The sequence below is a fragment of the Paractinoplanes ovalisporus genome, assembly GCF_016834655.1.
In the GTDB taxonomy this organism is placed as follows: Bacteria; Actinomycetota; Actinomycetes; order Mycobacteriales; family Micromonosporaceae; genus Actinoplanes; species Actinoplanes ovalisporus.
This window is the reverse complement of sequence record NZ_JAENHP010000010.1, coordinates 1-115,343: the sequence shown is the minus strand read 5'-3', so window position 1 is coordinate 115,343 and position 115,343 is coordinate 1. Positions and strand designations below refer to the sequence as shown.

Sequence of the window (115,343 nt, the reverse complement as noted above, 5' to 3'; positions counted from 1 at the left end):
GAGCTTAGGACGATGCTGCCGGTTCGGCGGGCGGCCGGCCACCGGGAAGCCGGTGACGATCAATGTCGCGCCGTGATGCCGGACGCGCCATGGTGCCCGCAGGTCGCGGTGGCGTGCCGACCGTGTCCGGCAAGGGACGTGCAGGCCGGTGCGTGGGTCGGAGGCGTGCGGATCGATCACGGCCGCTCGAAGCACCGGCCGCTGCACGACGAGGGACACGAGGTGGAGATCTTCTACACCGCCGTCTGGGACCCCCGATCCCCACAGGCGCCGGAGCTGGAACAGCTGGCCGAGCGCCTGGCCGCGGCCTGAACATTTACCTTCGCTATACCCCTATTCGGAACCCTTCCCTACTCGCCGCGAGTCCGCGTCTACGAAACCGCCTGAACGGATTCTTGTTCTCGTTTGGACGATCGAGCGGCGGGAATGCGCTACCGACGTCGTCTACAGGAGGTACTCGATGTCTGCCGTCCCGGTCGAGCAACGGGCTTTCTCCGCCACCGGCCGTAATGTGCTTTCCGGTGTGCTGCTCGGTCTCGGCATCGCCGCCTTCCTCGACGAGGCGGTATTTCACCAACTCCTGCACTGGCATCACTTCTACGACAAGTCCACCCCGGCGATGGGGCTGATCTCCGACGGTCTGTTCCACGCCTTCAGCTGGTTCGCCACCATCGCCGGGCTCTTCCTTCTCGCCGACCTGCGCCGCCGTGTCGCCTACCACGCCGCGGTGTGGTGGGGCGGTGTGCTGGTCGGGCTCGGCGGCTTCCAGCTGTACGACGGCACGATCCAGCACAAACTCATGGGGCTGCACCAGATCCGCTACGACGTCGACCTGACCCCGTACGACTGGGCCTGGAACATCGTCGCCGTCGCGAGTAGCGTGGCGCCTGCCCGACGACATCAGACTGTGAGCTTTCCTGTGCACGACTGCGACACCACTGTCCTCGACGACCCCGTCGGCTTGTCCTTGCGCGGCCCTCACCGCCATCTCGCGCGCTGGGTCGGGCAGGCGGTCACTTACGAAGCCGAGGTGGCATCGTTCGCCTCGGTGCCACTCGATCCTTCAGCGGCGGACTGGAACGACCTGGCACGCCTGCTCGGCACCGGCCAACTGGCCGATCTGTTCAGCGCACCCGTCACCCCGCCGAGAAACTGGACGCCCGTCTTCGCTCTGGACGGCGTCCAGATGATCAGCGACGGCCGGGAGACCACGTCCACCACGACCGTCGAGGTCGCACAGCTGGGACATGCCGATGTGCCCGACATGCTCGCGCTCACCGCCGAGACACGTCCGGGCCCGTTCTGGCCCCGCACCGTCGAACTGGGCGCCTTTTACGGAGTGCGCGACAGCGGGTCACTCGTCGCGATGGCCGGCGAACGGCTGCGACCCTCCGGCTGGACCGAGATCAGCAGCGTCTGCACCGCCGGCACACACCGCGGGCGCGGGCTCGCCGCGCAGGTGGTGCACGCCGCTGCTAACCGCATCACCGCGTGCGGTAAGAGACCATTCCTCCACGTCGCAGCCAACAATCACGACGCGATCAGACTGTACGAGCGCCTCGGCTTCACCGTGCGCCGGCAGGTCCGCTTCCACGGCTACCAGGTTCCTTGAACGACAGGCCGATGCCCCCGCAGGCCGACCAGGTTGATCCAGCCGTCGCTACCTTGGCAGCTCGGCGACACGGTCGAAGATCTCGCGTTCGGCATGGAGTAGATCGATCGGCATCGCGATGCGCTAGGCGTTCCGATCCGTCAGCGCCGCTGGTCCGGGGGCCCCCAGTTGCCGGCGGACCAGGTCCCCCGCCTCCGGCGGCGGCAACGGACGGTGGAAATGGAAGCCCTGCCCGGTCGTGCAGCCCATGTCGAGGAGGGCGGCCGCCTGCTCGGCCGTCTCGATGCCCTCGGCGACGACGTGGAGCTTGAACGCCTCACCCAGGTGGACCACGGCCTCGCACACCGAGCGGGCTTCCGCGTCGTCGGCGATGCCGGTGACGAACGAGCGGTCGATCTTCAGCACGGTCACCGGCAGGCGGCGCAGGTAACTCAGGGCCGAGTAGCCGGTGCCGAAGTCGTCGACCGCGAGGTGGATACCGAGATCACGCAGGGCCTGCAGACGGCCGATGGTGAGCGGGTCGGGTTGCAGGACGACGCTCTCGGTGATTTCCAGGGTGAGCCGATCGGGCGGGAAGCCGGTCTCGGTCAGGATGGCCTCGACGACGGTGACGAGATCGGCCTGGGCGACCTGCTTCGGTGACAGATTCACCGTCAGCCGCAGAGGTTCGGCGCCGGGGAGACCGGCCCGCCAGCCGGCCGCCTCGCGGCACGCCGCCCGCAGGACCCACGCACCCAGCGGCACCACCGCCCCGGTCTCCTCGGCCAGGTCGATGAACTCGCCCGGGCCCAGCAGGCCGCGTACGGGATGGTTCCAGCGGACCAAGGCCTCGAACGCCTTCAGCTCGCCGGTGGCCAGCGCGACGATGGGCTGGAAGAACACCACCAGCTCGTCCTGGGCGACCGCGCGGCGCAGCTCGGCCTCGCGCGCCTTGGTGTCCATCACGTCGGAGTAGTACTCGAAGCGGGCGCGGCCGGCGCGTTTGGCCGCGTACAGGGCGGTGTCCGCCTGCTGCAGCAGGGTGTCGCCGGAGGCGTCCCGGCTCTCGCGGAGGGCGACGCCGATGCTCGCCTCCACCATCAGCACGTGCTCGCCGAAGATCACCGGCATGCGGAGCGCCTCCAGCAGCCGGGCGGCGGCCGAACCCGCGGCCTCCCGCGTCGGCAGACCCTGCAGAACGACGGCGAACTCATCGCTGCCGAGGCGTGCGGCGAGGTCGCCGTCCCGGATCACGCCGCGCATGGCGTCGGCCGCGGCGATCAGCACGGCGTCCCCCGCCTCGTGGCCGAAGGTGTCGTTGATGGGCTTGAACCGGTCGAGGTCGACGAGCAGGATCGCGGTGTGCCGGCCGGGCCGGATCGGCTGCCGGGCGAGCTGGGCCAGGCGCTCGGTCACCAGGATGCGGTTCCCCAGACCGGTCAGCCCGTCGGTGACCGCCAGCTCGCGGTTGTCCCGCAGGGCGTGCGACTGGCGCACCATCACCAGAAGGGTCAGAACGGCCGACCCGAAGATCATTCCCCCGTACGGGTTGAGGGGGAGATCGGACGACTGGACGGCGAGCAGAACGTAGGCGGCGATGCTGGCCGCGTACGGAAGGAGGAAGACCGCGCTGCGATCCCGCCGTCTCGGCTCGGGATGCCGCGGCCGGCGGTACTGCTGGTCGGCCGCCAGAACCAGCAGGAAGCACCCGGCCAGCCACAGCAGGTCCGGCCAGGAGCCGCCGGTGAACCCGCCGTTGAGCTGGATCCAGCTGTAGGACACGTCGGCCGTGACGGTCAGGGCGATCGAGCCGGCCAGCAGCCGGATCGGGGCCGGCGTGTCTCGCTGGTGGCGCCGCAGCATGGCGGTCGACGTGGCCAGCACGAGCAGCAGGTCGCCGATCGGCAGCGCCGCGGTGACCGCCCGCTGCCACATGGTGAGTCCGGGAGCGTTGAGAATCGGGCCGAGCAGCAGGTACCAGATCGCGATGAACCCGCCGGCGCCGACGATCAGCGCGTCCAGCGCCAGCTTCTGCCGGTCGCGACGGCGACGGTGCTGGCCCGGCAGCATCAGCAGCCCGGCGAACATGAACGGCGAGAAGAGCAGGAAGCAGTAGTCGGCGGTGGAGGGGTAGCTGGTGCTGTGCACGACGTGCGACTGGGTGAACCAGGCGATGTGCGCGGCCAGCTGACAGCCGAACGCCATGGTGATCACCAGCCAGGCCCGGCGGGTCCGCGGATCCTGCCGCCCCGACCCGGCCACCCGGGCCGCCAGCACGGTGAACACGAGCGCCTGAGGGACGTAGGCGGCGTCCGAGATCAGCGTGACGACCTCCGGGCCGCCCCATCCCCCGAAATACCATGCCTGTTGCACCAGCAGCAGAACGGCGCAGACGAGCACGCACACGGCGCTCGCCCGGCCGGTCCGGAACCAGGTCAGCATCACCGATCTCTTCGACCGCGTCGCCGGTCACCTGAGTCACAGCGGCACGACAAGCTCCCCCGCACCGCGGGCCCGGCGGCTAAGGCGATCGCGCTCACGAAGGCGTGAGCTCACGAAGGCCGAGCGCTACGAAGGCCGAGCGCTCACGAAAGGCCGAGCGCTCAGGAAGGCCGATCCTGGTAGACGTCGGGAATCCCGTCGTTGTCCACGTCGGCGGTCTCCCGCTCGTGCAGCTTGCGGTAATGGCGGTTCCGCACGCGCAGCACAGCCGCGGCGAGCAGCGCGGACAGCAGGGAACCGGCGAGCACTCCGATCTTGGCGTAGCCGTCACCGGCCGAACCCACCCCGTACGCGAGTTCGCCGATCAGCAGCGACACGGTGAACCCGATGCCGCCCAGCAGCGCCACCCCGACGACGTCCCACCAGCTCAGCCCCTCGGCCATCTGGGCCCGGGTGAACCGCTGCACCAGATACGTGGAGCCGGTGATGCCGATCGCCTTGCCGACGACCAGCGCCACGATGATCGCCATGGTGATGGTGCTGGTCAGGCCCGCGCCGAGGCCGCCGGCGTCGGCGACGGTGACTCCGGCGGCGAAGAACGCGAACACCGGAACGGCGAAACCGGACGAGATCGGCCGCCAGCTGTGCTCCAGCCGTTCGGCCAGGCCGTGACCACCGTCGCGGCTGCGCACCGGCACGGTGAAGGCCAGCAGCACCCCGGCCACCGTGGCGTGGATGCCGGACTCGTGCACCAGGACCCAGGCCACGACCGCGAGCGGGAACAGCAGCCACCACCGGGTGATGCCCCGCTGCACGAGGAAACCGAAGACCGCCACCGCGGCCAGGGCGCCGAGCAGCGACAGCAGGTGCAGCGACGACGAGTAGAAGACCGCGATGACCGTGATGGCCAGCAGGTCGTCGACGACGGCCAGCGTCAGCAGGAAGGTGCGCAGCGCCGCCGGCAGGTGGGTGCTGATGATGCCGAGCACCGCCAGCGCGAAGGCGATGTCGGTCGCGGTGGGGATCGCCCATCCGGCCAGCGCATCCCCGCCGGCCCGGGCCGCGATGAGAGCGAAGATCACGGCCGGTAGTGCCATACCACCGACGGCGGCCGCCACCGGCAGCGCGGCCCGGCGTGGTTCCCGCAGGTCACCGGCGACGAACTCGCGTTTGAGCTCCAGCCCGGCGACGAAGAAGAAGACGGCCAGCAGTCCGTCGGCCGCCCACGTGGCCAGGGACAGATCGAGGTGCCAGGCGGCCGGGCCGACCCGGAATGCCGACAGTTCGTGGTAGACGTCCGACCAGGGGGTGTTCGCCCAGATCAGCGCGATGACCGCGGCGATCAGGAGCAGGATCCCGCCGACCGTCTCCATCCGCAGCACTTCGGCGACGCGGCGGGCCTCGGCCCAGCTGCCCCGGCCGAACATGCGCAGGGTCTTGGTGGGTGGTGCGGCCACGGTGAACTCCTCGGAGGGGTCGGCAAAGCGATCGCCGACCAGACTTCCCGGCACACCTTCGTACGACATTAGCGGAGACCTCGGGCGTACGCAGTGGTCACGGCCCACTGGGCGGTGCGGCCTTCCCCCGGTGGGCGGCACGGCGTACGGTGAGCGGAGGTGCGCCGGGAAGTCTGGTCGGCAGTAGCGTCCGCTCCTGCCCCGGAGGCTCCGATGAGCATGCCCGCCATCCGCACCGACCACCTCACCAAACGCTACGGGCGCCTCTACGCCCTCGACAGCCTCGATCTGAGCGTCGAGCCGGCCGAGGTGTTCGGGTTCCTCGGCCCCAACGGCGCCGGCAAGTCCACCACCATCCGGTTGCTGCTCGGCCTGGCCCAGGCCACCAGCGGCAGCGCCCACATCTTCGGGGTTCCCGCCACCGATGTGCGGTCGGCCCACCGCCGGCTCGCCTACGTGCCGGCCGACGTGGCGCTGTGGCCGCATCTCACCGGAGCCGAGATTCTGGAGTTGCTCGCCCGCACCGGCCCCGGAACCGACCGCGGTTATCAGGACGAGCTGGTCGCGCGGTTCGACCTCGATCTGCGCAAGCCGGCCGGCACCTACTCGACCGGGAACCGGCAGAAGGTCGCCCTCGTGGCGGCGTTCGCCACCCGGGCGCCGCTGCTGATCCTGGACGAACCCACGAGCGGGCTCGACCCGTTGATGGAACGTGTCTTCCGCACCGCCGTGCTCGAGGCGCGCGAACGCGGCCAGACCGTGTTCCTCAGCTCTCATCAACTGGCCGAGGTCGAGGCCGTCTGCGATAGGGTCGCGATCCTGCGCGCCGGCCGGCTGGCCGAGATCGCCGCCGTCGCCGACCTGCGTCGCCTGCACCGTACGGAGATCGAGGTCGGCTTCACCGGTCCGGCGCCGGAACTCCACGCGGTCGGCGGTGTCGAGGACATCGAGTCAACCGGCCCCGGACGGCTCCGCTTGTCCCTGACCGGTCCGCCGGCACCCGTGTTGCGGGCCCTGGCCGCCGCGGAGGTCACCACTCTGGCCGTCCGCGAGCCGAGCCTCGAGGAGATCTTCCTCGCCTATTACGGCCAGGCGTCCCGATGACCGCCCTCGACGCTGCACCAGCACCCGTCGCCCCGAGCACGGCGGGCGCACCCGGGCGGGCCGTGACCAGGCTGACCGTCCGTCAGGTCCGCCGCGGCGCCCTCGCCGTCGGCGTTCTCGCGGCCGGCATGTCGGCCCTGGTGGCCGCGACCCACGCCGAGGTGGTGGCGAGCCCCGAGCAGGCCGCTTCCCTCGCCTCGCTGGCCACCAACCCGGCCATCCGCACCCTGTTCGGCGAGCCGGGTGACCTCGGCGATCCCGGCGGATTCACCGTGTGGCGCACCGGCATCTTCCTGTCCGTGCTGCTCGGAGCCTGGTGCCTGCTGGCCGCCACGCGCATCACCCGCGGTGAGGAGGAATCCGGGCGGACCGAGCTGCTGCTCGCCGGTCTGGTGACACCGCGCCACCTGCTCGCCCGTCAACTCACGATCCTGTCGCTCGCCGCGGCGGCCACGGGTGCCGCGGTGAGTGTGGCGCTGTCCGCCGCCGGCACCGACCGGCCCGGAGCTCTGGTCCACGGTGCAGGGCTGGGGCTGACCGGTGTGTTCTTCGCCGCGACCGGCCTGCTCGCCGCGCAGATCTTCCCGGCCCGATCCGCGGCGACCGGCAGTGCCACGGCAGTTCTTGCGGCCGGGCTGATGGTGCGCATGATCGGCGACGGCGTCGCGGCGCTCGGCTGGCTCCGTTGGCTCACGCCGTTCGGCCTGACCGGACTGACCCGCCCGTACGACACCAACCGCTGGCTGCCCCTGATGGTGCTCGCCGCGATGACGGCAGCGGTGCTCGCGGCGGCCGTGGCCGCGAACCGCCGGGACGTACGCGGTGGGTGGCTGGCGCCGAGGGCCGGCCGCGCCCCGAGAACGACGCTGCTGGGCTCGGCCCCGGCGTTCGCCCTGCGCCGGATGCTGCGCCCGTTGTCCGGCTGGGCGGCCGGAATCGCCGCCTACTACCTGCTCATCGGCCTCATCGCGGCGTCCATGATCAGCTTCCTGGCCGACAACCCGGAACTGGCCGATCTGGCCGGGCAAGCCGGTTTCGGCAGCCTGGGCGCGGTCGAGGGCTACGCGGCAACGCTGTTCGCCCTGCTCGCCATGCCGGCCAGCGGCTTCGCGACCACGCGTCTCACCGCCTTCTTCGCCGACGAGAACAGCGGACGGCTGACCCTGCTGTGCGCCGCACCCCGCACCCGGCAGAAACTGGCCGGCATCGAGGTTGCCACCGCGGCCGCCGGCACCTTGGTGCTCGCCCTCGTCGCCGCCCTGGCCACCTGGGCCGGAACGACGATCTCGGGCGCTCCCCTGAGCCTGACCGCCGCGGTGGCCGGGGCCCTGAACGTCCTGCCGATCGCCGCGCTCGGGCTGGGCGCCTCGGCCCTCGCCCTCGGAGTGGCGCCACGAGCCATCGGCTGGTTCGGTGCGCTGCCGGTCGTGGGCGGATTCCTGCTCCTGGTCATCGCCGACAGCGTCCGCGCGCCGGTCTGGGTCACCGGGCTTTCCCCGTACGCACACATCGCCCTGGTGCCGCTGGAGAGCCCGGACTGGGTGGCGGCCGCCGTCATGACCTCGATCGCCGCATGCGCCGGCGCCGCCGGGCTGGCCGCCTACGCACGCCGCGACCTGCGCTTGTGAGAATCGGCGAGCCACCCGGCCGCCCTTTTCGCCCGGCGCGACGGCTGCCACCTCGTATGCCGCTACCCGCAGCCGCCGCAGGTCGCCACATCCGCTCCGGTGGCGTGGTGCGCCGGACGACTCGCACCGTTCACATCCGTCCACCGCTGGCTGACCGCGGCGTCACCAGGCGGTTCATCCTCCACATAGACATCGCGGCCGGGCCGGACCGCACACCACGGCCGGATCCCTGAAAAGAACCGAAGGTGTGGTGACCGTCGCGGTGGGCCCGCGCAGTGGCAGACTGGCGGTGTCGTCCGCACCTGCCTCCGATGATCTGGACCAACGAGAAGATCGCCGTGTCCGGTTCGATCGATCAGGCCAACGCCGGGCCGGTGGCCGACCGGCTGTGCGCCGCGATCATCGGCGCCATCACGATTGTTGATCTCGGGCGGGTGACGTTCTTCAGCGCGGCCGGGCTGCACATGATCGAGTCGGTCGCGGCGGCCGCCCGGGCCGCCGACGCCATCGCCCAGGTGACCTGCTCCGGGCCCGTGTGGCAGGTCCTGGATCTGTGCGAGGCGACCGACCTGCCGGGGCTGGTGCTCGACCGGTCGCCACGCACCGCCGCCGAGACCGACGGGACAGAGCCGTGAGCGCGCCCGCCGATCGGCCGACCTTAGGCCGTTTCGAGCACACCGCCTTGATCATCGACTCCGACGACACGCTCGACCGGCTTCTGGTGCCGGTCCTGCGCGGTCACGCCGCCCGTGGTGAGCCGGTCCTGATCGTGGTCAGCCCGGCCACCGAAAGCGTTCTGCGGGCCCGGCTGGGTTCCGACGCCGAGGCGCTGACCTGGGGCGATTCCAGCGCCTTCTATCAGCGTCTGGGTTTCGCGTACGAGGCGTTCCGCCGTTTCCTGCGCCAGCAGCACGCCGAGGGCCGCAGCGTGCACGTGATCGCCGAACCGGACATCCCGACCGATCTGGACGCTCCGATCGACCGGGTCGCGGCCTACCTGTCGTACGAGTCGATCTGCAATGACACCTACGCCGAGTACAACTGCCCGGTGACGTGCCTGTGGGACAGCCGCCGGCACCCCACGCTGGTCATCGAAGGCGTCCGGAGCATTCACGATCACGAGCTGACCGACCGGGGTGTGCAGGCCAACAACACGTTCGTCCCCGCGCACGCCTACCTGTCCGGCCGCTCCCAGGTCACCATGCCCCCGGCCCCGCCGGCCACCGACGTCGACCTGACCCTCTCCGCTCTGACCGAGCTCGAACCGGCCCGGACCGTCGTCACGGACTGGGCCACCGGCCACGGGTTCTCCGCCCGGGCAACGGGTCAGATCACCGTGGCCGTCAACGAGGTCGTCACCAACGGCCTGCAGCACGGGCTGCCGCCGGTGCGGCTGCGGGCCTGGCACCACGACGGCATCCTCGTGGTCCAGGTCGACGACCGTGGGGCGCGCCCGATCGCCCCGGATGCCGGCTACCGGTCGCCCGCACAGGCCTCCACCGGGACCGGGCTGTGGCTCGCACGGCAGTTCGCCGACATCGTGCTCACCCAGACCGACCCGGGCCGCACGGCCGTCCGGCTCTACTTCCCGCACGCTCTGACCCATCGCAACCTGGACGACCCCGCAGCGGCGTGACCAGCCGGGCCGGACGCCGAGCGAGGTGGTGATCATGTCCGACGCGCCCTCGGTGAGGCACGCCGCCCTCGTCTATCGGGACGCCCAGAACCTGCACGACCGCCTCGCCGCCGACCCGCCACCCGGTGACCACCTGGTCGTCCTGGCCTGCCGCGCTGAGAACGAGGCCGCCGCCGGCGCCGCGCTCGCCGGCCACGAGGTGTTGCGGGCGGACCGGCCCGATATCCACACCCGCCCCGCCGCCGCGCTCGCCGCCTATCGCCGGCTGCGACGCACGGCCGGCACCGCGGTCACGATCGTCGCCGAACCCGAGACGGGCGGGACCCTGTCGGCGTGGCGGCGGGCCACCCGCTGCGAGACCGCCGTCGACCTGGCCCTGGCCGGCAGCGATGTCGACATCGTCTGCGCATACCCGGCCACCACCCCGCACCAACTGCTCGCCGACCTCGTTCGCGCCCATCCGGCCCTGCTCACCCCGCTCGGACGCCGGCCCAACCCCGACCACGCCGACCCGGCCGACATGCTTCGCCGGCTCGCCCCGCGGAGCCCCCGGGCCGCGCCCCCACATCCACCCGCACTGCACATCACCGACGGCGGAACCCTGGAGAACCTGCTCGCGATCCGCCGCGACCTGGCCGCCCGCCTGGCCGGCCTGCCGGCCCTCGTACGCACCGACTTCGTCGCCGCCGTCAACGAGATCGCCACCAACGGCTACCTGCACGGCGCCCCGCCACTGGAGATCTCCCTCTGGATCACCGGCGACACGATCGAGTGCCGCGTCACCGACCACGGGCCCGGCGTATCCGATCCCACTCTCGGCTACCGTCCGTCACCCGCCTCGGGCCGCCGCGCCGGCGCCGGCTTGTGGCTGGCCCGCCAGCTCTGCGACGACATCGACCTGTGGCGGGCCGGCGACGCCTTCACCGTACGGGCGGCCACCGCCGTCACCACCCGGCACAACCGCACTGTCGGCGCCCTCGCCCGCGCCGAGATCGCCCGCGCCCGCGCCGACCTGGCCGTCCGCCGTCGCCGTCGGCGCTGAGACCGCCGGCTGCGGCTCGGGACACCGGACCGTCCGGGCCCGTCGCCGGTCAGCCGAGGGCGTAGGTGCTGAACCGGCCGACCGCCAGACGCCGGCTCGCAATGATGGTCACCTGGCCCGGCGTGGTGCGCTCGCCGGTGCCGTTCTGGCCCAGCTGGAGGTTGCCGTCGGCGCCCCAGCACCACACCGTGCCGTCGTCCTGCGCGGCGCATGTGTGCTTGGCGCCCAGACCGACCTGCCGCCACGTCGACACCGACCCGACCTGGGCCGGCGACGTGCGGTTGGTGGTGTCGCCCACGCCCAGCTGGCCGTTGGTGTTGGAACCCCAGCACCACAGCGTGCCGGCCACGCGGCGGGCGCAGGCGAAACTGTCGCCCACCGACACCGCCGCGTACTGCTGGGCGGCGTCGACCGCGATCGGCGCGTTGGCCGTCGCCGTACTGCCCTGACCGAGCTGGCCGCTGCCGCCGAGTCCCCAGCACTGCAGCGTCCGGCCGGTGAGCAGGATGCCGCAGGTCGAGTTGACCCCGGCCGACACCACGGCCCAGGAGTCACTGCCGACCTGGGCGGGCGCGAGCCGTTCGGAGGTGTCGCCGACCCCGAGCTGACCGTTGCTGCCGGCACCCCAGCACCACAGGGAGTTGTCCGTGCGTACGGCGCAAGTGTGGTCCGTGCTTGTCGACACCTGCAGATAGGTGCCCGTGCCGACCCGGTTCGGCGCCGACCGGTTGGCCTTGTTGCCGAGGCCCAGCTGGCCGGCGCCGTTGCCGCCCCAGCACCACAGCGAGCCGTCGGTCTTGATCGCGCAGGAGCTGGTGCCGCCGGCCGCGACCGACGCCCAGTCGGTGTCCGAGCCGACCTGGGTCATGGTGCTCCGGCCGAGATTGTTGCCTTGACCGAGCTGGTTGGCGTCGTTGTTGCCCATGCACCAGAGCGTGTCGTCGGTGCGTACGGCGCAGACGTGACTGTCACCGGCGGAGGCGTACGACGTGGTGGCCGCGTCGAACAGCGCCGGCGCCGGGATGGGGGCCAGGTAGTGTGCGTTCGTGCTGGTGCCCCAGCACCAGGCGCTGCCGTCGGTGCGGGTGCCGCAGCCGCCCCGCCACACCATGGTGAGCGTCGACCATGTGGTGGCCGCGCCGACCTGCGCCGGCGTGTTGTGGTTGGTCGCGTCCGCGTCGCCCAGAGCCAGCTCGTACGAGGTCCCCTCGCCCCAGCACCACAGGGTGCCGTCGGTGCGGGTCGCGCAGGTGCTGTAGTCCGAGGCGACCACCGTGGCCCAGTTCGTGGCCGCGCCGACCTGCACCGGGTTCAGCCGCTGGGTGTTGTCGCCGAGGCCGAGCTGACCGACGGCGTTCGCACCCCAGCACCACAGGGTGCCGTTGGTGCGGACGGCGCACGTGTGCTGTGTCCCGCCACCGGCCATGGCCCAGTTCGTGTCGGTGCCCACCTGCACCGGGGTCAGCCGCTGGGTGGTGTTGCCCTGGCCGAGCTGGCCGTTGCCGTTCCAGCCCCAGCACCACAGCGTGCCGTCGGTGCGGGTGGCACAGATGTGCGCCCACGACGCGAAGACGAGGTTCGCCCACGTCGTTCCCGGCACCTGGGCCGGACTGGACCGGTCGGTGGTGTCACCCTGCCCGAGCTGACCGTTGAAGTTGCCGCCCCAGCAATAGAGCGTGCCCGCCGTAGTCGTGGCGCAGGTGCTGGAGGCGGTGAGGCCCAGGTTCGCCCAGTTCGTCGCCGACCCGACCTGCGTCGGCGCCCAGCGCGTGTTGGCCGTGTCGCCCAGGCCCAGCTGACCCTCGGAGTTGTAACCCCAGCAGAACAGGGCCCGGTCCGTACGGACGGCGCAGGTCCACCGGTTGTAGGCGGCCACGGTCAGCCAGGTCGACGAGCCCACCCGGGCCGGACCGTGCGGCTCGCTGTCAGTGGTGCCGAGGCCGAGCTGGCCGAACGAATTGATTCCCCAGCACCACAGCGACTGGTCGGTACGGATGCCACAGGTGTGCCCCACGCCGGTGCTGATGCTGGTGTACGAGGCGGTGCCGAACCGTACGGGGGAAGTGGCTGTGGCCTGATCGAGCCCCCAGCGGTAGACCGCGCCGGGAAAGAAGTCGTCGCTGCCGGCCAGCACGGCACTGCTGCGCGCGGTGTCCGTGAAGGGGGCCGCGATGGCGCCGGCCGACAGGCTCGGGGCCAGCAGCGCCAGAAGCACCACAACAAATGCTGCCCGCCGCTTCACACTGACACATCGGCGGCCCGGCGGCCGACCTGAGCGCATCCGGCCGCGGCGGTGTGCTGAGCAGCAAATCAGTGGACGGCCGGCCTCATGTGCCGCGTTGGTGGTCGGTCTCGGCCAGCAACTGGCGCAGGACCTCGGCGTCGGACTCGTCGAGCGACGCGGCGAACCGTTGCAGCACGGCGTGCCGGTCGGGGCGATTGGCCAGGGCGGCCCGCATCTGGGAAGCGGCCGCGGTCGACTCGTCCTCGACCGGCCAATAGACGTGACCGCGTCCGGCCCGTTCCCGTTGCAGGGTCTTCTTCTCGTGCAGGCGGATCAGGATGGTCTGCACCGTGTTGTAGGCCAGGTCACCGCCGACCTGCTGCTGCACCTCGGAAGCGGACATGGGACGACCGGCCGCCCAGAGGACCGCCATGACATCGGCCTCCAGTGTGCCCGGCGCTCGGCGCCCGTCCTTCGTTGTCACAGTCGCTGCCCTCCGGGCTCAGGATAACCTCTGACCCAGGTGCACGAGGTTGGCGGCCGGGGCGGGTGGGGCGCATGTTCGATCATTTCGCATGGTCCGTGCTGATCGTTCCGGCGTTGACGGTCGTGGTGGCCATGGTCGCGGCCGATCACATGCCGCCGCGCCGGGCCGCCGCCGTGCTGGCCTGGTCCGCCGCCGGTGCGGCCGCGGCCGGCGTCGCCAATCTCTTCCTGTTCGCGGTCAAGGCGGTGGCCGAGATCCCCGTCCTCGGTCGCCTCTTCGGCTGGTCGAGCAGCGTCGTCGCGCAGGACACCAGCTCCGTTCCGTGGGTCTCCTGGCTTTCCCTGGTGTTGCTGCTGGCGGCCGCGACGGCGTTCTTCCGTACGCGTCGCCGCCATCGTGCGGCCCTCGCGCTGGTGGGTGGCTTCGCCGACCTGCCCAGCGATCGCGAGATCCTGATCGTTCCCGATCCGGCGCCCGAGGCGTTCAGCGTGGAGGGGCCGCCCGGGCGCATCGTGGTCACCACGGGCATGCTCGACCTGCTCGACGACCGGCAGTACGCGGCGTTGCTCGCCCACGAACGTGAACATCTGCGGGGCGGCCATCATCGACTGGCGCGGATGGCCGAGCTCGCATGCGCGGTGCATCCGCTGCTGCGGGTGCTCGCGACCCGGGTCGACTATCTGCTCGAACGCGCCGCCGACGAACAGGCGGCGGCGTCGGTGGGCGACCGCCGGTCGGTTGCCCTGGCCGTCGGGGCCGCGGCCCTGGCCGGCAGTGGGCGGGGCGCCGGCCTCCACCTGGCCGAACAGCCCGGCGTGGTCCCCAAGCGGGTCCGTGAGCTGCTGCGACCCCGGCGCCGGCGGCTGGCCTGGTTCTTCCTGATCCTGCCGGCCGGGCTGGCCGGCTTCTCCGTCGTCTGGACCTTCGAGGCCGCTCGCGACCTGCTCGAACTGCTGCAAGCCGCGACGTGAGGCGGCCGGCTCGTCCCGCTCGTCCGCACCACCGGGCAAATACCTACATCATGTAGGTTTGCGAGACTCCGGCTGGGGCACGAGAAGCCGGCACCACTTGCGGCCGGAGAGGGAATCTGTGATGACATCGGCTCTGGGACCGTCGTTTCTCGATCCCGAGTGGCTGATTTCCACCTTCGGCGTGATCGGCATCCTGGCCATCGTGTTCGCCGAGTCCGGCCTTCTGATCGGGTTCTTCCTGCCCGGCGACTCGCTGCTGTTCACCGCGGGCCTGCTCGTCGCCGACGGCACCTACCTGCATCAGCCGTTGTGGCTGATGTGCCTGCTGGTCTCGGTGGCCGCCATCGCCGGCGACCAGTTCGGCTACGTCTTCGGCCGCCGGCTCGGACCCGCCCTGTTCCGCCGCCCCGACTCGCGGCTGTTCAAACAGGAGAACCTGACCCGGGCCCGCGGCTTCTTCGCCAGGTACGGCGCCCGCTCCATCGTCCTCGCGCGCTTCGTGCCGATCGTCCGCACGTTCACCCCGATCGTGGCCGGCGCCGGCCACATGCACTACCGAACCTTCCTGACCTACAACATGCTCGGCGGGACGCTCTGGGGCTGCGGCGTCACCATCCTCGGCTACTTCCTCGGTCAGGTCACGTTCGTGAAGAACAACATCGAGTTCATCCTCATCGGCATCGTCGCCGTCTCGGTCGTCCCGATCGGCATCGAACTTCTCCGCAGCCGGCGCCGCACCCGGAACACCGACCCCCGCTAGAACCGACCGGCAGGTCAGCCGATGGGCAGCACCGCCGCCTCGGTCAGCGGCAGCGTGCCGGCCGCGACGATCAGCACACCGACCGGCAACGCCCCTGCCGCGATCGGCACGATCGCCCACCGGCCCAGCCGCAGCGTCGTGATCCGGCGGGCCGAGGTGACGGCCGCGACCACCAGCATCAGCCCGATGAACCCGGCCGTGGCCCACCAGGAGCGCGTGTGATCGTCCGGACAGCTACCTTGTCCGACGCTCCGATCCGCCAGGCTCTGCTGAGCTTCGCGGACGACTTGGCCGAGTATGCGAGCGACGCCACCGTAGCCGGCCCGCCGAGAATCTTCCCGGAAGGTGAGCAGATCGCGAAGGTGTGCGACCTCCAGACACGCATCGAGGTCAAGCCGATCCGCCCGGCATAGGGTCAGCTGTCGGCCGCCGTGCGGTAGTCCTTCAGCGTCAGGGCTTCGACCAGGGCGCCGAAATCGGCGAAGTCGCCCGGCCCGGCCGGCTCCTCGTCGCTGTGATTCTGGTCGTTGAGCTGCCGCGCCGCCGCCTGGTTCCGCAGCACGTAGTCGCGGATCTCGTCCTCGTAGCGGGCGATGCCCGTGGCCGGGTCGGCCGCCGCCGCGATCTCACCGGCCAGCACGTACGCGCCGGCCATCGCCATCGACGCACCTTGCCCGGTGGTCAGCGAGACCGCGTAGCCGGCGTCCCCGACCAGCGCCACCCGCCCCTTCGTCCAATGCTCCATGATCACCTGAATGCGGGCGTCAAAATGGAACCCCGTCGCGTCGTCACGCATGTGCTGCAGGATCCGCGGCACGACCCAGCCCAGTCCGCCGGCCCGCTCGGCGATCAGCCGCTTCTGCGCAGTCTCGTCGCGGTAGTCGTACTCGACCGGCTCCTCGCTCTCGAACCCGAGATAGGCCCGCGCCTCACTGCCACCGTCGAGGCCGATCAGCCCGGCCCCCGCCGCGTCGCCGGCCATCAGGAACGTCTGCCAGCGGTCCAGGCCGAGGAAGTTGGGGATGGTCATGACGGCCACGTAGCCACCCATGTACCGCAGGAACGGCTTCTCCGGCCCGAACACCAGCTTGCGGGTCCCCGAATGCGCGCCGTCGGCGCCGATCACCACGTCGTACCGCTCCGGCGCCGCCTTCTCGAACCGCACATCGACACCGGACCCGTCCTGCTCCAGAGCGGCGATCCGATCGTCGAAAACGAACCGGACCCCCGGCCCGCAGGCCCCGTGCAGGACGTCGACCAGATCGTCCCGCAACACCTCCAGGTCCTCGGAGTCGAGGCGCCCGCCGGTCAGCGTCCGTTCCGTCGTGCGATAGATCTCGGCCCCCGAGTTGTCGACCATCGACATCCCGCGCAGCTCGGTGGTCCGCTTCCGGAACTGCTCCAGCACACCCATCCGCCGCGCCACTTCGAGCGCCGGCCCCCGGACGTCGAGCGCCTGCCCACCCGGGCGCAGACCGGGCGCCCGCTCGACCACCGTCACCTCGAACCCGTAGCGGTCGAGCCACCAGGCAACCGTCAGCCCGGCCACACTCGCGCCGGACACCAGCACCCGGCCCCGTTCCTCGCTCATCACTGCCTCCTTGACCATGCGCCCAACTGTGGGCGGCCAAGAATCGGGGAACCACCGGCAACTGACCGAATGATGCCGGAAAACCGCCAACCTCAGTCGAGCCCGGCGCGGCCCTCGGCCCAGTAGGCCTTGCCCTTGATCTGCCTGGGTCCGCTGGCCCAGGTGCGGCTGTCACGCCGGACCGCGTGAACCGTCGCCGCGTCCCCGGTGACCACGAGCGTGTAGGGCCCGCCGGACGCGGCCTCGCGGAGATGTCCCAGCAGGGCGGCCCGGTCCGCGGTCCTCGCCACCGACGTCGCCCGCTCGGCGAGGTTCAGGCCGGCCAGGATCTCGTCGAGGCCGGCCGGATCGTCGGACTCGAAGACGTACGAGACGTCGTCCGTCAAAGTCCGCAGCGCGCAGGCGAGGGCCACGCTCGACTCGTCGCCGGCGAAGACCACGGGACCGGTGACGCCCGGCAGGTCGATCGAGGCGCGCGGGCCGAACACCTCGCACGTGTCACCGACGGCGACCCGCTTGAACCACTGCGAGGCGGGACCGTCGCCGTGCAGGTACGCGATCAGCTCCACCGCGCCCTGCGCCTCGTCCCAGCTCACCGGAGTGTAGGTGCGGAAGGAGAAGGAGCCCCGCCGCGGGCGGATCTGAAGTTTCGCCCCCGGCGTCCACACCTGCTTCCGGAACGCCTCGTCGGTCAGCCGCACCCGGGTGAAGGCAGGCGACAGCCGGCTGACCTCGGTCACGGTGGTAGCACGAAACATCGCGGTGGCGGCAAGATCGGCCAGCCGGTCGGCGAGTCGGCTCATGGTGTTCCTCCGGGCGTTCCTGGTTGCGGAAAGGCGGGCGCGGCCGACGTTAGGACTGTCGAGATCGCACCGGCCACCAGTCCTCCGCCATCGCACACCGGAAAGCCGCCAGACCTCCCGGCCCTTCGCTGCACCCGGCGAGGCGCCTGACGTTATGGTGACGGCACCGAGTCACGCGAAAGGGGCGACGGTGCCGAAAGCCGAACGGGGACCCTCAGTTCCCGGCGGTCTCGTCGAGGGTGAGCTCGAGGCCTCCAAGAAGCACGCGATCGCGCAGCAGCTGCGGCGTGACATCGCGGCCGGGGTGATCAAGCCGGGCGAGAAGCTGTCCGAGGCCCGGCTGGCCACCCGGTTCGGGGTGAGCCGCATGCCGGTGCGCGAGGCGCTCAAGGAACTCGAGTCGGCGGGCTTCCTCACCATCGAGCACCGCCGCGGCACGTTCGTGAAGAGCCTGCGGCGCCACGAGATCCTCGATCTGTTCGAGGTGCGGGAGGCGGTCGAGGGCATGGCCGCGCGGCTCTGCGCCGGACGCGCCAACAACGAGCTGCTGTCCGAGATCGACGAGGTCATGGCCGACATGGGCCGCGCGGTCGAGTCGGCCGACCTCGACGGTTACAGCACCATCGACGCCCGGCTGCACGAGCTGATCGCCGTCGGGGCCGGCAACGGGCGGTTGCTCGACCACTACAACCTGCTCGTCCAGCAGCTCAACCGCGGGTTCCTGTCGTCCATCGTCACGCGCCGCGAGGGCCGGATGCACCGGTCGTACGAGGAACACCTGGCCCTCGTCAAAGCTCTGCGCGCCCACGACGCGGACGCCGCCGAGGAGGCCATGCGGGTGCACGTACGCAGCGGCCGCTCCGAGCTGCAGGACGAGGTCGCCACCAAGTTCGACCTGTAACTGGTATGGCAGTTTTCGGCCACGTTTCGTAGGCCCACCCTCACGTGAAGTCTGGGTTACCGGCTCCCGACCCCTTGACGACTGGTATGGCAGATACGCAAACTGTTCCTCGCACCGCAAAGATGAACAGCTAGTGGCTTTAAATCTGCCATACCAGTTTGTTTCGGTGAGACCGAACGAGAGGTCACCCCCATGCGTACCCGACTTGCCCTCATCTCCTTCGCGACAGCCATACCAGTCCTGCTCGCCGGCTGCGGCGGCGGCAGTGACGAGGCGGCCGGAGCGGCCGACGACAGCACCACCATCGGCTTCCTGGCTCCGGCGCCCCGCAACGACGGCGGCTTCACCCAGTACGCGCTGGCCGGCGTGCAGGCCGCGGTCGACGCCGACCCGAAGCTCAAGCTCACCTCGATCGTCGACAACGCGGCCGAGTCGCAGGAGCAGATCGAGGGCCTGCAGTCGCTGGCCGCCAACAACGACGTGGTGGTGGCCGACGGCGCCGTGCTCAACAAGGCCGTCGCCGTCGTCGCGCCCAAGTACCCCGACACGCACTTCGTGCTGATCGCCTCGGATCTCGAAGCCCTGGCCCCCAACGTCAGCTCGGTGACGGTGGCCGTCGGGCTCAACGCCATGGTGGCCGGCGCGGTCGCCTCCAACGCGTCCAAGAGCAAGAAGATCGGCATGATCGCCGGACCCGAGGTGCCGTCGTCGACGGCCTGGTACTACGGCATGGCCCAGGGCGCCAAGATCGAGAACCCGGCGACCTCCGTGGCCCAGGCCTACACCAACGACTACAACGACGTCGGCAAGGCCAAGCAGGCGGCCGAGGCGATGATAGCCAACGGCGCCGACCAGATCCTGTCCGACCTGGACTCCGGTTCCGAAGGCATCTATCAGGCGGCCGACGCCAAGGCCGGCACGGGCGTCTACAACGTCTTCGCGCTGCACTGCGACGAGAACCCCAACATCATCGGCTCCGGGGTCGTGAACTGGTCGGACGTGCTCAAGGCCTCGGTCACCGAGGCCGCCGCGGGCACGCTGAAGGCGGGCGCGATCAGCTTCGGCCTCAAGTCGGGGGCGCTGTCCTTCCAGTTCTGCCCCGGCAAGGGCACCGACGAGCAGAAGGCGCTGGCCGAGAAGATCACGAAAGAGATCTCGGACGGCACCGTCGTGCCCGAGAAGGGCGTCCTGCTGCCCCAGCCGAGCTACGCCTTCGAGCAGCGCTGACATGGCCGCCGATCCCGGACCCGACGAAGCCCTCCGCCTCTCCGGCATCACGAAACGGTTCGGGGCCTTCACCGCCAACGACCGGATCGACCTCGGCATCGCCTGGGGCGAGGTGCACGCCCTGCTGGGCGAGAACGGCGCCGGCAAGACCACCCTGATGCGGATCGTCACCGGCCTCTACCAGCCGGACGAGGGCACGATGAGCCTCGACGGCACGCCGGTGGCCTTCCGGCGCCCGGAACAGGCGCTGCGGGCCGGGATCGGCATGGTCCACCAGCACTTCACCCTCGTGCCGACGCTGACCGAACTCGAGAACCTCGCCATGGCCCCGGCCGCCGTGCCGTGGCGCAACGGGCGAGCCGCCGCGCGCCGCCGGGCGGCCGAGGTCGAGGCCTCGACCGGCCTGCGGATCGACCCGGACCGTCTGGTCGCCGACGCCTCGGTCGGCGAACGGCAACGCCTCGAGATCGTCAAACTGCTGTGCCGCGGCGCCCGCCTGCTCATCTTCGACGAGCCCAGCGCCTCGCTCAGCCCCGGCGAATGGGACGAGCTGGCCAAGCTGATGCGCCGCCTGGCCGGCGAGGGGCACGCCGTCGTGCTCATCTCGCACAAGCTCTCCGAGGTCTTCTCGGTGGCCGACCGCTGGACGGTGCTGCGGGGCGGCGCGGTGGCCGGCACCGGCGACATCGCCGGGACCACACCCGAGCACCTGGTCGAGCTGATGGTCGGCGAGTCCGTCGCCCCACGCCGGGAACGCACCCCGGCGTCGCCCGGCGCCCCGACCCTGGTGATCAGAGACCTGAGCGTGGATCGCCTGGCGGAGGTCGACCTCACGGTGCACGCGGGCGAGATCGTCGGCGTGGCCGGGGTGGCCGGCAGCGGCCAGGCCGAGCTGGTCGAGGCCGTGCTCGGCATCCGTCCGGCCGCCGCCGGAAGCGTCGAGCTCTCCGGTCAACGGCTGGAACGCCGTACGCCGCAAGCCTTTTACGCCGCCGGAGGCGCGCTCATCCCCGAGGACCGGCACCACGTCGCGGTGGTCGGCGGCATGACCCTGGGCGAGAACATCAACCTGCGTGCCCTGCGCCAGGCCCCGCTGGCTCGGCGCGGTCGCATCAACCTCGGGGCGGCCCGGCTGCGGGCCCGGCGGCTGATGACCGAGTACGAGGTGCGTGCCACCGGCGAGAACCAGCCGATGGCCCGGCTCTCCGGCGGCAACCAGCAGAAGGCGGTGCTCGCCCGTGAGCTGTCCACCGAGCCCTCGCTGGTGATCGCGGTCCAGCCCGTACGCGGCCTGGACGTGCGCGCCACCGAATTCGTCTACCGGCGGCTGACCGAGCACCGCAACCGTGGCGGCGCCGTTCTGCTCATCTCCATGGATCTCGACGAGGTGATCGCCCTGTCCGACCGCATCGCCGTCCTCGCCCACGGGCGCGTGCGCGGCGTCCTCGACGCGGCCGAGGCCACTCGCTCGCGCATCGGTGCCCTGATGACCTCGTCGGAGGTGAGACCGTGAAAGCCTTCGCCGTACGGGTTCTGACCCAGCTCGCGGTGGCCGCCGCGACCCTGCTGTTCGCCGCCCTGCTGCTGCTCGCGATCGGTGTCTCCCCCGGCGACGCGGCGACGGCGTTCTGGAACGGCACCTTCGGCTCGCCCACCAACGCCGGCACGACGCTGACCCAGGCCGTCCCGCTGTTCCTGGTGGCGCTCGGCTGGATCGTCGCCGACAAGGCCGGCCGCATGCACGTCGGCTTCCCCGGTCAGGTCGTCATCGGCGGCTGTGCCGCGGCGGCCGTCGGCCTGCAGTGCGACGGTGTGCCGAGGGTGCTCGCCATCGTCGCCTGTGCCCTGGCCGGGATCGCCGGAGGCGCCCTGTGGGCCGGGATCGTCGCCTGGCTGTGGGCGTCTCGAGGCGTACTGGAAATCATCTCGTCTCTGCTGCTGAACCTGGTCGCCCTGCAGGTGCTGGCCTGGCTGGTCCGCGGCCCGCTGCAGGGCTCGCTCGACCAGCAGCCGCAGTCGGCCAACTTCCCGGCGTCCACCCTCTGGCCGGCCGTCGAGTCGGTGCCGGGACGGACCCTCTCGTACGACGTGATCCTGCTGCCGCTGCTCGCGGCCGCCCTGATCTGGTTGTTCGCCCGCACCGTGTTCGGCTTCGAGCTGCGTGCCGCCGGCGGCAACCTCGACGCCGCCCGTTGGAACGGCATCAACCCGGTCCGGATGGGCGTCAGCGCCATCGTGATCTCGGGTGGCCTGGCCGGTCTGGCCGGTGCCGCGCTGCTGTTCGCCGGCTCGGCGCCCTGGCTGAGCGAGGGCTTCGAGGCCGGGATCGGCTTCAACGGCATCGCGGTGGCGCTGCTGGCCCGCAACTCACCGATCGGCGCGATCGTCACCGCGATCGTCTTCGCCTCGCTCAACGTCGGTGGCACCTCGCTGCAGGCCCTGCTCGACGTGCCGTCGTCGCTGACCTCGGTGCTGCAGGGCGCGGTCATCGTGCTGGTGCTGGTCGCGGCGATGCTGCTGAGGCGGCGCCGCGCGGCCCGGCGCCCGGCGGCACCGGTGACGACGACTCCCTCCACCGAGAAGGAACTGGTGGCCTGACATGGGTGTCTTCGATATCGCCTTCCTGGTCTCGGCGCTGACCATCGCGGCGCCGATCCTGATGGCCGCGACCGGCGAGCTCATCAGCCAGCGGGCCGGTGTGATGAACGTCGGGCTCGAGGGGGTGCTGCTGGCCGGGGCGTTCGCCGGATACCTGACGATGACCCGGGTCGAGAACCAGGCCCTCGGTTTCCTCGGCGGGATCGCGGGCGGGCTGCTGCTGGCCGCGCTGATGGGCCTGCTGGCGATCGAGGTGAAGGTCGACCAGATCGTCGCCGGCATCGCCATCGGCGTGCTCGGCCTGGGCCTGACCACGTTCCTCGACCAGCACTTCGTGCCCGAGCCGCAGACCTTCAAGCCGCTGCCCCGCATCGAGATCCCGCTGCTGTCGGACATCCCGGTCGCCGGCCCGCTGCTGTTCGACCAGGACCTGTTCATCTGGGCCACCCTGGCCGTCGTGGGGCTGGCGGCGCTGGTCATGTACCGCACCACCTGGGGCATCAACCTGGCCGCGACCGGCGAGACCCCGGTCGCCGCCGACGCCGCCGGGGTCAGCGTGCGCGGCCTGCGCTGGTCCGCGGTGCTCGTCTCGGGCGCCCTGGCCGGGGCGGCCGGCGCCTACATCTCGATCGGCGACGTCGGCGTGTTCCGCGAGGACATGACCGGTGGCCGCGGCTACCTCGCCATCGCCGCCGTGCTGTTCGGCGCCTGGCGCCTGCGCGGGCTGCTGGCCGCCGTCGCCATCTTCGCGGTGACCGACGCGGTCCAGCTGCGTCTGCAGTCGATGCCGGCGGTGCCGGGCGAGATCTGGACCGCCGCCGCCATCGCCGTGCTGGCCGGCCTCATCGTGATGCGGCGGGGCCTGGTGGTGGGCGGGGCCGTGCTGATCGCCCTGGTCGCCCTGGCCGTGGTGCATCCGGTGGTGTCCCTGCCGGCCTCCCTGTGGCTGGCCATGCCCTACGTCCTGGCGCTGGTGGCGCTGGCCGCGGGCGGCGCCTCGCGGCATCGCGCGCCGTCGGCTCTGACCCTTCCCTATGTCCGAAGCGAGGCCTGACCTTGATCACCGACGTGCACACCCACTTCTGGATCCCGGACCACCAGGCCTCACCCTGGACCGACGACCTGACCCGGGTGGCCCGCAAGCACGCCCAAGGGGCGATCGACGAAGTCACCCGCGACGGCTACCGCGCCCAGGTCGAACCGGCCGAGCGGACCATCGTGTTCGGTCTGCAGGCCCAGGCGTCCGGCATCATGGTGCCCAACGATGCGGTCGCCGGGTTCGTCCGCGACATCGGCGGGCAGACCGTCGGCTTCCTGTCGGTCGACCCGACCCGCCACGACGCCGTCGAGGAGATCGAGCGGGCCCACTTCGACCTTGGCCTGGCCGGCATCAAGCTCGGCCCGATCTATCAGGGCACGTCGCCGTTGCATCCGCTGTATCTGCGGGTGTTCAGCGCGGCCGAACGGCTCGGGCTGCCGGTGATGATCCACCAGGGGGCCATCTTCACGGCCGCCGGACGCCTGCCCGATGCCAATCCCCTGCTGCTCGACGACGTGGCGACCGCGTTCCCGGAACTCAAGATCATCATCGCGCACATGGGTCACCCGTGGATCTACGAGACCGTCACCGTGATGCGCCGGCACCGGCACATCTTCGCCGACACCTCGGCCATCCCCAACCGTCCGACCGTGCTGGCCAACGCGCTGTGCGCGGCCAAGGAGTACGGGGTGCTGGCCAAGGTGCTCTTCGGCAGCGACTCGCCCATGGTCGGCACCGCCAACGCCATCGACACCCTGCAGCGGGTGGCCACGCACACCCAGAAGTTCGGGCTCACCTCGATCACCGACGAGGAGCTGCACGACCTGCTGCACCGGCCCTCCTTCGACCTGCTCGGCATCACCGCGCCCGCCCTCGAACCGCTCTGAAAGGACCCCCTGTGTCTCCGCTTCCCTACCTCGACGGCGAGCACGTCCGCCGGGGCGAGCTGCCCGTCGAGATCTCGATGGAACCGATCGTCTCCGGCGTCCCCTTCGCGTACGAGATCGTGGTCTCCGACGACGCCGACGGCTTCTTCGCGGTCTGGGCCTGCGATGCCGGCGTCTACCCGCGGGTGAAGGACAAGCGTGGCTCGTTCATGTACATCCTCGAAGGCGACGCCACCATCACCGACCAGGACGGCACCCAGCACCTGCTCACCGCCGACAGCGTGATCGTGCTGCCCTACGGATGGACCGGGCAGTGGGACATCCGCGAGACGATCCGCAAGGTCTACGTGCACACGACCCCGGTCCCGCCGTTCCGTGACGGCGTGCAGCCGTCCGCCTTCCTCGGGGCCGAGGGCGTGCTGGGCTCCCTTCCCGAAGTCGTCTTCGACGGGCCGGACGGGCAGTGCCTCGTGCGCGACGTCCCGATCGGCGACCACACATTGTCGAAGAGTTTCCTCTTCGTCATGTCCGGCGCCGGGTCGATCGACGGGCGCGCTCTAGGGGAAGGCGATGTGCTCGCCGTCCCCACCGGCGTTCTGACCGTCACCGCCCCGATGCGCCTGTTCGAAGTGATCATCAAGGAGAACCGCCATGACCGATGACCCGTACGCCTCCGTCACCCCCGCGCCGTCGTTCGACGTGCGCAGCGACGACTTCACCCACGGCGGCGAACTGCCGGTCGAACTCCGCGATCCCGACATCGGCGGCAAGCAGACCTCGCCCCAGCTGTCCTGGTCCGGCTTCCCGGAGGGCACCCGCAGCTTCGCCATCACCTGCTACGACCCGGACGCCCCGACCGGCATCGGGTTCATGCACTGGGCCGTGGCCAACATCCCGGCCACGGTCACGTCGCTGCCGGCCGGTGCGGGCGCCCCGGGCAGCCCCGACCTGCCCGATGGGGTGCTGACGCTGCCCAACGACGTACGGCTGTCGCAGTACGTCGGCCCGAACCCGCCACCCGCGTCGGGGCGGCACCGGTACGTTTTTGTGGTGCACGCGGTCGACGTGCCGGTGCTCGAGATCGACCCCGGCCTCACCCCGACCGTGCTCGGGTTCAACCTGCACTTCCACACCCTGGCGCGCGGTCACGTGACCGGCTGGGTCGACTCGGTGGAGGCCGGACATGAGTGACAAGCACGCCGAAGTGGCCGGGGGCGGGTTCGCCGGTCTCACCGCCGGCATCGCCCTGGCCCGGGCCGGCTGGAGCGTCCGGCTGCACGAGCAGAACGACGAGCTGCGCGACTTCGGCGCGGGCATCCTGCTGTGGCGCAACGCGATGCTCGCGCTCGAGGTGATCGGTGTCGCGCCCGCGATCCGGGCCCACGGCGTGGTCCCGGACGTCTACGCCACCAGCCTCAACGGCGAGATGTTCACGCCCGAGCTGGCCGGCTATCCGTACTGGGCGATCACCCGGCCCAAACTGCACGAGCTGCTCAGCGACGCGGCCCGGGCGGCCGGGGTCGACATCCGTACGGGGTCGAAGGCCGTCGGCGCCGACCCGTCGGGCGCTTTGCTGCTGGCCGACGGCACCCGCCTGGAGGCCGACCTGGTGATCGGCGCCGACGGGGCGGGCTCGGCCGTACGCAACTCGCTGCCCACGCTCACCCAGGAACGCAAGAAGTACCAGGACGGCGTCTGCCGGGTGCTGGTGGCCCGGCCCGAGGAGTTCGCCGGGCCGGAGTGGAACCGGGTCATCGACTACTGGACCCTCGAACCGGACGCCATGCGCATCCTGTTCATCACCACCGGACCCGACACGATCTACATGGGCATGATGGCGACCACCAGCAACGAGCGGGCGTCGCGCATCCCGATCGACCCGGAGATCTGGTCGGCCCGCTTCCCGCACCTGGCCCCGGTCATCGAGCTGGCCGGCCGGGCCACCGGCGGCCGCCACGACGCCTACCAGACCAACCGGGTCACGCCGTGGGCGGCCGGGCGGGCCGTCGTGGTCGGCGACGCGGCGCACGCCATGTGCCCGGCGCTCGGCCAGGGCGCGAGCGTCGGCATCGTCAACGCCGTCGAGCTGGCGCACACGCTCGGGCAGTACGAGAGCGTGGACGAGGGGCTGGCCGCGTGGGAGGCCAAGCAGCGGGCGATGACCGACGCCGCCCAGGCCCGTAGTGCGTACATGGCCGAGACCCGCACCCTGGCCAAGGGCAACGGATTCACCCCCGAGGTGATGGAGACGGCGAACTTCGTGCTCGACGCGGCCACCCCCGAGACGATCGCGTTGTATCCCGTACCGGAGGTCAACCGGTGAACACCGTCGTGATCGGCGATGTCGAGATCACCCGGGTCCAGGAGTTCGCCGGCCCGAGCAAGGGCACGCCGGGCTTCCTGTTCCCCGACAGCACGCCGGACTACTGGGCGGCGCTCGACGACCCCGACTTCTACGACAGCGCCACCGGGACCCTGCGCACGGTGCTGCACACCTGGCTGATCCGCAGTCAGGGACGCACGATCCTGCTGGACACCGGTGCCGGTAACGGCAAGGAACGCCCGTACGCTCCGGTCTACGCGCACCACAACACGGCCTACCTGGCCAATCTGGCCGCGGCCGGAGTGGCTCCGGGCGACGTCGACCTCGTGATCAACACGCACCTGCACGTCGACCACGTCGGCTGGAACACCCGGCTCGACGGCCGCGAGTGGGTGCCGACGTTCCCGAACGCCACCTATCTCATGCCGGCCGCCGACTTCGACTACTGGAACCCGCTGAAGAACCCCCGCCCGCCGGGTGACGGCAACCAGAACGTGTTCGAGGACAGCGTCGCGCCCGTGCACGCGGCCGGGCTGGTCCAGCTGTGGAGCGGTTCGCACCGCATCGACTCCGGTCTGGTGCTGGAGGCGCATCCCGGCCACACGCCGGGCTCGTCGGTCCTGCGCCTCGAATCGGGTGCGCTGTTCGTGGGCGACATGCTGCACTCCCCGGTGCAGATCACCCAGCCCGACGTGAACTCCTGCTGGTGCGAGGACCAGGCCATGGCCCGGGCTGCGCGCCGCCGCCTGCTGGCCGAGGCCGCCGACCGGAACCTCGTGGTGTTCCCTGGTCACTTCGGCGGCCACTCGGCCTGCACCGTCGCCGCCGACGGCGACGCCTTCGTCATCAATTCCTGGGCCGCGCTGGCCCGAGTGTGAAAGGACTCCCCCCCCATCATGAACGACGACCTGTACAAGGCCGGCCTCGAAGTGCGCCGCGAAGTACTCGGCAGCTCCTACGTGGACGCCTCACTCGCCGCGGCCACCGACTTCTCCCGCGACCTGCAGGAATACGTCACCCAGTACTGCTGGGGCGACATCTGGAACCGCGAGGGTCTCAGCCACCGCGACCGCAGCCTGATCAACCTGGCCATGCTGACCGCCCTCAACCGCGGCCACGAGTTCAAGGCCCACGTCCGTGGCGCGCTCAACAACGGCGTCACCCGCGGCGAGATCAAGGAGGTCCTGATGCAGACCGCCTTCTACTGCGGCGGACCGGCCGCGCTGGAATCGTTCCGCCTGGCCGCCGAGGTGTTCGACTCGTGACCCGCCCCCGCATCGGCTTTGTCGGGCTGGGCCAGATGGGCCGCCCGATGGCCACCCGCCTGGACGAGGCCGGCTACCCGCTGACCGTGTTCGACGCCGCGCCGTTCGCGCCGATCGGCTCGGCCACCTCGGCCACCGCCCTCGACGGTCTGGCCGGCGTCGACATCCTGATCCTCATGCTGCCGAACTCGGCGGTCGTCACGGCCGTCCTGGAGGAGCTGGCGCCTCGGCTGTCGTCCGGCACGCTCGTCGTCGACATGAGTTCGTCCGAGCCCCTCCAGACCCGTGCCCTCGCCGCTCAGCTGGCCGGACGCGACCTGCGGTTCGTGGACGCGCCGGTCTCCGGGGGCGTGCGCGGCGCGGTCGCCGGCACGCTCGCGATCATGGCCGGGGGAGACATTTCCTCCGTACGGCCGGTGCTCGACGTGCTGGGAAGAACGGTGCTCGAAGTGGGGCCGGTCGGATCGGGGCACGCGGCCAAGGCACTCAACAACCTGGTCTCGGCGGCGACGTTGTCGGTCACCGTCGAGGCGCTGCGGCTGGGCGCCGAGTTCGGCATCGACCCGGCGACCCTCACCGCCGTGCTCAACAGCTCGTCGGGGCGGTCCAACACGAGCGAGAACAAGGTCGCCCAGTTCATGCTCGACGGCAGCTACGCCTCCGGCTTCGCGTTGCAGCTGATGGCCAAGGACGTGCGTATCGCCGTCGGCCTGGCCCGGGAACTGGCCCAGCGCACCGAGATCGCCGACCGGGTGGCCGAGCAGTGGTCCCGGGTCGCCGGGGAGGTCACCCCGCAGACCGACCACACCGCGATGTACGAGCTGATCGGGGGCCCGCGGTGAGTCTCGAAGCCGTCGACGACGCCGTACGGGCGGCGGCCGCGGCCGCCCCGGGCTGGCGGCACCTGGCCTCGTTCGACCGGGGCCGGGTGCTGATGGCGATCGCGCGCCGCATGGTGGCCGAGATCGACACACTGGTCGCCCTGGAGTCGGCCGACACGGGCAAGCCGGCGGCGCTGGCCGAGGCCGAGATCCGCGGCGCCGCCGAGTACTTCGAGTTCTATGCCTCGCTGGTGCACCTGCCGGCCGGTGACGTCCTCGACGTGCGGCCCGATCTGCACGTCTACACGGTCCGGGAGCCGTACGGCGTGGTCGGGGTCATCACCCCGTGGAATCTGCCGCTGAATCAGGCCGCGCGGGCCGTCGCCCCCGCCCTGGCCGCCGGAAACGTCGTCGTGGTCAAACCGGCCGAGGCGACCTCGAGCACGACCGTCGAGCTGGCCCGGCTGGCGCTCGAGGAGGGCCTGCCCGCCGGTGTGCTGGAGGTGGTCGTCGGGGCCGGCGCGACCGTGGGGACGGCGATCGTCGAGCATCCGCTGGTGCGCAAGGTGGCCTTCACCGGATCGGTCCCGGTCGGGCAGAGCATCGGGCGGATCGCCGCCGAGCGGATCCTGCCGCTCACCCTCGAACTGGGCGGCAAGTCGGCCAACATCGTGTTCGCCGACGCCGACCTGCCGTTCGCGGCGGCCGAGGCGGTGCGTGCCTTCACCACCAACGCCGGGCAGGTCTGCTCGTCCGGCACGCGGCTGCTGGTCGAACGCTCGATCCACGACACATTCGTGGACCTGGTCGCGTCGGCGGCCGCGGCCGTCACGACCGGCCCGATGATCACCGAGAAGCAGTTCGAGACCGTCCGGCACTACCTCGCGGTCGCCGCCGAGGAGGGGACGAAGGCGGTGGTGGGCGGCGCGACCGGCCCGGGCCGGATGGTCGAACCGACCGTCTACACCGGCGTCACCAACGACATGCGGATCGCCCGCGAGGAGGTGTTCGGCCCGGTGCTGGTGGTGATCCCGTTCGACACCGAGGCCGAGGCGGTGGCGATCGCCAACGACAGCGACTACGGCCTGGTCGGCGCGGTCTTCACCGCCGACATCTCCCGCGCGTTCCGCGTGGCGGGCGCGATCGAGGCCGGTCAGGTCTACGTCAACTCGTGGTCCACCCAGTCGGTCCAGATGCCGTTCGGAGGGCACAAGGCCAGCGGATACGGGCGGGAGAAGGGGATCGAGGCCCTGAACCACTACTCACACGTCAAGAGCATCAGCGTCCGCATCGAGGCCGCAGGTTGATTTCCGGTAGGCTGACGCCTTGTGCCGGAAACCAGCCAGGTTCCTCCGCTGCTCGCCGACCCGTGGCCCGACACTCCGCACGGTGCCGGGAAGCTCCCCCACGGCTTCCAGATGGTCGAGCACTCCCACCAGGAAGGTCAGCTGGTCTACGCGGCGGCCGGAGCCCTGGCCATCACGACCGAACGGGGCACCTGGGTCGCGCCCGCCAACCGGCTGACCTGGACACCTCCGGGTTTCAAGCACGCGCACCGCTTCTACGGCGAGACCGACGTACGGATCCTCGCGGTCCCGGCCGAACTGTGCGGCGAACTGGTCGCGTATCCCAGCGTCTTCGCTGTGAGCGCCCTGGTGCGCGAGGTGCTGCTGGCGCTCACCGACCGCACCGAGACCCGTCCCGGCGCGTACGACCGGCTGCGCGCCGTGATGATCGACGAGCTGGTCGAAGCCCCGCAGCCGTCGTTGCACCTGCCCGAACCCCACGACGACCGGCTCCGCGCCGTCACCGACCGGCTTCATGCCGATCCCAGCTACAAGGGGACGCTGGCCGAGCTGGGCCGCGCGGTGGGGGCGAGCGAGCGCACGCTGAGCCGCTTGTTCCACGCCGAGCTCGGCATGAGTTTCCATCGGTGGCGCACCATTCTGCGCGTCCACCACGGCCTGATCCATCTCACCAACGGCCGCTCGGTCACCGAGACCGCCGGCGCGTGCGGCTGGTCGAACCCGACCAGTTTCATCGAGGGGTTCACCGAGGTCGTCGGCCAGACGCCGGGCCGCTACCAGGCCGACCTGCGCAACGACCGGCCGTGAACCGGCGCCGCGTGGGTGATCGGTTCTCTGATCGTCTGCGCTGCTGCCGGCGGCTCGCTCGTCTACAAGCTTCGCCAACGCGCGCGGCCGATCGCCCGCTTCGTGATGGTGGTGGCCGGGCTGCAGGTGCTCGCCGCGCCGGCCGAGTTGTTTCACCAGCAATCGGTCTCGGTCGGCGGCGTGGTGCGAGCGGTGGTGGGTGGCGGAGTCACCGTTCTGTTGACCCTGCCGCAGTCGCGCGAATGGTTCCGGTCGCGTGTCGCGAGCGGTTCGGTCAACTCAGCGTGATCCGGAAGCTGCTGTCGGAATCGAGCAGCCCGCCGAAAGGGTCGACGGTCAGTCGGACCGGGCCGCCGCCCGGGCAGGTCAAAGCCCACGTCCCGGTGACGACGCTGCGCGGAAGGCTCGCTCCGCGCGGGAAGCCTGGATCGGCGCTCACCTGACAGGCGCTGGTGTCCGTGCCGGCCTCGACCGACGTCATGTCCCACTGGGTTGTGCGGTTGCCGCCGTAGGTGCCGTTGAGCACGAGCTCGATCCGGTCGCCGGTCCTGGTGGCGGATTTGACTGCGATTTGCAGTACGTGGTCCGGCCGCGGCTCGGCAAACTCCGGCCGCATCGTCGTGGGCTGGTCGGGTGCAACCGGGGCCGCTGACACGGGGGCGGCCGCGGCATCGTCGGTCGCCGTGTCCTTCGACCCGGCACAGGCCGACATCGCGGCCATGAGTACGGCCACACCTGCGTACAGCAAGCAGGTTTTCTGTCGCATCATCGCCTCCGGCAACCATCGAACGTCGGGACTCGATGACCATCCTCTGTGGAACAACCGAGGTGGTCCATGCCGCACCGGTGCGGCATGGACGACGCGGGCCCCGTCGGCGACACTCTGGAAATCGCCGGGACACGGCCGGGCGTCAGGCCAACGGGGGCCGGGCGAAGAACGAGCTGTCCGTACGGAACGGGTCGCTGCCGTCGGACTGGTCGATCCAGAGCTGGTCGCCGACGCGGCGGAGGTAGAAGCCGCGGTAGTTGAACGACTCCAGCGAGACGCTGCCGGTGACCGATCCGGTCCGGCCGCAGAATGTGGCGTCGCCGCGGAACAGGACGGTGCCCTCGTCCGCGCCGAGCTGCAACCGGAACGAGGAATGACGCAAGTAGCGGTTGTCGGGAGCGATCAACGAGATGCAGGACGGGTCGGCCAGGCCCGGCACCGCTCGCAGGGTGGCCCGTTCGCGGTCCGCGGCGGCGCTCGCCGGGCCGACCGGCTCGAGCGCACCGTCCTCCCCGAACACGGTCACGTACCGGCCCGGCGCGGCGACCGATTCCAGGGACACCGGCCCGGTCCTCAGCGGGGACGCGGCACCGGGCTGCGACGAGCCCGAGCCGGTGCGGTGCGGCAGCGCGGGTGCGGTGGCCCACCCAGTGGCGGGAACCGTCACGCCCACGGCGAGGACCCCGGCACCGATGGCGGCGGCCAGGGGATGGGCGACGGCCGCTTGCACCACCCCGCCCGCCCACTGGGCGACACCGGTGGTCACCGCGGGCGTTACCCCGGCCGTCTTGGCCAGGGTGGCGCTCGCGAGCGCGACGGGCACCGGCAGCAGCAACAGTGCGGGCAGCAGCCGGTCGGCGGGCACCAGCGGCCGGGCCGTACGGGTGCAGACGGGGCAGGACCGTACGTGGCGCCCGATCCGCTTCCGCCAGTAGGGGCCCGGAATCCCGTCCCAGCCCGCCACGACCTCACCGAGCAGGTCGCAGCCGGGTACCGCCTCCAGCGCCGCGACGATGCCCCGGCCGGTCTCCAGCTGCTCGCGCATCCGCTGGATCCGTACGCCCGCGTGGGGCACGCCGACGCCGAGACCGACGGCCACCTCGGCCCGGGTGAGTTCGCCGATCAGCTCGAGCCACCACAGCGCGAACACCGTGCGCTCGGCCGGGCCCATCCATTGCGCGGCGTGGCGGACCTGACGGCGCTGCTCGTCCAGCTCGACCCGCAGCACGGCCGGCCCTTCCACGTCGGCGGCCGCATCCGGACGGTCGACCGCCAGGCCCAGCGAGGCGGCGCGGCCGGACGTACGCCGCTCCCGCGCCGCATGCGTGCCGATCTCGTGTACGGCGATCACCGTCAGCCATGACCGGAACTTCGCGGGCGACTTCAGATCACCGAGCTGCCTGAGGGCGCGGACCATGATGTCCTGCACCACGTCGTCCACCTGCCCGGCGTCGACCACCGGCCGGACCAGGTGATAGACGATCGGCAGGTAGCGGCGGGCCAGCTCGTCCAGCGCCTCCCGGTCACCGGCCCGGGCCGCGCGGACGATGTCGTCGGTGTCGCGTCGTGCCTGAATCATGGGTGACCTCCGTCCGGTGAACGCTCACACTCCCGCGATCGGATCGTAGGAGCGCCCTCGTCGGCGTTCAAGGTGGACGGCGACCGCGGACCACCTCGGCGCATAACAGAAATTCACTTGGATTAGAGGGAGAGCCTGCTCGGAAACGGTCCCAGAAATGGCACTGAAAAACCGTGATGAGAAATGCTTCCGCCGATGAATGGCACGGTCCCGGCACGCGCTGTTAACGTTCATTTTCCGTTTCCCCGCGGATCGCCGCTATCCCCGCCCCATTCCCCGAGAGGACATCCGTGAAATCATCCCGAACCCGTCGCCGGTGGCTGGCCGCCGCCACCGGCCTCGTGACCGCGCTGGCCGGCGGCCTGCTCACGGTCGTCAACGCCCCCGCCGCCTCGGCCGCCACCATCGACACCAGCGCCTGGTACGTGCTGGTCAACCGCAACAGCGGCAAGGCCCTCGACGTCTACAACCTGGCCACCACCGACGGCGCCCGCATCACCCAGTGGGCCCGCAACGACGGCAACCAGCAGCAGTGGCAGTTCGTCGACTCCGGCGGCGGGCAGTACCGCCTCAAGTCCCGCCTGTCCGGCAAGGTGCTCGACGTCTACAACTTCTCGACCGCCGACGGCGGCTCGATCGTGCAATGGACGGACAACAACACCACCAACCAGCAGTTCAGCGTCCAGGACATCGACGGCTACATCCAGCTGATCAACCGCAACAGCGGCAAGGCGCTGGAGGTGCAGGGCGGTTCCACCGCCGACGGGGCGAACATCGTCCAGTACAGCGACTGGAACGGCGCCAACCAGCAGTGGCAGATGGTCCGGGTCGGTGGCGGTTCCGATCCGACGACACCGCCGCCGTCGGGCTCCTGCACGCTCCCGTCGTCATACCGGTGGTCGTCCACCGGCGCGCTGGCGACGCCCCGGTCGGGCTGGGTGTCGCTCAAGGACTTCACCACCGCCCCGTACAACGGACGGCAACTCGTCTACGCCACCACGCACGACTACGGATCGACATGGGGCTCGATGAACTTCGGCCTGCTCAGCAACTGGTCCGACATGGGATCGGCGAGCCAGAACGCGATGTCCTCGGCCACCGTGGCGCCGTCGCTGTTCTACTTCGCCCCGAAGAACATCTGGGTCCTGGCCTACCAATGGGGCGGGCCGGCGTTCTCCTACCGCACGTCGAGCGACCCGACCAACCCCAACGGCTGGTCGGCACCCCAGACGCTGTTCACCGGCAGCATCTCCGGCTCCGGCACGGGGCCGATCGACCAGGCGCTCATCGGTGACAGCCAGAACATGTACCTGTTCTTCGCCGGTGACAACGGCAAGATCTACCGCGCGAGCATGCCGATCGGGAACTTCCCGGGCAGCTTCGGCTCGTCCTACACCACGATCATGAGCGACTCGACGAACAACCTGTTCGAGGCGCCCCAGGTCTACAAGGTGCAGGGCCAGAACCAGTACCTCATGATCGTCGAAGCCATCGGCGCCAACGGCCGCTACTTCCGCTCCTTCACCGCCTCGAGCCTGAGCGGTTCGTGGACCCCGCAGGCCGCCACCGAGGGCAACCCGTTCGCGGGCAAGGCCAACAGCGGCGCCACCTGGACCAACGACATCAGCCACGGTGAGCTCATCCGGGTCAGCGCCGACCAGACCATGACCGTCGACCCCTGCAACCTGCAACTGCTCTATCAGGGCCGCTCCCCCAGCTCGGGCGGCGACTACGGCCTGCTGCCGTACCGCCCGGGTCTGCTCACCCGCCAACGCTGACGGTGTATTGAGCCCCGCGGCCCCGGCTGCTCCTTTGATCGCACGATCAGGGAGCCCCGCGGCCTAGGCTGCTCCTTGATCGCACGATCAGGGAGCAGCCGAGGCTACTTCCGGCCAGGCTTCTTCGGAGGCTTCGGCTTGGCTTTTTTCGGCCCGTGAACGAGTTTCGGCTCGGGACCGAGCTTCGGCGCGGGCGCCTTCTTCCCCGCCTTCTTCGGCGCTGACAATTTCTTCGCCACGGGAGCGACCACCGCCCGTACGGTGGTCCCGGGTGCAGCGGTGGACGGCCGGGCCTCGGGCGTACCACTGGTCGCCGGGGCGGACGGCACGGTGGCCGCTCCCGCCCGGGCCGGTTCGGCCGGGCCGTCATCGGTCCACCAGACGCCGGCCCCGAGCAGCAAGCCGGTGGCCACGCCGGCCCCGATCAGCACCGCACGACCGGGACGACGGCGGCTCACCGCGGGCAGGGACACCGTCGGCGCGGTCACGCTGCGCATCAGAGTGGCGGACGGCAGCCCGGCGACCTCCCCGAGCACCTCGGCGATCGTGATCGCGCTCGGGCGGTCGCCGGGGTTCTTGCTCAGACAGCGCGACACGAGCCGGGCGACCGCGGGCGGAAGACCGGGGAGGGGCGGAAGCGGTGCGGGCTTGGCATAGACGTGGGCCCGGACCATCTGGGTGACGGTCGACGCCTCCCACGGCATCCGTCCGGTCAGGGCCAGATACATGACCAGGCCGAGGGCGTAGACGTCGGTCGCGGGGCGGACCGGGCCGCCTTCGATGCGCTCGGGGGCCAGATAGGCCGGGGTGCCCAGCAGCTGCCCGGCGTGGCCGTCGAACGCGCCGACCGCGGCCGAGATGCCGAAGTCCACCAGCTTCACGCCCGCGCTGGTCACCATGACGTTCGCGGGTTTGACGTCGCGGTGCACGACCCCGTCGGCGTGGGCGGCCGCCAGGGCCGCCGCCACCTGGGCCCCGATCAGCGTCACTACCTTCCACGGGAGCCGGCCGCCGGTCAGCAGGTCGGCCAGGGTCCGGCCGTCCACCAGCTCCATCACGACGTACGAGAGGGTGCGCGCACCGTCGGCGAACTCGCCGTAGTCGTAGACGGCGACGACGTTGGTGTGCCGCAGCCGCGCCGCCGCCCGGGCCTCGTCGCGGATCTGCCGTTGCCGGTCCGGATCTCCGGCCAGCCGGACGGACAGCACCTTGACCGCCACCTCGCGGCCCAGCACCTCGTCGTCGGCCCGCCACACGAGCGACATGCCGCCCTGCCCCAGCACTTCACGGAGCCGGTAGCGCCCGGCGATCAGCTGCCCTCGATTCACGGGCCGTCTGTTTCCCCGGTGGCCGCGGGTAAACCTGGCCCGGCCCACGGGTGGTCGTAACGGCTTTTCAGACACGAGTTTCCGCACATCCCGCGAGCATCCCCCTTTTGCCATCTCGACCGTAAGTTTCGGTACTGGATGCCAGCGAGACGAACCACGTCGACGTACGGGAGAAATTTGCGCCACAAAACAGCAGGCAGATGCCCCTACAAGCCGTTCGGAACCGCTGATAACTTCCGGAAGTTCTCCGGAACATATTGTTTCCGCGGTATTACCCGTGCCACCATGACCGGAAATCGAAGCCTGTCGTTCTTCGCTCCGGGCCGCACAGATCCCCACCACCGCCAGATCGGGCCGCGTCGCCCGTGCTGCCGCCTGCCCGGAACGCGGAACCGAGAAGGGAGACCCCCGTGGCAGCCCCATCCCCTCGCTCGCCGCGACTCCGGCTGCTCCTCAGCGGTGCCGTCGCCGCCCTCACGGCGGCCGGCGTGATCGCGGTGATGCCGAATGCGAGCGCCGCCGAAAGCACGCTGGGCGCCGCAGCCGCGCAGTCGGGCCGGTACTTCGGCACGGCCATCGCCGCGAGCCGGCTCGGCAACTCGGCCTACACCACCATCGCCGCCCGTGAGTTCAACATGATCACGGCCGAGAACGAGATGAAGCCGGACGCCACCCAGCCCAACCGGGGCCAGTTCAATTTCAGCTCGGGCGACCAGATCTACAACTGGGCCACCCAGCGCGGCCTCAAGGTCCGTGGCCACACGCTCGCCTGGCACGCCCAGCAACCGGGCTGGATGCAGAGCCTCAGCGGCAGCAGCCTGCGGCAGGCCATGATCGATCACATCAACGGCGTGATGGCCCACTACAAGGGCAAGCTCGCGGCCTGGGACGTGGTGAACGAGGCGTTCAACGAGGACGGCAGCCGGCGCTCGTCCAACCTGCAGGGCACCGGCAACGACTGGATCGAGGTGGCGTTCCGCACCGCGCGCAACGCCGACCCGTCGGTCAAGCTCTGCTACAACGACTACAACATCGAGAACTGGTCGTACGGCAAGACGCAGGGCGTCTACAACATGATCCGGGACTTCAAGTCCCGCGGCGTGCCGATCGACTGCGTGGGCCTGCAGACCCACTTCACCGGCGGCAGCTCACTGCCGGGCAACTTCCAGTCCACGCTGTCCAGCTTCGCCGCGCTCGGCGTGGACGTGGCGCTGACCGAGGTCGACGTCACCAACGCGTCGACGTCCCAGTACGCCGGGCTGACCCAGGCCTGCCTCAACGTGCCCCGCTGCATCGGCATCACGGTGTGGGGCGTACGGGACAGCGACTCGTGGCGCTCCAGCGAGAGCCCGCTGCTGTTCGACGGCAACGGCAACAAGAAGGCGGCGTACAGCTCGGTGCTCAACGTCCTCAACTCGACCGGGCCGACCAACCCCACCACTCCCCCGCCGTCGGGGAACGGAACACGGATCCTCGGCGCCCAGTCCGGCCGCTGCGTCGACGTGCCCGGCTCCTCGCAGAACAACGGCACGCGGGTGCAGCTCTACGACTGCAACGGCCAGAGCAACCAGCAGTGGACGCTCACTTCGAGCAAGCAGCTGACCGTGTACGGCTCGAGGTGCCTGGACGCGGCCGGTTCCGGCAACGGCTCGGCGGTGCAGATCTACAGCTGCAACGGCCAGACCAACCAGCAGTGGAACGTCAACAGCAACGGCACCATCACCGGTGTCCAGTCCGGACGCTGCCTGGACGTGTGGGGCACCGGTAACGGCCAGCAGGTGCAGCTCTACGACTGCAACGGCCAGGCCAACCAGCGGTTCAGCCTCGGCTGACACCCGTCCCCATCCCCCATCCCCTCACCAGAAGGACGCACTCTCATGACCGCAGTTCGTTCCCGCCGAAGAATCCTCGTCGGCGCCGTCTGCGCCGTGGCCCTGACGGTCACCGGTGTGCTCACGGCCGGCACCGCGCACGCCGAGTCCGATCGGACCGTCAGCTCGAGCACCACCGGCACGCACAACGGCTACTACTTCTCGTTCTGGAAGGACAGCGGCAACGCCAGCATGACGCTGCGCGCCGACGGCCGGTACACCAGCAGCTGGGACCGCAGCACCAACAACTGGGTCGGCGGCAAGGGCTGGGCCACCGGCACCCGCCGCACGGTGACCTACTCGGGCAGCTACAACCCCGGGAACAACAACAGCTATCTCGCCCTGTACGGCTGGACGCGCAACCCGCTCATCGAGTACTACATCGTCGAGAACTTCGGCAGCTACAACCCGAGCAGCGGTGCGCAGCGCCTCGGCTCGGTCACCACCGACGGCGGCACGTACGACATCCTCCGCAGCCAGCGGGTCAACGCGCCCTCGATCGACGGCACCCGGACCTTCTACCAGTACTGGAGCGTCCGGCAGTCGAAGCGCAGCAGCGGCACCATCACGGTCGCCAACCACTTCGACGCCTGGGCCCGCGCCGGCCTGAACCTGGGCAGCCACAGCTACCAGATCATGGCGACCGAGGGCTACCAGAGCCAGGGCAGCTCCGACATCACCGTCCGCGAGGGCAGCGGGAGCGGGAGCGGCGGCGGCAACGGCGGCGGCGGCACCAGCAACTGCACCGCCGTGCTCTCGGCGGGCGAGCAGTTCGGTGACCGCTTCAACCTCAACGTCGCGGTCCAGAACACCAGCAGCTGGACCGTCGGGCTCACGCTCAACGGCGGCCAGAGCATCCAGAACAGCTGGAACGCCTCGGTCAGCGGAACCACCGGGACCGTCACGGCCCGGCCGAACGGCAACGGCAACAACTTCGGCGTGACCATCATGGCCAACGGCAACTGGACCTGGCCCACCGTCACCTGCCAGACCAGCTGACGCTCGACAACGGGTGGCGCGGTGGCCCCGGCCGCCGCGCCCCCACCACGCTCCGGACGGCGCGCCCCCACCACGCTCCGGACGGCGTGCTCCCACCACGCTCCCACCAGTGGAAGGTTCTTCATGACGATTGCCAACCCCACTGTCTCCCCCGTCGGTGACGGCGGGCCCGGCGACTGGATGATCCGCAATCCGGTGCTGCCCGGCTTCCACCCCGACCCGTCGATCCTGCGGGTGGGCGCCGACTACTACATCGCCACGTCGACGTTCGAGTGGTTCCCGGGCGTACGGGTGCACCACTCGACCGACCTCGTGCACTGGCAGCCGCTCGGCGGTGTGCTGACCGAGAACAGACTGCTCGACCTCACCGGGGCGGCCGACTCCTGCGGCATCTGGGCGCCCAATCTCACGTACGCCCACGGGTTGTTCCACCTGCTCTACACCGACGTGGGCACGTTCGCGGGCGGCTATTGGGACCCGCAGAACTATCTGGTCACCGCGCCCGCCATCACCGGTCCGTGGTCGGACCCGGTGGTGCTGCACGGCCGCGGATTCGACTCGTCGCTGTTCCACGACGCAGACGGCGCCACCTGGATGCTGTCGATGCGCGCGGACTGGCGTCCCGGCCGCAACCGCTTCGCCGGCATCGAGATCCAGCGCTACGACCGGGACGAGCGCCGCCTGACCGGCCCGGCCCACCTCATCTTCGAGGGCACCGGCGCCGGTCTGACCGAGGCGCCCAACGTCTACCGCCAGGACGGCTGGTACTACCTGATCACTGCCGAGGGCGGCACCAGCTGGGCCCACCAGGTCACCGTCGCCCGGTCCCGGCACCTTCTCGGCCCGTACGAGGTGGACCCGGGCGGGCCGCTGCTGACCTCGGCCGGCCGCCCGGAGCTGACGTTGCAGAAGGCCGGTCACGGCAGCCTGGTGCAGACGGCCGACGGCGAGTGGTACCTGGCCCATCTGGCGGCACGGCCCTACACCCCGTACGGACGCTGTGTTCTCGGACGTGAGGCCGCGCTGCAGAAGGTGGAGTGGGAGGCCGGCGCCTGGCCCCGGATCCGCGACGGCGTGCCGGCTGACCACGTCCCGGCCCCGGCCGGCGCCACGGTCATCACGCGGCCGCCGTCCTCCGAGCTGTTCGAGGACGACCACTTCGACGCGCCCGCGCTCGGCCCCAACTGGTCGACGCTGCGCCGCCCGGCCGCACCGGACTGGATCGACCTGTCCGCCCGGCCCTCCAACCTGAGGATCCACGGTGGCCAGTCGCCGATGGCACGGCACCGGCCGAGCCTGGTGGCCCGCCGGGTGACGGCGCGGCGGTGCACGTTCGAGGCGACGTGCGAGTTCGAGCCCCGCAACCCGCGGCAGCTGGCCGGGATCACGGCCTACTACAACTCGCGCAACTGGTACTACCTGCATCTGACGGCCGACGACGACGGCACACCGGTCCTCGATCTGCTCGTCTGCGACAGCGGGCACGTCACCACGGTGCCGGGCGTGCAGACCGTCGTCGACGGCATACCCCGCCTCGGGCTGCGGATCCGCTTCGACGGCCCGCTCCTGACCTTCGCCTACACCACGAATCCGGGCGCGGCACCGGTCTGGTACGACCTCGGGCGCGCCTTCGACGCCACCACCCTGTCCGACGAGTACGCCGCGACGATCGTCCCCGGCGAACCCGAGGCGTGGGGCTTCACCGGGGCCTTCGTCGGGCTCTGGGTGCAGGATCTGGGCGCCGAGGGCGGCTACGCCGACTTCGACCGGGCCGCCTATCGCGCGACCTGACTCACAGCTCCGATGGTCATGCCGTGTCGTTCAGTCGCAGGGTTGCTTCGGACCGGGTGTCGGTGACGGTCACGGACGCCGTACGGGCGCCGTCGCTGAGCCGGTAGTCGCCGGGGAAGCCGCGCACCTCGATGTGCCCGGCGGCATCCGTCCGTACGGTCGTCGGAGGCAGCCACCACTCCCCTTTCACCAGGCCCCGCAACGCCGCGTAGGCGGGTTTGGGGGTGCCGTCGGCGCGGATCAGTCCACAGGGGGCGCCGAGCCGGCTGTCGTTGTCCGACAGCCCCCAATAGGTGATCGCCTGGACCGAGGGGTGCGAGAGCAGTGTGCGGTAGTGCCGCACGATCTCGTCGGCCTGCCGCTGCTCGCCTTCCGGCGTGGAGGGCCACCACGGGGGCCGGTAGTTGCGGGGCGGCGCCGGGTCGCCGGACAGCAGCGTGGTCTCGGTGATGTGGATCGGCAGGCCGAACCGCGCGAACCGTCCGAGGATCGCGAGCGTCCTCTCCTCACCGCAGTAACCCCGGTGCATGTGGCACTGCAGGCCGAGCGCGTCGACCGGGACCTCCGCCTCGAGGACGCTCTCGATCAGAGATTCCTGCGCCGGTGTCACGTCGAAGTCGTTGAGCAGCAACGTCACCTCCGGCCCGGCCGCGGTGACCGCCAGGCGAGCCGACGCGGGGCGGCCACGCTCGCCGGCGGTCAGCGTGCGCCAGACCAGCGGGTGCCCCCGGACGCGGCAGCCGTGGGCGGCGAACCACTCCGCGGCCCGGCGCAGCCGGTTCGAGCCGGGCCGCCCGCGTCCGGGCTCGGACGTCTCTCGGTAGAAGGGCAAGGTGGCGGTGTTGAAGATGTCGAGCCACAGGGCGGCCATCGCGGGATCCGGGCCGGTCTCCTCGTCCGTCATCGGGACGAGCTCGAAGCCGGAGTTGCCGAACGCGAAGGCGTGGGCGCGCTGCTCGACGACGACGTCGTGCCGGCTCAGCGGGTGTCCGTGGGGGTCGAGAACCGTGACTCCGGCCGTACGGATCCGATGCCCGATCTGCGTTGCCGACACTGCGGACCCCCTGCGTGGACTGGGCTTTTGCAACTTCCGAGGAGTTGCGAAACGTTTCAGTTCCATGAGCGAGCGCCAATTCGGGAAGTGCACGTTAACAACACTTCCATCTCATGGTGTTGTACATCTTGACATGCACATTGGTCACTTCATAGCTTGGCTTCACATTCCGGAAACACTCCGAAACTTTCGGTTCCGAGAGGTGACTTCATGGCGCCTAGACGACTTTTTGCTGCCGCGGCCGCTCTGGCTTTGAGCACGGCGACCCTGGCTGCCTGCAGCGGCGGTGACGACGACAGCGGCGGCTCCGGTTCGGGCGGCGCCGTCACGATGACGCTCTGGCACAACTCCACGACCGGCCCCGGCAAGGCGTACTGGGAAAAAGCGGTGGCCGACTTCCAGACCGCCAACCCGAACGTCAAGATCAAGATCCAATCGATCCAGAACGAGGATCTGGACGGCAAACTGCAGACCTCGCTGAACTCCGGATCCGCGCCCGACATCTTCCTGCAGCGGGGCGGCGGCAAGATGGCCGCGATGGTCGAGGCGGGTCAGCTCAAGGACATCACCGGCGACGTCACCGACGCGACCAAGCAGGCGATCGGCGACGCCGCCCTGGGCACCGGCCAGGTCGACGGCAAGACCTACGCCGTACCGGTATCGATTCTTCCCGGCGGTTTCTGGTACAGCAAGAACACCTTCCAGAAGGCCGGCGTGACAACCACACCGACCACAATGGACGAGCTGGGTACGGTGGCGGGCAAACTCAAGGCCAACGGGACGCCGATCGCGCTCGGCGCCAAGGACGCCTGGCCGGCCGCTCACTGGTACTACTTCTTCGCCCTGCGCGCGTGCAGCCAGGCCTCGCTCGACGCCGCGGCCAAGGAGAAGAACTTCACCGACCCCTGCTGGACCAAGGCGGGCGAGGACCTCAAGGCGTTCGCCGGCACCCAGCCCTTCAACAACGGCTTCCTGACCACCTCGGCCCAGCAGGGCGCCGGCAGCTCGGCCGGGCTGCTCGCCAACGGCAAGGCGGGCATGGAACTGATGGGATCCTGGGACCCGGGCGTGATCGCCGGCCTGACGAAGGACAAGAAGCCACTGCCCGACCTCGGATTCTTCCCCTTCCCGGCGGTGCCCGGCGGTCAGGGCGACCCGGCCGCGATCATGGGCGGCGCGGACGGCTTCTCGTGCTCGGCGCAGGCGCCCAAGGAATGCGCCGTCTTCCTCAACTACATCCTCACCAAGCCGCTGCAGGAGGCGTACTACAAGGCCTTCAACTCGCTGCCGGTCAGCAAGGAGGCCCAGGGGGCGGTCACCGAGGACTATCTCAAGGCTGTGCTCGAGGCCTACAACAAGGCGCCGTACGTGTCGCAGTGGCTCGACACGGTGTACGGCCAGAACGTCGGCAACGCCCTGAACGTCGGCGTCGTCAACCTGCTGGCCGGCAAGGGCGACGTCGCCGGGATCATCAAAGCCGTCAACGACGCGGCCAAGAAGGGCTGAGCGTGACGGTCACCCGCCTACGGGACGGAGGCGGCGTGCAGGCGCCGTCTCCGTTGCGCCCCCGCCGGCGCGGCATCGGCTGGGCCCAGCGACTCGAGATCGTGGCGCTGTCCGGCCCGGCGATCCTGGTCTTCGTCGGCTTCGTGATCCTGCCGGTCCTGATGGCCGCGTACTACGGCTTCTACAAGTGGAAGGGCTTCGGGAAGCCGACCAACTTCGTCGGGCTCGACAACTACGTCACGATCCTGCAGGACACCGCGTTCCACGAGGCGCTGTGGCACAACGCCGAGATCCTCGTGCTCTCGCTCGTCCTGCAGGGCCCGGTCGCGGTCGGGCTGGCCCTGCTGCTCAACCGGCGGATGCGGGGCCAGTCCGTGATCCGGGTGCTCATCTTCGTCCCGTACGTGATCTCGGAAGTCATCACCGGCACGGCCTGGGCCCTGATGCTGCAGACCAACGGTGCGATCAACGACGTGCTGCGCTCGATCGGACTGGGCGGGCTGGCCGAGGACTGGCTGGCCGACCCGGAACTGGCCATCTGGTCGCTGATGATCATCCTGACCTGGAAGTACGTCGGGTTCGCGGTGATCCTGTTCCTGGCCGGCATGCAGAACATCCCCGACGAGCTGTCCGAGGCGGCGGCGGTCGACGGCGCGTCGTTCTGGCAGATCCAGCGGCACATCACGCTGCCGCTGCTCGGGCCGACGATCCGGATCTGGGCGTTCCTGTCGATCATCGGCTCGCTGCAGCTGTTCGACCTCGTCTACATCATCTGGGGCCAGTACGTCGCCTCGACCGCCGGCACGTCCACGATGGCCACCTACATGGTCGTGGAGGGCCGGAACGCGGCCAACTACGGCTACGGCAACGCGGTGGCGGTCGTGCTCTTCGTCATCTCGATGGTCATCGCGCTGATCTACCAGCGTTTCGTTCTGCGCCGGGACACCGAGGGCGCGCTCACCGGAGGACAGTAGACATGAGCCGGCGCAACCCCATCGTCTACCTCGTGGCCCTGATGCTGGTCGGTCTCATGCTCGGGCCGGTCATCTACATCATCCTCGGCGGGTTCCGCACCAACTCGCAGATCACCGTCGCCCCGGCCGGGCTGCCCGACCCGTGGGTGGCCGGCAACTACACCGAGATCCTGTCCGGCGGCGCGTTCTGGCGCCAGGTCGGCAACTCGACGATCGCGGCGGTGGTCACCACCGTCGCGGTGGTCACCCTGGGCGTCATGGCCAGTTACGTCCTGGCCCGGTACAGCTTCCGCGGCCGCGGCGCGATGTACGCGCTGTTCGCCGCCGGGCTGATGTTCCCGGCCACGGTCGCCATCACGCCGCTCTACCTGCTGGTGAAGAACCTGGGCCTGGTGAACACGCTGCCCGGCGTCATCCTGCCGCAGATCGCCTTCGGACTGCCGACCACGATCATCATCCTGGTGCCGTTCCTGCGGGCCATCCCCAAGGAGATCGAGGAGGCCGCCGCCATCGACCGGTGCAGCCGGCTCGGCTTCTTCTGGCGCATGGTGCTGCCGCTGTCGGTGCCCGGCCTGATCACGACCGGGATCCTGGCGTTCATCGGCAGCTGGAACAGCTATCTGCTGCCGCTGTTCATCCTCAACGACCAGGACAGCTTCACCCTGCCGCTCGGCGTGCAGGCGTTCGCCTCGCAATACTCGGTCGACACGGCCAAGGTGCTCGCCTTCACCTCGCTGTCCATGATTCCGGCGCTGGTCTTCTTCAGCCTCTTCGAGCGCCGGATCGTCGGCGGCCTCACCGGCGCCGTCAAAGGTTAGGCGGGGAAGCCAACGCCTGCAGCGCGTCGCGCAGACCGGCCCGGCCGCGCAGCCCGAGCTTCGGGAAGACCTGGTAGAGGTGCGAACCGACCGTGCGGTGGGACAGGAAGAGCCGTTCGCCGATCTCCTTGCTCGTGAGCCCGGCCGCCGCCAGCTCCGCGATCTCCCGCTCGCGGGCCGTCAGCTCCGGCGGCCGGTTCCGGGCGCGGGGGCGTGACAGCCCGGTCGCCCGCAGCTCGTTCTCGGCTCGTTCCCGCCACGGCGACGCCCCAACGCCGCGGTTCCGGCGGCGATCAGCCCGAACCGGGTTGACTTCCATCTCGAAATTCTCGCCGGGCCGGGCGCAACGGCCCAGACCGAGTTCCCGGACGTGGACGCGAGCCTGTCGGTGAACGGCTACAACCACGTCTGCCTGTCGGTCGACAGCGTCGACGACACGCTGGCCGAGCTCCGCCGCCGCGGCGTGGACGTCGTCAACGCGCCCTTCGAGATCGACGACATCAGCGCCCGGCTGGCCTTCTTCCGTGACCCGTGGGGCAACATGTTCGAGATCTCGGAGCGGATCGGCGCCGATCACGCTCATTGATCTCAGGCCGGCACCGGCACCAGCCACTTGAGGATCAGAGCCGGGCCGGGCCGGTTTCGTGGTCCCAGAGCCAAGCGGTGAGCCGGCTGATCGCCCGGTCGCGGTGGCGGCGGTAGGTGTTGAACGACAGGTGCAGCGTGGCGGCAACCCTGGCCTGTGTGGTCGTCGGCCGCAGGAACGTCCGGCTCATCAGGTCGGCCAGGGCGGGGTCCAGGGTGCCGATGCCCGCCTCTATCAGCTCCCGCAGCGCCACCATCCGGCCGCTTTCATCCGGGGCCTTTTGCCGCAAAATTCTCGACCGCAGCAGCGGGTTCGTCCGCAACCGGTCCGGGTCGTGCAGGTGGCGTAGCGCGGCGCGGACCGCGTCGGCGAACTCCGGCTCGGCGAGCACCGGCACGCCGTCCTCTTCGCTCGCCCGGTCGTTCGACACACCCAGCTGCCGGTCGTACAGCGCTCGCGCCCACTCCGTCCCGTCGACGCGGCGCCAGTCGTGGGCGAACACCGCGTACGACGTCGGGCCCACCTCGTACTCCGCGCCGTCGGCCGGCCAGAAGTCGAGAAAGCCCATGGCCGGGCCCCACAGATCGGCGTCCTCCCACGCCCCGGCCAGGCTCCAGGCCGTGTCGGCGCCCAGCAGCAGGATGTCGAGCATCTGATCGGCGACGAACAGGGTCATGGACGGCGACGGGCGCTGACCCTGGTCGCGGTCGAGGAAGAAACGCCAGGCCCGGATCCGCTCACCGGAGCGGGGCGGGCCGTGCTTGACGGCGTACCGCCACATCGAGTCGACACCGGGATCAGCGCCCAGGTCGGCCTCGGTCAGGTCCAGGCAGGCGGCGTAGCCCCGGAGTTCCTGGTCGGCATCGCGGAAGATGTGAAAGGCCTCCGGGCGGCGGTTCATCCAGTACGCGACCAGGCGCGCCTGCTCCCGGCCCTGCCACGCGGCCGTCATCGCGGCGATCGGCCCCTGGTCGTCGTGGCGCAGGTCGTCGACGTACGCGCCGAACGTCGGTGGCAACGCGTTCAGTGCGGTGAGCCGGGAACGGGCGCCGTTGAGCACGACCATCCGTGCGACCAGTTCGAGTTGCTCCCGCCGCCCGGTCACGGCCCGCACCTGGTCCTGGAAGGCGGCGAGCTTGCGACGGTAGTTGTCGGCGTGCCGCTGCGGGTCACGCCAGCGCAGGTCGGCGTCGAGGACGTCGCGGACGATGTCGTGCGGAAACAGTCCGTACGGACCCTCGTCGACGAACGACTGTGCGCGGAGCCAGGCGAACAGCTCGCCGGCGTCGTCGCCGAGCATCGAGCGCAGGTAGTTCTCGGTGGTGGCCGGCACCAGCGCGCAGGCTTCGAGCGCGATCCGGTGCCGGGCGCTCGGCGCCTCCGCGAGCAGCCGCGTCACCAGGGCGCCCACCACGTCGGGGACGTCGTTCAGGCCGCGCGGCGTGACTCCACGGCGCACCGCGTCGGTCAGCAGCGCCAGGGTGAGCGGGTGGCCGTGCGCGATCGACAGAAGCCGCGGCTGCAGCGCCGCCGCGACGTTCTGGGCGGCCAGATATCCGGCCCCGTCATCGGCGGACAGACGGCCCAGCGGTACGACCCGGGTCAGTTCCCGCCACGCCGGATCGGCCCGCCACGGCGGCCGCGGCGCCCTCCGTCCGGCGATCACGACCAGGCAGTCCGCCGGCAACGACGGCAGGTAATGCTCGCGAATCCAGTCGTCGAGGGGTTCCAGCAGCTCGTACGTGTCGAGGAAAAGCACCGGACTCGGCACGCCGGACAGCCCGGGCAGCGCGCCGGGGGCCAGGTGCCGGGCGTCGATGCGAACCGGAACACGGCCCAGCTCGGCGGCGATCTCCGCGAACCGATTGAGCAGCCAGGTCTTGCCCACCCCGCCGACACCGTGCACGAACAGCACGCCGGGGCCGGCCATCGCCGCGCGGAACAGGGCGATCTCCGCGTCGCGGCCTACGAACGACCGGCGCCGCAGGCCGTCCAGGGTGTCCGCGAGCCGGGCCATCCGCCGACTGTAACCGTCGGCCGGTAGGCACCGGATGGGCAGCATCATGGGCAGTCGTGTGGGCTCCGGCCCGTCGATGATGGGTGGCATGTCAGATTTTCCGAGCAACTGGGGCCGCTGGGGTGACAGCGACCAGCGCGGCGCCGTCAATCTCATCACCGACGAGGTGCGCGCCCGCGGCGTTGCCGAGGCCCGCATCGGCCTGACCGTGTCGATCGCCCGGGCCACCACGCCGTTCCCTCTGACCGGCGGGCCGATGGCACCGACGACCGCGGCCACGACCGCGGTGCAGACGGCCATGCTGTTCACCGGTTTCGGAGCTCCGGCCATGGCCGAGGTGATGATCGTGACTACTCACCACCCCGAGGTCACCCACCTGGACGGCCTGGGGCACTGGGCCGAGGGTGGCCGCGTGTACCCCGGTGTCGACGTGGCGGACAGCTCCGGCCCCACCGGTGTGCGGCACGGCGCCGCTGACGTCTACGGCGATGGCATCCTCACCCGTGGGGTTCTGCTCGACCTGGCCCCGGGCCGACGGTTGAGTCCCGGACACCCGGTGACCGGTGCTGACCTGGACACGGCGGCGGCCCGCGCGGGCGTACGGGTGCTGCCGGGCGACGCCCTGGTGGTCCGCGGGGGCTGGGACCGGGTCGTCGACGGCGACCAGCCGCTGCCGGGGATGACCCTCGACGCGGTCCGTTGGATGCACGAACACGGGATCGCCGTCTACGCCGGTGACATCGGCGATGCGCGGCCACCGCTTCCGGGCGAGACACCTGGCGCCCTGCACCGGTTCGCGCTGGGCCGGTTGGCCATCCCGCTGATCGACGCCGCCGATCCGGAGAACCTGGCCGCGGTCTGTGAGCGGTTGGAGAGGTGGACGTTCCAGTTCGTGGTCGCCGCCCCTCGGATCGTCGGCACCACGGGACTACCGGTCAATCCCCTGGCCGTCTTCTGAGCCGCGGCCGGCGGTCCGCTCGCCTGCGCCGGCATGGACGCTCCAGTCTGCCTCCTGAGCATCCATCGAGCGTTTCAGACCGAACGTTCTCCCCGCTAGAATGGGTGCATGACCCGCGGCGCCACCGAAACCCGTCCCTCCGAAGCCCGGCAGCGGCTTCTCAGCACGGCCACCCAGATCTTCTACGCCGACGGCATCCACTCCGTCGGCGTCGACCGCATCATCGCCGACGCCAAGGTCACCCGGGCCACCTTCTATCGGCATTTCCCCAGCAAGGACGACCTGGTGGTGACCTATCTGCAGGAGGTTCACCAGATGGAGCGGGCCGCCTTCACCGCGGCCATCGCCGCCCACTCGACGGCGGCCGACTCCCTGCTGGCCATCGCCGAAGCCATCGCCGCGAACATCCGGACGGCGGGTTTCCGCGGGTGCGCCTTCCTGAACGCCGCCGCCGAGTTCCCCGACGTCAACCACCCGGTGCACCAGCAGATCATCGCCCATCGCCAGTGGTTCCTCGACACGCTGACCACGCTGATGGCGCAGGTCGCCGAGGATTCATCGGACGCCGCCGCCCGTCACTTCGTCATGCTGCGCGACGGCGCCATGGCGGCCGGCTGCCTGTTCGACCCCGCCCTGGTGGTCGACACTTTCCTGCGCGGCGTCGAGGGTCTGGTCCGCATCCACGGCCAGCGCGAGTCCGCCTCCGCCGCGTAGCCTCGACGGCGGTCCGCTGCTGGGGGAACAGAGCGGACCGCCGCCTCCTTCGCGCCCGGGCCGTGTGGCTCTAAGCACGTCCGGGCGCGAGAGTCATCGCGAGGCCTGCTCGATGACCTTCGTAACGGCGTCGGGGCGGCTGAGCATGACCGCGTGCGAGGCGTCGACCTCAGTCGTACGGGCGTGGGCGCGGGTCGTCATGAACCGCTGGACGGCCGGGTTGATCGCCTTGTCCTGGCGCGTCACCAGCGCGTACGACGGGATCGTGCGGAATCCCTCGGTCACGCTGGCGTCGGTGACCGCGTTGGTGTTGGCCGGGCGCTGGGTCGCCGCCAGATTGGCCGCATCGGTCCGGTTCAGGTCGCCGGCGAACGCCTCGCGGAACTTGGCCGGGTCGATGACGACCTCCGTGCCGCCGGGCACCTGGGTCGGGATCAGCGGCAGGGCGGGGGTGGACCTCGCGGCCAGCTCGCCGATGGTCTCCCCCTTGGCCGGGATGAACCCGGCGATGTAGACCAGGGACTTCACGTCGGGCACGGCGGTGGCGGCGTTGGTGATGACGGCACCCCCGTACGAGTGTCCGACCAGCACCTTCGGCCCCTTGATGGTGGCGAGATAGCTCGTCACGTACGCGGTGTCGCTGGTCAGCCCCTGCAGCGGGTTGGCGATCGCGCGCACCGGATATCCGTCGTGGCGCAGCCGCTCCATGACCGGGTTCCAGCTGGACGAGTCGGCCCACGCGCCGTGCACGAGCACCACGGTCGGCTTGGCCGGCTTGGCGCTGTGGCCGGAGGTCATGGCCGCGGCCGGAACAGCGGCGGCGCCCAGCAGGGCCAGGGTGGTCGCACCGACGACGGCGGCACGACGGGACGGACGGAAACGCATGGCAGATCTTCCTTTCGTCAGGGTGGCCGGTCAGCGGCCGTAGGTCTCCAGCAGGCGCAGCCAGACCTCGCTGACCGTGGGGAACGACGGGACGGCGTGCCAGAGCCGGTCGATCGGGACCTCGCCGACGATCGCGATGGTGGCGGCGTGGATCAGTTCGGCCACGTCCGGGCCGACCAGGGTGAAACCGACGATCACCTTGCGGTCCTCGTCCACGACCATGCGGGCGTGGCCCTGGTAGCCCTCGGCGTGCAGAACCGCGCCCGAGACGGAGCCCAGGTTGTAGTCGACGACCCGGATGTTCAGTCCGGCCTTCTCGGCGGCGGCTGCGGTCAGGCCGACCGACGCCACCTCGGGTTCGGTGAACACGACCTGCGGGACGGCCCGCTCGTCGGCGGTGACCGCATGCCGGCCCCACGCACCGGTGTCGGCGGTCCGGCCGTCGGCGCGGGCGACGAGCGCGTCGCCCAGGGCCCGGGCCTGGTACTTGCCCTGGTGGGTCAGCAACGCCCGCCGGTTCACGTCACCCGCGGCGTACAGCCAGTCGCCGGCGCCGTCGACCCGCAGCGCGTCGTCGACGGTCAGCCAGGCGCCGGGCTTGAGACCGATGCGGTCCAGGCCGATGTCCAGGGTGTTGGGCGTGCGTCCGATGGCGACCAGGACCTCGTCCGCCTCGATCTGCGCGCCGTCGGTCAAGGTGATGTGCACTGTTCCGGACTCATCGCGTACGACCGAGGCCGCCTCGGCGCCGATGCGGACGTCCACTCCGGACTCACGCAGCGCGGCGGTGACCCGCTCGCCGGCGAACGGCTCGGCCAGGTGCAGCACGCCGTCGCGGGCCAGCAGCGTGACCGTGGAGCCCAGGCTGGTGAACGCGGTCGCCATCTCCGACGCCACGACACCGCCACCGATGACGGCCAGCCGAGCAGGAACCCCAGTTGCGGCGGCTGCTTCCCGGCTGCTCCACGGCCGGGCGTCGCGCAGGCCGTCGATGTCGGGCAGCAGGGCGCTGCTGCCGGTCGCGACGACCACCGCGTGCCGGGCGGTCAGCGTGGTCACGACGCCGTCGGCGCCGGTGACCTCGACCATCCGCTCCCCGCTGATGCGGCCCTGACCGCGGTACAGCTCGATCCCGGCCGACTCGAGCCAGGACACCTGGCCGTCGTCCTTCCAGTGGGAGGCGAAGGAGTCCCGGCGGGCCAGCACCGCGGTCGCGTCGAGAGTGCCGGTCACTGCCTCCCGGGCGCCGGGCACCTGACGGGCCGCTCGTAGTGCGCTGGTGCTGCGCAGCAGGGCCTTGGTCGGCATGCACGCCCAGTAGGAGCATTCACCGCCGACCAGCTCGCGCTCGACGATGGCGACGCTCAGGCCGCCCTGCACCGCGCGGTCGGCCACGTTCTCCCCGACCGGGCCGGCGCCGATCACGACCACGTCGTACGTGATGTTGTCCATGTCAGCTTCCTTTGCCTCGAGCTTCTTCGAGCGATCGCCTCTTCAAACGAGAAGAACGAACGTTCTATCTGAGAACTACGATGGCGAGGCGAAGAAGCAATGTCAATACCGAACGTTCTATTCGATGTCTACGTCACAGAAATCCGTACGGCGCCTTCATCAAGGATCTCGACCGAGAAGATTGCTCTTGCAGTAACGAACGTTCTGTCCGCTAGAGTGCTGTGGATGGAACACATCGAACCCGAGGGCCGGCCGTCGGAAGCACGGTCCCGGCTGCTCGAGACGGCCACGAGGATCTTCTACACGGAAGGCATCCACAAGGTCGGCATCGAACGCATCGTCACGGAGGCGCAGGTGACGCGGGCGACCCTCTACCGGCACTTCCCCGGCAAACAGGACCTGGTTCTCGCCTATCTGACCGAAGCCGACCAGGCCATACGCGGTCAGGCCGAGCGTGCCGTCACGGCCGGGTTGCCACCGGCCGACGCCCTGCGCGCCCTCGGCCGGTCGATCGCCGACGGCATCCAGTCCCCCGGCTTCCGGGGCTGCGCCTTCTTGAACGCCGTCGCCGAATATCCCGACCCCAGCTCCCCGGTGCACCAGGCCGTCCTGGCCCACCGCGCCTGGTTCCTGGACACCGTCACCGGCCTGCTGACCCGGCTCCGAGGTGCACCGGCCGAGCCGGCCGCCCGCCACTTCGTCATGATCCGCGACGGCGCCATGGCGGCCGGCTGCCTGTTCGACCCGGCGTTGATCAGCGAGACGTTCCTGCGCGGGGTGGAACGGCTGATCGAAATCTCCTCCGGCCCGGCGGAGCACTGACCAGCCCGAATCGCCACCCCGGGGAACGGGTGCTCCGCTCCGGTGACGTCCGTGACTTCGTACGGAGGGAGCAAATTCCTTCCCCGTACGGAACGCTCAGTGGGCGCCGGATCCGCCGCGCCCGGACCGGACACCCAGGGCCGGCAGCAGCACGTCGTCGACGAGCGCGACGGCCGTGGGCTCGTCCAGGCCGCGATGTTCGAGGACGACCTGGCGAAACGCCACGGACGGGACGATCGACGCGATCAGGTCGACCGGGACCGACGGGTCCACGTCACCACGGGCGACGGCGCGCTCGATGACCGTGCGCAGCGCCCGGGCCGGGGGACGGCCGATCACCTCGGTCGCAGCCCCGCGCACCTCGCCGTCCCGCGACGCCTCGGCCAGCACGTTCGCCAGCACGAGGGCGGCTCTCGCATCCGGTGAGACGTAGTGGCGTACGCAGATCACCAGGTCTTCGCGGAGTGACCCCTCGTCCGGAACCGTGACATCGGCCTGCAGGTGCTCGGCGGCCGCGACGACCAACTCCGTCTTGCCGGCCCAGCGCCGGTAGATGGCCGCCTTCCCGGTTCCGGCCCGGCGTGCGATCTCCTCCACCCTGGCCGCCGCGAAGCCGCTCTCCACCACCACCTCGACCGCGGAGTCGAGGATCGCGCGCTCGAGTTCGGGGTCACGGGGACGCCCGACGGGAACCGCTTCGTTTCTCACCCTGGCGATATTACGGGACCGGCGGGTACCGTAGCTGTTACGAGACCAGCGAGTCCCGTAATAGCGAGAGGGATGTCATGACCGACAACGAACTGATCCTGCGGTCCACCACGGAGGCTCACGTGGAACGGCTCAAACTGGGCGAGCCCACAGCCGAGCATGCGGGGCCCGTCCCACCGCAGCTGCCCAACCGGGTCCCGACGCGGACGGCCGAACAGACCCTCGCCCTGCCCGCCGTCATCGACATGGCGCGCCGCCGGACCCGGACCGAGGGCTTCCGCGGCGCGGTCGTCCTGGCCAGCCGGGACCACAACCGCATCACCGTCTACAGCCAGTACGACGCGGGCGCCCGGCCACCGGCACCCGTGGCCGGCGCGGTCGAGGAGGCCGGGATTCCGGTACGCACTCTCGACCGCCGCACCTATGACCTGGTCTGGCGGGCCGGCCACGAGGATCCGACGATCGTCTCTCTCCGGCGCTCCCCGTTGGTGCACTTCGGCCTGTTCACGGTGCTCGACAACCAGGCCGACGCCCTGCTCGCCAAGATCGAGGCCAGCGCGCCGGCATCGCTGGTCACCCCGGGGCTGCGCACGATCAACTTCCACCGCAGCCACGACGCGCAACGGATGATCAACTTCGGGACGTGGTCGACCTTCGACGAGATGCATGTCCTTCTCGACCAGCCCGGCTTCACACCGGGCGAGAAGTACCACCACGGGCTGGCCGTCTTCGAGAACGACTACTTCGATGTCATCGACGTGGTGACCGGCTCCGACGCCTGAGGACCAGGGCCGGTCGGGCGGGGACGAGGAAGCCTCCGCCGATCCGGCGGAGGCTTCTCCTGGCGGCCAGAAGGCCGGGCCGCGGTGGCGTCAGTTGGCCTTGGCCGCCCGGCCGAGCCGGAACGCCGCGATGAGGAAGAAGATGGCGCCGGGGATGGCGTAGGCGGCCGCCTGGTTCAGCACCGGGTCGTCGGCGCCGGCGCTGATGACGAAGTTCGCGCCGGCCAGCACGGAGATGCCACCGCTGATGATCATCGGCCACTGACCGCCCATCGCGCGGCGACGGAGGCCGACGGCGAGCTGGACCGCGCCGGCCACGATGGCCCACGCGCCCCACACCCGCAGCATCGCCGGGATGCCGGAAGCGGCGGCGACACCCAGACCGACTGCGGCGAGCAGGCTGACCGCCATGTTCACGTACAGCAGGGCCGGCGACCCGCTCGCCCTCGACGAGCGCATGTCATAGATCGCGGCGCCGACGTCGAACAGCGGGTAGAGCACGAACAGCGTCACCGACAGAGCGTTGACGTCCTTGGCGGTCGCGATGGTCACGCCGGCCCAGACGATGGCGAACGCGAACCGGATGAAGTACAGCCGCCGCAGCGCGGACGCGGTCTGCGAGATGCCGGGTGAAACAGCAACGGTGCTCACGATGGGGCCTTTCAGCGTCTTGGGAGATCGAACGTTCTGTCATGTCGAGCATGCACTCCCGGAGAGGCGCCGTCAAGACTGAACGTTCTATTCACATGAACTCGCGGTCGGTTGACTCGTCGCGGGATCGTCGGAGTCGGCCAGGGCAGACCCCATCGCCCCCCACGCACTCCGGCCCGGCCACCTGATAACGGTGACCGGGCCGGAAAGGGCGAGGCTCTACTCGATGTCCGAGAACAAGCCGGTGATCTCGACCTGCGCGCCTTGAAGACCGCCGAAGACGGCGCCGGCGGCCGGCGTGGCGACCGCCGCCGAGGCGTCCTCGTAGCTGGCGAAGTAGAGGTCGAGCGTGCGGTACGCCGGGGTAGCGGTGCCGTCCTCCTTGGGCCACACCTTGGCCGACTCGACCCGCTGCAGCTTCGGGAAGGTCTCGGCGGCGGCCCGCACGTCGGCGTAGATCTTCTCGAACTCGTCCGGGTCGGCCGGATTGCCGATGACCAGCGTGATTTTCGTAGGCATGACTTACTCCCCAGAGGTAACGAACGTTCTGTCAGTGCAGACGTTAGCCGCGCCGAATCGATGGCGTCAAGACCGATCGTTCTGTCTTTTACGACACGGCAGGCTGCGGATGCCCGGCGGCGATCCGTCTCACGTCCCGGACTGTCCGATCACGGCAGCCGGTCAGGGTCACGCCCACGGGCCGGTCACGGGCGTGGGCCGGTCACGGGCGTGGGCCGGTCACGGGCGTGGGCCGGTCACGGGCGTGGGCCGGTCACGGGCGTGGGCCGGTCACGGGCGTGGGCCGGTCACCGATGGCGCAAGGCGCGCCGCACCGACAGGGCCAGCTGCAAGCGCAGGCGCCCTTGCGGGTCGCGGATCGGCCAGCCGAGCAACGCCTCGAGATACTTGATGCGCTCCTGAAGCGTCGAGTGGTGCACCCGCAGAGCGCGGGCCGCATCCCGCATGCTGGCCGCCCAGGCGACGGTGTCAAGGGTGTGCAGAGACCACGGCCCGGCCGTAGCCGCGTGGAGCAGCGACTCGACGTCGGGCACCGGCTCCGGGGCGGCATCCAGGGCCCGGATCAGCAGCGCGAGCGTGCCCAACCGATCCGCGTGGACGATCCGCGGCCCCGGGTCGGCCTCGGTTCCCTCGGCGGTCAGCCGGAGCGCCAGCCGGGCCTCCGCCCACGACGCCGGCAGAGCGGCCACCGGCACGCACGGGCCGACGCCCGCTCGCGTTCCCTCCGGCAGCTCGGCCTCCGGTCCCACCACAAGAGCATCGCCGCCGGCCAGAGCGACGGCCCGCGCCGAGGCGGGAAGCCCCAGGCGCCGGGCCGCGCTCAAGCGGTCGGCCGAGGAAGCCTGCGGATCGAGCACGAGCTCGACCGACGCCGGGTACGACGGACGGGTGCGTTCCAGGGCGGCGCGGATGGCCGCGGCCGCCCGTTCCAGGACCACCGCCTCCAGGGTGCTCGGCGCGGCCGTCGTCTCGAGCCACAGCACCGCGCCCGGAGCCGGTGCCGCCCACGGCCAGGCCGGGTCGGGATCCCCGACGTGCGTTTTGATGACGCCGTCCGGGGTGGCCCGCACCACCGGCCGCCCGGGCCCGTCGACCAGCCGGGCCGGGCGGTCCGCCAGTGCCGCCGCGGCGGCCACGATGCTCCGCAGGCTCGCCCGGGAGGCGACGAGCGCATCGAAGCGGCCGATCACCCGTACGGCCGCGCCCGCCTCGGGGTCGAGGGCGGCCAGCCGGAGTGCGAGCTCGTTCACGCCGCCATTCTCATCCGCCGGCGGCCCTGGCGCCGACCCGGCGGGTAGGGCCCGACGCATGGCGGGTGCCGGACCGGCCGACCGGACCCCAGGATGATGTGACCTGGACAACAGATGCTGAGGAGACGACATGACGGAACGGGTGCCGACCAGCGTCAGCGACGGCGCACGCGCTTTCCTGGCGATTCCGCGGACGCCGATCGACTGGCCCGCGCCGGACGACCTCGACGGCTGGGAGAAGCATGTCGCGCAGGCCGAAGCCGCCTCGCTGGAGCAGCTGGAACCGGTCAGCCGGCTCCCGGTGACCGTCGAAGAGCGCGAGATCGCGGGCGTGCCCACCTTCGTGGCCCGGTTGGAGGGGAACCCCGCGGACGCCGGGCCGGTCTACCTCGACATCCACGGCGGGGCGCTGGTCATGGGTGGCGGTGCGCTGTGCCGGGCGTTCACGACGCTGACCGCGATGACCAACGGCATGGTGACGTGGGGCGTCGACTACCAGATGCCGCCGCGGCACCCCTATCCGGCCTCTCTCGACGACTGTGTGGCCGTCTACCGCGCACTGCTGGAGGTGCGCTCGCCGGCTGACATCTTTGTCGGGGGGAGTTCGGCCGGGGGCAACCTGGCGGCGGCGTTGATGGTGCGGGCCAAGGAGGAGGGGCTTCCCCGGCCGGCGGCTCTGGTTCTGGACTCGCCCGAGGTCGACCTGACCGAGTCGGGGGATTCGTTCCACACCAATTTCCCGTACGACAATCGGCTCGTCCCGCTGATCGAGGTGAACCGTCTCTACGCGGCGGGCCACGACCTGGACGATCCGCATCTGTCGCCGCTGTTCGCCGACGTGAGCGGCTTCCCGCCGACCTACCTGCAGTCCGGCACGCGTGACATGTTCCTGTCCAACACCGTCCGCATGCACCGGAGGCTCAGGGCGGCCGGTGTCGACGCCGAGCTGCACATCGGCGAGGCCATGCCGCACTGCGGCTTCACCGGCGACACCCCGGAAGATCTCGACCTGGCCGCCGAGCGCCGGCGTTTCCTGGACAAGCACCGGTCGAGCTGACCCGGGCCCCGGCTTGGGAAAGCACCAGGTGAACGGCAGCCGGGCGGCCATACGAGTCCGGCCGACGTTCCGTTTCAATGCGAGCGACCGCTGACTGTGGGCGATCGTTCGTTGGTCCGGTCCAGCAGCTGCATGACCGGGGTGACGGCGACACCGTGGATGACGACCGAGACCACGACGACGAAGCCGATGGTGGCCCAGATCAGGTCGGCGCCGGGGAACGCGGCATGGGTGAGGGCGTACGACAGGTAATAGAAGGACCCGATGCCGCGGATGCCGAACGAGGCGATGACCCAGTGCTCCGCCGTGTGCCCGGGCGCACCGCGCAGCGACAGGAAGCCGGACAGCGGCCGGATCACGAAGATGAGGCACAGCCCGACCAGCGCGGCCGGCCAGGTGAGCGGGCTGAGCAGCCCGCCCACCAGCGCGCCGCCGAACAGGAGCAGCAACAGGACGGTCAGCAGCCGCTCGGTCTGCTCGGCGAAGTCGTGCAGCACCTGGTGGTACTCGTGGGAGCGTTCGGCCGCACGGATGGCGCGGGCGGCGACGAAGACGGCCAGGAAACCGTATCCGCCGGCCACTTCGACCACGCCGTACGCGAGGAAGGTCGCCGCCAGCGCCAGGAAACCCTCGGAATGCCGGGACAGTCGCAGCGCCTCCGCTCGTGGACGGAAGAACAGCCAGCCCAGGACCTTGCCGACGAGGACGCCACCGGCCACCCCGACCACGATCTTGTAGATCAGGTCCTGCCAGGCCCACTCCCCCACCCAGCCCAGACCGGCCGTCCCCGCCATCGCGATGGCCGCGTACACGAACGGGAACGCCAACCCGTCGTTGAGCCCGGCTTCGGAGGTCAGCGCGAAGCGGACCTCGTCCTCGGAGTCCTCCTCATCGGTCGGCTCGCCGACCTGCACGTCCGCCGCCAGCACCGGGTCGGTCGGCGCCAGCGCGGCGCCCAGCAGCAGCGCCGCGGCCGGCACCAGCCCGGCCCACCACCAGCCCAGCAGAGCGACCCCGGCGATGGTCACCGGCATCGCGACCGCCAGCAGCCGCCAGGTGGAGGACCAGCCCCGGCGGCTGAGCGGGCGGTCGATCTTCAGACCGGCGCCCATGAGCGCGACGATCACGCCGAGCTCGGTGAGGTGCTCGGTCACCTCCGGGTGCGCCAGGGGGTCGGCGTCGGGCAGGCCGATCGGAAGTCCGAAGACGAGCATGCCCAGCCCGAGAAAGGCGATGGGCATCGACAGCGGCCGGCGTTCCAGAAGGCGCGGGAGAATGCCGGCCAGCAGCGCACCGAACCCGATGACCGCGAAGACCACATCAGCGGTCTGCACGGATGACCCCTTGCGCCGAGCCGGCCGGTCGCCGACCGGTCAGGACAGAGTGCCGGGACATGGCCCACGGCGGGGCGGGGGTGGGGCACAGCAGCAGCACGGCAGCTCCGGGTCGCAGGCACGGTGGGTGAAGCGCCGACCAGACTTCCCGGCACACCGGCCTGACCATTTGCCGCCGCCCCGGGCGGCTAAACCTCGGCCTACGAGGTCGTCGAACCGCTCATCGCCGTCGAGCGGACAGTGCTGACCGCCACGGGCTCGAGGATCTCGGCGGCCAGCTCCGGTGTGGCCCCGCGCAGGAACGCGATCGTCTGGTCCACGCCGGCGTCGTGGGCCTCGTAGTGGCGGGCGCCCGCGGCCGTGGCGATCCCGATCGTCATCCGGTCGCCCCAGCGCTGCAACAGCGACTGCCGCAGCGACCAGCCGATGACCGCGCGCCGCTGCAACGCCACCGTGTGACGCTGGGTGGCGCCGTGGCGGACGACCAGATAGGGGCCGGTGAGCGCGTGCCCCAGCGACCGGTAGGCCACCACTGCCAGCGGCACGGTCAGCGGGATCAGCGCGAGTGGCAGCGGCCAGACCCAGTCGGGCAGCGCGCCGGTGAGGACGAACAGGGCCAGTACGGCCGATCCGAGCGCCGGGCCCCACAAAGCCCAGCCGATCCGGCGTACGAGGGCTCCGCGTGGATGCCGGTGCAGGGCCGCCTCGAGTGGCCGGTGGTCGTCGGCCAGGACCCGCGCCGCGATGTCGCGGGCCTCGGGCATCCGCACGCGGGGCACCAGGTCGCCCGAGCCGGACTCCCCCGTCGTCTTCAGCCCGGTCGTGATCACCTTGGTCTCGGTCAGGCCGAGCCAGCGCCACAGCAGCGGCTCGGTGAACTGCAGGCCGCGCAGCCGCCGATCGTCCCGCTGCAGGGTCTGCGTGCTGAGCAACCCGCGGTGGGTCACCAGGGCGGTGTCGGGCGCGGTCCCCCGGCGTACGAGCTGGAAGTTGGCATTTTGCAGCACGAACGAGACGGCGTTGCCGGCAAAGCCCACCGCGTACGCCACCAGGACTCCCACGGCGATGAGCACCGGCCCGCCGAGCGGCTGACGGTCCAGCAGGGCGCGCCCGATGTCGAGCAGGTCGACGCCGAAGGGCCGCAGAAACCAGTACAGGGCGAACGGCGGGCCCACGGCCGTGAGCACCGCCCAGACGTTGACGGCGTTCAGGGGCACCCAGCGGGCGTCCCACCGGGCGATGACCGTCTCCGGCACCTCGGACGTCGCCGCGTCCGTCTCCGCCTCGGCCTCCGCCCGCACCACGGCCCCCGGCGACAGCTCGCGGTGCAGCTGGGCGGCGTGCCCGCGGTCGAGCGCGTCGAGGTCGAACGACGAGCCCGTGTCCCCCGACCCGATGTGGACGACCCGCAGGCCGAAGACCCGGTGGAGCCACTTCGCCGTGCTGTCGACGGTACGGATGCGATCGCGATTGACCGTACGGTGTTTGCGCTGCACCAGCCCGCTGCGCATCTCGACCAGCTCGGGCGTGACCCGGTAGCGGGTGGTCATCCACCGGATCAGGCCGGCGCCCGCCCCGAGCAGGCCGACGACCGAGCCGGCCACCAGGAACCAAATGGGCCCGTCGTCGCCCAGCGTGACACCCAGGAAGCCGGGCACCAGCGAGCCGACGAGCCGGATCAGATCGAGGTAGACGGCCCGGACGCTCAGCCGGCGCCACGGGTGCGCCTCGGCGGTCATGTCGCGTCACCGGCGGTCGCCGCGGTGACCTCGCGCAGCCGGTCGACCGTGGCCCGGGCCACCGCCGCGTCCAGGCCCTCGATCGAGATCTTGCCTTCGGACGACGCGGTCGTGACCCGGATGGTGGCCAGCCCGAGCAGGCCCTGCAACGGCCCGATCTCGGTGTCGATGCTCTGGATGCGGCTGATCGGCACGATCTGCCACCGGCGGGTGAACCAGCCCTCGAGCGCGTAGACCGCGTCGTCGGTCGCCTGCCAGCGGTGCACCAGATATCGCGCGGTGGGCGCGACCGCGATCTCGACCGTGGACAGCACCGACAGGATGATCAGCACCGGCCCGAGCCAGGGCCGGGTGACCTCCGCGAACCAGTAGACCGCCCCGACGACCCCCAGCAGAACCGCGGCCCAGAGCACCGCCACCGCCGTCTGCCACACGATGAACCGCCGGTCGACCCGGTGCCGCGGCGGCCGGATCCTCCACTCGGTCTCCTCAGCAGCACTCTCCGGATCCATGTATTCACGCTAGAAGCCGCCGTCCAGACCGGATACCGACTTTGGTCGACGACGGCGGCTCCGCCTGTTCTCCTTCGTCTCTGCTTCGGTCTCTTCTTCGTCGGTTCTAGTTCCGCCGGTTCAGCGGTACCGCACGGCTTCGGGCCGGAAGGTGATGGCCAGCGGTGTCGCCAGGAACACCGACGAATAGGTGCCCACCAGAATCCCGATCAGCAGGGCGATGGCGAAGTCGCCCAGGGACGAGCCGCCCAGGACGGCCAGAGCGACCAGGATGAACACCGCCCCGAGCCCGGTGTTGACCGTCCGCGGGACGGTCTGCAGGCAGGCCGCGTTCGCCAGCTCGGCGAACGGTGGGCGCAGCCGCGGACTGATGCTCCGCCGGCCACGGACCAGTTCCCGGATCCGGTCGAGGACCACCACGGAATCGTTGACCGAATACCCGACGACGGTCAGCAACGCCGCCAGGAACACCCCGTCGACGGGCTTGCCGAGCCAGGCGAAGGCACCGATGAGGATGACGACGTCGTGGGCCATCGCCAGCACCGCCGCGGCCCCCCAGCGCCACGGGAAACGCAGCGACAGGTAGGCCATCTGAGCCGCCAGCGCGATGCCCAGCGCAAGCAGCGCCTTGTTGCGTAGCTCGGCGCCGAGGCTGGGCCCGACCCGGTCGTCGCGGAGCCGTTGCACATCACCACCCCCGTGGGCGGTCAAGGCGTCACGTACGTGCTGCTCGGTGGCGTCGTCGAACGCGCCCGCACGTACCGAGAGGTTGCCGTCCCCGACCTCGCTGACGACCGCCCGATCCAGGCCCGCGGCGGCCACCGCCTCCCGGGCGGCCTCGGCCGTCAGGGGCCGGCTGGTGGTGTACTCGACCAACCGGCCACCGGCGAACTCCACGCCCAGGTCCACACCGCGGACGGCGATGCCGGCGAACGCGAGGAGCACGGCCGCCGCCGAGACGACCAGCCACCACCGGCGCCGGCCCATCAGGTCCGGGTTACGGCGCTCCACGGTCCGCCGCACCCAGCCGTGCTGGGCCAGGCCGCTCCAGCGCGGCCGCACGGCCAGCCACCTTCGCCGCACCAGGGCCTCGACCGGAAGCCGGGTGAGGACCAGCGCGGTGAACATCGACACCAGCACACCGATGCCCAGGGTGACGCCGAACCCGCGTACCGGGCCGGACGCCAGCAGGATCAGCAGCGCGGCGGCGACCAGGGTGGTGATGTTCGAGTCCGCGATCGCCGACCAGGCCCGGCCGAAGCCGTCCCGGATGGCCGTACGCAGGGACGGCTTCGCCGCGTACTCCTCCCGGGCCCGTTCGAAGACCAGCACGTTCGCGTCGACCGCCATGCCGATCGCCAGCACGAAGCCCGCCAGTCCCGGCAGCGTCAGGGTGGCGCCGACCGCCAGCAGGGCCGCGTAGGAGATCAGCCCGTACGCCATCAGGGCCCCGGCGGCCAATGCACCGGCCAGGCGGTACACCGCGACGATGAACACCATGGTGGCCAGGGCGCCCAGCACCGCCGCCCGGGCCGAGTCGTCGATCGCCTGTTTCCCCAGGGTCGGGCCGACCACCTGCTGCTGGATGACGTCGACCGGCACCGGCAACGCACCGGCCCGGATGAGCAGGGCCAGGTCGCGGGCCTCGTCGGCGGTGAAGGCGCCGGTGATGCGCATGGCCGGCCCGGCGAACCCGACCTCGCAGGTTGCCTCCGGGCTCACCTGCGGGGAGGAGATCACCTCGTTGTCGAGCAGAATCGCCACCCGCCGGCCCGGTTCGCCCGGTGGTGAGCAGGCGGCCCGGGCGGTCAGGCGTTGCCAGGCCTGAGCGCCGTCTCCGGTGAAGTCGACCGCCACCTGCCAGCCGGTCGCCGGTTCGGTGGTGGCCCGGGCGTCGTCGACCTGACGGCCGGACAGTGCCGCCGGACCCAGCGACACGGGACGGCCGGACTCGTCGGTAACCGCGAGCCCCCCGGAACCGGCCAGGACCGGCCGGAAGGACAGCTGGGCGGTGCGGCCGATGACCTCGGCGGCTTCCCGGGGATCGGTGACCCCCGGCAGTTCCACGATGATCCGCCGCTCGCCGGAACGGACCAGCGTCGGTTCGCTCACGCCGAGCTGGTCGACCCGGCGGCGGAGCACTTCGATGACCTGGTCGGTGGTGGCGGCGTCGGCCCGGGTCTGGTCGCCGTCCCGGGTCTGCAACACGATTTGGGTTCCGCCACGCAGATCGAGCCCGAGCCGCGCCGGCCGGGTGGCGACGAGCCACCCGGAGACGACAAGCACGACAAGGGCCAGAAATGCGCGCACGGCAGTAGCGCGCGTCACGATGGATTTCTCCTAAGGCAGGGGTGGCGCGGGCACGGCAGGACCGCCGGCCGCGGCGCCGGGATCAGGACGAGGCGTCTGGTGCACGCCGTCCTGGCGGTCCCCTGATCGGCCAGGCCGCCCGGCCCGCCCGCGACCGGTATCCGTCGCCGTCGCGTCGCAGCTGCCACCAGGTGACACCGCTGAAGCCCGCCCACTCCGAGAGCCAGGCCGGCCCCGCCGGGTGCGGTGCGACCCGGTCGTGGCCACCACGGTCGACGACCTGAAGGTCCGGCCGGAGCCCGCTCGTGTGCGAGGCCGGCACGATGACGGCCTGCAGCACCGACGGCACCGGGACGGGCCGGCCGGCCTGGGCCGCCTGTGGGGTCGCGGCAACCACCGAGGCCGCGAAGAGCAGCGCGACGACCGGCAGGCGGGCCCACCGGCGCCACCGCGACATGCGCTCCGCGGACATGAGTGCACGCTACGACGGCGGCGCCAGCGACCCCGGGCCGTACGGAGGAAATGTTGGACCGGGCGCCCAACCTTCCCGCAGTCTGCTACGTCTTGCAGATCATGAGGTTCAGACGGGTCCGGGACACCGACGAGTCCTTCACCACGTTCGTGGCGACTCGCTCCCATCGGCTGATCGCCCACGCCGAGCTGCTCTGTGGTCACCGCGAGCAGGCCCGGGACATCGTGCAGTCCGTCCTCGTCCGGGCCTATCAACGCTGGTCGCGCATCGAGCACGACGATCCGTACGGGTATGTGCAGCGTTCCGTCACCAACGCCGTCACCGACTGGTGGCGTACCGCGCAGCAGCGCCACGAACGACCCGTCGATGTCGTCCCCGATGTCCCCATAGGCGAAGACACCACGTTCGAGGACCGTCGCGCGTTGCTGAGCGCCCTGGACTCTCTCACCCATCGCGAACGCACCATCGTCGTGCTGCGCTACTTCGACGACCACACCGAGAAGGACGTGGCCGAGACTCTGCGCATCAGCGTCGGCACGGTCAAATCGACCTGCCACACGGCGCTGCGCAAGATGCGGATCGCGCTCGATCCTCACCCGTACCCCGGCCCGATGGAGCAGTCATGACCCCCAGCACGGACGACCTGCGCAACGCCATGAACGACCTGGCCCGCACCACCGATCCGCTGGATCCGGACTCGGTGCTGCGCTCCGGCAAACGTCGCCGCAGCCGTCGTCGCGCCACTGCCGCCGCCGGCGCTGCCGTCGCCCTGATCGCGGTCACCGGTGGCATCTTCGCGCTGAGGCCCGGCGGCGACGACTCGATGGTCGTGGGCGGCGGCCGGGCGATCCAGGACCTGGACAACTCGCTGACCGGGTTGGATGCGGGGAACTACGCCTTCACCCGCACCGGCGCCTACATGCGCACCGACATCGTCCGGGCCCAGATCGACGTCGCCGACGGCTACCTCGTCGAGTACAGCAACAAGCTGTCCCTCATGCGGGCCGCGAACGTGACGTACCTGAAACCGTCCGGCGGGGGCACCTACAGCGGGCCCGGCATCCTGGAGCAGCTCAAGAACGCCGGGCTGTCCGACGCCGAGGCCGATCGGTACGCGGCGAGCATCGCTCAACTGGACGGCACCCGGTGGCTGCGCGTCGACCAGCAACGCCTCGTCAAGACGGCCGAGGTCGACGAGCAGAGCTCCCTGGACTACGTCGCGCCCGCGCCCACCACCAGGAAGCCGGACATCACCGGCGCCGACGCGCTCATCGAAGCGGTGACGACAGCCGAACGGAAGGGCGACACCGTCACCGGCACCCTCGACGCCACCAAGGTCGACGACGGGCTGGGGCTGGTCATCGGCGAACCGGAGAGTTACTACGGCCCCTCGGCCACCTCGATGACGTATCGGGCCACCCTCGACGGCCAGGGCCGGTTGGCCAGCTTCACGCTCAACCTGCCGGGCACGCTCGCCTCCCAGGCACCGGACAGCGAACCGGAACCGCCGCTGATCATCACGATCACCCAGTACGACGGCGTCGAGGCACCCCCCGCCCCGCCGAGCGCCGAGAACATCACCGAATTGACGTACGACCTTCTGGCCCGCGACAACGACTGATCCTCAACCCGGGGTCGGGCTATCCGTGCACCAACGCCGGGAGGACGAACACCATGATCGAGGACCAGGTGATGTGGGTCAGGATCGGCGCCAGGACGCCGCCGGACGCGCGCCGCTGCAGACCCAGGACCACGCCGAGCAGGAAAGCGGCGAAGACCAGCATGAGGTTGCCGGTCGCGACCGTCGCCACGGCGTAGACGACGGTGGAGATCGGTACGGCGTTACGCCGCCCGATCGCCGCGAACAACGCACCGCGGAAGAAGACCTCCTCGGCCACCCCGTTGAGCAGGGTGACGGCCACGATCGGCACGATGGCGCCGTACCGGGCATGGTCGAGAACGCTGTTGACCAGGTCGCGCAGCGGCGCCAGCTCACGGACCACGAGCGCGCCGGCCACGAAGATGCCGCCGAGCACCAGCCCGGTGACGATCGGCGTGACGATCGGGCGCCGCAGCCGGTCGCGGAACGGGATGTGGCCGAGATGCAGCGGCCCGGACAGCAGCGCTCCCCCGACCCAGACGCACGCGACCAGCACGGTCAGCAGATAGAAGAGGTCGTCGCCCGGGCGTACCGACAGCGAGATGCCCAGCAGGACGGCACCGATCACCAGCGTGGCCGCGACGACGACGCGGCGGCGGCGGAACTGCTGGTCCGTTTGTTGATGATCGCGTTCGACCCGGTCGATCAGGGACGGTCCCAGAGCCCGCCGGGCGCGGCCGAGCCAGGGCGAGCTCACCGCGACTCGGCCCGATCGTGCTGTTCGGCGCTCTCGCGGTCGGCCAGTGCCAGGCGTACGGCCTCGTCATAGCCGATGAGCGGCCCGGGAACCAGCCGCGTGATGGCGTCGTCCTTCACGACGACCTCGTTGGACATCGAGTCGACCAGGTTCCGGGCGGTCTCCACGTCGACATCGGTGACGAACTTCAGCCAGGCCGACGACAGACGCGGGGTCAGCAGCGGCACGGTCACGTTGGGCAGATGGTCGCCACGGATCTTCGCGACCCGCTGCAGCATGTCGATGTAGCGCAGCACCTCCGGCCCGCCGACCTCGTACGTCCGGCCGCGCGCCTCCTCCGGCTCGAGCACGCCGGTGAGGTAGCGGACCGCGTCCGGCAGGGCGATCGGCTGGGTCCGGGTGTTCACCCACTGCGGGGTCACCATCGCCGGCAACCGCTCGGCCAGCTGGCGCGTGATCTCCCACGAGATACCGCCGTGGCCGATGACCACCGCCGCCCGCAACACGGTCACCGGCACAGGGCCGGCCCGCAGAATCTCCTCGACCTCGCGGCGCGACCGCAGATGCGCCGACAGTTCACCGTCGTCGGCCCCGAGACCGCCGAGATAGATGATCCGTTCCACCCCGGCGCCGGCCGCCGCCGCGGCGAAGTTGCGGGCGGCCTCGGCGTCGCGCTTCTCGAAATCCTCCGACCCCAGCGAATGGACCAGGTAGTAGGCCACGTCGACCCCGGCGAACGCCGCGGTCAGACGACCCGGATCGGACACATCACCCGCAACCGGTTCGCCGGCGCCGCGGTAGCTACCCGGGTTCCGGGTCATGGCCCGCACCCGGTAGCCCTCCTCGACCAGGCGGGCCGCCACATGCGAGCCGATGAAGCCGGACGCACCGCTTACCAGGACTGTCTTCGTCACGACCTCCTACTACCCGCAGCGCATCCGGTTAGGCTCGCGCGGTGATTCCGGTACGAGTCTCCTGGTGGCTCGGCCGGGGGCCCAGCCCGCGGGAGTACCGGGAGCTGTTCGTCGAGCGTTCAACGCCGCATCGGAGTCGCCGGACGAGGCCGCCGCCGTGCTCGACGCGCTGTTCGCACCGGCCCGTACGCAGCCGGTTCAGCGCGGCGATCCCCGGCGACTGGAACATCCCGCTCTCTTCAGTGCGTGGACCGTATTTCGTGGTCGAAGCCGGGCAGGGCGTCCAGTTTGGCCCGGACGCCCCGCGCGTCGGTGTGGTCGAGGTCGACGAAGATGCGCAGAGCATCGGTCCATTCGCCGCGCGCGGACGCGGGGTTGCCGGCTGCCTCGTGCGTGTCGCCGAGATGCACCAGGATCTGCGCCTCGGCCACCCGGTCGCCGATGTCGCGCACCAGGTCCACGCCGCGCCGGTAGCAGTCCCGCGCTTCGTCGTAGCGGCCCAGGTGGTGATGGGCATGGCCGATGGTGTCCCACACGTCGGCCTGCCCGCGCCGGTCGCCGACCCGCTGGTTCACCGCGAGCGACCGCTGCCCGAACTCGATGGCGTGGTGATGCTCGCCCAGCAGGGTGCTGTGCCAGGCCATGCTGCTCAACGCCACGGCCTGCCCGCGCAGGTTCCCGGCTTCCTCGTACAGCGTGAGGGCACGGTTCGCATGCTCCAAGGCCTCCGCGTTCCGGCTCTCGTTGCCGGACATGACCGCCAGGGTGTTGTGGACGAACGCCTGGCCGCTCAGGTTGCCGGTGCCGACGCTCAACTCCAGAGCGTGACCGAGGTGGGCGCGGGCCACGTCGGGACGGTCGAGGATGATGTTGGCCCGCGAGAGGCTGCGATGGGCGGTCGCCAACGGCTCCTCGCCGAGGCGTTCCGCCGCCGCGAGAGCGTTGGTCCAGGCTTCGAGCCGGTCGTAGCGGTGCCCGCCGCGGAAGAGGTAGGTGTCGAGCGCCCAGGCGAGCTGCCAGGCCCGCGCGTCCCGCCCGGCGGCCGCGGCCTGCCGGGCGACGGCCAGCAGCGCCGGTCGCTCGGCGGCGAACCAGGCCAGGGCCTGCCGGTGGTCGGTGAAGCCGTCCGGGCCGGAGCCGGTGGCCGGCAGCGGCACTTCGATCGGGTCGCGGGACGGGTAGAGCATCCGGTCGGCGGCGTGCGCGGTGCTCGCATAGTGGTCGGCCAGGCGGCTGGTCGCAGCGTCGCGTTCGACGTCGGAGTCGTGGACGCCGGTCAGGTCGGCGGCGTACACGCGCAGCAGGTCGTGCCAGGAGTATCGGCCCGGGGAGTGCTCGACGAGCAGGCTGGCGTGGGTCAGCTCGCCCAGGAGCCGTCGGGCGCGGGCCGGGCGGTGCCCGGCGAGGGCGGCCGCGGCGGCCGTCGCCATGTCCGGCCCGGGATGCAGGCTCAGAAGCCGGAACAGCCGCTGCGCCTCGGCGCTCAGCGCGGCGTACGACCAGGAGAACACCGCCCGTACGTGCACCGCCGGGTCGCCGGTGTCCAGGGCGTCCAGCCGGTCGTCGGTCTCGGCGAGTTCGTCGGCGAGCGCGGTCAGCGGAAAGCTGTTCTGCCGGGCCCGGGCCGCGGTGATGGCCAACGCGATCGGCAGGCTCGCGCAGGAGGCGATGATGCTGTTCACGGCGTGCGGTTCCCGGCGGGTCCGCGCGGTGCCGAGCCGGCGGCTGAGAAGGTCACGGGCTTCCTGGCGGGACAGCACTTCCAGCGTCACCGGATGAGCGCCGAGGGTCGCCACCAGCCCGGTCAGCTGGTTGCGGGACGTCACCACGACCTGGGCCCCCGCGGTGGCCGGCAACAGGGGGCGCACCTGTTCGGCATCGCGGGCGTTGTCCAGCACGACCAGGATCCGCTTGCCCGACAGCAGGCTGCGGTAGAGCCCCGCTTGCGCGTCCAGGCTGGCGGGCAGGCGGCCGGCGGGCACACCGAGGGCGTCGAGGAAGCCGCGCACGGCGTCGGCGGGATCCATCGGCCGCCCGGACGGGTCGAAACCGCGAAGATTCACGTACAGCTGGCCGTCGGGAAACCGGTCCACGACCCGGTGCGCCCAGTGCACCACGAGGGTGGTCTTGCCGACCCCGGCCACACCGGAGACCGCGATGACCGGCGACCCCGCTAGCAGGAGGCTGTCGAGCAGGTCGAGCTGGTCGTCGCGACCGGCGAAACCGGAGACGTCAGCGGGCAACTGCGCCGGCCCCGCCGCCGGCGGGGCCGGTGCATCCGGCGCGGGTGCGGCCGGCGCCGCGCCGCGCAGGATCGACTGGTAGATCTCCTGCAGCTCGGCGCTCGGATCGGCGCCGAGCTCGTCGAGCAGGTGCCGGCGTACGACGTCGTAGTAGGACAGCGCCTCGGCCGGTTGGCCGGACGAGGCCAGCGCCTCGATCACGACCGCGGCCAGCGCTTCGTTGAGCGGATGCTCGCGGGCCAGGTCGCCGAGGACGGCGACGACGTCGGCCGGATCTGCCGCCAGCGCGGCCCGGCCCCAGGTCACCGAGGCCGCCAGGTGTTCGCGCCGCCAGGCCGGCCGGACCCGTTCGGCCCACGCTCCGCCCACGTCGGCCAAGGGTTCCCCTTGCCACAGCCCGATGGCCTGACGCAGCGGCTCCGGGGCGCCCGTGGCGACAAGATGCCGGAAGCGGTGCAGATCGACCTGGAGCGGATCGACGTCGAGCAGGTAGCTGCCGGCCGTGAAGCTGAGCGTGCCGGCCGGCCCGAGCATCTGCCGGATCCGGGTGATGTGGGCCTGCAGCGACGGGCGGACGGCACGCGGCGGCTCCTGGCCCCACACCCGCTCGATCAGGGTGCCGACGGGAACCGGCCGCCCGGCATCCGCCAGCAGCGCTGCCAGGACCGCCCGCTGCCGTGGCTGGCCGGCGTCGACCCGCCGGCCGCCGGACCACACCTCGACCGGACCCAACAACCGAAATTCGATCACTTCGCTCCCGCACGCTTGCTTCCGGCCACAAGGATTCCACAAGCGGACCGTATGGCCACATCAGTAATCCTGGATGAGGACGGCGCGCGACCAGCACGGACGTCCTGCGATACGCAACGGGGGTCGCTGATCGGCGGCCGGCCGCCACCGGCCGCCGATCACCGGCAAGTTACGGGTCTGTTAATACCTATAAACGCGTACTTTCGTGCACAACCTTCGCCGGCGCCCGTCCCCTGTGGGCACGATGGCGGTCTCGGTGAGATCCCCATCCCCGGAGGCAGCCCATGATCTCCACGCGTTCCGCCATCCGTTCGCTGACGACCGCCGCGGTTGCGCTCACCGCCACGGCGGTGGTCCAGCTCATCGGCGTTCAGCACGCCGGCGCCGCGACGGCGGCCGGACTGAACTACGTGGCCATCGGCAGTTCGTTCGCCGCCGGCCCGGGAATCCTGCCGGTGCAGTCCAGCAGCGGCGCCGCCGGCTGCTCCCGGTCCAGCCTCAACTATCCGAGCATCGTGTCCCGCCAGGTCGGCGCGAACCTGACCGACGTCTCCTGCAGCGGTGCGACGACGGCGAACGTTCTGAGCACCCCGCAGGGCAGCCAGCCGCCCCAGGTCAGCGCCGTCGGCACCGCGACCCAGGTGGTCACGGTGACCATCGGCGGCAACGACGTCAACTATCTGGGCAGCCTGGGCGCCTACACCTGTCAGGGCGACGGCGGCGCCAACTGCGCGACCGTGGACCGCGCGGCGATCGACAAGGCGTTCGGCGAGCTGACCGGGCGCCTGCAGAACGTGGTGAACGCCGTACGCGGCCGGGCCCCGTCAGCCCACATCTACCTGGTCAACTACTTCACGATCCTGCCCGACTCCGGCGGCTGCGCCGGCGTGCCACTGACCGCCGACCAGATGACGTACGAGCGCAGCATCGCCTCGCGCCTAGCGTCCGCCACCTTGTCCGCGGCCTCCGCGACGCAGGCCACACTGGTCGACCTCGCGGCCGCCAGCCGCGGACACGATGCCTGCTCCGCCGACCCGTGGGTGGAGACCGGACACCCCGCCGCCGGCCGCTCGCAGTACCACCCGAACGAGGCCGGCATGCGCGGCGCGGCCAAGGTGGTCGAGGCCGCGCTCGCCGCCTCCGGGCAGCTGCGCACCGCCGCGGTCCGTTCGGGAATCCCCGGCAAGTGCGTCGACGTAGCCAGCTCCGGCACCGCCGACGGCACCCCGGTCCAGCTCTTCAGCTGCAACGGCAGCGCCGCCCAGCAGTGGACGTTCGCACCGTCGGCCGGCGGCGCGCTGCGTGCCCTCGGCAAATGTCTGGACGTCAGGAACTCCGGAACGGCCAACGACACCAAGGTGCAGCTGTGGACGTGCAACGGCTCGGCCGCCCAGCGCTGGGTCGCCGGCCCGAACACCTCGCTGATCAACCCGCAGTCCGGACGCTGCCTGGACGACCCCCGCAGTTCCACTTCGAACGGCACCCAGCTCGGCATCTTCGACTGCAACGGAACCGCGGCGCAGCAGTGGACCCTCGCCGGTTGACGCTCGCGCCACCCCACCGACGCCGACCTCAATTAACCGGTTAAGAACACCGCCGCCGTGGGCATACATGCATGCATGTCAATCTCTCAGGAGGAACTGCGGAACTGCCCGGCCCGGATCACCCTCGACGCGGCCCAGCTCACCTTCCTCGACGGACTGCCGGCCGCCGCGCCGAGCGTGCAGACCGAGCTGGGCTGCGAACTCGAACAAGGCCACGACGGCTCCCACGCCGCGCTGGGGCACCAGGAAGAGAACACGACGTGGTGGATCCAGTGGACGCTGAGCGCTTCCGAGATCAACCCGTACGCCTGGTGCCCCAGCGGACACAGCAGCCCGGCCGAACGCCGCGACGACAAGAACTGCATGCTCTTCACCGGGCACCCGGGCCGACATCTGCCCGGCCGCCAGTCGCACGAGATCGAGCCACATGAATCGGTTCAGTAACGCCGGTCAGCGATTGCCCAGCCGAGACGTCGGTCCCAGCGCGCCGGGTCAGACGCGCTTCACCACCACGGCTGCTCCAGGGCTCGGTCTGTGCTGCCGGTGCCGTCCAGGCCGTCGAGTGCCTGCATGTCGGCCGAGGTCAGCTCGAAGTCGAAGACCTGCGCGTTCTGCTCGATCCGCTCGCGGTGGGTGGACTTGGGCAGCACGATGAGGCCTCGCTGCAGCGCCCAGCGGATCAACACCTGAGCCGGCGTACGACCCAGGCGCTCGGCGATCTCCGCCACCTGCCGGTCGCGCAGGTGGCGGCCGGTGCCCAACGGGCTGTACGCCTCCAGCGCCACGCCGCGCGCCTCGCAGGCCGCCAGCAGGTCACGGCGGAACTCGAACGGGCTGAACTGCACCTGATTGACCACCGGGGCCACCTCGGCCACCTTGAGCAGGTCGTCGACCTCGGACGCGCTGAAGTTGGAGATGCCGATCGAGCGCGCGTAGCCACTCTCGTGGGCGCGCTGCATGCCCTCCCAGGCCCAGGTCGGCCCGCCCTGCGGCCAGTGCACGATGTAAAGATCGACGGACTCCACGCCGAGGCGCTCGAGGCTGCGCTGCGCCTCCGCCTCGGGGTCACGCGATCCCGGGTAGAACTTCGTCGTGATGAAGACTTCGTCCCGGGCGACGCCGCTGTCCCGCAGCGCCCGCCCGACGCTGGCCTCGTTGCCGTACGCCTGCGCGGTGTCGATGTGGCGGTAGCCGGCTTCCAACGCCCAGCGCACCGCGTTCTCGCACTCCGGCCCGTCCGGCACCTGCCACACCCCGAGCGCAAGCAGCGGAATCTCGTTGCCGTCGGCGAGCACACGCGCCCGTCCGTCCCTGGTCAGCTCTCCTGCGGCCATCTCTGCCTCTCCAGCTTCTCTGTCCAGCACCGTCCGGCGCCCCTCTTGCACTGCCCCACCTGAAGCCTAAGAAACTCCCGAGATCGGTAGGCGAGCTCAACGCCAAGTGACCACGAGAAGCCCCGCCGATCCTCGGCTGGGCGACGGATCGTGTACATCCCTCCTAGATCTGCCTGCTGAACTCATCAACCTGACACAGCCAAGATCACGTTTCTCCTTGAGCGGCGGTTCAGGTGACGCGAACCTCGAAACATCAACTCTCAGTCAGAACCTCGATGTTCCGGTCACGCCGAGTTCGAACTGCCGCAGGCATCAATCGAGATCGGGCCAAACTTTCTCATCACCCTCCCCCTCACTCCAGCGACGAAGCCGATCTCATTTCCACGTTCCGTAAAGCCGGCGGATCATGGGTTGGCAACGCCTATCGCAGGGATCCACAACCTCACCAGAATTGGTCCTGAGCGTACGGAAGACTCCCCCGAAGATCTCATCCCCGGCCTTTCTCGCCTCATTGATGGCACAGACTTCGGAACAGCCCGTGTGCCGCCCCCGCAGAACATCGTCCAGAACGGATCCCGATTCGGTGTCTACCCCACCACGGGTAGTGCGGCCGTAATAGCGGTTTCCGTTAGGGGAGGTGTATTCGGTGACGTATCGTGGCGCATTGGTCCCAAGATTCGCCCGCCGAAAGTCATCCAAGGTGGAGCCGTTTGGAGCCGGGCCGGGCTCGACTCCGCAGTTGTGGACCAGGACCGGGGCGTTGCCGGCGAGTGCATAGAACGTGTGGATGTCGTCGACGGTGAGGTTGTGGACGGTGGCCTGAGCGCCGTACGCCACCACCGCCAGGACCGTTACCCGGGTGCCGTCCGGCTGCAGGAGGGCGTCTCCAGGACCCAGATGCTCGGCCGCCAGCCACGTGCGCCTGTCGGCTGCCCAGAACGGATGGCCGTCCGTAGCCGTGATGACCGCCGTCTCATCGCCCGCAGCGCCGTCGACGTCCACGGTGATGTCGATCAACTGCTTCGAGCCGGTGCCGATGATCGTGCGGCGGATTTCCCGGACGCCGGATCGGCCGGTCTCCGGATCGGTGGTCGCAACCTTGTCGCCGACCTTCAGTTCGGCGATGGGCTTGGTCGCTCCGCCGGCCAGCAGAACCTTCGTTGCGGGCGTGAAGCTGTTCGGGATCGCGCAACTACCACTTCGCAGGTTCTTTCCTGCTCTCTGACCGGCCTTCATCAAGCCCTTGGCCGCCGCCCCAGCCGCGCTTCCGGCGGCCCGCGCCCCGGCTTTGAGGCCGGCCCCCGCGGCCACCGCCCCGCCCTTCAACAGGGCTCCGGCGGCTTTCCCCACCCCAGGTATCAGCGACGTTGCACCCCCGAGAGCGGCCGCGCCCAGATATCCGCCCACGCTCCGTTCGTCGGCGGGGGTGGTGAAGTGGTACTCCCCCACGCCGATCGCCGCCCCTACCCCGACGGCGCAGGCCACCGCGGCCACCCCGGCGGTGATGATGCCGCAGGCCACGCCGGCGGCGACGCTGAGGCCGACCGCGATGACGGTCGCCTTGTGTTCGACCACCCAGTCCGCGCCCCGGCAGAGCCACGACCAGGAGCCGCATTTCTGGGGCTTTTCCGCGTGCTGGGCGCGGGCCGGTGTGGCCGGCGCGGCGCCGGTCGCGGAGTCGGGGCGGCAGCAGCCGTTGTCGTCGGCGGGGCGCAGGCCGTCGGGGTCGCTTGATGACGTGGGGGCGTTGTTGGCGTACGCGTAGCCGTTCATCTGTTGCGGGTCGGCCGGGTCGACGACCGGGTCGGCGCTGAGGAAACGGCCGGTCGCCGGGTCGTACTCGCGGGCACCCAGGTGCGTCAGGCCGGTCGACTCGTCCTCGGTGCCGCCTACAAAACCTCTCTCCCCGGGCCAGGCCGACGGGGCCGGGCCGCGTTCCTCGCCGAACGGCGTGCGGTAGCGGCGCTCGAAGGAGAGGTCCCGGTCGTCGATGGTCAGGGACGCGGTCTCGTGATGGTCGGCGGCGAGCCAGTGCAGGGCGCCGCCGGTGCGTACGGCGACCGTGCGGCCCTGATGGCTGTAGTAGCGCGTGCCGGTCAGCTTTCCGCCGGCCAGGTGCACCTCGTCGGCGCCGAGATAGAGGGTGGTGCCGGTGGGATCGCGGCGCAGGAGGCGGGCGCCGTCGGCGTCGTACAGGAAACCGGTGTCGCCGATCTTGACTGGGCGGCCCTCGGTGTCCCACTCGAGCTTCTGCGTGGTGCCGGCGAGGTCGCGGGTGAGGGTGTTGCCGGCCGCGTCGTAGGTGTACCGATCCAGGCTCGTGCCGGAGGGGCTGGTGGTGACCACGGAACTCAGCAGGTGGCCGGTCGCCGGATAGGTCGAGGTGGCGACGATGTTGCCGGCGGGGCTGCGGTCGGTCCGGGTACGACGGTTGCCGCTCTTGTCATAGGTCCACGTCTGGTCGTACGGAGCGGCGCTCCCCGGGGCGCACGTGGTGGAGGCGGCCGTGAGCCGGCGGAGATGGTCGTACCGGAAGCATTGGGTCTCGGTCGTGTCGGTGACGCGGCTGAGGTTTCCGGCCGGGTCCCAGTCGTAGACCGCATTGGCCAGCCGGGTCGGTGCGGCCGGTCCGTCGCGTTCGGTCACGACGCGGCCGAGCCGCCGCGTTCCCAGGTGATATTCGTACGTGGTGGTCACGCGCTGATCGCCGTTGGTGACCTGCCATGGTTCCCCGTACGGCGTGTGGAGCGAAGCGCTGACGTACCGGCCCGCCTTCGAGGTGACCGAGCTGGGCAGCCCGAACGCGGAGTAGCCGAACTCGATGGTCTCCGCGGGCAGTCCGCCGACGGCCGGGGCGGTGCTGGTGGCCGGGGAACCGTCGACGTTGTACGTGGCGCCGTACTCGTACGTTCCGGCCAAGGCCCCCTCGGTGGCGGGGATGGTGATCCGGGTGCCGGTCGGCCGGTATGCGGCGTCGTACCCGGTGACCGCCCGGGTGTAGGCGGCTGCCCCGGCGTACCGGGTGGATGAGGTGAGCTGCCCTTTGGCAAGGGTGTCGTACTCCCACGAGGCGAGCTTCCGGGAGCCGTCGTACGCCGCTGTCTTCCGGCCGATCGCGTCGTACGAGTACGTCACGGTCCGGCCCCGCGCGTCGGTCACCGACCGCAGTTCGCCGATCTTGTTGTCGTAGGCGTACCGGGTCATGCCGCGGTCGGGGTCCTCGTCACGGGTCTTCTGACCGCGCAGGTTGTAGAAGGAGCGCCAGGTGTTCCCGGACGCGTCGGTGACCGCCGAGGGCTCACCGCGCCGTGTGTACTCGTACCGGGTCGTGTCGTACGGGTCGTTCGCCGCAGGTCCATGATGCTGCCGCAGCTCGGTCACCTGTCCGCGAGCGTCGGTGACGGTGGTGGTCGGTGTGCCTCCGCGCGGTGGGACGACGTGGATCCAATCTCCGCCGTACGTGGTCGTGGTCTGCCACTGAGCCTGGCCCTGCACCTTGAAGATCTCGGCCTTCGGCCGCCCGGCGCCGTCGTAGCGGGTTTCGGTCCGCGCCGGCAGTTCGGCCACGACCGGCAGGAGCACGTCCGTGCTGGGCAGGCCGGCGTTGAAGTACGGACCGTTGCGGGCGGCGACCTCGCCGCGCGAGTTGTGGACGACGTCGGTGACCACCCGGCCGCCACCCGGTGCGGCGTGCTGGGTCTGCCGTTCGCGGCCCAGACCGTCGAGCAGTTGGTACGAGGTCAGGTACGTCCCGTCGTGCTCGAGCGTCTGCGTGGTGATGACGGTGGGCCGGTCGGTCCGGATGTCGTACGCGAACCGGCTGTCCGGGCTGTCCTTTCCCCGGACGCGACCGGGTTGCCAGACCTGGGACACGCGGCCCAGCGGGTCGTACGCGGCTTCGGTGCGACGGCTGTTGGCGTCGACGGTGGCGACGGTCGCGCCCCACGCCGGTTCCAGCTCGGTGGTGACGGCGTGGCCGAGTGCGTTGGTGGTGACGGTGCGGGTCACCGGTCCGCCGACGGCGGGTGTGTACGCGGTGCGTTCGCGGGTGCCGGAGGCGTCCTCCGCCTCGACGACCCGGCCGTGGACGTCGTACGAGGCCCGGTCGGTGGTCTCGTACACCGGCCGGCCGTCGCGCAGCTCGACCATCTTCTCGGTGCGGGTCAGGTCGCCGCGGTCGACCTGACCGAGGCGGTCGCTGCCGTCGTAGTAGTTGCGGGTGTCGGTCATCGCGTCGGCCGGGCCGGGCTCGGTGGCGCAGCCGGCCGCGTACGTGACGACGCGGGTGGTGACGCCGTCGAGGTGCCGGGCGGCGTTGCCGGCGTGCTCGTACCGGATGCATCGGTCGTCGGCGGCGGTGCCGGTGTCGCCGAGATCGTCGGTGGCGACGACCCGGCCGGTCGCGGTGAACTTGTGGTCGGCCCGGGTCTTCCGGATGCGGCCGTCCCCGAGAGGCACCCGGCCGTGGACGCTGGCGGTTCCTTGCACGTACGCGCGGTTGGTGGCCCACGAACGTCTGGCCGTGGCGGTGGGCGCCGACAGCCACGGTGTGTTGATGGTCCGCGACATGACCGGGCCGGGGTCGTCGACGTACGAGATCTTCTCGAGGGCGTATCCGGCCAGGGGGTTCTCGTCGGTGATCGGGCCGAACTCGGAGGCCTTCTCGCGGACGGTCTTCCGGCCGCCGTTCGCGGTCCGGTCGCCGTGCATGCCCCGCAGGTAGACCGTCTCCTGTTTGCTGACCGGCCCGTCGTCCGGCTGCCCGATCCGTGTGATCACCCGGCGGTATCCGCGGAACTGCGACCAGGTCTTGTCCTTCTCCGGTGTGATGCCGTCGGACTCGGCGTAGCGCCAGGCGGCGCCGTCGAGGTAGTCGTAGCGCGTGACCACGGGTTGCAGGCCGGTGGTGCGGTCGTGCTCGGACACCTGGGCCACGACGTACTTGTGGAACCAGTCGAGTCGCTGTTTCTGGCCTTCGGGTTGCCACCGCACCGGCATGCAGCGCCGCGTGTTGGTGGCCGGCGTGGGCAGGTTCCGCGGCGCGGAGCAGTCGCCGGGGGCGTACTCGACGGCCATTTCGCCGCCGGTCCCGGAGTGCACGGCTGAGATCCGCCACCAGTTCATGGCCGGGATGCCGTCGATGCCGTCGACCCGGTTCGGCTTCTGCACGCCGCTGAAGGTGGTCTCGGGCAACGCCTTGCTCCCGCCGACGTGGCCGGTGTGCGTGATGCCGTCCAGCCACAACCCGGCGCGGGTGCCGTCGCCGGGGTCGGGATACTTGTGCCGCAGGGTCCACGAGTCGACGTCGGCGAACCCGCTTCCCGTACGGACCTGGGTGGTCACCTCGGCCAGCCGTTTGGTGGTCCAGAAGGTCGGGCTGAATGTGTCGCGGCAGGTCGCACCCGTGCACTCCTGGTCGTACGGGACGTCCGGGTAGTGGCTCTTGCTGGTCTTGGCGCACGAGGTGCCAGGCACGCAGCGCTCGGCGGAGCGGAAGAGCACCCTGCCCACGGGTGCGGTTCCGGGCCGGCCGTACTCCACCCGCTCCAGCACACCGCCGCGCACGTAGCGGCTCACCTTGGCCGGGTCCAGGTTGCGGGCGTAGTTGTTGGTCTCGCGGGCGTAGACGTAGGTCATCGTGTCGCCGTGCCGGTCGACCACGTGGTCGAGGTTCCAGCGCCAGACCTGGTCGCAGAACGAGGCGTCGAAGGTGGCCTGATGGCAGGGTTCGCCCTTGTCGTCGCCGAACACCGGGACCGTCCAGGCCGAGTGTGCGGCGCGACCGAAGAAGTACTGGGTGCCGTCGGTCGTGGTGATCTTCCAGTACTCGCCGTCACGGCCGGTGTGGGAGGCCCCGGTGAGCTTCTCGACGCGCGCGCCGTTGTCCGCCCGCGGGCGCCACGTGCCGGTGGCGTCGTCGCGGATGAGTTCGCCGCCCGAGCCGTTGAGTGACATCGTCGCGTTGTCGGTGCCCCAGCACAGATCGCCGGTCTTCCGGCCGTCGTCGGCGCAGGGCTTGTAACGCCGTTCGATGAAGCCGGGCCACAGGTCGAAACCCTCGCCGATCCAGGACGGCTGGGTGTTGACCGCGGCGTGCCTTCCGTCCACGTTCGACGACGAATAGCTCAGGGCCAGGGACGGCTCCAGTCCGCCCGGGGCGGGTGGCACCCGGAACGGGTACGACCAGGTGAAGTCGCCGGTGTTGCCGCCCGCGCTCCAGGTGGCCGACTCGGTGAGGGAGGAGGCGGTGAACGAGCCGGCCGCGCCCGACGGCCCGGCGGTCAGGGCGAATAGAGCACCCGACGGTACGGCGGTGACGACGGTGGTGAGGTGGCCGGTGGCCACGTCGTTGCGCCCGGGAAGGGGCGACCCGGCGCAGGCCGCCGCGTCGGGTGTGGACCGGGCGCATTCGGGCAGCCGGACCAGGCGCAGGCGGGCGGCCCAGTCACCGCCGTACGCGTGCCGGAAGGCCGAGTAGTCGACCGTGAGCGCGACCGGGCCGGCGGTGGCGGCGACCCGCATCGCCAGCGTCTCGGGCCGGGACCCGTCGAGCACCTGCACCCGCACCCGGGCCGGGCTCGTGGCGCCGGTGCGGGCGACCGCCACCGGCAGGCCGCCGGCCGAAGCCCGGGCCGTGACGCCGACGGCCGGCAGATCGACGGTCGCCGTGCCGGGCGACGGCCGGCGGACCGGGCGGTCCCCCTCGACGGCGGCTTTGTCGACCGGGTCGGGCGCGGGCGGCCGGTAGGTGGCGTTCGTGCCGGGTGTCGACTTCTCGGGTGTCAGCGGCCACCGTTCGGCGGCCGTGGCCGGCGGGGCGCTCGGCACCGACAACAGCGTGGTGAGCAACAGCAGGACAAAGATTGCCGCCGGTCGCGGAACCGACCTGGCCCATCCGATCGTCATGCCCGCACTGTCGAACCGGGCCCGCCTCGATCACAAAGAGTTGCGCGATCACGCACATTCTCGCCCCCTACCGAGCTCACAACTACTCTGCGTGATCATGAGATGGGCAAGGACTACCACCATGACAGTGCTCGCCGTCGTTCTGGCAGCGGGTCCCAGCGGCGCGGCCCGGTCCGGGACCGCGGAGCCGGCGGCTGCGACGACGATGGCCGGCGGCGGCACCAGCAGCACCGTGCGATCGAGCGACTGGACGCACATCAACGCCACTTTTCCCACCCAGTCCTACTGGGGCCGGGACCGGGCCCGGGCCAAAGTGGGCTTCTCCAACTGGGAGTCGCCGGCCGTCACGTATCGGTCGTTCTTCCTGTTCGACTTCGCCGGGTGGCAGGGCCGCACCATCACCGGCGCGACCCTTCTCGCCGACCTGGACTCCTCGCCCACATGCGTCGCGACTCCGACCGATCTCTACCTGACCCGTACCGTCTCCCGTTCCCAGAGCGTCACCTGGAAAGGCTTCTCCGGCCGCGACGTCTGGCACACGCGCCTGTCCAGCGCGAGCGGCCGGGCCCACCCGGGCTGCGGCAACGACACGACCATGGAGTGGGGCAACGTGCGCGCCGCGGTCCGGGACGCCGCCCGGACCGGCGGAAAACTGACCCTGGGCCTACGGGCGTCGAACGAGCACGATCGCCGGCAATGGAAGAAGTTCTTCATCGACCGTGTGCGCCTCGCCATCACCTGGAACGTCGCACCGGCCCGGCCCGCCGGGCTGAGCACCGTGCCGCCCACGCCCTGCGGCACAGCGGAGAATCCGACGCCCCTGAACACCACCACCCCGGCCTTCTCGGCCCAGCTGGCCGACCCCTACCGCGACAACATCCGCGGCACCGTCGACATCCGCGAGGGCGATCAGCGGATCCATGCGTCCGTCACCCCGGCCGTGGTGTCCGGCAGCGTCGTCGCCTGGCCGGCCGTGCCGCCCGACCGGCTTCCCGCCGACCAGCCGCGGAGGGTCTTCCGATACCTCGGCCGGACCCATGACGGACAACTCCCCAGCGGCTGGACGTCGCCTTGCTACTTCACGGTGGACACAACCGGGCCCGCTGCCCCCACCGTGAGCTCGACCGACTTCCCGGACGGCGAGGCCGTGCAGCCGACCGGCCGCACCGGTACGGTCCGGTTCGGCCCCGGCCACGACGGCCGGGGCCGGCCGGAGACCGACATCGCCGGCTACCGGTACGGCTTCCAGCAGGACCGGATGACCGGCTGGGTCGCCGCCGATCCGGCCGGGAACGCCGTCCTGCCGATGATCCTCTGGACCGCCTCGCGCACCCTCTACGTGCAGGCAGTCGACCGGGCGGGCAATCCCTCGGCCGGCGACGCGCCCTGCCGGTGCGCATCCTGGGATCTTCGGGCACACCCGAGCGGCGCCGTCCCCGCCGGGATTCCGGGCGACGTCGACGGCGACGGCCGGGCCGACGTCTCCACCACGGTGGACCTCGGCCACGGGCGCACGGTCGCGTGGACCCTGCCGGCCGAACCGACCGGCGGCATGCGGGCGCAGCCGTACCTGGGGTGGGACACCGGCATCAACGGCGGCTCGGACGGCTACCGGATCAAGCCGGTACGCGGCGACTTCACCGGCGACGGGCTGGCCGACATCGCGCTGTTCCGCGACGATCCGGATACCCGGCTGCGGCTTTTCCTGCTCCGCTCGGACGGGCACGGCTACGAGGCGACCGGCACGCCGCTGTGGGAGGGACCGGCCGGAAGCGCCTGGCGGCTGAACACGATCGAACCCGTGGCGGCGGACGCCGACGGGGACGGGCGGCTCGACCTCAGCGTGCTGTTGCGGCTCGGCGACGGCCGTTTCACCCTCAACGTGCTCCGCAACGCCTCGGACTCCTTCGCCGCCCCGGCCGAATGGTGGCGCAGCACAGCCGGGTCGGGCCGGCCGGCGCGGGTGGTCGGCGGCGACTTCAACGGCGACGGCCGCGACGACATCGCGTACGTCAGTCCGGATCAGCTCTCCGTGCACATGTCCACCGGCGCCTCCTACGGCGCTCCCAAGCAGCAGCCGCAAGAAGGACGCGACATCCCGGTGGCCGGCGACGTCACCGGGGACGGACGCACGGACATCGTCCAGATGCACGACGCCGGAGCCTCGACGCAACTCCTGCTCCGGCGGGCAACGACTGACGGTTTCGCCCCACCCGCTCTCTGGTGGGACGGCACCGCCGCCGGCCCGGCCTTCGCCGCCGCGAAAGCGACCCTGTTGGCGGGCGACTATGACAGTGACGGCCGGGAGGACATCGCCGCCGTGTACGACCCCACCGGCATCTCCAAGGTCCATTTGTTCCTGAGCGGCCGCGACGACCGCGCCGTCGCCCCCGATCTGGACGCTCCGGCCTGGTCCGGCCCGATCGGCGCCGACGCCGGCCCGTTCTCCCCCGCGCCGGGCCGCCACTACCGGCTGATCGCCGCGCCCGGTGGCTGGTGCGCCACCGCGGCCGGCACGGCCGTCCGGTTGGAGCCCTGCCGGACGGGGAGTGCTGGTCAGCGGGTGTCCTTCGTTCCGGTGGGAAGCGGCCCCTTCTACAACGTCGTCTTTGCGCCGAACGGCCAGTGCCTCGACGTCTCCAAGGCGTCGCATGAGGACAGCGCCTCCGTGCGGCTGTCGGGCTGCCACACGGCCGGCAACAAGCAGTTCCGGTGGGAACACCGGGCCGGCACCGGCCTCGACACCGAGGTGCGCATACGACCGGCACACAGCGACAAGTGCCTGCGGATCGCGAACGCGGCTGTGGTCCAAGGGCCGTGCACGGATCAGAGCTTCGTCATCAGACTGGAAGTCGACTGAGCGCTTGTCGCCAATTCGACGGGCTATGGATGGATCATCCCGATTGACGCTACCGTCCGGTAACAAGCGGTTGCCCGACCACGGGGGAAGTTGATGACTCAGACAGTTGCGGTCCCTTCGCTGACCCGGTGGGGACTATCCAGCGACGCCGACCTGCTGTTCCGCACGATGACGACACAGGGCGCCCAGTCCGCGGGCACCCTGTCGCAAGGCTTGGACCTTCCGATCTGGAGGGTGACCGAAGCCCTCGAAGAACTCCGGGTGGCCGGCGCGGCGCGGATGACCGGCACAACCTGGGCCTGTGCACCGGTCGGCCAGGCGGTTTCGGGCCTACGGGCACGGCGCCCGGCCGTGTCCGTCGACGGCATGCGGCACCTGCCCAGCGAGCAACTGGTCCGGCGCCGGATGACCGAGCTCATGACCAACGACCATGACCTGGCCACCCAGGTGCTCGGCCGGCACAGCAGACAGCTGCTGGCCCGGCGGGAGGCTCCCGGCACGGCGATGAAGCTGCTGGCCATCGGGCCGATCGACGTCTCCGGCCTGACCGGCTCGACCACCACCCGGGTTCTCCGATCACCATGCCCGAGCGTGCTGGCCGCCCTGCCGGCGAAACTGCTTATGATCGACGACCGGGTGGCACTGTTCCCGGCCGACCCGCAGGACACCGGTCGCGGCTGGCTCGAGGTCGCCCAACCGGCGTTCCTGCGGATGCTGACCGCGCTGTTCGACCATCTGTGGAAGGTGGCCGGCCGACCCGCCCCCGATGCACCGTCCGCGTCCCTGACCGACCGGGAACGCGCGCTCATCACGCTGCTGGCCCGGCGGCACACCGACGCGTCCGCCGCGGCCACCCTGAGGATCAGCGTTCGCTCGGTCACGAATCTGGTTCGCCGGCTGATGGATCGCTACGGGGTGGAGAACCGGTTCCAGCTCGGCCTCGCGCTCGGCGCAGCCCTCAAGAGCGGCCCTCCAGCCCCTCGACCGGAATCCCCCACGGCCAATTCATGATTTACCTGCTCGCAGTTCGAACTGAGCACCCGGGTCCGGACGAACGGGGCCGGGGGCGCACTGCCGCCCCCGGCCCCGGTCAGTGCTGCCGGTTGTCAGCGCACGACAGGCGCCTCCTGGCGTAGCAACGACTTCATGCTGCCGGTGGACGAGAGTGTATGGGCCGCCGCCGCGGTCGGGTCCGGCTGCGGGACGGGCTCGCACTGCTTGTCGGACCGGTTGCCGCGGACCCGGTCCGGCAGGGCGCCGGTCTCCAGGTAGGCCGCGATCGTGTCGTCCGTGCAGGCGATGCCGCTCAGTGAGCCGGAGTGCGTGGTGCCGCCGACGCCCTCGACGAGAACCGAGCGGGGGAACCGCTTGCGGATCTCCAGGCTGCCCGGGTATGGCGTGGCCGCGTCGTTGGTCTCGTTGATCAGCAGGATCGACGGGGCCTTCCGGCCGTCCACGGAGACCGGCCGGCCCACGTCACCCTTCCAGAACAGGCAAGGCGCGTTGTACCAGGCGTTGTTCCACGTGATGAACGGGTACTTGCTGTAGATCCGCCAGTTGTCCCGCTGCCACTTGCTCCAGCTGCTGGGCCACTTCACGTCGGTGCACTGGGTGCCGAGGTAGATCGCGTAGCCGTTGTCCGTGCCCGGGCCGGGCTCCGAGTAGAGCTCCAGCAGGCCGGCGGCGTCACCGTCGTTGACGTAGGCCGAGAACGCGGTGGCCACGTCCTCCCAGCCGTACACGTAGTAGCCGGCCGAGACGAAGATGTCGTTCCACTCGTCCGGACCGATCTTGCCTTCGGCCGGTGCCTTGCGCAGCTTCTGCAGCGTGGCGTAGTACTTGGCCTTCACGGCCTTGCCCGTGGTGCCCAGGTGGTACACCGCGTCGTACTTGGCCACCCAGGCGAAGTAGACGTCCATGTTCTTGTCGAACTGGATGTCCTGACTGAGGTTGGCGTCGTACCAGACGCCTCGCGGGTCGACGACACCGTCGAACACCATCCGCCGCACCTGGTTCGGGTGCAGGGTGGCGTAGACCTGCCCGAGGTAGGTGCCGTACGAGAAGCCGTAGAAGTTGATCTGCTTCTGGCCCAGCGCCTTGCGGATGCTCTCCATGTCGGCCACGTTGTCGGTGCTCTTCAGGTGGTCGAGCAGCGGGCCGCCGGCTCGGGCACACGCCTGCGCGTACGCCTTGGACCGGCCAAGCCAGGTCTTCTCGAGCTCCTTGGTGACCGGCACGTAGTAGGGCCGGTTGTAGCCGGCGACGTTCCCGTCACAGGTCAGCGCGGGCACGCTCGAACCGACACCGCGCGGATCGAACCCGATCCAGTCGTAGTCGAGACCGGCGTTGTTCGGAATCGCCGACTGCAACACCGAGTAGATCAGGCCCGACCCGCCCGGCCCACCCGGGTTGACCAGCATGACGCCCTGATAGTCGGCCGCGGGCGACTTGGCCTTGATGCGTGACACCGCAATCTTGATCTTCGTGCCGCCCGGGCGCGCGTAGTCGAGCGGAACGATCACGAAGCCACATTCGGCACCGCGCGCCTTCAGGGTCGCGTTGGCGCACGCACCCCACGCGATGGGGGGCGGGGTATATCCAGGGTTCCCGCTGTGAGCCTGAGCCGTGGACGGGATCATGCCGCCCCCGACCGCCAGCCCGACGGCCGTAGCGACGATTGACGCCAGGAGTCGTCTCATGCCATGCCCTCCGTCCGATTCGGTCCCGTATGCGGTAGTGACGGGCTTGCACGTCCCACCGCATGCGGGCTCATCGGAGGCTATCCATCTCGCGGAGGTTCCGAGGCCGCCCGTTCAGCCGGTTTACGGTACTGATCGGCTGCCGGCGCCGCGGTTGCCGTCGGGAGGGGTTCACCAGGCGACGGTTTTCCCCTCGTAGTCGAGATACTCCAGGCCCGGCCGTTCCCGTTTGGCCAGCAGGACGTCGACGACCTTCGGGATGTTGTCGTCGATGGTGAACGGCGCGTCCGGGCCGCCGATGTCCGTCCTGATCCAGCCGGGCGCCATCAGCACGAGCGCGCGGCTGGTTCCCTCCGGCTGGCGGGCCGCGTATCCGCGCATGAACATGTTCAGGGCGGCCTTGCTGCCCCGGTAGAGCTCGTGCGAGCCCTTCGTGTTGCCGGTGATGCTGGCCTGGCCGGACGACATCGCCCCGATGAGACCGGCCGGGCTGACCAGGCCGGCGAGCGCCTCGATGACGCGCATCGGGCCGAGCGCGTTGGTCACCATGACCTTCGTGAAGTCGGCCACCGGGACCTGCGCGATCGGGGTCTGGTCGTTGCTGTTGGTGCCGGCGTTGACGAACAGCACGTCCAGCTCACGGCCGGCCAGGCGCTCGGAGAGGGCGGCCGGGTGGTCGTCGCGGGTGACGTCGAGTTGCTCGATCTCGAGGCGGCCGTCCGAGCGGTCCGCCAGGTCGTGCAGCTCCGTACGGCGGGCGGGGTCGCGGACCGTGCCGATGACCTGCCATCCGCGGCGCAGGAACTCTTCCGCGATGGCCCGTCCGATGGTGCGCGACGCGCCGGCGACGAGGACTGTGGGTGATGTCATGAGCTGCCTACTTGGACTCGACGGTTCCGGACGAGGTGGCGGCGCCGCTCTCCAGCGCTTCGACCGCCGCGGGCCAGGCCTTGTCGTCGGGGTAGAGGGCGGATCGCAGGTACGCCCAGATCATCGCGCGCAGCGTGGCGACCCGCTCCGGATCCTCGTCGGTGGTCTCCACCGTGTCGAAACCGGTGATGCCGCCGAAGATGTGCTCGGCGCCGTGCATGGTCAGCAGGGTCTTGGGGGCCGGCGCGTGGGTGTAGGCGTCGCTGCGGTAGCTCAGCCGGGTGGAGAAGTTCTCGTTGAGGTCCTTGTCGCCGGCCACCACCAGCGCGGGCGTGGTCATGGTGTCGAAGTTGATGAACCGCAGCATCCGTACGCGTTGCATCATCACGCCGTCGGTCGGCTCGTCGGAGACGCCGGGCGAGGCCAGGATGACGCCGACCTTGATCCGCGGATCGGACAGGTCGCCGGTCTGCGGGTCCTCGGGGTCGTCGACCCGGCTGCCCAGCAGCATCGAGGTGGTGTGCCCGCCGAGTGAGTGCCCGACGGCGGCGATGCGGTCGCGGTCCAGCCGGCCGGCGAGTCCGGGGACGGTCGCTTCGATCTCGTCGAGGTGGTCGAGGATGAAGTGCATGTCGGTGACGCGGCTGCGCCAGAACATCGGCGCCTCGGGGTGGCCGGAGTCGCGCAGCCCGAGGGCTTTGTCGTCCAGGTGGGTGGGCTGGACGACGACGAATCCGTGCGCCGCGTAGAAGCCGGCCATGGGCGCGTTGCCGTGCAGCGAGGCGATGAAGTTGGTCTCGCCGTGGCCGTGCGACAGCAGGATGATCGGCAGGTCGGTCCCGGTCGCGGGAGCGGACACCTTGATCTCGAGCGGCGCGGCCCGGCCGGGCACGTCGAACACCACCGGGCTGTAGGTGACCACGGGGGTGGCGGCGTTGACCGGAATGTTGCCGGCTTCCGAGATGGCCGTGCTCATTGTCGTCGGACCTCCTTGATCGATCTGGTGCCGTGATGTCTTTCCGGACGGCCGCGTGGTCATGCCGATGGTGAGTGGCCCGGTCTGTACCACCCGGCGCAGGGCATAGTTGCCGCTATGACGAAGTTGACCTTGGGAGCGGTGCTCCGGGCCTGGCGGCACCGGACCGACCCGGCGGACCTCGGGTTGCCGGGCGCCGAGGCGGAGCGGCGCACACCAGGGTTACGCCGCGCCGAACTGGCCCGGCTGGCCGGGGTGTCTCCCGAGTACGTCAAACGGCTGGAGCAGGATCGGGCCCGGCCGAGCATCGACGTCGTCCGGTCGCTGGCCCGGGCCCTGCGGGCCACCCACGACGAGTACGGCATGCTGGCCCGGCTGGCCGGTCACACGCTGCCACCGGGCGGGACCGTGCCCCGGCAGATCACCGAGGGCGTCCAGCGGCTCGCCGCCCGGCTCGGCGATGTCCCGCTCGCCGTGTACGACGCGACCTGGACGCTGCTGACCGCCAACCGGGCATGGGCGGCCCTGCTCGGAGACCCGGCCGCGCTCACGGGCCGCGACCGCAACGTGCTGTGGCAGATCTTCACCAGCGAGAACATTCAGGTCCGGATGACCGACTGGGAGCGTCACGAGCGGTCGCTGGTGGCCGACCTGCGTGACGCCACGCACCGCTATCCGGACGACGCCGAGCTCAACGACCTGGTCGGCGCGCTCCTCGCCACCGGCGGACGTTTTGCCAGGTTGTGGGACCAACCGGCCGTCGCCCGGCACGGCGGCCAGCGCAAGACCGTCTCGAATCCTCTGGTCGGCGACGTGACTCTGGACTGCGACGTGCTGACCGTGCACGACGTCGACCTGCGGCTGGTCATCCTCACCGTCACACCGGACACGACGGACGCGGTCAAGCTGGCCACCCTGACCGGCCGTCACCAGCCCATCGTGCCCGGCCCGCCCTTGAACGGGCCGGCGATGCCGGAGGTGATCCAGCCGCCGTAGAAGTCACCCTCCTGCGGCCGGACGAGTTCGCCGTCGACCCGGCACTCGTCGACGCGGCTCGGATAGAACGCCACCGCGCCGGCCATCTCGGCGTATCCCGGAGTCGGCCGCTCATAGGACCAGCCCACCCGGGGCATCCGGACATCGCCGACGACCAGATCCCAGTACGTCGCATCGCCCTTGAACTCGCAGAGGGAGCGGCCCTCCGCTCGGGCCAGCACCCCGGGAGTGATGTCGTCGCGAGGCACGTAGTAGACCGGCGGGTGCGAGGTCTCCAGAACCCGCCAGCACCGGTCACTTTCGGCTATCGGTTGTCCCGCATGGACCACCGACACCCGAGCGGGCGAGCGCTCGAGCCGGGGCGGGCGGGGGTAATCCCACACTGATTCCATCAGCTCACCTCTCCGGGAAGTTTCGTCTGGGCGGCCGCAATTGGATGCATCTCAGCTGAGGAGAGCGTGGGCGACGGCGCGGCCGGAGAGCCAGGCGGTCTGCACGCGCGGGCGGCCGAAAGCGTCACCGCACAACCAGACCCGGCCGTCGACCGCGTACGCGGGTTCGCCGGGCTCGGGCTGGGCAAAGGTCCAGCGGTGCACGTGCACCTCCGGCTCCGCCGACAGGCCCAACAGCTCGCCGACGCTGGCGGCGAGAACCGGGCCGGCGCCGCTCGGGTCGTCCAGGTATCGGGCGGCCAGATCGGCGGTCGAGTGGGCGACCAGGACGGGAGCATTGTCGCCGCGGCGGTCGCCGTCGTCGTGGACGGTCGCCAGGGTCGGGTGGTCGTTGACGAACGCGCCCCGCAGATCGCCCCACTCGCGGGACGGATAGGTCAGGACGGCGGCGATCACCGGCTGCCAGGTCTGCGCGTTCGCGGCGGCCGCGACCGCCGGGGGCGGATCGAGACGCAGCGCCTGCGGGCCCGGCATGGCGAGCACGACCGCGTCCGCGTCATCGGGCACCGCGTCCAGCCGGGTCGACAGGTGCACGTCGAGGCCCCTGGCCAGGTCAGTGGCGAGCGACCGCAGACCGCCGGGGGCCGCCCACCGCATCGGCCCGGTCGTGGGCTCGCCGCCCGGGTAGACGCGCAGGGTGTCGGTCCACGGCCGGGCCAGCCCGCGGGACTGCCACGAGGAGACCTGGGCGGTGAAGTCCGGCTCGTCGGCGACGAGGTACGCGGCGCCGATGTCGGCATACCGGCCGTCGTACCGCTTGCTGGCCAGCCGGCCGCCGACCACCCGGCCCCGCTCGACCACCCGGACCCGCGCCCCGCCGTCGGTCAGCGCCCGTGCACACGACAACCCGGCGATCCCGGCCCCCACCACGACAACGTCCATGATCGGACCCTACAAGGGCATTGGGCGGCTGTCGGCAGGATGTTGCGTCGATTACTGCGTCGATCAAGGGTAGCGTGGCCGCGTGACATCACGACTGACGAGCGCCCGCGCCCACCGCCTGGTCCGTCCTCGCGCCGATCTGCCGCGAACCGTCACCGACGAGGTCCGGGCTGTGGTGATCGGTGGCGGGATCGCCGGGGTGACCAGCGCTCTTCTGCTCGCCGAGCGGGGGATCCGGGTGACGCTGCTGGAACGCGACGCCCAGTTGGGCGGTCGTCTTGCGGCGTGGCCCCAGGTCGTGGCGGACGGCTCACGGCAAATGGTCGAGCACGGCTTCCACGGGTTCTTCCGCCAGTACTACAACCTTCACAACGTGCTCCGCCGGATCGATCCCGAGCTGTCGTTCCTCCGGCCCGCCGGACGCTACCCGGTGGTCTCCCGGAACTGGCCCGAGGAAAGCTTCTCCGGCCTGCCCCGCCGCCCTCCGGCCAATCTGCTGGCACTGGTCGCCCGGTCACCGAGCCTGAAGCTGCGGGAGCTTCGCGGCGTCGACGGCAAAGCCGCCGTCCCCCTGCTGAGCTACTCCCGCGCCGAGACCTACCGCCAGTTCGACCACATCTCGGCGAAGGACTTCCTCGACACGCTGAATATGCCCGCTCGGGCCCGGGCTCACCTGTTCGACGTGTTCGCGCATTCCTTCTTCAACCACCAGGAGGAGATGTCGGCGGCCGAGATGATCATGCAGTTCCACTTCTATTTCCTGCGTAATCCCGAGGGTCTCGACTTCGACGCACCCATCCAGGACTACGAGACGGCCATCTGGGCGCCGCTCGCCGGGCAGTTGCAGGCGCTCGGCGGCGAGATCCGTACCCAGGCCGCAGTCGACCGGATCGATCCAGGCTGGACCGTCGTGCTGCGTGGCGGCGCCGAGCTGACCGCCGACCACGTCGTGCTCGCCACCGACCCGCGCTCGGCCCGCGAGATCGTGGCCGCTTCCCCGGGGCTGGCCGCACGCGCGCCCCGGCTCGCCGAGCAGATGGCCACGGTCCGAACGGCGGCGCCGTACGCCGTCAGCCGGATCTGGACGGCCCAGGACTGCGCACCCGAACGCAGCGTCTTCACCAGCGTGGCCGGGGAGCCCACTCTCGACTCGGTCACGCTCTATCACCGCATCGAGCAGGCCACGACCCAGTGGGCCCGCCGGACCGGCGGCAGCGTCATCGAGCTGCACGCGTACGCGGCCCCCGACGGTGTGGACGCCGCCGAGCTCACCAAGAGGATGTGGGCCGAACTCGGGGCGCTGTGGCCGGAGACGACCGGCATGACCATTCTCGACGTCGACGAACGTGTCGGCGACGACGCACCCGCGTTCGCCCCGGGAAGCGACGCCACCCGGCCCGGCGTGCTCTCCGATGCCGACGGCGTCTATCTGGCCGGCGACTGGGTGCGCGTCCCCTTCCCGGCCGGGCTGATGGAACGTGCCGCCGGCTCGGCGATCCTCGCCGTCAACGCCATCCTCGGCCGGCACGGTGTCCGGGCGGCCCCGCTCCTCTCGGTCGTTCCTCGAGGGTTGCTGGCGCCCCGGTCGCGTCGGCTCCGGCGCTGAAGCCGGGCGGCCGCCTGCTGCGACCCGGCCGCACCTCCGTCATTCCGCGGCGGGTTTGCGGGCGTGCAGACGTTCGATGGTGCCCGCCTTGACGCGTTCGCGCTCGACGATCTCAAAACCGGCCGCCTCGACCAGAGGCAGCGATCGACGGGTGAAATGTTCACCCGCGGCTCGGACGGTCGCCTGTTCCACCAGCCACTGGGCCGCTCGGATCGGCGGCCAGGAACTGCCGATGTGGTCGAGCAGCAGCAGCCGGCCGCCGGGCGTCAAGACGCGTCTCATCTCCGCGATCGCCGTGGCCGGGCGGGGAATGGTGCACAGCGACAGCGCGCAGACGACCGTGTCGAAGCTGTCCGCGTCGTACGGCAGGTCCTCGGCGTCGCCGGCCGCCAGATCGAGGGTGCGGCCGAGATCGGCGGCCCGGCGCTGGGCGATGGCCAGCATCGCCGGGCTCAGCTCGACGCCGGTCAGAACGACGCCGGCTGGGTAGTGGGGAAGGTTGAGCCCGGTGCCGATCGCCACCTCGAGCACACGGCCCTGGGCGCGAGCACCGAGCCATTGACGGCCCCCGGTGAACCAGACGCGTTCCAGCAAGGCGATCTGCCGGTCGTATGCGGGCGCGTTCTTCTCCCAGACGCGCAGAACTTTGGCGGTTGATTCGTTCGCTGGGGTCATGACATCCTTCCGCGGCGCATGTCGGTTCAAGCGGTGACCGCCTACCAGGCGGCGATGCCCAGCCGGGACGACCGGTAGACCCAGCCGCTCCTGGGAGCAGGCGTACCGCGACGGTCGAGAACGCGGCGGTGAAGCCGAGGATGAGGGCGGCGATCACCGCTCGTACGTCCCCAGGGCCTGGCGCAGGGCCGCGCTCTCGTCGTCGCTCAGGTGCCGTACGAAGGTGACCAGGGAACCGGCCGGGTCGCCGCTCTCGGCCATCGCGTCGCGCATCAGTTGCATGCCGTAGTCGGCGCGGGACTCGACCGGCCAGTAGCGAAAGGCACGGCCGTCCTTGCTGCGCCGCAGCCGGCCCTTCTTGTAGAGGATGTCGACGACGGTCAGCACCGTGTTGTAGGCCAGGCGGCGCTCCGGCTGCAGGTCGGTGTGCACCTGCCGGACGCTGGTGGGCTCGCCCCGGTTCCAGAGCACGTTCATGATGGCCGCTTCCAGCTCGCCGAATCCCCGCATGCCCCGCCTTCCCCGCACCCGGCGGCCAGTCTAACGGCGGCTGCCCGGAAAACCTTAGGCGCTTAGGTGTTCGGGAGACGCAGGGCAGCGGACGCCCCGGCGGCGCTCGACTGCACCATTGTCACGTCAGCAGCCGGCGGTGTGCCCGGCGCAGGCGGCCGGGGTACGCGGCGACGGGCGGCGCGGAGGCCGTTGGCGATGACGACCACCTCGGCCAGCTCGTGCACGAGCACAACCTGGGCCAGGCCGAGCACGCCGAACAGGGCCAGCGGGAACAGCACCACGATGATGGCCAGGGCGAGGCCGATGTTGCCGGTCATGATGCGCCGGCCACGCCGGGCGTGGGCCAGAGCCAGCGGGATCAGCCGCAGGTCGGTGCCGGTGAAGGCGACGCTGGCCGACTCGACGGCGGCGGCCGAACCGGTCGCGCCCATCGCGATGCCCACGCCGGCCGCGGCCAGGGCCGGCGCGTCGTTGATGCCGTCGCCGATCATGGCCGTAGCGTCTCTTTCGACGGCGGCCGCTTTGTCTTGCGGGAGTTGCTCGGCGCGTACGTCGTCGATGCCCGCCGACCGGGCGAGAGCTTGCGCCGTACGGGTGTTGTCGCCGGTCAGCATCATGACGCCGATGCCCTGGGCGCGTAGTGCCGCGACCGCCTCGGCGGCTTCCGGCCGCAGTTCGTCGCGGATGCCCACCGCGCCCGCCACGACCTCGCCGATCTCGACCAGGATGACGCTCATCCCCTGCGACGCCATGGTGTCGACGGCACCGGTCAGCGGTCCCGGATCGATCCATCGGGGGCTGCCGACGCGCACCGGCCGCCCGTCCCACCGGCCGGTGACGCCACGGCCGGCCAGCTCCTCGACGTCGGCGATCTCCGCCCGCCGGTCGGCCGCCGCGATGATCGCCGCGGCCAGGGGGTGGGTGCTGGCCGCCTCCAGCCCGGCCGCGACCTCGAGCACCTGCTCACGGTCGAACCCGTCGCCGGTCTCGACCGTCGCCACCTCGGGCCGGTTGCGGGTCAGCGTGCCGGTCTTGTCGAGCGCGACCGTACGGATCGCGCCGAGGCGCTCGAACGCCTCCCCCGACTTGATGACGACGCCGAGCCGGCTGGCCGACCCGATGGCCGAGATGACCGTGACCGGCACCGCGATCGCCAGCGCACACGGCGACGCCGCGACCAGCACGACCAGGGCCCGTTCGATCCAGGTTTGCGGGTCGCCGGCGATCAGGCCGAACACCGCCACCAGCACCGCCGCGATCAGCACGACGGGCACCAGCGGGCGGGCGATCCGGTCGGCCAGCCGCGCCCGGTCGCCCTTGCGGGCGTGCGCCTCCTCGACCAGCCGCACGATCGTGGTCAGCGAGTTGTCCCGACCGGCGGTGGTCGCCTCGACGTGCAGGGTGCCGGAGCCGTTGACGGCGCCGGCCGGGACCGGATCACCCGGGCCGGCCTCGACCGGGATGGACTCGCCGGTCACCGCGGAGGTGTCCACGGCGGAGCGCCCGCGCACCACCACCCCGTCGGTGGCGATCCGCTCCCCCGCGCCGACGACCAGGATGTCGAACTGCCGCACCTCGGCCGCGGGCACGGTCACGTCACCGCTCAACCGGGACAGCCGGGCCGTCTCCGGAATCAGGGACAGCAACGCCCGCAGGCCGTGCCGGGCCTTGTCCATGGCCCTGTCCTCGAGCGCCTCGGCGATGGAGAACAGAAACGCCAGGGCGGCCGCCTCGGCGACGTGCCCGAGCAGCACCGCGCCGACCGCGGCGATCGTCATCAGCAGCCCGACGCCGGTGCGGCCGCGCCACAACCGCCGCAGTGCACCGGGTACGAACGTCCACGCCCCGGCCGCGAGACCGCCGGCGAAGACGACGGTGGCCGCGATGTCCAGCCCCGACCACTGCGATGCGTAACCCACCGCGAGCAGCACGCCCGACGCCGCCGGCAACCGCAGGGCCGGATCGCGCCACCACACCGGCATCTCGTCGTCCACCGTCTCTTCGGTCTCGTCCGGACCGCAGCACTCCTTGCTCATCGCGGACTCTCCCCGCCGACCGCGCCCGGCCCGCAGCACAGCGGCACCGCGCAGTCCTCGTCCGCGCACGGCTCGCCGTCGTCGACCGCCAGCACCACGTCGACCAGGGCCGCCAGCGCGTGGGTCAGGTGCGGGTCGGCGATCTCGTACCGCGTCTGCCGCCCCTCGGGCACCGCCACCACCAGGCCGCACCCGCGCAGGCAGGCGAGATGGTTCGACACGTTGCTGCGGGTCAGACCGAGGTCGCGCGCCAGCACGGCGGGATAGCCCGGCCGCTCGAGCAGGCTCAGCAGGATCGAGGACCGGGTCGGGTCGGCCATCGCCCGGCCCAGCCGCGCCATCACGTCCACGCGGGTAACACTGGTCAGCATTCGCTGACCATACAGCGAGCGCTGAACTAAGGGAACGCGCCCTGGTGTCAGCGGCGGCGATCCCCGGGTCAGGTCCGGGTGCTGTCGAAACTCAGGCCGCTGGAGCCCTCGCCCCGCCCCGGACCCTTGCGCCGGCCCCGCCACAGGTGGGTCCGGCCGTCGAGCGAACGCCCGTACGTCCAGAGCCGCCGCACCCGGGCCCCGGCCCGCGGAACCTCCTCGTCAAAGATGTCCAGCGCCGTTCCCGGTTCCAGCAGCCGCCCGACGGGGCGGATCGCCGGGCCGCCGGCCGGGTCGCGCATCGCACCGCGGGCCAGCCAGCGCCGTCGTACGGCACCGGTGGTGTCCCGGTCGAACTTCGGCAGCAGCGGGATCCAGTTCCGGGGGACGGCGGTCTGCAGCAGGTAGCGGCGCAGGGCCTCCTGGTCGACCGGTGGCTGATCGCCTCGCCCGGTCACCTCCTCCTCGTGCCGGTCCACCGGACGGCCCGTACGGCTCTCGACCGTCTTCTCGACCGCCCACGCCATGTTGGCCAGTTCGTCGCGCAGCAGCACCACGTCTTCGATCGGGTCCGACTCGGCCGTGGTCGGCAGCGTGTCGAGCAACAGCATCGAGTTGCCGGCGTCGGCCGTGCCGTCCTCGCGGGTCAGCTCGAACATCCGCCAGTCGGTGCCCGAGCCGTCGCCGAACGGGGCGAGGGTGCTGGTCACGCCGAACGAGTCGGTCACCTTCACCGAGCCCAGCGTCAGCAGCGAGCCGACCGGCATGGCGTCCAGCGGCACCGTGAACCAGTCGTTGCCGAACACCGTGGCGAACTCCACCAGGACCAGCTTGAGCAGGTCGCTCGGCTCGGCCGCGACCGCGCCGAAGTCGACCACCCGGTCCTCGAGCTCCCACCAGCGCGGAACCGGCATGCCCGGGAAACTGACCCCGTTGGGCACCGCCGTGCGGGTGAACGCCACCGGCCGCCGGTCGGGCCGGGGCGACCCGAGCGACACCCCCGCGCCGGGCGTACGCCGCACGAACGAGTACCAGTCGAGGTGGCCGCCGTCGTGCTCGGGCGCGGCGAGCACCACGTCGCCCGAACCGGCCGTGAACGAGTACTCCATGCGCTGCCGGTCCCAGCCCGAACCGGTCGAGCCGACGGGGGCGCTGATCAGGCCGGCGCACCACGCGTACCACCGCCGCAGCGCGGAGATCACCTCGTCGCGGTCCCGGTCGTCGATCGGTGGCCGCCGGGGCAGCCGCGGCGGCGAGTCCAGCACCGACTGGAAGTCGGCGTAGATGCGCGCGCCGTCCGGAACCCGGCCCGCGGCCACGGTCAGGAAGCGCTGACTGCCGGCGTCCAGCGCGGCCCCGCCGGACGGACGACGCAACGGATATTCGTTCCGGAACCGGGCCCGGTAGTCACCGCTGCGGGGCCCGTCGTCGAGCTCGGCCTCGATGAGCCGGAGCAGGTGCAGCCCGGACTCGGCGGCCAGCCGCAGGTCGCTGAAGGTCGGCCCGGACGGCGCGGGCGCCGGGATCACCGTCTCGCGCTCCACGACGGCCTCCAGCGGCGTGCCCGCGGGGACATCGCCGGGCTGCCCGCCCCGCGGCCGCCAGCGCGCCAACGGAGTCGCCGTCCCGTCGACCCGGGCGGTCACCGGCGAACCGGCGTCCGTGCCGTGCAGCTCGAGCATCTGCCACTGCCGGCCGAGCAGCCACAACGCGTCGTACACCTGGGCCTGAAGTCCCTGCTGCAATCCCGCTTGAAGGTCGCTGGTACGTGCGTGTGGTTCGAGCCGGGTCCAGTTCGTGATCGAGGCGCGGCTCTCGATCAGGATCCGGCTGTGCTGGTCCGAGCGGCTCGCGCCCCACTCGCTGGTGACCACCACGTCGCGCGGGCCGGTGGTGCGCAGGCCGGGCAGGTCGGGCAGCTGGGCCTGGATCTCGGTGTCGGTCCACGACAGCACGGCCGGGACGGTCGTGTTGCCCGGCGCCGTCGGGTCCGCAGTGGCGTAGACGGCCACGAGTTCGAGGTGACCGGCGGCTTGCGGGCCGAACGCCCGGCCCTGAATCGTGATCGTGCCGGCCGGTGACGGGCTGGCCGGCACGACGGCCTCGATGCGGGGCAGTTCGCCGAGCAGGAACGGTTGCTGGTCGCTGCGCCCCCACGCGGCGGAGACGACCAGCGAGCGTTGCCCGGCGCCGCCGAGCGCCTCGGCCAATGGCACGCGCACCACGATCGTCCCCGGGTTCCAGGAGTCCACCACCGCGGCGACGTCGCGCGGACCGGGCGCCTGGAACAGGACGGCCGATCCCGGCGCCCGCCGTCCGAAACGCTCCCCGGTCAGCGTGATCGCGTCCCCGCCGAGCCCGCGCGCGGGTTGCACCGCGGTGACCGCCGGGGGCGCCTCCTCCTCGAGCACGAAGGCCGCCGCGTCGCTGTCGCCGTCGTCGCTGTGCACGGTGATCTCGAGCGGGCCGCCGGAACCGAACGTGGCCAGCGGCGGAACCCGGACCTGGATCGCCGTCGCGGACCAGCTCACCAGCTCGCCCGGCACGGGTGCCGCACCCTGGGCGGGGACCCGGAGCCGGACGGCCGACCCGTCGGTGCGGGCACCGAACGACGTCCCGGCGAGGGTGAGTGTGGTGGCCGCCCGGGCCGACGCCGGGGTGACCGAGTCGAGCTGTGGCGCGTCGGGCATGGTGCGCTCCTTCCGGTCGGGCGTCAGGCCAGCGGGGCACCGCGGCCGGTCAGGAAATCGGTGGCGGCGGTGACACCCTTGGCGTTGAAGGCCAGGTAGGTGGCCGGAAGGAAATGCCCGGCCTCCTGCAGCGCGTCGAGGTCGACCATCCGGACCCGGGCCAGGTCGAGGGTGTCGCCGACCGTGGCCAGCAGGGTCTCAAGCGTCCAGTCGGCTCCGGGGCGTGGCGGCACGGCCAGCACGATCGCCTGGGGTGGGGTGGCGTTGGGCTGGTCGTAGTGCACGGCCAGGCCGGTGGTCTTCGCGGGCGCCGGCAGCACCTCGGTGTACTGCTCGATCATCAGGCCGGCGACCGTACGGTTCGGGTTGATCCGGCCGAGCGGCAGGTACGCCACCAGCGAGACGGTGCCCTGGGGTGCGGTCCCGTTCTCGTACGGCAGCCCGAGCCACCGGTCTCCCGCAACCGCAGGAAGCTGGGCCACCTCCAGCCGTACGGGGTCGGCGCCGCCGAGCGCGTCGGCGTAGAGCAGCAGATCGCCGAGGCGCCGGGCCCCGTCGTGCACCCGGGTGAGTCGTTGCAGCCACTCGGTCAGCGCGAACGGCTCACCGTCCAGCAGCGAGTCACCGGCACGGAATCCGACGTCGACCTGGGCCGGGTCGTTGGTCGGGGGCGCCGTGTATCGGGGCAGGGCCACAAATCCGGCCCCGAACACGGCCCGCAGCCGGTCGGCCGGGTCGGTCGCCGCCGGTGGTGCGAGCCGGTCCAGGGCGTCGATCCGCCGCCGGAGTTCGGCCTGCACCACCTTGCCCTGGGTGGACAGGTCGGCCCGGTCGGCCGGGGTGTCACCGAAGGCCGAAATGGGCACCGCGCCGGGTACACCGAACGCGAGCGCGCTCAGCAGCGCCGTACGCAGGGTCTCGCTCACCGGCGCGGCGATGGCCGAGCCCAGTGCCACCTCCGCCGCGCGCAGTGCCGTTTCGGCGGCCACCGCCCGGGCCTCCAGCTCGGGCCGGTCGACCGCCGCGGTGCCGACGGCCGTGGGCAGGGACAGGTCGTCCGGGGTGAGCGGCCGGGCCGCCGTCAAGGTCTCGCGGACCGCGCGGGCCAGCTCGGCCAGTTCGAGCAGGCCCATCTGGTCATCGTCACCCGGGCGGTCGCCGATCACCCGGACCATGGCGCCGAGCGGCACGTTGCGCGGCCGGGTGCGCACGGCGTCGTACACGATGCGCTGTTCCAGTTCGGACAACGCGGTCTCCTGGTTGGCCACCGCCGCGTGGACCACGTCGAGCGGGCACAGCCGCGGCCGGAGCTGGTCGAGCCGGCGTTCCTCCTCGTCGAGCACGTGCCCGTCATCGGGGTCGAGGTACTGCACCCGGTAGCGGATGCGGCGCGGGTCGCCCAGCAGCCGGCCCGCCATCGCGTCCAGCCGGGGTTCGGCCGCCGCGCGCCGCCGCAGCCGGGGATCCCCGCCGGTGTCCCAGTCTGGCGCCGGGCCGGATTCACCGGGCAGCAGGACGGTCAGCCGGTGGGTCACCGCGGCGCCCGAGTGCGGCGTGTCGATCGCTTCGAGGTCGGGCAGCGCCCCGGACGGTTGCGCGGCCGCCCGCAGGGCCGCGGCGGCCCGCTCGGCGTTACCGCGGCCTAGCTGGTAGACCCCTTCGGTGAGCAGGATGTCGCCGAGCGCGTCGACCGCGTCGTCGAGCTCGGTGAAAACCGCTTGGAGGGCGGGCTGGGCGCCTTGGCCGGGCCAGCCGGCCGGTGCCGTACGGCCGGCGGCCACCCACGTGCGGTGCAGCTCGAGTGCGTCGACCACGTCGCGGGCGCCGATCGCCTCGACGGCGCCACCGTCCGGCGCCGTTCCGGTGACCGGCAACGGGAACAGCGCCCGGAAATCGTCGACGAACCGGGCCAGTCCCCGCTCCTGCAGCAGCCGTTCGAACCGGTAGCCGAGCAGCGCGCCCAGCGGCTGACCGGCCCGGACCCCCTCGACCAGCGACAACGCCACCCGCACCCGCTGCGAGGACAGGTCGATGCCGAACGGTTTGCGCGTGCCGCCGTCGTCGGGATGGGAGCGGTGGCCGCCGGCCAGGATCGCGGCGGCGGTGGCGTGCGACAGCGACGGCGTGTGCACGTACCCGGCGCTGCTGCCGCCGGTGCCGCGCTGGATGTCCTCGACCATGCCGTACGCGCCCAGGTGCAGGCCGCCACCGGCCGCGGCACCCCGCACGGTCTGGAGCCGGCGTTGCGCGTAGGAGGTCAGCCACGCGTCGAGCCGGTGCGAGCACAGGTCGATGGTCTCGGCCGTGGCCTGTTCGAGGACCCCGACCGGCATACCGGCCAGCGCCGCCACGCTCGTACGGACATCGGCCAGTGGCGCGGCCGGCGCGGTGTCCAGCACGTCGCCCTTGGGCCGGCCGGTGACCGAGGCGGCGGTGAGCCGGTCCCAGACCATCGGCGGGCGCGGCGCGTTCAGGTTGTCGTCGATCTCGTCGATGCCGTACAGCACCGGTTCGCCGCCGCGCCACGGGTCGGCCGGGGCCATGTCGCCGGCCGCGAACAGGTAGGAGACCAGCAGAGAGTGCCGCAGCAGCAGGTAGAGCAGGGAACGCTCATCGAGGTCGAACGCGTCCTGGCGCAGGTCGCGCCACGGCGCCGTGGCCAGCAGGGTGAGCCAGTCGGTGGTCAGCGGCTCGTCGCGCCCGCCCGCGCTCTGCACCAGCGGGAACGGCACCGGGAAGTAGTTGGCCGCGAACACCGTCCGCTCCGCGTTCGGATGTGCTCCGGCCAGGCCGTGGGCCTCCAGCGCGGCCCGGGCCAGGGCGGTCTGCTCGGCACGCCAGGCCGGGCCGAGCAGTTCGTCGACGGTCAGCCGGTCGCGGATGAACCGCCAGGCCAGGTCGACGAAGGACAGGTCCAGCACGCTGCGGCCCCGGAAGCTGACCGCCGCCGGTTGCAGCGACAGCACGGTGAGCAGGGGGTTGTCGCGGGTGCCGTCGGGGTCGCCGGGCCCGGTGGGCGGCTGGTCGCTGACCCTGGGCACGGCCGGCACCGAGGCCTTCCAGACCGGCAGCAGCTCGTCGCGCAGGAACCCGGCCAGCGCGGCGACCGGCGGCTCCTCCCCGGCGGCGGTCCAGTGGGCCATCGGCAGCACCGGCAGCAGGCCGTACGGCTGCTCGCCGAGGCGCAGCACCGGCAGCGGGCCGCTGCCGCGGACCCAGTCGGCGAAGTGCCGGCGGGCCGGTTCGATGGCGTCGTCGGGCACCACCGAGGTGAACAGGTGCTCCAGGAAGTAGCCGAACGTGGCCGGCCACAGCGCGGTGTTGACCAGGCGCCGAGCCGCGCGCACCGGGCCGCCGTCGTCGGCGTGCGGGGTGCCGCCGAACAGTTCGTCCGAACGCTCGGCCAGCCCGAGGGCCCGGGACGCGACGTCGGCGTTGCCGCCGGGGACGGGCGGGGCCGGTTGGTCCACCGGAGAGAAGGCTTCGGCCGGGGCAGCCGAGGTCGCGTTGGTCGGTGTGCCGTCGGGCAGGAAGCCCATGCCCCGGGTGTAGCGGTGGGCCGCCAGCGCCGTGCCGAACTCGGCCGCCCCCTGGTCCGCCGTCAGCGACGTCTCGACGCCGACCACGACCAGCCGGGCGATCCGGGCCGGCGCCGGGACGGGCAGGGTCAGTTTCATCGCCATGCCGACCGAGAGCGCCTGCCCGAAGTCGATCAGCCAGCTCATGCCCGGGTCGGTGATCGGGTCGGTGTCGGTGCTGGTTCCGAGGTCGGGGCCGACCGGCAGCTCGAACGGGATCGGCCGGCCGTGCTGCTGCGCGATCACCGCGCCGTTGTCGTCGTAGGCGAACGCGCGCAGCCGCCGCGGCAGCAGCCGGGTGCGGGCGGCCCGGGCCCACGTCTCGGTGCGGATCACCGGCGTGCCGGTCAGCGTGACCCGCACGATCCACTCGGCCCGGGGCGCGCCGAAGCGGGTGGTCAGGTCGAGCCACACGTCGGCGCGGGTCGGACCGTCGGTGCCGGTGGCATCCCGGTAGCGGCGGCCCAGCTCGGCCTCCTCGGTGGTCAGCCGCTCGTCGTGGCTGTCGATGTGCACCGTGTCCGGCAGCACCCGCACCCACAGTTCCCGGCCGTCGGCCATGAACCGGGTCTGCAACCCGAGCGGCAGCAGGGCCACCGGCGCGGGCGACAACGTGGGCAGGGCTTCCCGGCCGACCGTGACGGCGGCGCTGGTGCCCTGCGACGTGCGCACCCGGACCTCGGCCGGGGCGACCGGGCCGGGCAGGGCGGGGAAGAGAAAGCGGACGCTACGGTCGCTCCAGGCGACCACAGTGGCCGCCACCGTGCCCACCAGAACGGCCGCCGGGCCGGACGGGCTCGCGCCGAACGCGGTTCCGGTGGCGATGAGCTCGTCGCCGGGCAGCGCGGTCGGTGCCTCGCCGGGCCGGGCCGGAAGGCTGATCCGGGTGAGGCTGGGCACGGTCATGTCGTCGCTCCCGGCAGGGCGGTGCGGGCGTGCACGGCGACCCGCATCGGGCGCTGGTAGGTGATGGCGGCCATCTGGGCCGAGTCCGCCGACCAGGTCGCCACGGGCTGCGGCCGGCCGGCGAGCACCGGCAGGGTCACCGGCGGCGTGGCCAGCGGCCCGGCCACGCTCGCGTAGCGGACGGTGGAGAGCTCGGTTCCGGCCGGGACGAGGTCGCCCCAGTCCAGATCGGACCAGCTGGCCGGCGGTCCCGGTGGGCCGTCGGGTTCGTCGAGGCCGAAGCGGGGCGCCACCGGCTGTTCCTGGATGACGAAGAACCAGCCGAGGTCGCCGTCCACTCCGCGGGCGGCGTCCAGGGTGAGGTCGAAGCCCAGGTAGGTGATGTCCGGTTCGATCCGGCCGCGGAACTGCGGGTAGAGCTCCTGCGGCCCCGGAACCGCAGAGGTCGAGCCGCCAGGGACGGCTTTGGCCGCGTACACCGCCGTGTGCGGATAGCGCAGCAGCAGCCGGCCCTTGATGACGAGCACCAGCAGGCCGGGGCCGCCGGTGCCGGGAGCGTTGGCGCCCAAGGGCCCGGTCCAGCCGTCGATCGGCGGTAGCTGCGACGGCGGGTCGGCGTTGAGCCCGCTGCCGCGTACGTCCCAGAAGCGGTCGGCGTACGTGGCACCGGGGTCGGCCGGGAGGCCCCGCCAGAGCAGTTCCCGGCTGAGTTCGTGGTTGAGCCCGGTCATGAACGCCTCGATGAAACGGGGATTGCCCACCGCCACCCCGATGCTGTCGGCCGGCAGGTTCTCGGCGCCGGGCAGCATGAGGGCGCCGTCGACGTCGGCCAGCTGCTCGCTCATGGGCTGGCGGAACTGTGGGGTCGCGGCGCGGGGGCGCAACGGGTCGGCGGCCGGGTTCGCCGGTGCGGCGGGGACCAGGCCGACCACCGTACGGGCAACGGTCGTGTCCGGTTCGAGCCGGCCGCCCTGGGCGATCAGCGCGGTCGCGACCGGGGCGAGGCGAAGGCGCGGCCCGGCCGGTGGCGGTGTGCCGACCGTGGCCGGCAGGTGCTGGAGCAGGAAGTCGGTGGCCGCCTGGAACCGGTTGTTGATGCCGCGCAGCCGATCGGCGCGCCGGCCGACCTCGTCGACGACCCACTCCCCCTCGACGGGCAGCAGCGCGGGGTCGACCCGGGCCGGTTCGGCGCTCGCCCGGGCCGCGACCGGCGCCGGCGGCGGTTGGTAGGGGTCGTCGCCGATGTAGAAGCCGTCGTCGGCGTCGGCGGCGACCTTCTGCCAGCCGCCCGCCAGGGGTAGCTGCTCGCGAAGGTGACGGAACCGGGGCCCGGCGCCGACCCCGTCGAAATCCGCGCCGCCGGACGCCGGCCGGACCGGGATCCGCAGCTCCCCCTCGGCCAGCCCGGCCGACAGGGCCGCGGTGACCTGCTGAGCGGGACCGGGCAACCGGCGGCCCAGCGGCCCGGCCGGGCGCACGGCCCGGCGGAACGGCGCGGACAACGCCGCCTGGGGGAAGACGCTGTCCTTCACGCTGCGGCGCAGGGTGGGTTGGGCCTCGGAGCCGTCGGCGGCCAGACGCACCCGGCTGTGCACCGGCTCGGTCAGCCGGACGGCGGTCTCGGCCGGCAGGCCGTCGAGGTGTTTGTCCCGGGTGGCCGCGGCGACGGTCCGGGCCAGCTGGGCCTGGCGCAGCAGACTGTTGCCCTGTTCCAGCTCGCCGGCCTGGTCCCAGGCCGAGGCGACGAACTGTTCCTGGTTGTCCCGCACGACCCTGGTCCCCAGGGCGGCGGCGATGCGCCAGCCCGGGTCGAGGTTCAGCTCGCGCAGCCACGGCCGGTCGGCGCCGGCGTCGGGAAGCTGGTCCGGGGTGCCGGCCTGGAAGGCGCCGTAGATCGGGGGGCGCAGCACGGTCGTGTCGACCCCCGGGGGCACCTCGATCAGGTCTTCGAGCCGCCGGGCGAACGGCGTCTGCACGCCGGCGGGCCATTGACGGGCGGGCTGGACCGGCGAGACCAGCGCGCCCTCGACCGGCAGCACGGTCGGCGACGGCAGGTGCAGGCTGGCGAAATCCGGGCCGGCGGTGGCGATGTCGACCGGCAACGAGCCGCTGTCGGGTCCCAGCGGGTGCGGGCGTAACCGCCGTACGAGAAGCTCGAAGTCGCCGGCCTCGGCCGTGGCGAACTCCCAGTGGTCGTAGACGGGCAGTTCGAGGTCGGTGGTCAGCGCCTCCCAGCCGCCGGCCGGTGGCCAGGCCGGTTCGGCGCCCGCCTGCACGTCGAGGCCGAGCCCCGCCTGGACACCGGCCCGATAGGCCGGAACGAGACAGGCCAGGTAGGCCGTCTGCGGCCGCAGCCGTCGCGGAGACATGATCCGTGACAGGGTCAGCTCCGGGGACCGGCCGTCCAGGGCCTGCTCCGGCGTCTGCGTGCTGCCCGCGATCTGGGCGTGCGCCCAGGCCCACGACTCGCTCAGGTCGGGCAGCTCGTCGCGGGCGTCACCCGGGGCCAGCCGCAGCCAGGGCAACGGCCGGCGCGGGTCGACGGCGATGCGACCGGCCTCGCGGCGTACGACGACGAGCACCAGCCAGGGTCGCAGTCGCGGGCCACCGGGCTGGGGGCTGAGCAGCCACGGCACTTCGGGGCTGTCGAACTCGACGAGCGGGAAGTAGTTGGGTTCGAAGTCGCCTGTGCCCGGCCGGGGTTCGCGGCGGATGATCTGCCGGCCGTCGAGCCCGACCACGTCACCGGGACCGTAGAGACGCAGGGTCCGTGAGACGTCCTCGGTCTCGGAGGCGCCCTTGCGCACGCTGACGCTCACCGGGATACGTACCGCTCCGTCGGCCGGTGCCGGGTCGTCCGACACCGGGATCGCGGCCGCCAGTCCCTGACGCGTCCACGAGAGGAACCGGAAGCTTCCGGAGAGGTCACTCATGCGGTCGTCAGCTCCTCTTTCCGTACGATCTGGAGCTCGTCCCGATCGGGATGCGCGCGCAGCCGCTCGGCCGCCGCCGACCAGGTGCCGTCCAGCCCGTCGAGGGGCTGCGGGGTGAGGGTGTCGCGGTCGACGACCACATAGACCGGATCGGCGACAGCCGGGCCCGTCTCGGCCGGCGCGAACTTGGCCCGGCCCTGCGCCCGCAGCGTCGCCGTGCCGGCCGGACCGTGTTCGGCCAGGGCCGCGACGACGTCGCCGGCCGGTGTGTACCGTTCGTCGAGGCGCCCGTCCGGCGGCGCGTCGACGTCGAGGATCACCGACTGCTCGTAGTCGAGCGGAGTCTCCTGCACGAATCCGTGGGCGATGGCCGTGGCCGGGGCGAACCGCGCGCCGGAGACCATCCGTTCGAACGCCGGGCTGGCCAGCTTCTCCGGATCGCTCATCCGGCGGAACTGGGCGGGCGCGAAGAAGTCGGTGGTCGCCCCGGTCACCGCGAGCCCGTGACCCGAGACGATGGCGAACCGGTCGAAGTCGCGCGGCGGCACCGAGCCGAACAGCCCGAGCGTGCGTTGCAGCGGCACCAGCCCCTGCGAGACGCTCAGCACGCCGAGCGGGTGGGCCGACAGCTCACCGGCGCCCGCGCCGTCGCGCAGCACCACCAGCCGGCCGCTCGCCGGGGGTAACTGGGCGCTCCAGCTCGCGTCGGCGGCAAGGCTGTCGCGCAGCACCGGCCAGACGTCCTGCGGCTCGATGGCCGGCACGTCCTCGTCGCGGCCGAACCGGGCCCGGAACGGCAGCGAGATGGTGAAGAAGAAGATCTTGAACTTGGCCTTGCCCCACAGCACCCAGGGGCCGGGGCCGGTGAGGTTGACCTCGATGTCCAGGCCCATGAGCGTGCGGCTGCCCCGTTTGAGCGCCAGGTGGGCCCGGATCTCGGCGAGCAGCCGGAACGGGGAGAACTGGATGAGTGCGTCGAAGCCCAGCGAGCCTTCGAGGCTGAAACCGCCGACGCCGACGTACAGCTCGAGGCGCGCCCCGGCCTGCACCGTGTTGGCGGTCAGCGCCAGGTAGAGCTCCATCCGCAACTTCGGGTTGTCCCCGGTGGACAGGGCGAGCGCCAGGCGGCGCAGGGCGGGAAAACCCGGGGGCGGTTTGTACGCGGGGTGGAAGCCGCCCACCGACAGGGCGAACTCGGGCCGGGCGCCCCAGTTGACCCGGGCCGCCATGTCTCCGCTGAGCGCGAACTGCCCGATCCGCGAGTCGAACAGCGTGGCGTCCACCGACAGCTCGGAGCGGTCGAAGTCGATCACCCCGATCACGTCGAGGTTGATCTCGACGATCGCGAAGTCCGGATCGGGCAGCGCGGCCCGCACCCGGCCGAGCAGGATCAGCCGGACCGGTGCGGGCAGCTCGAGGATCAGCGCGAGCTCGATGGTGAGCAGCGGCAGCGGCGCGCCCCAGGAGATCTGCGCCATCGGCCCGAACACGTACTGGTTGGTGGCCGGCGGGAACACCGACTGCAGTGTGCTGATGATCTGCGGGGCCCGCGGGGTCGGGTCGTCCGGCGAGAACAGGATCGAGTCGAGGGTGCGGTTGCGCAGTCCGGCCCGCAGCACGTCGACCGAGACCGTGCGGTTGATGCCGAGCAGCCCGCCGATGCCGGTGAGCGAGAACCCGAAGCCGAGCTGGATCGGGGTGAACCCGGACGCCTGCACGATCACCAGCAGCGACCAGCCCCGTGAGCCGTCGGGCAGGTGGGTGGTGAGCAGCCCGACGGCGTTCAGGGTGATCTTCTCGAACTCCAGGTGCAGGCCGCCCGCGTACTGGCCCTTCTCGGGGTCGAAGAACAGGAATCCGCCGCCGACCACCGCGCCGGCGTCGACCGACAGGGCGATCCCCCGCGGCCACAGCATCCCGAAGTCCAGGTCGAACGGCCCCGCGTTGCCCGGCTCGAACGTCACCGGCAGGTGCACGCCGAGCCGGTCGACCGCGTATCGGACCGGGCCGAGCGCGCCGGACAACGCCACCGCACCGCGCAGATCCAGTTGCGGTGCCGTGCCGCCGCCGGCCTTCAACGACACCCCGAGGTCGATCCGGTCGAAACGCAGCACGCCCAGGTCGAGCTGGGGTTCGAAGGACAGTTCAAGCCCGGCGCCGGCCCGGAAATCGAGTCCGGTACGGCTGTTCCAGGACACGCCGATGGGCAACTCGACCCGGGTCTCGCTGTCGCCCAGCAGCTGACCGAGGAAGCTGTCGAGCCCCGCCCCGGACAGCACCAGGGCCAGCCCGTGCGGTTCGGCGGCGAGCGTCACCTCGACGGTGCTGCCGTGCGCGGTGATCCCCAGCGACAGGGTCGCCCCGGCCAGCTCCACCCGGATGCCGTCCGGCTGTCCCAGCAGCACCGCCGGTGTCTCCGGGGTGAAGGTGAGGCTGAAGCCGTAGGCCGCGGACGGCGGCGGATGGCCGGGCGCGAACGGGTAGCGCAGGGCGACCTCGCCCGGCCGCACGACCACACCCAGCTGGGTGGCCAGGTCGGTGCCGGCCCGCAGCGCGAAGGTCCACCGGCTGTCCAACTCCACCTCGACGGCCACACCGTCGGGCAGCAACGGGACCAGCAGCAGCCCGGGCCGCGCCGACCCCTCGGCCGGCAGTTCGGTGAGCAGCAGGCCGACATCGGCGTACTGGCCACCGATCGGCAGGTCGAAGAACGGCACGCTCAAGCCCAGCCGCAGCGGCGCCGCCGGTTCGCCGGTCGCCTGCCCCTGCACGGCATCGGCGAAATCGGTGCCGATCCGGTCCACCGAGGACGGCAGGCCGAGCGCCAGGGTCAGCTCGCCGAGCAGTTCGGCCACCTTGGCGAAGTCGAAGTCGGCGGTGCCCCAGCCCAGCACGGTGGCCGGGATCGACGCCGGATCGGACAGGGCCGCCGGCAACCGCTCCCATTCGAACCGCGTACGCAGGAAAGCCGGCCGGGACCCGGCCGCCTCGACCGCCTCGAACCGGATCACGCCGAGCAGCTCGAGAACGCTGAAGGCCTTGGGCGCCTGCAGATTGAGGTAGTCGGCCAGCAGATACTCGAACAGGTTGCGGGCCAGCAACGGCAGGGCCGCGGGGTCCATCCCGGTCGGCGCCACGGTGAGCGCGCCGACGGCCCGGTAGACCTCACCGGCGGCCGCGACCACCTCGAGCACCTGTTCCGCGCCCGCGTCGTCGGCCAGCGCGTCGGCGGCCGCCACCAGGCCGGCCGCGGCGTCGGCGATCGCCGCGTAACTGGGCGGGATCCCCTGCACGTCCCAGCCGAGCCGCCACATGAGCAGCCGGAACGACTCGGCGTCACGGAAGTCGCGGGCCAGCGGGCCCACGGCCAGGGCCAGATGCCGCGCAAGGGCCTGGAAGGAGTCGCTCATACCGGGTACCGCGGCGCGTAGTCGGCGTCGATGGCGCCGTGCTGGGACGGATCGAGCAGGTCGACCACGGCGTAGCGGCAGACCGGGCAGAACTGGTACGCCCGGTCGCGTTTGACCGTGTCGACAAAGGACAGACGGCCCATCAGGCAGATTCCCGTCGGGTGGTAGACGTCGCAGTCGTACAGCATCCCGTTCTCGTAGAGCCCGACGATCCAGGACGAATATCGGGGCGGCTGGGGTGCGGTGTTGAGCGGAAAGTTGGTGGCCGGGGTCGGGAAGGCGACGGCGCCGGCGCACGGCCGGTTGGGCGGGAGCGGGTTGCCCGCCGCGTCGACGCCCCGGGCGTTGAGCGGGTTGCGGGTCGCGTTGATCCGGGCGCGCACACTCGCGTGCATCAGTTCGAGGTCGTCGCCGAACACCATGCCGCCCGGATTGGGGTCGGGCGCGCGCACCGGGCAGATGAGCGCCGAACCGGCCGGATACCCGCCCGGGTTCGCCCCTGGAACCACCGGCCGGACGATCACCTGGGCCGCGTTGGGCACCTCGGTGACCCGGAACCGGTCGCTCGGCCCGGGATCGGTGAGCAGCGGGCGCCGCCGGAACCGCACCACGTCGCCCATGGCGAAGGCGGTCGCGTGCCCGGCCTGCAGCGGCACCCGGAAGCGGCCACCATCCATCGCGGTCGGCGGCCCGGTGAGCACTCCGGCCTTCCGCAGGCGCGGCCAGCGCCACTTCACCCGGTTCGCGTCCAGGTTGACCCCGCTGAGCAGCGTGGAACGGGGCTGCACGTTGGGCGATTTGGCCGCGTCGCCCAGCCGGCCGGCCGGAAACGGCCCGCCGCCGCCGTATTCGTCCCGCAGAAACAGGGAATGGCTGAGCTCGTGGGCCGCCGTGGTCCAGACGGTGGTGGTCGCGACCCGTCGGGTCTGGTCGGGTCGCAGGTCTTTGCCGAGGCCCGTTAAGGTGTCGACGATCTGGTGGGAGTCGGCCTTGTCGAGGTTCATCACGATGAGGCGCCCGGACCCGGCGCGGAAGTGGGCGGCGCCGCCGTGCCGGTTCGAGCGGCAGAGCACGACGATCCGGTCCTCATCGGCGCCGCCCCGGGCCCAGGTCGCGCCGACCGCGACGTTCGCCCGGTTCCGGAGCGCCTTGAGGAAGTCGTCGAAGTCGTCCTCGTGGAACCGGTCCGGGTGAAGGTTGGGCACCCGCATGGCCGTGCGCCGCTGTGCGGCCGGCCGGGCGCCGAGGAGGGTCGCGAAGGCGGTGTCGCGCTCGTTTATCAGAAATCGGTTGGTGACCCCGGGAACCAGCGGCACGTCGATGTGCCACGCCGCGCCGGCGACCGGTGGCGCGACCGCCGTGTCCACCTCGGTGGCGAGCGCGTTGACGCCGGCCACGTGGTGCCGCTCGACCCATTCGGCCGGGGAGATGCCGTCCTCGCGGGACGGAACCCAGGCCATGAAGTAGTTCAGTTCATTGCGCAGCAGATCGAACGGGCGGGTACGTTGCCTGGTGCCCAGGGCCTTGACCACGGACCGGACCAGCTGCTCGAAGTCGTCCCGCTGCGCGGCGGTGAATCCGTCCGGCAGAAACAAGATGTTCTTCCTGGTCGCCAGGCCCGCAAACCCGAGGCCGTCGACCGGGGTCAAGGTGATTGGCGTCGTCCAGCGCGCCGCCGCGAGAGCCGTTCCGGTCGCCGCCGCCGCGGCCGGCGCACCCACCCGATCGGCCTTGACGGCGACATTGCCCGCGTTGCCGGTCCCGGTCAGCAACCCCGTCTTGGCGTCGACGGTCACCGGACCGGCCGCGGCCGACCAGACGATCGCCGGATTGTTGGACCCGTTGGCCCTCACGAAGGTGCGGTCGGCGGCGGCCGGGGCGTCCCTCGGGCACCACGCGGTCAGGTTGCCGTAGCTACCATCGTCGAACTCGGCCAGCAGGTCGAACCGCGAGCGACGGGTGGCCTGCCGCACCGTGAGCTGCGACGGGGTCATCCACGTACGGGTGATCGAGCTGTGGATGTGGAACCGGCGGTATGCCGTGAAGGTGGGCGCGGCCGGGCCCGCCCCGTCCCGCACGGTCGCGATCACCAGGAAGTCGAGAAGCCGGGGCGGCGCCGGCAGCGGAGCGGTGACGGTGACCTCGCCCGAGGCACTGACCGCCACTCCACCGACAGCCGGCCCACCAAGCGGAAAGTTGGCCGCGAACGTGACCGTCACCCCCGCGGGCGGAGTGTCGGCGCGCTTGTTGCCGCCGGTGTGCTCGATCCACAACAAATGATCGAGGCGAGGCCCGGTGAAACCCGGGATCAGATGAATGTCCTGGTTGGAATCTTCCGGCCAGAAGACGGATGTGGTCGGCACAGTTCACCACCAGACACGCGATGCGATCTCGTCCGGGCGGGACACCTTGACCACCCGCCGAGGCCTCATATTTCTCGCCGTCAGATCGAGTGTCAAGGCTGATAACCGCGCCGAGGCAGACCCACAAGACCGGCTCTGAACTGCTCAAACACCCTGCATGCGGCACCGAATCCCGGCCCACGGCCCGTGTCGGCTATCCATCACTCTCGACTATGGATGATCATTTAATGTCACCGTCCATCGTGGAATGTTTTTGGTACGTCATCATTCGGTAAGGGTTTTCCCGGGCCGGCGACGGTGTACTGGAGAAATGACAACTCGTCGTCTCCGCCTCCCGGTCCTCGCGACCGTGCTGGCACTGATCGCCGGGGTCGGCCTCTACTGGTTCCAGCCGTGGAAACTGGTCACCGACCGTCAGGTCGACGAGGTCCTCGCCGAGGTGCCGCTCACGACCAGCGCCGCGCCGGCTCCCGGCCCGGCCGTTGTCCGGCAGGGCACGTTCATCAGCCACGAACACGACACCGAAGGCGCGGCCCGGGTGGTTCGGCACCCCGACGGTTCCCGGGTGCTGGAGCTGGTCGAGCTCGCCACCTCCAACGGTCCCGACCTACGAGTCTGGTTGTCCGACCAGCCGGTGCGCGCCGGCACGGCCGGCTGGCGAGTCTTCGACGACGGAACCTGGGTCGAGCTGGGCCGCCTCAAAGGCAACCAGGGCAGTCAGCGGTACACCATCCCGGCCGACACCGACCTCGACCAGTTGGAGAGCGTCACCATCTGGTGCAAGCGTTTCGCAGTCTCGTTCGGCGCGGCCCACCTCGAACCCCAGCGTCAGTAGCCAACGGCACGCACCTGACGCCCTACGGGCGCTTGACAGATCGTGGCCACGGTAGTGGCGGCCCGGACATCCCCGGGATCACGGGTGGCGGCCAGGCCTGCAGCGTAGTGACCGGAGGCTCAGTGCGGCGCGACGTGCTCCACCGTGATCGTGTTGCTCTCGAAGACAAAATTCTTGATCGGCCACCCCTCGAAGGCTCCAGATTCGGCCTTGTAGAGCTTGAGCGCCGATGCCGCATTGATGTCCAGCGTGACCCTGTTCCCGGTGACACTTACTCCGTCCGTGCCCTCCCGCACGTCGAACGAGCGGCCGCAATGCTGGAGTTCGTTGTCGCGAATGTCGAGGTTGCGCGAAAAGCGCCAGTCGTCACCCGCGCCGGGCTGCGACGGGAGTCCACCCGAGCCGTCGACCTGCACGCTGATTCCGAGCCCGCAAACGCTTGCATAGTTTCGGGACACCTCGGAGTCCTGACAGCCATAGACGGCGATGGCAGCTGCCGTGCAGGTTTGGATCGTGCTCCCGGTCACCGTGATCCCGCGGCAGGCCATGAGTTCGATCCCTTGGCCTGGAACGGATCCTCGGATGACCCCGATGCGGTTGTTGACCAGCCGGATGTCGTGGACCGTGCGCCCCTGGTCGGCGCCACCCCAGAGGCGGATGCCCGCGTGCCAGCAGTTGCGCACGTTGGTCCCGGTGATCCACGAGTCGCTGGTCCGGCCGTCGAGCAGGATGCCAAACTCGAGCAATCCCTGGCCCTCGATCGTCAACTGGGAAAGGACGACACGCTCGATCTCCCCCGCATCGGAGCCGCGGATCCTGATCCCCGTCTCCGCGGCCGCATCGGCGACGAAGACCGTTCCGGGGCCGCTGCCGGCCACCGTGATGTCGCCCCGCGCGACGACAATCTCGCCGGATACGCGAAAGGTGCCTTCCGGAAACGACAAAGCGCTGCCCGGAGCCGCCTCGCGAATCAGCCGGTTGATACGTTCCGTTTCGTCGGTCCTACCCGTGGGATCGACGCCGTATTCCGCCACGACGTCGATGCCCGGTACCAACTGAGATGCAGACTTCATTCCTGACTCCCTCGGCGCGTGGCCCGGCTAGACGGTGAACTCGTTGTCGCGGATCGAAAGGTTGGACAGTGGCCACCCTTCGCGCGGGGGCGCGACCGCATCCCCGGCCTTCCCGATCGAGACGGCGACGCTGGAACCTTCGTTCAGGACGAAGCGGTTACCTGTGACGAGGATGTTCTCGCAGCCGTCATGGAAGTCAATGCAGGAAAGACTGATCGACTTGAACGTGTTGCCGGCGATATTGAGGTTGCGCGTGATCCGCCAGTCCGACTCCGGACCCGGGCTGCGAGGAAATCCGCCGGATCCGTCGGGCTGGATGCTCACGCCAATTGCGCAGCCCTCGATCGTGTTTTCGCCGATCTGTGATTCCTTGGTCCCGATCGGCCGGATTCCCCAGCCCGTGCAGTTGGCAATGTAGTTGCCCCGCACGGCGACCGCCGAACTCGAGAACAACTCCATGCCCTGTCCACTGATCCCACCCGGCCGGCCGATACCGTGGATCCTGTTGTCCTGGATGACGACACGCTTCAGGGTGGCGCCGTGGCTTCCGAAGCCCGCCAAGCGAATGCCCGCATGAAGACAACGGGTGATCTCGCAACCTTCGACCCGTACGTCGCTTGCGGTGTGCCCGACCAGGACCCCGAACTGCAGCCGCTGTCCCCCGTCGATGCGCAGCTGCTGGACCTGGACGCCAGTCACGATCTCGGATCCGGAACCCGCGATGAGGATCCCGGAGCTCTCGTCAGCACCATCCTCTCCGAGATCGATGAGGAAGACGGTGTTGTCACCGACACCCTCCAGAACCGTGTCGGTGCGACTGGCGACGACCGCCTTGTCGAGCCGATACGTCCCGGCCGGAAAATGGAACAGAGTTCCCGCCGGCTCGGTCCGTATCAAATCGTTGATCCCATTCGCCACGAAGCGCTCACCCGTGTTGTCGACCCCCCGCGCGACGACATCGACGACAGCTCCGGTGAACTTGTCGCGCCGGGGCACAGAGGCCAACCCGGCGGGGTCCCGTTCCGCAGCCATGTTGGAAACCATGCTGCCGATACTACGATTGTCGCCGCCTCGGGCCGGCCATTCAAAGACACTATCGAGAGAGTTCCACGATCGTGGACCTCGACTGCGCAATCGAATACTCGACGACCAGCTGACGCGCATTCGATACGAAGTCCGCCTCCCGGTTCATGATCTCTTTCGGCTGACGGCCGGATGGGAATGAAAACAGGGGCCGCATTTTCTTACTACGGTGTGGTCGTGCGGCCCACAGGTGACCACCTATATACCGGTTCGTCGGCAGAACGCGAAAACGCCGTCGCCGTGTTCGGCTACGTGGAGGAGGGAACTGCCTGCTGGACGCCCAACCCGAGCCCGGCGACCACGCCTTTCTTCCGGCTGGTGCACCCGCAGGCGGGCGACCACTTCTACACCACCTCAGCGGCCGAACGAGACAACGCCGTCGCCACGATCGGATTCATCGACGAAGGCACCGCCTGCCACGTCCTCGCCGACGCCCAAACCGGAACCGTCCCGCTGCTACGACTGTTCCACCCCGCATCGAAGGACCACTTCTACACCACGTCCGAAGCAGAGCGCGACTTCGCGGTGACCAGCGCCGGCTACACCTACGAAGGCATCGCCTGCCACGTCTACGCCGGCGATGGGCCAGATCGCTCGCCGCTGCTCCGCGCCTACAAACGGTACGGCGCGATGGTGAGTCTGCATCTGATTCTGGTTCAGAATTACGCGGACGAGGGCACGGCCTGCCACGTCTTCGCCAACCAGGCGGCGGGCACAACGCCGCTTTACCGCTTGGTGCACCCGCAGGCGGGCGACCACTTCTACACCACCTCAGCGGCCGAACGAGACAACGCCGTCGCCACGATCGGATTCATCGACGAAGGCACCGCCTGCCACGTCCTCGCCGACGCCCAAACCGGAACCGTCCCGCTGTTTCGACTGTTCCACCCCGCATCGAAGGACCACTTCTACACCACGTCCGAAGCAGAACGCGACTTCGCGGTGACCAACGCCGGCTACACCTACGAAGGCATCGCCTGCCACGTCTACGACGGGCCGCAGGCTGGCACAACGCCGCTGCTGAGGCAATATCTGCATCCCCGGGACCATTCTTATACGACCTCGGCCACCGAGCGGGACAACGCTGTGGTCAATACCGGACCGGCCGTGACCATGGACGCCGCGGCGCAGGCCATGCAGGAGGTTTATGACACGGTGGGCATCAAAGTCCAAATCAAGTCCGTCCGACGGCAGAGCTTGCCAAACCTGGTCGATTGAGTTCCCCCCGGTTTCCGGGAGCTTCTCAAACATGATCGACTGATCATGGGGAGGAAGCATCTGTGGCCGCACCGAAGAAGTACCCCGACGAGCTGCGAGCACGGGCCGTGCGCTTGTATCGCGA

Annotated in this window: 93 protein-coding genes; 48 read left to right on the top strand and 45 right to left on the bottom strand. The window is 70.9% G+C overall.

The features are described from left to right. Nucleotides 1-165: 165 nt before the first annotated feature. The gene (locus tag JIG36_RS28015) at nucleotides 166-312 is read left to right on the top strand and encodes a hypothetical protein (RefSeq protein WP_203379394.1); all 147 of its coding nucleotides are present in this window, start codon (nucleotides 166-168) and stop codon (nucleotides 310-312) included. Between the two features lie 148 nt (nucleotides 313-460). Then, a complete protein-coding gene (locus JIG36_RS28010; RefSeq protein ID WP_236048365.1) occupies nucleotides 461-1,612 on the top strand; it encodes a GNAT family N-acetyltransferase in 1,152 nt (383 codons plus the stop codon). Between the two features lie 123 nt (nucleotides 1,613-1,735). Here JIG36_RS28010 and JIG36_RS28005 read toward each other — a convergent pair whose 3' ends face one another. Next, entirely contained in the window at nucleotides 1,736-4,033 is a 2,298-nt protein-coding gene (locus tag JIG36_RS28005; RefSeq protein ID WP_236048364.1) for a putative bifunctional diguanylate cyclase/phosphodiesterase, read from the bottom strand. A 161-nt stretch (nucleotides 4,034-4,194) separates the two neighbouring features. Then, nucleotides 4,195-5,460 carry a Na+/H+ antiporter NhaA gene (nhaA, locus tag JIG36_RS28000; RefSeq protein ID WP_236048398.1) on the bottom strand — a complete coding sequence of 422 codons (1,266 nt, stop codon included), beginning with the start codon at nucleotides 5,458-5,460 and terminating at the stop codon, nucleotides 4,195-4,197. Nucleotides 5,461-5,703: 243 nt separating this feature from the next. Between nhaA and JIG36_RS27995 the strand changes: the two genes are divergently transcribed. The 5 genes from JIG36_RS27995 (at nucleotide 5,704) to JIG36_RS27975 (ending at nucleotide 10,900) form a co-directional block, all read left to right on the top strand. Beyond that, complete coding sequence (locus tag JIG36_RS27995; RefSeq protein ID WP_438870768.1) at nucleotides 5,704-6,594, top strand: ABC transporter ATP-binding protein; 891 nt, start codon at nucleotides 5,704-5,706, stop codon at nucleotides 6,592-6,594. Then, on the top strand, nucleotides 6,591-8,222 hold the full coding sequence (locus JIG36_RS27990) for an ABC transporter permease (RefSeq protein WP_203379391.1): 1,632 nt from the start codon (nucleotides 6,591-6,593) through the stop codon (nucleotides 8,220-8,222). The genes JIG36_RS27995 and JIG36_RS27990 overlap by 4 nt, the downstream gene beginning before the upstream one ends. 311 nt (nucleotides 8,223-8,533) lie before the next feature. Next, entirely contained in the window at nucleotides 8,534-8,857 is a 324-nt protein-coding gene (locus JIG36_RS27985; RefSeq protein WP_203379390.1) for an STAS domain-containing protein, read from the top strand. A gap of 47 nt (nucleotides 8,858-8,904) precedes the next feature. Beyond that, nucleotides 8,905-9,858, top strand: coding sequence for a sensor histidine kinase (locus tag JIG36_RS27980; protein WP_203379389.1), 954 nt, complete (start codon nucleotides 8,905-8,907; stop codon nucleotides 9,856-9,858). Between the two features lie 34 nt (nucleotides 9,859-9,892). Continuing rightward, nucleotides 9,893-10,900 (top strand): ATP-binding protein, encoded by a 1,008-nt coding sequence (locus JIG36_RS27975; RefSeq protein ID WP_203379388.1) that lies wholly within the window; start codon nucleotides 9,893-9,895, stop codon nucleotides 10,898-10,900. A 49-nt stretch (nucleotides 10,901-10,949) separates the two neighbouring features. On the opposite strand, the gene JIG36_RS27970 is transcribed toward JIG36_RS27975, so the two are convergent. After that, the gene (locus JIG36_RS27970) at nucleotides 10,950-13,115 is read right to left on the bottom strand and encodes an RCC1 domain-containing protein (RefSeq protein WP_203379387.1); all 2,166 of its coding nucleotides are present in this window, start codon (nucleotides 13,113-13,115) and stop codon (nucleotides 10,950-10,952) included. 112 nt (nucleotides 13,116-13,227) lie between these two features. After that, entirely contained in the window at nucleotides 13,228-13,608 is a 381-nt protein-coding gene (locus tag JIG36_RS27965; protein WP_307872938.1) for a BlaI/MecI/CopY family transcriptional regulator, read from the bottom strand. Nucleotides 13,609-13,682: 74 nt separating this feature from the next. On the opposite strand from JIG36_RS27965, the gene JIG36_RS27960 reads away from it, so the two are divergent. Together JIG36_RS27960 and JIG36_RS27955 are read left to right on the top strand one after the other, a co-directional pair. Next, nucleotides 13,683-14,582 carry a M56 family metallopeptidase gene (locus JIG36_RS27960; protein ID WP_203379385.1) on the top strand — a complete coding sequence of 300 codons (900 nt, stop codon included), beginning with the start codon at nucleotides 13,683-13,685 and terminating at the stop codon, nucleotides 14,580-14,582. A 121-nt stretch (nucleotides 14,583-14,703) separates the two neighbouring features. Next, entirely contained in the window at nucleotides 14,704-15,342 is a 639-nt protein-coding gene (locus JIG36_RS27955) for a DedA family protein (protein WP_203379384.1), read from the top strand. Between the two features lie 14 nt (nucleotides 15,343-15,356). Here the strand turns inward: JIG36_RS27955 and JIG36_RS27950 are convergent, their stop codons facing one another. After that, the gene (locus JIG36_RS27950; RefSeq protein WP_203379383.1) at nucleotides 15,357-15,521 is read right to left on the bottom strand and encodes a hypothetical protein; all 165 of its coding nucleotides are present in this window, start codon (nucleotides 15,519-15,521) and stop codon (nucleotides 15,357-15,359) included. A gap of 39 nt (nucleotides 15,522-15,560) precedes the next feature. Here JIG36_RS27950 and JIG36_RS27945 point away from each other — a divergent pair, with 39 nt between their 5' ends. Beyond that, complete coding sequence (locus tag JIG36_RS27945; RefSeq protein ID WP_203379382.1) at nucleotides 15,561-15,755, top strand: hypothetical protein; 195 nt, start codon at nucleotides 15,561-15,563, stop codon at nucleotides 15,753-15,755. Nucleotides 15,756-15,757: 2 nt separating this feature from the next. Here the strand turns inward: JIG36_RS27945 and JIG36_RS27940 are convergent, their stop codons facing one another. Both JIG36_RS27940 and JIG36_RS27935 read right to left on the bottom strand, forming a co-directional pair. Further along, nucleotides 15,758-16,933, bottom strand: a complete 1,176-nt coding sequence (locus tag JIG36_RS27940; protein WP_203379381.1) for an FAD-dependent monooxygenase — start codon at nucleotides 16,931-16,933, stop codon at nucleotides 15,758-15,760. A 92-nt stretch (nucleotides 16,934-17,025) separates the two neighbouring features. After that, nucleotides 17,026-17,736, bottom strand: a complete 711-nt coding sequence (locus tag JIG36_RS27935) for a siderophore-interacting protein (protein ID WP_203379380.1) — start codon at nucleotides 17,734-17,736, stop codon at nucleotides 17,026-17,028. 190 nt (nucleotides 17,737-17,926) lie between these two features. Here JIG36_RS27935 and JIG36_RS27930 point away from each other — a divergent pair, with 190 nt between their 5' ends. From JIG36_RS27930 to JIG36_RS27860, 15 genes are all read left to right on the top strand, one after another. Continuing rightward, on the top strand, nucleotides 17,927-18,637 hold the full coding sequence (locus tag JIG36_RS27930; protein ID WP_203379379.1) for a GntR family transcriptional regulator: 711 nt from the start codon (nucleotides 17,927-17,929) through the stop codon (nucleotides 18,635-18,637). Between the two features lie 192 nt (nucleotides 18,638-18,829). Then, on the top strand, nucleotides 18,830-19,864 hold the full coding sequence (locus tag JIG36_RS27925) for a BMP family lipoprotein (protein ID WP_203379378.1): 1,035 nt from the start codon (nucleotides 18,830-18,832) through the stop codon (nucleotides 19,862-19,864). Between the two features lies 1 nt (nucleotide 19,865). After that, nucleotides 19,866-21,377: an ABC transporter ATP-binding protein gene (locus JIG36_RS27920; protein WP_203379377.1), complete on the top strand. Its 1,512-nt coding sequence runs from the start codon at nucleotides 19,866-19,868 to the stop codon at nucleotides 21,375-21,377. Then, the gene (locus tag JIG36_RS27915) at nucleotides 21,374-22,462 is read left to right on the top strand and encodes an ABC transporter permease (RefSeq protein ID WP_203379376.1); all 1,089 of its coding nucleotides are present in this window, start codon (nucleotides 21,374-21,376) and stop codon (nucleotides 22,460-22,462) included. The genes JIG36_RS27920 and JIG36_RS27915 overlap by 4 nt, the downstream gene beginning before the upstream one ends. A gap of 1 nt (nucleotide 22,463) precedes the next feature. Continuing rightward, entirely contained in the window at nucleotides 22,464-23,516 is a 1,053-nt protein-coding gene (locus JIG36_RS27910; protein ID WP_203379375.1) for an ABC transporter permease, read from the top strand. A gap of 2 nt (nucleotides 23,517-23,518) precedes the next feature. Beyond that, the gene (locus tag JIG36_RS27905) at nucleotides 23,519-24,388 is read left to right on the top strand and encodes an amidohydrolase family protein (RefSeq protein ID WP_203379374.1); all 870 of its coding nucleotides are present in this window, start codon (nucleotides 23,519-23,521) and stop codon (nucleotides 24,386-24,388) included. Between the two features lie 11 nt (nucleotides 24,389-24,399). Next, nucleotides 24,400-25,050 carry a cupin domain-containing protein gene (locus tag JIG36_RS27900; RefSeq protein WP_203379373.1) on the top strand — a complete coding sequence of 217 codons (651 nt, stop codon included), beginning with the start codon at nucleotides 24,400-24,402 and terminating at the stop codon, nucleotides 25,048-25,050. Further along, a complete protein-coding gene (locus tag JIG36_RS27895; RefSeq protein WP_203379372.1) occupies nucleotides 25,040-25,579 on the top strand; it encodes a YbhB/YbcL family Raf kinase inhibitor-like protein in 540 nt (179 codons plus the stop codon). The genes JIG36_RS27900 and JIG36_RS27895 overlap by 11 nt, the downstream gene beginning before the upstream one ends. Next, the gene (locus JIG36_RS27890) at nucleotides 25,572-26,711 is read left to right on the top strand and encodes an FAD-dependent monooxygenase (RefSeq protein ID WP_203379371.1); all 1,140 of its coding nucleotides are present in this window, start codon (nucleotides 25,572-25,574) and stop codon (nucleotides 26,709-26,711) included. The genes JIG36_RS27895 and JIG36_RS27890 overlap by 8 nt, the downstream gene beginning before the upstream one ends. After that, nucleotides 26,708-27,589: an MBL fold metallo-hydrolase gene (locus JIG36_RS27885; RefSeq protein WP_203379370.1), complete on the top strand. Its 882-nt coding sequence runs from the start codon at nucleotides 26,708-26,710 to the stop codon at nucleotides 27,587-27,589. Before JIG36_RS27890 ends, JIG36_RS27885 begins: the two co-directional genes overlap by 4 nt. A gap of 18 nt (nucleotides 27,590-27,607) precedes the next feature. Continuing rightward, nucleotides 27,608-27,976, top strand: coding sequence for a carboxymuconolactone decarboxylase family protein (locus tag JIG36_RS27880; RefSeq protein WP_203379369.1), 369 nt, complete (start codon nucleotides 27,608-27,610; stop codon nucleotides 27,974-27,976). After that, the gene (locus JIG36_RS27875) at nucleotides 27,973-28,818 is read left to right on the top strand and encodes an NAD(P)-dependent oxidoreductase (protein ID WP_203379368.1); all 846 of its coding nucleotides are present in this window, start codon (nucleotides 27,973-27,975) and stop codon (nucleotides 28,816-28,818) included. The genes JIG36_RS27880 and JIG36_RS27875 overlap by 4 nt, the downstream gene beginning before the upstream one ends. Then, nucleotides 28,815-30,104 carry an aldehyde dehydrogenase family protein gene (locus JIG36_RS27870; RefSeq protein ID WP_203379367.1) on the top strand — a complete coding sequence of 430 codons (1,290 nt, stop codon included), beginning with the start codon at nucleotides 28,815-28,817 and terminating at the stop codon, nucleotides 30,102-30,104. The genes JIG36_RS27875 and JIG36_RS27870 overlap by 4 nt, the downstream gene beginning before the upstream one ends. 21 nt (nucleotides 30,105-30,125) lie before the next feature. Further along, the gene (locus JIG36_RS27865) at nucleotides 30,126-30,911 is read left to right on the top strand and encodes an AraC family transcriptional regulator (protein WP_307872937.1); all 786 of its coding nucleotides are present in this window, start codon (nucleotides 30,126-30,128) and stop codon (nucleotides 30,909-30,911) included. A 15-nt stretch (nucleotides 30,912-30,926) separates the two neighbouring features. Then, nucleotides 30,927-31,199, top strand: a complete 273-nt coding sequence (locus JIG36_RS27860; protein WP_203379366.1) for a hypothetical protein — start codon at nucleotides 30,927-30,929, stop codon at nucleotides 31,197-31,199. Here JIG36_RS27860 and JIG36_RS27855 read toward each other — a convergent pair. Further along, nucleotides 31,186-31,692 (bottom strand): hypothetical protein, encoded by a 507-nt coding sequence (locus tag JIG36_RS27855; RefSeq protein ID WP_203379365.1) that lies wholly within the window; start codon nucleotides 31,690-31,692, stop codon nucleotides 31,186-31,188. The genes JIG36_RS27860 and JIG36_RS27855 overlap by 14 nt on opposite strands. Nucleotides 31,693-31,822: 130 nt before the next feature. Continuing rightward, entirely contained in the window at nucleotides 31,823-33,259 is a 1,437-nt protein-coding gene (locus tag JIG36_RS27850; protein ID WP_203379364.1) for a sigma-70 family RNA polymerase sigma factor, read from the bottom strand. A gap of 341 nt (nucleotides 33,260-33,600) precedes the next feature. On the opposite strand from JIG36_RS27850, the gene JIG36_RS27845 reads away from it, so the two are divergent. Continuing rightward, nucleotides 33,601-35,037 carry a non-reducing end alpha-L-arabinofuranosidase family hydrolase gene (locus JIG36_RS27845; protein WP_203379526.1) on the top strand — a complete coding sequence of 479 codons (1,437 nt, stop codon included), beginning with the start codon at nucleotides 33,601-33,603 and terminating at the stop codon, nucleotides 35,035-35,037. A 104-nt stretch (nucleotides 35,038-35,141) separates the two neighbouring features. Here JIG36_RS27845 and JIG36_RS27840 read toward each other — a convergent pair whose 3' ends face one another. Continuing rightward, on the bottom strand, nucleotides 35,142-36,365 hold the full coding sequence (locus JIG36_RS27840; RefSeq protein ID WP_307872936.1) for a serine/threonine-protein kinase: 1,224 nt from the start codon (nucleotides 36,363-36,365) through the stop codon (nucleotides 35,142-35,144). A gap of 410 nt (nucleotides 36,366-36,775) precedes the next feature. Between JIG36_RS27840 and JIG36_RS27835 the strand changes: the two genes are divergently transcribed. From JIG36_RS27835 to JIG36_RS27825, 3 genes are all read left to right on the top strand, one after another. After that, nucleotides 36,776-38,197 (top strand): endo-1,4-beta-xylanase, encoded by a 1,422-nt coding sequence (locus tag JIG36_RS27835; protein WP_203379362.1) that lies wholly within the window; start codon nucleotides 36,776-36,778, stop codon nucleotides 38,195-38,197. 45 nt (nucleotides 38,198-38,242) lie between these two features. Beyond that, entirely contained in the window at nucleotides 38,243-39,235 is a 993-nt protein-coding gene (locus JIG36_RS27830; protein WP_203379361.1) for a glycoside hydrolase family 11 protein, read from the top strand. 123 nt (nucleotides 39,236-39,358) lie between these two features. Continuing rightward, entirely contained in the window at nucleotides 39,359-41,026 is a 1,668-nt protein-coding gene (locus tag JIG36_RS27825; RefSeq protein WP_236048362.1) for a glycoside hydrolase family 43 protein, read from the top strand. A gap of 16 nt (nucleotides 41,027-41,042) precedes the next feature. Here the strand turns inward: JIG36_RS27825 and JIG36_RS27820 are convergent, their stop codons facing one another. Next, nucleotides 41,043-42,080 (bottom strand): endo-1,4-beta-xylanase, encoded by a 1,038-nt coding sequence (locus JIG36_RS27820; RefSeq protein ID WP_307872935.1) that lies wholly within the window; start codon nucleotides 42,078-42,080, stop codon nucleotides 41,043-41,045. Nucleotides 42,081-42,290: 210 nt separating this feature from the next. Here JIG36_RS27820 and JIG36_RS27815 point away from each other — a divergent pair, with 210 nt between their 5' ends. From JIG36_RS27815 to JIG36_RS27805, 3 genes are read left to right on the top strand one after another with little or no spacing between them, the layout of a single operon-like run. Continuing rightward, nucleotides 42,291-43,586, top strand: a complete 1,296-nt coding sequence (locus JIG36_RS27815) for an ABC transporter substrate-binding protein (protein WP_203379359.1) — start codon at nucleotides 42,291-42,293, stop codon at nucleotides 43,584-43,586. A 2-nt stretch (nucleotides 43,587-43,588) separates the two neighbouring features. Continuing rightward, complete coding sequence (locus tag JIG36_RS27810; RefSeq protein WP_203379358.1) at nucleotides 43,589-44,560, top strand: carbohydrate ABC transporter permease; 972 nt, start codon at nucleotides 43,589-43,591, stop codon at nucleotides 44,558-44,560. 2 nt (nucleotides 44,561-44,562) lie between these two features. Continuing rightward, the gene (locus JIG36_RS27805; RefSeq protein WP_203379357.1) at nucleotides 44,563-45,378 is read left to right on the top strand and encodes a carbohydrate ABC transporter permease; all 816 of its coding nucleotides are present in this window, start codon (nucleotides 44,563-44,565) and stop codon (nucleotides 45,376-45,378) included. Here the strand turns inward: JIG36_RS27805 and JIG36_RS27800 are convergent. Continuing rightward, nucleotides 45,368-45,697, bottom strand: a complete 330-nt coding sequence (locus tag JIG36_RS27800) for a response regulator transcription factor (protein WP_203379356.1) — start codon at nucleotides 45,695-45,697, stop codon at nucleotides 45,368-45,370. The genes JIG36_RS27805 and JIG36_RS27800 overlap by 11 nt on opposite strands. Between JIG36_RS27800 and JIG36_RS27795 the strand changes: the two genes are divergently transcribed. Continuing rightward, nucleotides 45,671-45,964: a VOC family protein gene (locus tag JIG36_RS27795; protein ID WP_307872943.1), complete on the top strand. Its 294-nt coding sequence runs from the start codon at nucleotides 45,671-45,673 to the stop codon at nucleotides 45,962-45,964. The two genes, JIG36_RS27800 and JIG36_RS27795, sit on opposite strands and share 27 nt — an antisense overlap. A 34-nt stretch (nucleotides 45,965-45,998) precedes the next feature. On the opposite strand, the gene JIG36_RS27790 is transcribed toward JIG36_RS27795, so the two are convergent. Continuing rightward, nucleotides 45,999-47,981 carry an ATP-binding protein gene (locus JIG36_RS27790; RefSeq protein WP_203379354.1) on the bottom strand — a complete coding sequence of 661 codons (1,983 nt, stop codon included), beginning with the start codon at nucleotides 47,979-47,981 and terminating at the stop codon, nucleotides 45,999-46,001. Nucleotides 47,982-48,069: 88 nt separating this feature from the next. Here JIG36_RS27790 and JIG36_RS27785 point away from each other — a divergent pair, with 88 nt between their 5' ends. Both JIG36_RS27785 and JIG36_RS27780 read left to right on the top strand, forming a co-directional pair. Continuing rightward, entirely contained in the window at nucleotides 48,070-48,939 is an 870-nt protein-coding gene (locus JIG36_RS27785; protein WP_203379353.1) for a cyclase family protein, read from the top strand. A gap of 108 nt (nucleotides 48,940-49,047) precedes the next feature. Beyond that, nucleotides 49,048-49,653 (top strand): TetR/AcrR family transcriptional regulator, encoded by a 606-nt coding sequence (locus JIG36_RS27780; RefSeq protein WP_203379352.1) that lies wholly within the window; start codon nucleotides 49,048-49,050, stop codon nucleotides 49,651-49,653. 93 nt (nucleotides 49,654-49,746) lie between these two features. Here JIG36_RS27780 and JIG36_RS27775 read toward each other — a convergent pair whose 3' ends face one another. Then, a complete protein-coding gene (locus tag JIG36_RS27775) occupies nucleotides 49,747-50,538 on the bottom strand; it encodes an alpha/beta fold hydrolase (RefSeq protein WP_236048361.1) in 792 nt (263 codons plus the stop codon). A 30-nt stretch (nucleotides 50,539-50,568) separates the two neighbouring features. After that, nucleotides 50,569-51,990, bottom strand: a complete 1,422-nt coding sequence (locus JIG36_RS27770) for a dihydrolipoyl dehydrogenase family protein (protein ID WP_203379351.1) — start codon at nucleotides 51,988-51,990, stop codon at nucleotides 50,569-50,571. Nucleotides 51,991-52,215: 225 nt separating this feature from the next. On the opposite strand from JIG36_RS27770, the gene JIG36_RS27765 reads away from it, so the two are divergent. Beyond that, entirely contained in the window at nucleotides 52,216-52,812 is a 597-nt protein-coding gene (locus JIG36_RS27765) for a TetR/AcrR family transcriptional regulator (RefSeq protein ID WP_203379350.1), read from the top strand. Between the two features lie 96 nt (nucleotides 52,813-52,908). Here the strand turns inward: JIG36_RS27765 and JIG36_RS27760 are convergent, their stop codons facing one another. Continuing rightward, nucleotides 52,909-53,520, bottom strand: a complete 612-nt coding sequence (locus JIG36_RS27760) for a TetR/AcrR family transcriptional regulator (protein ID WP_203379349.1) — start codon at nucleotides 53,518-53,520, stop codon at nucleotides 52,909-52,911. A gap of 77 nt (nucleotides 53,521-53,597) precedes the next feature. Here JIG36_RS27760 and JIG36_RS27755 point away from each other — a divergent pair, with 77 nt between their 5' ends. Continuing rightward, nucleotides 53,598-54,302, top strand: a complete 705-nt coding sequence (locus JIG36_RS27755; RefSeq protein WP_203379348.1) for a hypothetical protein — start codon at nucleotides 53,598-53,600, stop codon at nucleotides 54,300-54,302. Between the two features lie 90 nt (nucleotides 54,303-54,392). Here JIG36_RS27755 and JIG36_RS27750 read toward each other — a convergent pair whose 3' ends face one another. From JIG36_RS27750 to JIG36_RS27740, 3 genes are all read right to left on the bottom strand, one after another. Then, nucleotides 54,393-54,953 (bottom strand): hypothetical protein, encoded by a 561-nt coding sequence (locus tag JIG36_RS27750; RefSeq protein ID WP_203379347.1) that lies wholly within the window; start codon nucleotides 54,951-54,953, stop codon nucleotides 54,393-54,395. Nucleotides 54,954-55,172: 219 nt separating this feature from the next. Continuing rightward, a complete protein-coding gene (locus tag JIG36_RS27745; protein WP_203379346.1) occupies nucleotides 55,173-55,472 on the bottom strand; it encodes a hypothetical protein in 300 nt (99 codons plus the stop codon). A gap of 287 nt (nucleotides 55,473-55,759) precedes the next feature. Further along, entirely contained in the window at nucleotides 55,760-56,722 is a 963-nt protein-coding gene (locus JIG36_RS27740; RefSeq protein WP_307872934.1) for a helix-turn-helix domain-containing protein, read from the bottom strand. Nucleotides 56,723-56,852: 130 nt separating this feature from the next. Between JIG36_RS27740 and JIG36_RS27735 the strand changes: the two genes are divergently transcribed. Beyond that, a complete protein-coding gene (locus JIG36_RS27735; protein WP_203379344.1) occupies nucleotides 56,853-57,779 on the top strand; it encodes an alpha/beta hydrolase in 927 nt (308 codons plus the stop codon). A gap of 74 nt (nucleotides 57,780-57,853) precedes the next feature. Here the strand turns inward: JIG36_RS27735 and JIG36_RS27730 are convergent, their stop codons facing one another. The 5 genes from JIG36_RS27730 to JIG36_RS27710 all read right to left on the bottom strand — a co-directional run bounded on the left by JIG36_RS27730 (nucleotide 57,854) and on the right by JIG36_RS27710 (nucleotide 64,146). Beyond that, nucleotides 57,854-59,113, bottom strand: a complete 1,260-nt coding sequence (locus JIG36_RS27730) for a cation:proton antiporter (RefSeq protein ID WP_203379343.1) — start codon at nucleotides 59,111-59,113, stop codon at nucleotides 57,854-57,856. Nucleotides 59,114-59,313: 200 nt separating this feature from the next. After that, nucleotides 59,314-60,852: a PH domain-containing protein gene (locus JIG36_RS27725; RefSeq protein ID WP_203379342.1), complete on the bottom strand. Its 1,539-nt coding sequence runs from the start codon at nucleotides 60,850-60,852 to the stop codon at nucleotides 59,314-59,316. Then, nucleotides 60,849-61,364, bottom strand: a complete 516-nt coding sequence (locus JIG36_RS27720; protein ID WP_203379341.1) for a PH domain-containing protein — start codon at nucleotides 61,362-61,364, stop codon at nucleotides 60,849-60,851. The genes JIG36_RS27725 and JIG36_RS27720 overlap by 4 nt, the downstream gene beginning before the upstream one ends. A 120-nt stretch (nucleotides 61,365-61,484) precedes the next feature. Beyond that, nucleotides 61,485-63,692, bottom strand: a complete 2,208-nt coding sequence (gene secD, locus JIG36_RS27715; protein ID WP_203379340.1) for a protein translocase subunit SecD — start codon at nucleotides 63,690-63,692, stop codon at nucleotides 61,485-61,487. A 64-nt stretch (nucleotides 63,693-63,756) separates the two neighbouring features. Continuing rightward, entirely contained in the window at nucleotides 63,757-64,146 is a 390-nt protein-coding gene (locus JIG36_RS27710; RefSeq protein WP_203379339.1) for a hypothetical protein, read from the bottom strand. Between the two features lie 101 nt (nucleotides 64,147-64,247). Between JIG36_RS27710 and JIG36_RS27705 the strand changes: the two genes are divergently transcribed. Together JIG36_RS27705 and JIG36_RS27700 are read left to right on the top strand one after the other, a co-directional pair. Beyond that, nucleotides 64,248-64,772, top strand: a complete 525-nt coding sequence (locus JIG36_RS27705; RefSeq protein ID WP_203379338.1) for a SigE family RNA polymerase sigma factor — start codon at nucleotides 64,248-64,250, stop codon at nucleotides 64,770-64,772. Further along, the gene (locus tag JIG36_RS27700; RefSeq protein ID WP_203379337.1) at nucleotides 64,769-65,767 is read left to right on the top strand and encodes a hypothetical protein; all 999 of its coding nucleotides are present in this window, start codon (nucleotides 64,769-64,771) and stop codon (nucleotides 65,765-65,767) included. The genes JIG36_RS27705 and JIG36_RS27700 overlap by 4 nt, the downstream gene beginning before the upstream one ends. Nucleotides 65,768-65,786: 19 nt before the next feature. Here the strand turns inward: JIG36_RS27700 and JIG36_RS54205 are convergent, their stop codons facing one another. The 3 genes from JIG36_RS54205 to JIG36_RS27685 form a co-directional block, all read right to left on the bottom strand. Next, on the bottom strand, nucleotides 65,787-66,503 hold the full coding sequence (locus tag JIG36_RS54205) for a CPBP family intramembrane glutamic endopeptidase (protein ID WP_203379336.1): 717 nt from the start codon (nucleotides 66,501-66,503) through the stop codon (nucleotides 65,787-65,789). After that, nucleotides 66,500-67,417 carry an NAD(P)H-binding protein gene (locus tag JIG36_RS27690; RefSeq protein ID WP_203379335.1) on the bottom strand — a complete coding sequence of 306 codons (918 nt, stop codon included), beginning with the start codon at nucleotides 67,415-67,417 and terminating at the stop codon, nucleotides 66,500-66,502. The genes JIG36_RS54205 and JIG36_RS27690 overlap by 4 nt, the downstream gene beginning before the upstream one ends. 239 nt (nucleotides 67,418-67,656) lie before the next feature. Continuing rightward, complete coding sequence (locus JIG36_RS27685; RefSeq protein WP_203379334.1) at nucleotides 67,657-70,410, bottom strand: AfsR/SARP family transcriptional regulator; 2,754 nt, start codon at nucleotides 70,408-70,410, stop codon at nucleotides 67,657-67,659. Nucleotides 70,411-70,694: 284 nt separating this feature from the next. Between JIG36_RS27685 and JIG36_RS27680 the strand changes: the two genes are divergently transcribed. Next, nucleotides 70,695-71,954, top strand: a complete 1,260-nt coding sequence (locus tag JIG36_RS27680) for an SGNH/GDSL hydrolase family protein (protein WP_203379333.1) — start codon at nucleotides 70,695-70,697, stop codon at nucleotides 71,952-71,954. 75 nt (nucleotides 71,955-72,029) lie between these two features. Continuing rightward, the gene (locus JIG36_RS27675; protein ID WP_203379332.1) at nucleotides 72,030-72,398 is read left to right on the top strand and encodes a hypothetical protein; all 369 of its coding nucleotides are present in this window, start codon (nucleotides 72,030-72,032) and stop codon (nucleotides 72,396-72,398) included. A gap of 59 nt (nucleotides 72,399-72,457) precedes the next feature. Here the strand turns inward: JIG36_RS27675 and JIG36_RS27670 are convergent, their stop codons facing one another. Together JIG36_RS27670 and JIG36_RS27665 are read right to left on the bottom strand one after the other, a co-directional pair. Further along, a complete protein-coding gene (locus JIG36_RS27670) occupies nucleotides 72,458-73,288 on the bottom strand; it encodes an aldo/keto reductase (protein ID WP_203379331.1) in 831 nt (276 codons plus the stop codon). A gap of 375 nt (nucleotides 73,289-73,663) precedes the next feature. Further along, nucleotides 73,664-80,194, bottom strand: coding sequence for an RHS repeat-associated core domain-containing protein (locus tag JIG36_RS27665; RefSeq protein WP_203379330.1), 6,531 nt, complete (start codon nucleotides 80,192-80,194; stop codon nucleotides 73,664-73,666). 121 nt (nucleotides 80,195-80,315) lie between these two features. On the opposite strand from JIG36_RS27665, the gene JIG36_RS27660 reads away from it, so the two are divergent. Both JIG36_RS27660 and JIG36_RS52270 read left to right on the top strand, forming a co-directional pair. After that, the gene (locus tag JIG36_RS27660) at nucleotides 80,316-83,054 is read left to right on the top strand and encodes an FG-GAP-like repeat-containing protein (protein ID WP_203379329.1); all 2,739 of its coding nucleotides are present in this window, start codon (nucleotides 80,316-80,318) and stop codon (nucleotides 83,052-83,054) included. A gap of 93 nt (nucleotides 83,055-83,147) precedes the next feature. Then, entirely contained in the window at nucleotides 83,148-84,065 is a 918-nt protein-coding gene (locus tag JIG36_RS52270; RefSeq protein ID WP_236048360.1) for a helix-turn-helix domain-containing protein, read from the top strand. A 95-nt stretch (nucleotides 84,066-84,160) separates the two neighbouring features. Here the strand turns inward: JIG36_RS52270 and JIG36_RS27650 are convergent, their stop codons facing one another. From JIG36_RS27650 to JIG36_RS27640, 3 genes are all read right to left on the bottom strand, one after another. After that, nucleotides 84,161-85,576 carry an alpha/beta hydrolase gene (locus tag JIG36_RS27650; protein WP_307872933.1) on the bottom strand — a complete coding sequence of 472 codons (1,416 nt, stop codon included), beginning with the start codon at nucleotides 85,574-85,576 and terminating at the stop codon, nucleotides 84,161-84,163. Nucleotides 85,577-85,924: 348 nt separating this feature from the next. Beyond that, a complete protein-coding gene (locus JIG36_RS27645) occupies nucleotides 85,925-86,623 on the bottom strand; it encodes an SDR family oxidoreductase (protein WP_203379327.1) in 699 nt (232 codons plus the stop codon). 7 nt (nucleotides 86,624-86,630) lie between these two features. Further along, complete coding sequence (locus JIG36_RS27640; protein ID WP_203379326.1) at nucleotides 86,631-87,599, bottom strand: alpha/beta hydrolase family protein; 969 nt, start codon at nucleotides 87,597-87,599, stop codon at nucleotides 86,631-86,633. A gap of 117 nt (nucleotides 87,600-87,716) precedes the next feature. Between JIG36_RS27640 and JIG36_RS27635 the strand changes: the two genes are divergently transcribed. Further along, a complete protein-coding gene (locus JIG36_RS27635; RefSeq protein ID WP_203379325.1) occupies nucleotides 87,717-88,595 on the top strand; it encodes an MmyB family transcriptional regulator in 879 nt (292 codons plus the stop codon). Here the strand turns inward: JIG36_RS27635 and JIG36_RS27630 are convergent. Continuing rightward, nucleotides 88,526-88,987, bottom strand: coding sequence for a DUF427 domain-containing protein (locus tag JIG36_RS27630; protein WP_203379324.1), 462 nt, complete (start codon nucleotides 88,985-88,987; stop codon nucleotides 88,526-88,528). The genes JIG36_RS27635 and JIG36_RS27630 overlap by 70 nt on opposite strands. Nucleotides 88,988-89,038: 51 nt before the next feature. After that, nucleotides 89,039-89,929 (bottom strand): NAD(P)/FAD-dependent oxidoreductase, encoded by an 891-nt coding sequence (locus JIG36_RS27625; RefSeq protein WP_203379323.1) that lies wholly within the window; start codon nucleotides 89,927-89,929, stop codon nucleotides 89,039-89,041. 82 nt (nucleotides 89,930-90,011) lie between these two features. On the opposite strand from JIG36_RS27625, the gene JIG36_RS27620 reads away from it, so the two are divergent. After that, complete coding sequence (locus JIG36_RS27620) at nucleotides 90,012-91,535, top strand: FAD-dependent oxidoreductase (protein ID WP_203379322.1); 1,524 nt, start codon at nucleotides 90,012-90,014, stop codon at nucleotides 91,533-91,535. A 39-nt stretch (nucleotides 91,536-91,574) separates the two neighbouring features. Here the strand turns inward: JIG36_RS27620 and JIG36_RS27615 are convergent, their stop codons facing one another. From JIG36_RS27615 to JIG36_RS27575, 9 genes are all read right to left on the bottom strand, one after another. Continuing rightward, nucleotides 91,575-92,210: a class I SAM-dependent methyltransferase gene (locus JIG36_RS27615; protein WP_203379321.1), complete on the bottom strand. Its 636-nt coding sequence runs from the start codon at nucleotides 92,208-92,210 to the stop codon at nucleotides 91,575-91,577. Nucleotides 92,211-92,363: 153 nt separating this feature from the next. Beyond that, complete coding sequence (locus JIG36_RS27610) at nucleotides 92,364-92,720, bottom strand: BlaI/MecI/CopY family transcriptional regulator (RefSeq protein WP_203379320.1); 357 nt, start codon at nucleotides 92,718-92,720, stop codon at nucleotides 92,364-92,366. A gap of 62 nt (nucleotides 92,721-92,782) precedes the next feature. After that, nucleotides 92,783-94,759: a heavy metal translocating P-type ATPase gene (locus JIG36_RS27605; protein ID WP_203379319.1), complete on the bottom strand. Its 1,977-nt coding sequence runs from the start codon at nucleotides 94,757-94,759 to the stop codon at nucleotides 92,783-92,785. Then, nucleotides 94,756-95,130: a Cd(II)/Pb(II)-sensing metalloregulatory transcriptional regulator CmtR gene (cmtR, locus tag JIG36_RS27600; RefSeq protein ID WP_203379318.1), complete on the bottom strand. Its 375-nt coding sequence runs from the start codon at nucleotides 95,128-95,130 to the stop codon at nucleotides 94,756-94,758. The genes JIG36_RS27605 and cmtR overlap by 4 nt, the downstream gene beginning before the upstream one ends. Before the next feature lie 68 nt (nucleotides 95,131-95,198). Then, nucleotides 95,199-97,820, bottom strand: a complete 2,622-nt coding sequence (locus JIG36_RS27595) for an IPT/TIG domain-containing protein (RefSeq protein WP_203379317.1) — start codon at nucleotides 97,818-97,820, stop codon at nucleotides 95,199-95,201. 23 nt (nucleotides 97,821-97,843) lie between these two features. After that, entirely contained in the window at nucleotides 97,844-102,304 is a 4,461-nt protein-coding gene (locus tag JIG36_RS27590) for an IPT/TIG domain-containing protein (RefSeq protein ID WP_203379316.1), read from the bottom strand. Beyond that, nucleotides 102,301-105,237 (bottom strand): hypothetical protein, encoded by a 2,937-nt coding sequence (locus JIG36_RS27585; RefSeq protein WP_203379315.1) that lies wholly within the window; start codon nucleotides 105,235-105,237, stop codon nucleotides 102,301-102,303. Before JIG36_RS27585 ends, JIG36_RS27590 begins: the two co-directional genes overlap by 4 nt. After that, a complete protein-coding gene (locus JIG36_RS27580; protein ID WP_203379314.1) occupies nucleotides 105,234-108,647 on the bottom strand; it encodes a DUF6603 domain-containing protein in 3,414 nt (1,137 codons plus the stop codon). The genes JIG36_RS27585 and JIG36_RS27580 overlap by 4 nt, the downstream gene beginning before the upstream one ends. Continuing rightward, entirely contained in the window at nucleotides 108,644-111,010 is a 2,367-nt protein-coding gene (locus tag JIG36_RS27575) for a M64 family metallopeptidase (protein WP_203379313.1), read from the bottom strand. The genes JIG36_RS27580 and JIG36_RS27575 overlap by 4 nt, the downstream gene beginning before the upstream one ends. 310 nt (nucleotides 111,011-111,320) lie before the next feature. Here JIG36_RS27575 and JIG36_RS27570 point away from each other — a divergent pair, with 310 nt between their 5' ends. Further along, nucleotides 111,321-111,845, top strand: a complete 525-nt coding sequence (locus JIG36_RS27570; protein WP_203379312.1) for a DM13 domain-containing protein — start codon at nucleotides 111,321-111,323, stop codon at nucleotides 111,843-111,845. A gap of 119 nt (nucleotides 111,846-111,964) precedes the next feature. Here JIG36_RS27570 and JIG36_RS27565 read toward each other — a convergent pair whose 3' ends face one another. After that, a complete protein-coding gene (locus JIG36_RS27565) occupies nucleotides 111,965-112,918 on the bottom strand; it encodes a right-handed parallel beta-helix repeat-containing protein (RefSeq protein ID WP_203379311.1) in 954 nt (317 codons plus the stop codon). Between the two features lie 27 nt (nucleotides 112,919-112,945). Next, nucleotides 112,946-113,962, bottom strand: a complete 1,017-nt coding sequence (locus tag JIG36_RS27560) for a right-handed parallel beta-helix repeat-containing protein (RefSeq protein ID WP_203379310.1) — start codon at nucleotides 113,960-113,962, stop codon at nucleotides 112,946-112,948. 216 nt (nucleotides 113,963-114,178) lie between these two features. On the opposite strand from JIG36_RS27560, the gene JIG36_RS53425 reads away from it, so the two are divergent. After that, on the top strand, nucleotides 114,179-115,219 hold the full coding sequence (locus tag JIG36_RS53425) for a hypothetical protein (protein ID WP_203379309.1): 1,041 nt from the start codon (nucleotides 114,179-114,181) through the stop codon (nucleotides 115,217-115,219). Nucleotides 115,220-115,343: the final 124 nt, after the last annotated feature.

Excerpts from the sequence above, each read along its gene's own strand:
- JIG36_RS27995 (WP_438870768.1), top strand. The coding sequence starts at position 5,704 with ATGAGCATGCCCGCCATCCGCACCGACCACCTCACCAAACGCTACGGG.
- JIG36_RS27625 (WP_203379323.1), bottom strand. The coding sequence starts at position 89,929 with ATGGACGTTGTCGTGGTGGGGGCCGGGATCGCCGGGTTGTCGTGTGCA.
- JIG36_RS27560 (WP_203379310.1), bottom strand. The coding sequence starts at position 113,962 with ATGGTTTCCAACATGGCTGCGGAACGGGACCCCGCCGGGTTGGCCTCT.
- JIG36_RS27920 (WP_203379377.1), top strand. The coding sequence starts at position 19,866 with ATGGCCGCCGATCCCGGACCCGACGAAGCCCTCCGCCTCTCCGGCATC.
- JIG36_RS27680 (WP_203379333.1), top strand. The coding sequence starts at position 70,695 with ATGATCTCCACGCGTTCCGCCATCCGTTCGCTGACGACCGCCGCGGTT.
- JIG36_RS27665 (WP_203379330.1), bottom strand. The coding sequence starts at position 80,194 with ATGACGATCGGATGGGCCAGGTCGGTTCCGCGACCGGCGGCAATCTTT.
- JIG36_RS27815 (WP_203379359.1), top strand. The coding sequence starts at position 42,291 with ATGGCGCCTAGACGACTTTTTGCTGCCGCGGCCGCTCTGGCTTTGAGC.
- JIG36_RS27605 (WP_203379319.1), bottom strand. The coding sequence starts at position 94,759 with ATGAGCAAGGAGTGCTGCGGTCCGGACGAGACCGAAGAGACGGTGGAC.
- JIG36_RS27670 (WP_203379331.1), bottom strand. The coding sequence starts at position 73,288 with ATGGCCGCAGGAGAGCTGACCAGGGACGGACGGGCGCGTGTGCTCGCC.
- JIG36_RS27645 (WP_203379327.1), bottom strand. The coding sequence starts at position 86,623 with ATGACATCACCCACAGTCCTCGTCGCCGGCGCGTCGCGCACCATCGGA.
- JIG36_RS27895 (WP_203379372.1), top strand. The coding sequence starts at position 25,040 with ATGACCGATGACCCGTACGCCTCCGTCACCCCCGCGCCGTCGTTCGAC.
- JIG36_RS27720 (WP_203379341.1), bottom strand. The coding sequence starts at position 61,364 with ATGGATCCGGAGAGTGCTGCTGAGGAGACCGAGTGGAGGATCCGGCCG.
- JIG36_RS27590 (WP_203379316.1), bottom strand. The coding sequence starts at position 102,304 with ATGACCGTGCCCAGCCTCACCCGGATCAGCCTTCCGGCCCGGCCCGGC.
- JIG36_RS27935 (WP_203379380.1), bottom strand. The coding sequence starts at position 17,736 with ATGAGCCGACTCGCCGACCGGCTGGCCGATCTTGCCGCCACCGCGATG.
- JIG36_RS27710 (WP_203379339.1), bottom strand. The coding sequence starts at position 64,146 with ATGTCCGCGGAGCGCATGTCGCGGTGGCGCCGGTGGGCCCGCCTGCCG.
- JIG36_RS27890 (WP_203379371.1), top strand. The coding sequence starts at position 25,572 with ATGAGTGACAAGCACGCCGAAGTGGCCGGGGGCGGGTTCGCCGGTCTC.
- JIG36_RS27565 (WP_203379311.1), bottom strand. The coding sequence starts at position 112,918 with ATGAAGTCTGCATCTCAGTTGGTACCGGGCATCGACGTCGTGGCGGAA.
- JIG36_RS27615 (WP_203379321.1), bottom strand. The coding sequence starts at position 92,210 with ATGACCCCAGCGAACGAATCAACCGCCAAAGTTCTGCGCGTCTGGGAG.
- JIG36_RS27940 (WP_203379381.1), bottom strand. The coding sequence starts at position 16,933 with ATGAGCGAGGAACGGGGCCGGGTGCTGGTGTCCGGCGCGAGTGTGGCC.
- JIG36_RS27910 (WP_203379375.1), top strand. The coding sequence starts at position 22,464 with ATGGGTGTCTTCGATATCGCCTTCCTGGTCTCGGCGCTGACCATCGCG.
- JIG36_RS27660 (WP_203379329.1), top strand. The coding sequence starts at position 80,316 with ATGACAGTGCTCGCCGTCGTTCTGGCAGCGGGTCCCAGCGGCGCGGCC.
- JIG36_RS27780 (WP_203379352.1), top strand. The coding sequence starts at position 49,048 with ATGACCCGCGGCGCCACCGAAACCCGTCCCTCCGAAGCCCGGCAGCGG.
- cmtR (WP_203379318.1), bottom strand. The coding sequence starts at position 95,130 with ATGCTGACCAGTGTTACCCGCGTGGACGTGATGGCGCGGCTGGGCCGG.
- JIG36_RS27785 (WP_203379353.1), top strand. The coding sequence starts at position 48,070 with ATGTCAGATTTTCCGAGCAACTGGGGCCGCTGGGGTGACAGCGACCAG.
- JIG36_RS27745 (WP_203379346.1), bottom strand. The coding sequence starts at position 55,472 with ATGCCTACGAAAATCACGCTGGTCATCGGCAATCCGGCCGACCCGGAC.
- JIG36_RS27825 (WP_236048362.1), top strand. The coding sequence starts at position 39,359 with ATGACGATTGCCAACCCCACTGTCTCCCCCGTCGGTGACGGCGGGCCC.
- JIG36_RS27790 (WP_203379354.1), bottom strand. The coding sequence starts at position 47,981 with ATGGCCCGGCTCGCGGACACCCTGGACGGCCTGCGGCGCCGGTCGTTC.
- JIG36_RS27805 (WP_203379357.1), top strand. The coding sequence starts at position 44,563 with ATGAGCCGGCGCAACCCCATCGTCTACCTCGTGGCCCTGATGCTGGTC.
- JIG36_RS27630 (WP_203379324.1), bottom strand. The coding sequence starts at position 88,987 with ATGGAATCAGTGTGGGATTACCCCCGCCCGCCCCGGCTCGAGCGCTCG.
- JIG36_RS27755 (WP_203379348.1), top strand. The coding sequence starts at position 53,598 with ATGACCGACAACGAACTGATCCTGCGGTCCACCACGGAGGCTCACGTG.
- JIG36_RS27700 (WP_203379337.1), top strand. The coding sequence starts at position 64,769 with ATGACCCCCAGCACGGACGACCTGCGCAACGCCATGAACGACCTGGCC.
- JIG36_RS28010 (WP_236048365.1), top strand. The coding sequence starts at position 461 with ATGTCTGCCGTCCCGGTCGAGCAACGGGCTTTCTCCGCCACCGGCCGT.
- JIG36_RS27735 (WP_203379344.1), top strand. The coding sequence starts at position 56,853 with ATGACGGAACGGGTGCCGACCAGCGTCAGCGACGGCGCACGCGCTTTC.
- JIG36_RS27985 (WP_203379390.1), top strand. The coding sequence starts at position 8,534 with ATGATCTGGACCAACGAGAAGATCGCCGTGTCCGGTTCGATCGATCAG.
- JIG36_RS27880 (WP_203379369.1), top strand. The coding sequence starts at position 27,608 with ATGAACGACGACCTGTACAAGGCCGGCCTCGAAGTGCGCCGCGAAGTA.
- JIG36_RS27640 (WP_203379326.1), bottom strand. The coding sequence starts at position 87,599 with ATGAGCACGGCCATCTCGGAAGCCGGCAACATTCCGGTCAACGCCGCC.
- JIG36_RS27635 (WP_203379325.1), top strand. The coding sequence starts at position 87,717 with ATGACGAAGTTGACCTTGGGAGCGGTGCTCCGGGCCTGGCGGCACCGG.
- JIG36_RS27765 (WP_203379350.1), top strand. The coding sequence starts at position 52,216 with ATGGAACACATCGAACCCGAGGGCCGGCCGTCGGAAGCACGGTCCCGG.
- JIG36_RS27925 (WP_203379378.1), top strand. The coding sequence starts at position 18,830 with ATGCGTACCCGACTTGCCCTCATCTCCTTCGCGACAGCCATACCAGTC.
- JIG36_RS27975 (WP_203379388.1), top strand. The coding sequence starts at position 9,893 with ATGTCCGACGCGCCCTCGGTGAGGCACGCCGCCCTCGTCTATCGGGAC.
- JIG36_RS27580 (WP_203379314.1), bottom strand. The coding sequence starts at position 108,647 with ATGAGCGACTCCTTCCAGGCCCTTGCGCGGCATCTGGCCCTGGCCGTG.
- JIG36_RS28005 (WP_236048364.1), bottom strand. The coding sequence starts at position 4,033 with ATGCTGACCTGGTTCCGGACCGGCCGGGCGAGCGCCGTGTGCGTGCTC.
- JIG36_RS27955 (WP_203379384.1), top strand. The coding sequence starts at position 14,704 with ATGACATCGGCTCTGGGACCGTCGTTTCTCGATCCCGAGTGGCTGATT.
- JIG36_RS27705 (WP_203379338.1), top strand. The coding sequence starts at position 64,248 with ATGAGGTTCAGACGGGTCCGGGACACCGACGAGTCCTTCACCACGTTC.
- JIG36_RS27990 (WP_203379391.1), top strand. The coding sequence starts at position 6,591 with ATGACCGCCCTCGACGCTGCACCAGCACCCGTCGCCCCGAGCACGGCG.
- JIG36_RS27800 (WP_203379356.1), bottom strand. The coding sequence starts at position 45,697 with ATGGAAGTCAACCCGGTTCGGGCTGATCGCCGCCGGAACCGCGGCGTT.
- JIG36_RS27675 (WP_203379332.1), top strand. The coding sequence starts at position 72,030 with ATGTCAATCTCTCAGGAGGAACTGCGGAACTGCCCGGCCCGGATCACC.
- JIG36_RS27570 (WP_203379312.1), top strand. The coding sequence starts at position 111,321 with ATGACAACTCGTCGTCTCCGCCTCCCGGTCCTCGCGACCGTGCTGGCA.
- JIG36_RS27585 (WP_203379315.1), bottom strand. The coding sequence starts at position 105,237 with ATGAGTGACCTCTCCGGAAGCTTCCGGTTCCTCTCGTGGACGCGTCAG.
- nhaA (WP_236048398.1), bottom strand. The coding sequence starts at position 5,460 with ATGTTCGGCCGGGGCAGCTGGGCCGAGGCCCGCCGCGTCGCCGAAGTG.
- JIG36_RS27950 (WP_203379383.1), bottom strand. The coding sequence starts at position 15,521 with ATGCTGGTGGTCGCGGCCGTCACCTCGGCCCGCCGGATCACGACGCTG.
- JIG36_RS27850 (WP_203379364.1), bottom strand. The coding sequence starts at position 33,259 with ATGATTCAGGCACGACGCGACACCGACGACATCGTCCGCGCGGCCCGG.
- JIG36_RS27960 (WP_203379385.1), top strand. The coding sequence starts at position 13,683 with ATGTTCGATCATTTCGCATGGTCCGTGCTGATCGTTCCGGCGTTGACG.
- JIG36_RS52270 (WP_236048360.1), top strand. The coding sequence starts at position 83,148 with ATGACTCAGACAGTTGCGGTCCCTTCGCTGACCCGGTGGGGACTATCC.
- JIG36_RS27595 (WP_203379317.1), bottom strand. The coding sequence starts at position 97,820 with ATGCCCGACGCGCCACAGCTCGACTCGGTCACCCCGGCGTCGGCCCGG.
- JIG36_RS27725 (WP_203379342.1), bottom strand. The coding sequence starts at position 60,852 with ATGACCGCCGAGGCGCACCCGTGGCGCCGGCTGAGCGTCCGGGCCGTC.
- JIG36_RS27770 (WP_203379351.1), bottom strand. The coding sequence starts at position 51,990 with ATGGACAACATCACGTACGACGTGGTCGTGATCGGCGCCGGCCCGGTC.
- JIG36_RS27775 (WP_236048361.1), bottom strand. The coding sequence starts at position 50,538 with ATGCGTTTCCGTCCGTCCCGTCGTGCCGCCGTCGTCGGTGCGACCACC.
- JIG36_RS27830 (WP_203379361.1), top strand. The coding sequence starts at position 38,243 with ATGACCGCAGTTCGTTCCCGCCGAAGAATCCTCGTCGGCGCCGTCTGC.
- JIG36_RS27610 (WP_203379320.1), bottom strand. The coding sequence starts at position 92,720 with ATGCGGGGATTCGGCGAGCTGGAAGCGGCCATCATGAACGTGCTCTGG.